This window comes from Acinetobacter sp. 3657 (assembly GCF_031456775.1).
Taxonomy (GTDB): Bacteria; Pseudomonadota; Gammaproteobacteria; order Pseudomonadales; family Moraxellaceae; genus Acinetobacter.
Genome location: NZ_JAVDVH010000003.1, coordinates 1 through 115343, shown reverse-complemented (window position 1 = coordinate 115343; position 115343 = coordinate 1). Strand labels below are relative to the sequence as shown.

The following is a 115343-nucleotide window of genomic DNA, read 5'->3' as shown; positions in this document are numbered from 1 at the left end:
TGGACTGTAGAGCACAGCCCACTGCGGAATGATAAGTGACGAGTGTTGTTACTAGCGATACGTCAAATTCCATTTTACACTTTATCTTTTTGGTCATTTTTGCCAGTTCAATAAGCTTTTTTGCACTGTCTTTGCGGTTATATCCAGCGTAATACTGAATGTCAGTATGGAAATGATGCAGGCAATCAATATGGCTCTTGCAAATATCAACACAGAAAAAAATTATCTAAATCGTCCCAAAGCATTAGGGATTACCGTGCGGCGTTTGCAGTTTAATCCTAAAAAAATTAAGCGACATTATTTTGCAAATTCACCTGTGATGTCGCATCTCTTGACTGCACTTTCCTCAACCTTTCCGATAGGTGAGCAGTTTTTTGTCAACAGTGTACGTAATGTCCGAGACAAAGTAACAGACCCAAAATTACAAGCACAGATTGCTGCGTTTATTGGTCAAGAAGCCATGCACTCCAAAGCCCATAGTGAGTTTAATGACGCATGGCGAAGAGATGACTATAATCTTGATCGTTTTCAAACTTGGATCGCCAAACAGGATGAGTCATTAAGAAAAGCGCATCCAAAACTTCAACTCGCCTTGACTTGTGCATTTGAGCATTTCACTGCAATGTTAGGGGGTTATATTCTCAAGCATCCTGAGCTATTAAGTACCTTGGATGAGGATGCGATGAAGTTGTGGGTTTGGCATGCAATCGAGGAAATCGAGCATCGTTCAGTAGCATTTGATGTTTATGAAGAGGTGTATGGCGACGATCGAATTCGACGTTTGCTAATGCGTAGCGTCACCACAGGTTTTGCGAGTTTGGTTTTTTACGGAACAACACGTTTGATCTGGCAAGATAAGTGGAAAAGTCTGCCTAAAGTCGGTGGAAATTTATTTGGACTATATTTACTGAGCAAAATGCTGGTTCAATTGATTCCTGAATATTTATCGTATTATCAAGCTGATTTTCATCCAGCGAAGCATGACTATACTAAGTTGGTCAATTACTGGAAAGCACGTATGGCAGATGAATATGGCATGATCAGTTTTCAGGAAGAGACTGCTTCGAAAATTTATAGTTAGTGTGTCAATTTTAATTTAACACCGTTCAAAACCCATTGAATCCCCCTTCTATAAGGGTGATTTCTTATCATCATATAGCTAGACATTATTCGCTTTGCACGGCATTACATTTAGACCTTGATGTAATGCCGTTTTTATTGGATCTCTTCCATCATTATTCACATCCTCTTTGTATTTCTATCAGAGGGAGAATGAGGAACGATTGAAGTTCCGCAAGGGAATTGATGAAAGACGTCTATTTAAAGAGAAATAAAACAACGTTAATAAACTTTACACAGCGCACAAAAAATCACACTACAATGAATTATCGCAAAAATATAAAGAAAAACTTGAGGATAAACTTTATGAAAGCTATGAAACAAACCGCTCTCGCAACCGTATTGGCAAGCAGTTTATTGTTTACAGGTTGTGGCTATAACACCTTACAAGTCAAAGATGAAGCCGTGATTGCATCATGGTCAGAAGTGCAAAACCAATACCAACGCCGTGCTGACCTCGTACCGAATTTAGTTAATGTGGTAAAAGGTTACGCTAAACATGAAGAACAAGTTTTAGTTGAAGTGACCCAAGCACGTTCTAATGTTGCGGGTTTAAAAGTAGATAAAGAGGTTTTAGAAGACCCAGTCTTATTTGAAAAATATCAACAAGCACAAAGCCAACTTACCAGTGCATTGTCTCGTTTAATTGCCGTTTCAGAAAACTATCCTGATCTCAAAGCCAATGAAAATTTCCGTGATCTACAAGCACAGCTCGAAGGAACGGAAAACCGCATTGCGGTAGCGCGTAATCGTTATATTACCACTGTTCAAGATTACAATGCCTATGCACGTCAATTCCCGCAAGTGATGACTGCTAAAGTGATCGGCATGAAAACCAAAGAAAACTTTAAGGCGGAGGCATCTGCTGAACAAGCGCCAACAGTTTCTTTTAACTAAATAGGCATTGTCGGGAGTCACTGTATGATGAAAACGTCAAAGCAAGCATGGACGCAGCGAATTTACGCTGTTTTCATCCTTCTTTTTACAACACTTTGTTTTCAACATGCGGTGTGGGCGGAGCAAGCAACAGCAACAGATCAAAGTGATGTGCTGATTGCTGGGAAAATCATCCAAGAACAACAAAAAAATCAATCGGCTGCACCTGCCAACAGCAATAACACGGCTCCAGTTCTGCCCAAGGTTGCCGATGATATGGCAGAGGGGGAGTCTATACGTGGCTTGCCCACTTTAAATCAGCCAGTCATTGATCAAGCCAATATATTGAGTGCTGCTGAAACTCAGCAGTTGAATCAAAAAATTCTTAGTCTCTATCAGCAGGGTAAGGCTCAAATAGGTGTGATTATTGTACCGACCACGGGACAAGAAGCTATTTTTGACTTCGCTTTAAGGACAGGTGAAAAATGGCAATTGGGTTCGGCTAAACGCGATAATGGCTTACTGATTGCAATTGCGGTTAATGATCGTAACATTCAAATTCTGACGGGCTATGGCTTGGAAGGGGTTTTACCTGATGTGGTGTTGAGTCGAATTATTCGCAATCAGATCACGCCTGCATTTAAACAAGGTCAGTATGCACAAGGTATTGCGGCGGGTTTGGATGAGATTACTCGAATCGTCAATTTAGATCCTGAAGTTGCACAACAAGCAGCACAGGAGTTAAAAGAGCGTCATGAGCAAGCATTGCATCAGCAACAAGCCAGAGACAGTAGTCTTTCAATGGCACTCTTTATCTTGATTGCTGGTGTTGTGGGTTCATTTATTGTGGGTAAACGTCTCAGTGCATCTACTGCTGGGGTTGCAGCAGCGGTGGCAGGTTTGGCCAGTGGGGCTGGTGTATTGATGAGCTTGTTGCTGGGTATCGGTGTGTTCTTTTTATTGATTACCTCACTGGCACAATTGATTTTCCAAGCCTTTTTATCAGGCGGTGGACGTGGCGGTGGTGGCGGTTTTGGTGGTGGTGGAGGCTATCGTGGTGGTGGCGGTGGTTTTGGCGGTGGAGGGGCATCAGGCTCATGGTAACGAAGACAGATACAACACAGATTATTACCCAGCCCAAACTGGATGAACGAGTCCAACCGAGCTTGAAACGGTGGTTTAAGCATTTTTTATATATTTCTGCCACGCATCGTTATTTTAGTAAGCAAGATCGTTTAGAGATTGCGCAGACCGTACAGCAAGCTGAGCATGGACACGTTGGTGAGATACAGGTGGTGATCGAGGGGCATATCCCTTGTTCACAAGCTTATCATCAGGATACGCGGTTACGTGCGCAACAGCTCTTTGCTGAGTTGGGCGTATGGGATACAGAGTTGAATAGTGGCGTGTTGCTTTACCTGAATCTATGCGAGCGCAAAGTCGAGATCGTGATTGATCGCGGTTTAAAGAATGCAACAGATGCTGAAACATGGCAGCAGATTTGTCAGCTGATCATCGAAAAACTCAAACAGCAGCATTATCAACAGGGCATTTTGGCTGGTATTCAGGAAATCGGTCAGGTGTTGGCGATGTATTATGATCAGCCAATTTCCGATCAAACCAATGAACTGAGCAATGAGCCGATTATTTTGAATTGATAATGCTTGTATCACTGCAAGCATTTCGCCTTTGGCTGAAAAATTAGACTTTGAGAAATTGAATGTTGGGAGGGATTTGCTCAGATTTGATTGTGTCATTTAATTAAGGGATATATCGCCTAGTGATAAACGGATGTTATTTGGCGATGAGTGGTAAGGTCAGTTACAATTTTTTTTATGTGACCTATTTCGCTCAATTTTAAAACAATTAGAGCATCATCAAAATTGACTTTAAAATTCAAGACGGATAATGAGGGAAAGCTGACATTATTTGTCATTTTTCCTCATAAAATGTCCAAACTGCATCAATTGTGAACAGGTATAATATTGTTTTAAGTCTCTGTTTTTTTAAGTTAAAATTGGCTAAGCTAGGAGCTGGCATGAAACATGCTGAATACAAAGTAGCTGAATAAAGCTTATAAAAAATTTATACATTGGAGAAATGTTATGAACACAATGCAAAAGGGTTTTACCTTAATTGAACTCATGATCGTTGTTGCGATCATCGGTATTTTGGCGGCAATAGCAGTTCCTGCATACCAAGATTATACAGTTCGTTCTCAAATTACGGAAGGTATGAACTTAGCTGGTGGTATCAAATCTAAAGTTAATGATTCTTTTACAGAAACAGGTAACTGGCCAGCAACTTTAGAAGCAACGATGTGTGGTAACCAAACTGGTTGTGATGGTTCGCTTCCTACAGATCATCAAGGTAATTATGTTGCACAAATTGATGTCGCGGCAGGTTCAATTGATGTTACATATGGCAATAAAGCAAACGCAACTGCTTTGGCCACAGGTCAAAATATTTTAAGTATTCGCCCAGCTGTGGATGCTGCGGATAACATTACTTGGGTTTGTGGTTACGCTTCTGTTCCTACGGGTTTAACTGTAACTGGTACTGATATTACAGATATCCAAGCTAAATATTTACCAGCTTCTTGCAAGAACTAATTAATATATTAGAAAAAGACTGGTTCGCCAGTCTTTTTTTTATGTTTAATTAAGAAAGTATAAAATCTAGTAATACAATTTATAAGTAATTTTGCTACAAAGTGGGATAGCTGTGTTATTCAGTTCGATGTAATTCATTATCTATAATTAATGTGTCAAGATTCGATGAATCGGAATATTTGAAATAGAGTATCAATATGTCAAAACGTCTTAAATTTTTTCTAGGTCATTTATCTATTTCACTCATAATTGTTTTATTTGTAGTTTTGCTAGTTTTTATTATTTGGTATCCCTTCCCATTAGCTAAGGCTGTAGGTGTAACTCATATTTTATTAATGTTAATGATGATTGATGTAATTGTTGGTCCAGTTTTGGGTTGGTTGGTTTATAAAGAAGGCAAAAAAACCTTAATAATGGATTTAACAGTGATTATTTTGATCCAATTATCTGCATTGGTCTATGGAATATTTACGATTCAGCAAGGACGCCCTGCATGGATAGTTTTCAATGTCGATCAGTTTGAGGTTGTTCGAAATAATGAAATCTATCATAAAAATATAATGTTAGCTGAAAGTGGATTTCAGAAATCACCTTTGTTAGGACCGAAATTTGTGGCTGTACAATTTTCAGAAGATCCTAAGCAAAAACAGCAAGAAATGTTTGATGAAGTTTTAAATGGAATTTTTCTTTCGCAGCGTCCAGAACGTTATAATGATTTGGTTAAGGTAAAAGTAGATATTCAAAGACGTGCACAAAATCTTAATTTATTAGATCAATATAATGATCAAGGTTCAGTGAAAGAAATATTAAAAAAATATCCTCAGGCAACGTCTTTTATTCCATTAAAAGCCAATGCTGTTGATATGACTGTTCTTATTAATACTGAAAAAGGCGAAGTAATCAAAATTGTAGATTTAAGACCCTGGAAATAAGGTCTGATAAATGACAAAAATTGTTGTTTATGAACAAAATATGAGTTTTTGGGAATTTTAAAATTTTTATGTGTTTGAATTTAAATAATATTTAGTTTTTGGTATGAAAAATGCAGTTTTACGAGAGGGATAGTTTAGGAAACTCTCATGAAGCGACAAAATGGATTTACACTCATTGAGATCAGTGTTGTTGTGGCAATAGTGGGGATTTTAGCTGTGGCAGCTGTGCCAGCTTATCAAGAATATATTGCACGTTCCCAAGTCACCGAAGCATTTAGCATGGCGTCGTTCTATAAATCGGAGATGGCGAATGTTTATGCGGAGCAAGGACGCTGTCCAACATTAAATGATTTTTCTCTTGATAATACGGGAGCCATTAGAACTCGTTATTTGAATGCTGTTGTAATAAGTTCATACACGGGGGCGAATTGTGCTTTTACATTACGATTTACAAATACTGGGATTTCATCATTTCTACAAAATAAGCAAATACAAATTGCAATGACCTCAGGAGCTGGGGGGGTGAAGTGGGAGTGTATCTCTAGTAATATTCCACAAAGGTTTCTACCTAAAGCATGCCAAGGGATTTAACGACTAACAAGCTGTACAGAAAATTTTAGTTAAATATCCACAAGCCGATTCTTTCGTGCCACTTAAAGCCACAGCAGAAGATATGACGGTTTTAATCAATAAAGAAACAGGCGAAGTAGTCAAGATTGTGGATTTGAGACCATGGGAATAAATTGCTGGAAAGGGTGCTCAGTTGAGTCCACTGATCAAACGATGTAGATAGACTTGATCATTCTCCTTGATTAAAAATGTAGTTTTTCCTACCAAATTAAGATCAATAAAAGGGCTTCGTTATATACTACCGCGAAGCCTTATTTTTATTTAACCTTATGCAAGCTCTCTGTTTTCTTCTCGCCAGTGCTCTACTTGGCTTTGCGTGGCTATCGCCATTTCATACATACCCATGGGTGACTTTTTCGAGCGATCTCGCTGGTTTTGCTGCGGGTATTGCGCTCTTCACTTTGGCCTTAAATAAAAATATAAAAGTGCCTAAAGCGCAGTTATGGATGCTGCCTATCGTTGTGATTCCAATATTACAATGGAGTTTCGGCTTAATTGGAGATCTGAGTGTTGCGTTACTGAGTTCATTTTACCTATTTACGTTTTGGTTAATGATTTTGCTCGGTTTTAACCTGTCGCTACAGCAACCAAACCGCCGTGAACAGTTGATGCAAGGGTTTAGTTATCTGGTGCTTGCAACGGCTGTGATCACCAGTTTAATGGCAATCGCACAGTGGTTGAAACTCGAATCCAACTTGAGTGCAGTGATTCAGCTTAAAGGAAACCGCCCATTTGCCAACTTTGGCCAACCAAACAATATGGCGACCTTTCTGATCGTGGGACTGTTTGGGGGGCTTTATCTATATGAAAAACAAAAAGCGGCTTTATGGTTGCTGATCCCATCGAGCCTCTTGATTTTATTTGCGATTAGTTTAAGTCAGTCTAGAACATCGTGGTTGGTACTTATTTTTGTTTTTATTTATTGGATCTATAAACAACATAGAAATAGCCCGCGTCTGAATTTTCCTAAACTGATTTTTTGGTGTGCAACTTTTGTATTGATGTCAGGTTACCTTTTACCACTCTTGACGCAATGGATCGCAGCGGAACAGCTTACCGAAGTGGCCAAGACTGCTTCTATTGTTGATCGGGCGAGCCGAGGACATGAGCGTTTAGGAATGTGGATGCAAATCCTTTATGCGATCGCAGAACAGCCGTGGTGGGGCTATGGATGGAATCAAACCAGTGTGGCAGTGGTGGAGAGTCTTCAGTTCAATACGGTACAGGTTTGGTTTAATAGCTCGCATAATATTTTATTGGACTTACTGGTTTGGAATGGTATTCCACTGGGTCTTTTGATTATTGGCTATATCACCCTGTGGCTATTTTGGTTAAATCAACGCAGTAAAGAGACTGTTTCAATTATTGCGATGTTGATGGTCGTTGCGATTCTGATTCATGCCATGCTTGAGTTTCCGCAGCGTTATGCTTATTTCTTATTGCCATTGGGCTTCTTATTGGGTCTGATTCAGTCGCAAACGCCGAATTTAAAAGGCATCGAAATACATAAAAATATTATCCGTTGTGTTTGGGTGTTGAGTCTTATTGTGCTTCTGATGATTTGGCGCGACTATAAGCTCTATCAAGACAATAGCCGTTTGGTTTTTGCGAAAAAGCCACCAACTGCTCGTGTTCTAGGTAGTTCAGAAATTCTATTATTAACTCAGTTTGAGTGGCGTCTCAATTGGATAGCACTCTCACCGAATACGGGGATGTCTGAGCATGAGTTAATGATGATCGGCAAAATGGTGAAGAATAAAGCAACACCGTTTAATCTGAAAAAATATGCGCAGTTGCTGGCATATAATGGTAGAGAGGCTGAAGCACAGCAATATATTGAGATTTGGAATCGGCTTTATAAAAAGCAACTGACTTTAGAGCAAGTGATCGGTCAGTCCAAAAAGTAACAGCGATAAAAAATCCCTTTCAAATTCTTGAAAGGGATTTTTTTGTTTCTTAAATTTGACTTTGAATATAGTTTTCGATGCCAACTTTTTCGACTAAATCAAGTTGAGTATCGAGCCAGTCTAGATATTCTTCTTCTTTTTCTAAGATTTCTTGGACTAAATCGCGTGTTACATAATCCTGCTCAACCTCAGCAAGCTCAACTGCTTGCTGAATCGTCGCGATATTTTCTTTAACTTTGCGAATATCACAATTCAACACTTCTTCGGTGTGCTGACCGATATACAATTTGCCGAGATGCTGTAAGTTGGGCAAACCTTCTAAAAATAAAACACGTTCAATGATTTTATCAGCATGTTTCATTTGGCGAATAGATTCTTTGTATTCAGCTGATCCGAGCTGCTCGATGCCCCAGTCATTAAACATACGAGAATGTAAAAAATATTGGTTAATTGCAGTTAAATGATGATAAAGCACCTGATTCAGCTGATTGATCACTTCACGATTGCCTTTCATTGCCTTGCTCCATAAAACACCAAGTTGATGCCCTAACAACTAAGGCAATTTATATGATTTTAATCAACAAAGAGGGCTATGGCGAGTAATTTATGGAACGGCAAATGAAAATCACAATCATGAGGAGTTAGGCGCTCAACGAGTGGTGAGCAGTGTAAGGTAATTTACGTCTATTATTTATTTTTATAAAAAAACCGCTTAGATGAAGAGTGGTTAAGGTTCGACAAGAAGCGGTGGAGTCGTAAAGACGAATGGAATTTGTTTTAAGGTCTAAATAAGTCAGGCTGCAACTGAGATGCGTGCAGCGATTTCAGCGAGTTCTTCACTGATAATAGCACGTGCTTCAGGAACACAACGCCCACAGCAAGTTCCTAAGCCAAGTTGTTCGCGGATTTCACGATAGCTCTCTGTACCGTTAGCAACGGCATCTTTGATATCTTGATCGGTGATTCCACGACATAAACAGACATACATGGCAGACTATTCACAAATATAAATGCGATAATTGATATTATTGATAATTGTTATCGTTTGTCAATGAATTTCATTCGAATAGCGGATGGATTCTTATTGGGAATTTGAATAAAAAAACACCACCTTATCGGTGGTGTCTATGTTTTTTATTTATGCTCTTGAAAAATATGAATTAAAAATTATGGAATAATCACAATACCGTCCATTTCTACCAGTGCATCTTTGGGTAGGCTAGCTACACCAAGCGCGGCACGTGCTGGATACGGCTGAGCAAAGTATTCACCCATAATCTGATTGACCAACTGGAAGTGAGACAGGTCGGTGAGGAAAATATTGAGTTTAGCGATGTCCGCTAAGCTACCGCCAGCAGCAGTACATACTGCTTTTAGGTTGTCAAAAACACGGCGAATTTGGGCTTCAATGCCATCCACGAGTTCCATACTATAAGGGTCTAAGCCGATTTGACCTGAAAGATAGAGCGTATTGCCAACTAGAATTGCTTGAGAATATGTTCCGATCGCAGCAGGGGCGTGTTCAGTATGAATAACTTGACGTGACATTAAGCTCTCCTATGTCTTTATTTTCGATCTTAAACAACGCGACTTTAACACAAAAGCTCAGTTGCGAAACGACTGAGTACTGCGGAGTCGTTTTCAGATGATTTTTAAACCACTTTAGCAACTTCGGGTTGGACGATGGGGATATTCAAACGTTCAATGCGCGGGAAATTCAGATGCATACGCAAGTCTCGAATGATTTGCGCAAGTTGTTTACGGTTATTCACTACAATATTGACGTAGGTTTTTTGATCTTGTGAGTGAACCATTTCGACCCCGGTCTTTGCCTTACGACATTGGTAGATCAGATCAGAAATTTGTTCATCGTTCATGGCCATGTGAATACATAAATAAGCACTAAAACGAACATCATCGATTTCTTCTGATTGCCAGTATAAAGGCATGATATTTTCAGGGTGTTGGTTTTGTTCGTGCAGCAAATTACGACAGCGTGAGCGATGCACGATTAAACCGCGACGCGACAAATGTCCTTGGATGGGATCTCCCAATACTGGGTTACAACAATGCGCATATTTTACATCTACGCCTTCAGTACCGAGAATTAAGCGATCTGATGTTTCATGAACATGTGAATATTGATCTTGAGCGAATAGGTGATTTGCCACCAATTGAGGCAGTAGGTCGCCGACAGCGATCTGTTCAAATAAGGTATCTTTACTGCTTAAATGTCGCCACTCTAAAACATTGATCCAATCATTTTGAGAAAGATCGTTGATTGAGCGATGGAATAATTTTAAGGCTCGATTCAGTGCTTGTTGACCGACTAAACGTTGCTCATCAATATCTTGATCTCTGAGCATGTTTTGCAATGCACGACGCGCTTTTTGCGTGTTAATAAAGCTCAGCCAATCTGGATTTGGTGTAGCCAGCACATCGGTAATGATCTCAACCACTTGACCGCTATGTAGTGGGGTGGATAAGGGGCGAATTTCACCATCCACTTTGGCACCCACAGCATGGTTACCTAGAAACAAGCTGGCCGAATAAGCGAAGTCGACTACAGTTGCGCCTTGCGGCAGTTCATGTAACTGTCCATGCGGAGTGTATACCCAGATTTTTTCTTGATGTAAATAATCAAGTAAATCGCTAAATGTGGTTTTGGCACAATCACTGTCGATTAAGGTGTTCAAGTTTTGCATAGAAGCTTGAATCGCTGATCGGCAAGCCTGAGGTGCATTTTCCCCAAGTACCACACCAAAGCGTGCGGCTTTACGCATCAATTCAGTTTGAATCGTGAGCGACAGTGTGGTTTTTTCGCCTTTAAGCTTAATCATGAGCGACTGATTGCCGCCAGGTAAAGGGCGGCGAATATGGTCTCGATATTGTAAAACTTGAAAATTATCTTTCAATGCTGTGACCAGACGGTCGCAATCCGCAATGCTTTGTAAAACGATTTCAAAGGCGTGGCTATGGCTCAGTTCATTTAAATCAATTTCATTTTTTACAAAGTGACGCAGCAATTCGATATTATTATTTTTCTTTTTAATTCGACCTTTTATTTTATGGCTTTCTAATAAATCAGATAATTTTTGTTCCCAAATAGTTTGATATTCACAGCGTTTAGGTTTGGTCTCTAATAGCGCGGTTTGTATGTCATTGAACATGTCGAGATCAAGATTTTGATAACACAGATGTTCCAAGTTATCAGCCATCTCGTTCATACCAACGAGTCGTGCCATCGGCACAAAGATATCAAAAGTTTCTTGTGCAATCCGAGCTCGTTTGTCTGGGCGCAGCGCACCTAGCGTGGTCATATTATGATAGCGATCTGCGAGTTTAATAATAATGACACGAGGATCTTGTAAGGTGGCCTGTAAGATTTTTCGGAAAGATGCGGCTTTGTTATATTCTTTATCACTGGAGTGGCTGAGTTTGGTTACGCCATCGACAAGTTCAGCGACAACCAAGCCAAATTTTTCTCCAATTTCATCTTTGCTAAATTCAGTGTCTTCAATTACATCATGTAAGAGTGCAGCCATAAGCGTATCTGCATCGAGACGCATATGTGCCAAGATACAACTCACCGCAATAGGGTGTAAGACATAGGGTTCGCCACTTTTACGGGTAATACCGCTATGTGCTAAATCGGCAAAATCACAGGCAGCAAGCACACGCAGGACGTCGCTATCTTTGAGATAGGCATCAATAATTACTTTTAACTGTTGCTTGGCTTGGCTGACCTCTTCGCCTGGCATAGAAAAACACCTTTTATAACATGAATTCAATAATGATAACGTCTATGGATATTTGCTTTAGCTTCTAATGAAAAGCATATTGCCAAACTTGTCAATTTGTTCAGAAGAAAAAAACGAAAATTTTTCCAATCAAGGAAATTACTTTTATCAATATAGAACAGGATCTACTGACATTTCAACAAACAAAAAAGCCCAGTGTCTTCACAATGGGCTTCTATGCAAAGTAAATTCGACTTAGAAAGAAAAACCTTCTAAGTTTAATGAATTTGTAGACAATACCATATCAAGATTTGACGTTTGGTAGTCTTGATCGCGTTGTTTCAAAATGTCTTTAGTCACATGACCCATCGCAATTTCGCGTAAAGCAACGACGGTTGGTTTGTCATTATCCCATTCTACAGTGGGTTCCATTCCTTGACGTGCGAGTTGACGTGCACGTTTACTCGCCACCAGTACCAACTCAAAACGGTTATCTACGTGGTCTAAACAATCTTCAACGGTTACACGTGCCATAAGTAGTCTCGTTTGAACAATACATCTGAAATGACTAAATAGTATAAAAGGCTTTTGAGTAAGACTCAAGCTATTCGCGATGGAGCGTAATTAAATTCTCGATCAATTGTTGATGACGATTACTTTGCTGCAATGTTACTAAACGGTTGGCGCTGATAATCGATTCTAGATCGTGCACGGCTTTATTGAAGTCATCATTGATAATAACATAGTCAAAACTAGCAAAATGACGCATATCCTCGACTGCACAACTGAGGCGATGCTCAATCACTTCAACTGAATCTGTGCCGCGGTTAGACAGACGTTGTCTTAAATCATACTGGGTCGGTGGAAGTATAAATATTTGTTTTGATTCTGGAAAAAGTTTACGAACTTGCTCAGCACCTTGCCAGTCAATCTCTAATAATACATCGTGACCTTGTTGTAGTTGTGCTTTGACGGTGGCTTGGGAAGTTCCATAATAATTGCCAAAGACTTCTGCGTATTCAATAAATCCACCCTGTTCAACTTGGGCTAAAAAATCTTCTTTAGTGGTAAAATGATAGTGAACACCATCTAATTCGCCAGGACGTTGGTCGCGAGTCGTGTGCGAGACTGAAACATGAAGGTTGCTGACTCGATCGAGTAGGGCTTTCACTAAAGATGTTTTGCCTGTTCCTGAGGCAGCAGAAACGACAAACAATAGACCCGACATGATACTTTCCTGATATGATAAAATATCTTGGCTATTGTAGTGTAGCGTGCCGCTAAACGAAATAGTTTGGTATAAATATTCGGATGATGAGAGAGGATGTTATGGAAATCGTGTTAGCCAATCCACGGGGTTTTTGTGCTGGTGTTGACCGTGCTATAGCAATCGTCAATCGCGCACTCGAATGTTTTAATCCACCGATTTATGTACGTCACGAAGTGGTACACAATAAATTTGTGGTCGATGATTTGCGTCAGCGTGGTGCTGTATTTGTCGATGAACTGGATCAAGTGCCTGATGATTCGATCGTGATTTTTAGCGCGCATGGTGTTTCTAAGGCCGTACAAATAGAAGCTGAACAGCGTGGCTTAAAAGTATTTGATGCAACTTGCCCATTAGTGACTAAAGTTCATATAGAAGTCACTCGCTATGCACGTGAAGGGATAGAAGCGATCCTGATTGGGCATGAAGGTCATCCAGAAGTTGAAGGTACGATGGGGCAATACGATCTGTCCAAAGGTGGTGCGATCTATTTGGTTGAAGATGAGCAAGATGTTGACGCATTGATGGTGAAACATCCTGAAAAAGTTGCTTTTGTCACGCAAACTACGTTGTCAATCGACGATACCGCAAAGGTGATTGATGCTTTGCGGCTTAAGTTTCCGCAGATTCAAGGACCACGTAAGGATGATATTTGTTATGCCACTCAGAACCGTCAGGATGCGGTGCGGGATTTAGCTGAGCAATGTGATGTAGTCTTAGTGGTTGGCTCTCCGAATTCATCTAATTCAAATCGTTTACGCGAGTTGGCTGAGCGTATGGGGAAATCTGCTTATTTGGTTGATAATGCGGATCAGCTTGAGCAAGCGTGGTTTAAAGCAGACAGCAAAATTGGTGTGACGGCTGGTGCATCAGCGCCTGAAATTTTAATTAAACAAGTGATTCAACGCTTACAAGATTGGGGCGCAACACCACCCAAAGAGTTACAAGGTACAGAAGAAAATATTACCTTTAGTCTGCCAAAAGAGCTGCGCATACAGGTGATACAAGCCTAATTTTATTAGAAAAATGTGAACTAGGAACGGATGGATTACACTCCATCCGTTTTTTTTTGGTTCTTATCTGCTTTGTATTGGTTCTGTAAAAATAAAATTTAATATAGAGCTAATAAATTTAAAAAAAATTGGTACAAAGTAATGGGGAAAGGTCGGGGATTCACCTTAATCGAGTTGATGGTGACGATTGCTATTTTGGCGATTGTCGCGATGATGGCTGTGCCTAGTTTTGGCAATATGGTGGCGAGACAAAAATTAAATGCAGCAACTCGTGAACTCACACTTGCGATTAATCAAGCAAAATCACAAGCAGCTTTGATGAAAACAACGGTAGCCGTATGTCTAAACCGAACCAATACGGATGATGACTTTAATAAACATAAATGTGCGACAGCTCTGATTCCAAACTATGCAGCATTGGATCAACAAGAAGTTCAGAACACACGAGTTATTTCCGTACAGATCGACCCTCAAGTTGCGATTGAATCTACCAGTGCAGAGATGATTTTGTTCAATGATGTCGGAAGTGCAACGACCGCTGAAACATTTAGTTTCTGTAAGTCAGCTCAAAACAGAACAATAGAAGTAACAAGATTAGGCAATGTTCGACAAGTTGCAGGGGCGTGTTAATGAATATTAATAAACATCAACAAGGTGTGGGGCTGGTAGAAGTACTGGTTGCTTTGTTGTTATTAGCAGTTGGGGTTCTAGGCTATACCATTTTGCAACTTCGCGCGGTAGATGCATCTAGTGAGGCATTAGCTCGTTCTCAAGGAATGCTCATTTTACGTGGGTTGGCTGAAAATATGCGTGCAAACCCCGATGCACAAACGAATTATCCTGCGGCTGTGAGAGCTTATACCAATATTACGGCAACACCGACATCACCTAGTACCGCGTGTTTCAATCCCGCCTCTGCCTGTACTCCTACGCAAATGGCAACTTATGACGCTTTTATGGCTGCACGAACAGCATTTGAAATTGGTATGAATATTACGATGGACACTTGTCCAGGCGTGATAGCTGCACCTGTACAACGGCAATGTTTATTTGCTGCATGGGGAGATACAGAGCTTAGCGCAACCAATACAGCTGCGGATGTAAGTGAATGTATGGGAGCAACAGGTGTGTATGTGAATCGCTCAAGTTGCTTAATGATGGAGGTCTATTAATGAAAACTCCACATTATGTTGATTCGAAGCCGATACATCAGCAAGGTTTTACCCTCATTGAATTGATGGTGGCGTTGGCGTTGGGTTTGCTTGTGACTGCCGCTGCTGTGCAGCTTTTTACGGGTGGATTTCTTGCTTCTCGTATGCAAGAAGCAAATGCTGAACTGCAAAATAGTGGTGTCTTTGGTTTAGATTATGTCGCACGTGATATTCGTTTGGCGAATTATATAAATACAGCTTTCCCAGAGTTGAATGACCAGACGCCATGGGGCGGAATTGTATTGACCGCTATAGATGCAACAACCTCTAATGCAAACTTACCTATTCCTGCCACAGCACCTTTTATTTCAAAGGGGCTATTAAGTCACAGTATTGGGACTGGCGATACACTCAGTACCACTTTACATGAATGGCAAGGTTTGTCGAACGTTGATGTCGAAAGTGACCAATTAACCATTCAGTTTGTTGCACCGAATGCGATGGTGAATTGTGAAGGGGAAAATGTACAAGCAGGTGATTACGTCATTCAGCGATATTTTTTAAGACGTGCAAATGCGGCTTTAACGACGGGCACGGATTACGGATTGGCTTGTGATGCAAATAGACCAACGCCAGCAGGCACAGCAGCCGTTGCAAAACCGACATCCATTACAGGGTTCGGTGGGGCTGGTGAGTTAATTATGCCTCGAGTTGATCATTTCGTGGTGCAGGTTGGGACTAAGGACTCAACAGGTAATATGGCGTATTACACAATTAATCAATACCGTACGATGGCCGCTGCTGCTCATGCGGCAGCTATACCCACTGTCCCACCTCGAATTGTTTCAGTCAAATTAGCAGTATTGGTACGTTCAACAGATAACACTCGGAATAACGCAATTGATTTGTCTAGACGAATTGATCTGTTAAACCAAAATGTCGCACTTACTGACACTAATACTCGTTTTGCTCGCCGTGTATATAGCACTGTCGTCACATTTAGAAATGGGTTGGGAGAAAAATAATGGGCTTAAAACAACCCTATCGCCAACAACGTGGTGCAACACTGATCGTTGTCTTAATCATTTTGCTTGTTGTGACGATCATTGGCGTCGTTGCAATACGTGTAGCTATGACCTCACTGAATATTGCAACCAACAGTCAAATAGGACAATTGCTATTACAAACCAGTGATACACCGACTAACTATTTCTTAAATCGAACCAATTATAAGGATATTACCTCGGTTATGAATGTCGTTGGTAAGGTGATCGATGATCAAAAAGATCCTTTGAGTCATGGTCGGGAATATATTTTCTGTTATCGCCCTACTGAAGCTCTACGAGTCGGCAGTATCCTCGATGTAACAGTTTTGGTTCCACCAGCGGCAACTGCTTTGGACAATACCAAGGCAACAGTAGATACGTCTGAAAGTAATCGCAGTGGTTTTTGTAATCTAGAGCAGGACTTTGGCAGTGCGCGTGAGGCAGTCGTGACCCAAGTTGCAGTGAAATATATCAATGCAGCAAATGATGCCACACCTGGGGCAGATTTGGCGCGAAATACAGATTTGAGCAAAGACGCTAAAGTTCAGCAAGGTAAGGTCGATGGACGAGTTCGCATCACCTCAACCGCAATTTTGCCCAATTATTCGAGTACCAATTTAGCGGCAGTACAAGAAGAATGTATTGGTAATGGCAGTGAGGTGGGGTATATCAACGACAATGTCGATGATGGTTTACAAACTAAGCGAACAGTTGCGGATTGTTTGCGTGATTATGGCATTCCCGTAAATACACAAGTTCAAGAGATTGATCTGATGACACGCTACGTCGAAGACGAAGCACCAGAATAAATAAATGGGGAGAATGATGATGAAAACACAAAGAAATAGGTTAGATTTCCAGCATTATGTTCACCGTTTTTCATATGGTGCGTCGTTTGTTTGGGCATTTACAGGGACAATGCTGGTAGCGGCATCAGTTGCACAAGCCAGTGATATGCAGATTTATGCAATGCCGACAGCAGGTAAAAAAACCATTGTCATGATGCTTGATACATCTGGATCTATGGGACCAAATAGTGCGACTGGTTATAGTTTTAGAGATTATGGTATTACCTCAAGCTGTAATCAAACACCTGTTGATGGCAACTCTCGAAGTACTTTTACCAGTAAACAAAACTATTATGTTGATTCTCCAGCACCTTATTCATATAGACGTAACTTTTGTTATTATTCTACTGGTGACTCAACCACAGCAATTCGCAATACAACATCTGGCTGCGAAGCACAAAGAAATAGCAGCAATACAATTACAGGATATCGTTGCTATGATCGTTTAACACGTCTAAAAGATGGTATGTTTGCTTTCTTAAATAGTAATGATCCAAAACTTGATATTGCTCGTGTCGGGTTAGGTAATTATTCAGCAAATGGTGATGGTAATAGTGGGCAAATTCTTGTGCCTGCTAGTGAGTTAGGTGTTGTCGGTTCTGCGCACCGAAATCTTTTAAAACAAGAGATTTCAGGTCTAAGTGCATCAGGTGGGACGCCTACAGCTGCTGCATATGCTGAAGCGGCAGCGTATCTAATGGGAACCACAACTACTAGTCCTGCTGAAATAAAAAAAGATATTTATAAAAAAGTGACTACTTCAGCTACAGATCAAGTATGTTTGAGTTCCCCTTATTTATATAAAAGACCTAACTATAATCGGTGTTATATGAATGCTAGTTATAGTGGTGGGTATATTGCTTCAACGTCCCTAACTACTTTTACTGACACCTATTATCAATGCGTTAGTTGGCGTACAACTAATTTTACTGATGGGGTTCAACATTGCGGTTCTGGGAATACAAGTTACCGTACAAGTACAAGCTCTGCCTATTGGACAAATTTAGGGACAATAGCACCTACAAATTTTAGTGGGGATGGCACAGAAACCATTTCTGGTGTTGTATATTCTTATATGAATGAAATGCAATTGGGTGCCAATTCATATAGTGGATTTAGCAATTCAGTATCAGGTTCTAAAAAAAATGATCTACTTAGTTATGCTTCACCATTACCTGATGTCGCTGATAGAGTCAGTTGTGATGGTCAAGGGGTATATATTCTTTCAGATGGTATTCCAACAGAGAAAGATGACGCAACTCTCAATTCTGTGATGAACGCAAGTTTAAATAGTAACAGTTTTGATTGTTCAGCATCGGGGGCATTAAGTAGTACTCGAGATTGGCATTGTATAAGTAATTATGCCAAAAGATTATTTAATGGCGGTGTGATTCAGAGTATTGTTGATAATGCAACCAATCCAGTAAATGTTCCAATTCAAACGGCTTTCGTAGGATTTGGTGCAGATTTGAATAGTTTAAGTAGTACCGATGCGATAAATGCTTGTAAATTAAGTTCTCGTACTCAAAGTGATCGTAATGGTGATGATGCCTGTTCTCCGAATCAAGGAGCGAATGCAGTGGCATCACCTGGTTATGGGAATGGTGGTTTTTTCCCAACACAAACCGCTGAAGGTGTTACAACTAGTGTAATTGCCTTTCTTGATAATTTGGGTAAAGCGCCGCTTGAACCGTTAACTACAGGTGCGATCTCTGTACCTGCGGATGCATTGAGTCCATCGGGATTACAGCCTTATGGTTATTTACGTGCCTTAGAGCCAAATCCACAAAGTAATAATATGATTTGGGCAGGTAATTTAAAGCGCTATAAGGTGGTCTTGACTGGTGCGAATGCAGGCGCATTTGCAGGTGCAAACGGTACAACACTGGTGTATGACTCAAAAGGTGCATTTAATAAAACCACAACAGACTTATGGAATAGTAGTGCTGTCTATGATGGAAAAAGCTATACAGATGGTGGCATTATTAATTTAGGTGGGGCGCTTTCTCGTGTGCCGATGCCGATTTTAGGTCAAATAGAAAATTTGTCTGTAGAGCCAAAACAGTACGCCTATGCAGCAAGACCAAATGCATTAAGACGCTTATTCACCAACGTAACTGTGAACGGTGGTGCTGATTTAACCAGTAAAGATGATAGCGGTGATTTGTTGAGTATTCCTGTTGGGGATGCGGATGGTGATATTCCAACTACTGGTGTTGCGGCATATGTACTAAAACAGTTTACAGAGCAAAATACGCTTAAAGACTTTCCGATTTTTGTTAAGCAAAAACTCTTAAATTATTTAGGTTTTAGTGTGCCTTTAGATGAGGTCGCCACAGATTTGCCCGCAACATTGACCACACCAAATGCACCCCATTTGGCAATGGGCGGAAGTGTACACTCATTTCCTGTGCAATTGACATATTCGGGAACATTGGATGCCTCAGGTCAACTCACGAGTACTCGTGAACAATCTATCTTATACGGTACGATGGATGGTGGTTTACATCTAGTAGATAGCACGACAGGTGTGGAACAAATGGTGTTTGTTCCATCTGAGTTATTGAGAAGTAACATTGCGTCTAAAGCATTAGTTAAAGGTGCAAGTGATAATAAGGCCCCTGTACACGGTGTAGATGGCGAATGGGTTGCAGATGCATTATACAAATCTCAGAAAGCAACAAATGCGACAGATGTAAGTAAAGTACAAGCACGCCAGATGAATGTGTACGGTGGATTGCGTATGGGCGGAGAGAGTTATTATGGTCTGGATGTTTTAAACCCTAAAAAACCTAAACTGTTATTTAGGGTTGGCAGTGATCAAAGTAATTATAGCCGTATGGGTCAATCATGGTCTAAACCTATCATTGCGAATATTCGTCATAACAATGTGATTAAGCGCGTGATGATCGTGGGTGGTGGTTACGATGCACGTTATGAGAGCCCAACCTTTACTTTGACTGGCAGTGATACTGCTAAAGGTAATGCAGTTTATATCATTGATGCAAAAACAGGTGAGCGCTTATGGTGGGCGAGTAATACTGGGGCAAATACCAATAATATAAATATGAAGCATAGTATTGTGAGTCGTGTCAGTGCGATTGACCGAAACGCGGATGGATTGATTGATCATCTTTATTTTGGGGATTTGGGAGGGCAGGTCTTCCGTGCAGATTTAAATAATGCGGTTGGAACAACAACAGCAAATTTTGGTAAACGTGTCGTACGTTTGGCAAATCTTGCAACCACAGAAAGTGGTACTGCTTTAGATCAAGGAAAAAATCCACGTTTCTATAAGGCCCCAACGGTGACGATTCATGATCAAGGCGCTGAGACTTTTATGTTGATTGGTCTTGCATCTGGTAATCGGAGTACACCATTAGATGTTTATCCATTGCGAGGGCGTGATGGAATGTCCCCAGTGAATGCTTTAAATGATCGCTTAGTCAATAATGTGTATGGTGTTATCGATCGTGATTTTATTAAGTCAGACTTGATTAGTGGCACACCAACATTGGATACAGAGAATAAAAATCTCTCGCATTTGCAAAAAAATCCACAATTGTTGACAGGTAATATTATCGGTGCATTTGTTGGTGCATCGGCTACCAAAGACGGTTGGTATCGTTCGCTGTCTAGTAACAGTAATGGTATCGAAAGAGCGGATAATAGTTTCCGTGTAGCTGGTGGTATGAAAGCATTTGAAGAGCCGATTGCATTAACAGGTAACTTGATTGTCCCTGTTTATGACCCACAAGGTACAGGTATTGCACAACAAGACCCATGTAAACCTCGTGTGATTGGTGAAACAGATAGTCAACGCTTTTGCTTACCTTATGGTGTGTGTCTCAAGACGGATGGTACAGTGAATTCTGCACGAGAAGGTGGTACTGGCTTTCAAACGACAACGGAAGACTGCCCGCCAAATGTCGCTGAGTGTAATAAAAATGTGATCGGCGGGGGAATTGTTGGCTTGACGCCAGTGCCAATTAAAAAACCAACAGCAACAAATCCATGTCCTGATTTCTCTATTGCTGGGAATGAAAAGGGGAATGGAATTTGGAATTGTATTCCGACGATTAATCCAACTCGATGGTATGAAAGATGGAAAAAATAACGCAAGGAAATACAAAAATCTTTCAATCGACGAGAACGCTTCGTCGGTTGAAAGAGGGTTATGCTAAAGGGTTTACTCTAATTGAGTTGATGATCGTTGTTGTTATCGTTGCGATATTTGCTGCAATAGCAATTCCGAGTTATCAGGAATATGTGAGACGAGCTAATGTCGCTATGGCGCAACAAGAAATGCAAAAGATTGCAGAACAATTAGAGCGTCATAAAGCAAAAAACTTTACTTATCGAAGCTTTGACCCGAATTTTATTTATAACGTCGTGGGGCCAATGAACTCAGTGACTTTACCAAGAGGAGCAGCGAGTTCAGCGATTAAATATACAATTACAATCACAGATGCAGAAGCACCAACAAGATTGTTAACGGATACTACCGCTCCCGCGATTAGGGCCCGTAATTGGGTTATGATTGCGAGAACGAACGACGTTAGAAACTATGATTTGTTAATGACCAGTGCTGGAGTACGTTGTAAAAATAAAACAAAATTAAATGTTACAGATGAAGGGTGTGGTACGGAAGCAACAGGAAGGGAGGACTGGTAATCGTGTATAAAAAAGGTTTTACCCTCATTGAGCTTATGATTGTCGTTGCGATTATTGGCGTATTGGCGGCGATCGCTTATCCAGCATATACAGGCTATAAAGTTCGAGTACAGCGTACAGATGCGCAGGCTGAAATGTTGCAAATAGCACGTAATTTGGCAACGTTTAAAATGGCAAATAATAGCTATGCAGGACGAACAGCAACAAATATTTATGGTGCAACGACAATACCTAGAGCACAGCCGCTATATGATATCGTATTGACTGATGTGGATGGCGTGGCTCTTACCGCAGCCTCTGCAAGAGTTAGAACTTGGTTGCTAATTGCAACACCTAAAGCAGGAACATTACAAGCTGGTAATGGTGTAATTTGCTTGAATGATCAAGGACAAAAATATTGGGAAAAAGCGGCAACGGTATGCGCACTATCCGCAACTTCAAATTGGGATGGTCGTTAATTCCATCATAAAGCACCCTATCTTCAAGAAAAGCAAATATCGAAAGGTATTTGCTTTTCTGCTTTTTATAGCGTGAGTTAGGTTGATTTTTTAATGCTGTGATTGTTTTGTGAACTAAAAATAAGCTTAATTCTGTGATTTATTTATCCTTAATTTAATAAAAATTGATTTGTATTTAATAATTTTGCAGTTATCTGACAATATCTACCTTTCATCCATAAAAAATAGATTTCATTACGGTTTGGTAGGAAATTGATAATTAAACATTAGAACATAAATCAAAACTATAAAAATTGTGCATATGGAGGGCGATATGCAACAAGTATGTGATTCCAAGCTTAACGCTTCGCCTCTTACTCGAAGCAGAGCTTCTCGTCTTGCAGCTGGATCGAGCATTGCTCGATGTGAGCTATGTCATTTCGAGCAATGTTCTTCGTCTTGCGCTCAGACAAAGTTATACTTTGTTTATCCTCGCTCAGGATTTACGTTATTTGAATTGATTGTGACAATTACAATTATTGCAATTCTTGCAGTGATGGCTGCACCCTCTTTTGCCAGTATGTATTCACGTCAAAAACTAGAATCTTCAGCACGTGACGTGGCGATGAAAGTATCTGAGGCTAGAGCCCAAGCCGTGATGCTTCGGGAGTCAACTGGTGTTTGTTTAAGCTCGTTATCAGAAGCCAATTGTTCAACAGCACTTTCGATCATGGATACCAATAAAAATAGGATCTTTGTGGCTCATTTAGAAAAAGGAGTCACAGTTGATAGCCGTTCAGAAACTTATCTTAAATTTAGAAACAATGGCAGTGTAGCTGCTGCTACCAATTTTATTTTACTGCGGAATGGCTTTTCTTATTGTATTGCTGTTGGGATAACGGGTGATACCACAATAAAAGAGGGGGCTTGCACATGAATTATAACAAACAAAAAGGTGTGGGTTTAGTTGAGGTTTTAGTTGCGCTATTACTTCTAGCAATCGCTGTACTAGGTTTTGCAGCCCTACAGTTGAAAGCGGTTGATGCCAGTTTGGAGGCGAGTAAGCAAGTGATTGGATTGACGATTGCTCGTGATTTGGCTGAACGTATGAGAGCAAACCCTCAAGCTGTTAGAGATGGAAAATATAATGTTGGTGCGTTAACTATTCCCACAGGAGAAGTTGCAACAACAGCTGGCGATGCTGCAAGTATCGCAGAACAAGATTTAAATAATGCGGCTGTACAAGCGAAGAATAATGGAATGAATCTATCGATTGCAGACTGTCCAACTGGAAATACACGGCAGTGTATTTATGTCGCATGGGAAGAGACTACTCTGTCAGGCAGTCAAGGGGTCGAGTCATGTATTAAAGACGGCGTGTATGTAAAAGGTTCACACTGTTTATTTTTGGAGGCTTATTAAAATGAAAAGAAGCCTCATAAATCAATTCGAGCATAGCTCGCTGCATTACATCGCTAGTCCTCGTACTCGAAGTAAGACTCCTCGTCTTGCGGCATCGGGTTACTTCGAGCATAGCTCTCCGTCTTGCGCTCGGAACCCTCGTACTCAAAGCATACCTTCTCATCTTGCGGCATCGGGTTACTTCGAGCATAGATCTCCGTCTTGCGCTCGGACAAAGTTTCACTTTGTTAATCCTCGCTCAGGATTTACCTTGATCGAACTCATGATTTCACTTGCGTTAGGCCTGATTATTGTTGCCGCCGCAATCCAGCTTTTTATTACAGGGGTAACCAGTTATAAGCTGCAAAAAGCTATGTCACATATTCAGGACAGTGCAAGTTTTGGCTTGAACTTTATTATTGATGATGTTCGTAAAGCTAATTTAAGTTCCCCAATCCCCGCTGTTAACGATCAAATTGCTTATTCTGGAATTATCCTGACATCGAATAATGTAGGGTCAAAAATCAATTTAAACTGTGCAACCTGTTTCTCTGATAATAAGTTAACGAGTTTTGGCAACGCGAATGTAGCAGGGTTAACCAATGACCAACTCGTAATTCGTTATCAGGCACCACAAGGGGGCTTTGATTGTTCTGGAAATACATTAGCAAAAGATACATTTGTGGTGCAAAGGTATTATGTGGGTTCAACTTCAACAGATTTGCGTCAATCGTTGCGCTGTCAGGCGGCCCAATATACACAAGCGCAACTTGATCTCCTCAGTGAAACAGATCCGCCGTTATCATTAGACTGGCAAGATAGTCAGGTTATTTTGCCGAATGTTGATTTTTTTCAGGTTCGTTTAGGATATATCGATGGCGAACTGGATAATGCCGATAGCACACTCGCTTATACAGATATCAAAAACTATATGGCTTTGAGTGCTAAAAATAAAAATATTGATGGTGTAATGCAGCCTGTACGTCCACATGTTCATGCGATTCAGCTTGGTGTATTGGTCCAATCAGCAGACAGCGCCGGTAGTCAAAACATTATTAAAGAAAGAAATAAAGAACCATTTCAGGTGCTCGGTACCAAAGTAACACTCACACCCACATATCAAGATACTCGTTTACGCCAAGTGGTTGATCAAACAGTCTCGCTTAGAAATGCGATGGGTTGGGTGACTGAAGGTTGTGATAGTAGTGCAGCGTCAACATGTACAGGGGGGGCTTGAATATGATTCAGTATGAAAAAGGTTCAACGCTTATCATTGTGTTGATGATCGTATTGATGATTACGATTATAGGAACGCTCGCGATTCGCCAGAGTATTAGCTCATTGAAATTGGTGAGTAATAATCAAATGCAAACCTTGTTATTGCAAAACTCTGATGCTGCTCTGATGGCTTTTCAGGATCCTGCATTTCGACCGCACATTACCGCTACAAATGGAATCGTTGGATTTTTTAGAAATGAAAATCATAGAGAAGCTGAATTGGTGTTTTGTTTTTCAGGGGCTGAGCCATTTCAATTAAGTAATGCAAGTTATCGTCTAAATAGCTCATCTTTCTTGAACATGGCAACGGGTGGCGGAGCATGTAATAAAGATTCAGTATCTGGTGGCCGTTCGGCAGTGGTAACACAGGTTTATATTAAACGAGAAACAGAAGATGTATCAGTACCATTTGCTGACCTTGCTCGTGGGACTGAAAGCTTAGGAGCAAAAACTGAAAACAACATCCGTTTACGTGTCTATGTGGTATCGGTGATGAAAGGGTTGTTGTTCGATCCAAATAAGACGCTCTTTTTGGGGAGTACGGATACTAAACAAGGCTGTTTAACCAAAAGTATAGATAATGACGGTACAAATGAAGTGGCTGACTGCTTAAAGAATAATGAAGAAAGCCTTTTGTATAATATGCAAGTAGCAGAATATCGCTTCTTATCTGACTTTGAACCATCAGGTTCATAAGGGAGAAAGGGTCATGAATAATAATAAAATGAAAAAACTAACAAAACGTGAACGTAAGCAAAAAAATAGAACAAAAGGGTTGTTATTGAGTTGCACGGTATTGTCGAGTTTTTTAGTGCTATCTTCAGTTGCATCTGCAAGCGATATTGAGATTTATCAGCAAAATAATAGTAGTAATACGATTATGTTGATGGTGGATTTATCCCAAAGTATGGGAGCGGATCCAATTGCAGATTTACAGCGTGACTATCCATTGTGTTTAAGTGGCAGTCTACTTGGCAATGTCACTAGTTTATTGGGTAGTATCGCAACGGTTGATCTTAATTTATTAGGCTTGGTGAAATTAGATACTGGTGCGCCAACAGATCCACATTCTTGTTACATCCCCTCTTTGCTGGTAACGCAAATTTTAGAAGGTGTTGATGGTATTACCAATCCTATTTTAGGTGCAGATTTACTCGGCTTGAGAGGGTCTGTGCAGTATATTAAAGACAGTTGTGAGCTGGTTGAGAATCCACCGTTGGCAATTGCAGGTCCAGCTTATCGTTGTTACAACCGTTTGTACCGTGTTAAACAAGCAATCCATGATGTGATTGACGGTAACTCAGGAAAAGGGATTGATGCTTTACCTGATAACGTTTCTGTAGGTCTGTCTGTTTTTCCAGCCATGAATCAATCAGGCACTGGAAAAAATGAGTTGGCAGGTATGATTGCCGTTGAAGCAAAACCACTTGATGCCGCACAACGTGCCAAAATTAAAGCAAAAATAAGTGAAGTGAGCAGTGTCGATCCCGCGGCTAGTATTACCACAAAAGTGAATGAGCTGGTTGGAAAACTCTTGGCGCTTGATCTTGTTGGATTGGTTCTAGGTGCTTTAGGTACGATTCCGACTTTAATTAATGATTTAAAAAACCTAGCTGGCTTAAGTACACCGACAGCCACAGCCTATGCTGAAACAGGTGCTTATTTGCTCAGCAATACCACTAAAGGTACTGGGATTGTTGAAGTTGGTCGTGCCAGAAAAATAGAACTTAATGTACTCGGAATTCCTGTTGGTTATGGAGAGTATCAACGCTGTAATGATTATGATGTAACTGGTAAATGTAATAGTTGGGGAAGTTCGAGTACTAGTCTTCTAGGGATAGGCGAGCCAGATTGGTATAAAAATAAATGTACATCGACAAATAGTACAAATTGTCATGACCTACCAACAACTGGCGCATCTTTGATTGGCTTAGAACTCAATCAATGGAAATCTTTCTATCGTTATAATGGAAATCTTCAATATACATCTGCATATAGCGGTTTCCCTGTATCTGCCGATGCTAGTAAATCTGGTAATCGTTATGTTGGACCGCCAGCAACGAGTGCTGAGTGTAGTGCTAAAGGTTTGTATGTTTTGACAGGCAGTGTCCCAGATTTAAATCCAAATTTACTTGATGGGTTATTAGGAGGGGCAACAAGAGAGCCATTTAACGCCAGCAATAATCCTGTTCGTAAATTAATGAGTCGATCATTAGACCCATCCAGTAATACCGTTTTTAATTGTGGCACTGTTCCAAGTGGCTGGACAAATGGTTCATCATCCGCGACTTGGAACTGTATTGCAAACTATGCAGGCATTCTAAAAGAAGGTACTTATAATAATGGTGTCGGTATAAAAACAGGTGTTGGCGGGATCGGCCGCGACTTTGCCCATATTCCAAATGCCAAAACCTCAGACGAATTAGGGATGATTCAAGCACCGAAAACCGTTTTATCAAGCCTACTACAACCTGTAGCAAATATTGTAAAAGCATTAAATCCCGTTCTATCGTTGCTTGGTTTAGGGGATTTAATTGAAAAGCTTAATAAAATACTCAATAACGTACTGCCTGTACCATTAGATCAAGCTGCTTATAATGCAGATGTTGCAAACTTGGCACGTTGGGGAGTGCATGGCGGCGGCGGTTGGTATCAACTATCTAGTGCTCAAAGTATTGCTGAGGGGATTTTGGATTTTAACCAAAGCCTTGTCGAAATGGAGTCCGATCCAATTGGTTTGCAAACGCTTCCTGCTGATCCGCTTACCCCATATCGTATGAGCAATGATGTCTATAAAAGTATGTTTGAACCGACCGAAAAAGCCAGTTGGTTGGGGAACTTCAAAAAATATTACACCCAAGATGATAATTCTGTTTATAAGCTTAAAGATGCGTGGAGTACAAGTGCACCTAGTTATGATGTAAAAGATTGGAATAAAGGTGGTCTGCTCGCCAAACTTGAGGATTTAAGTACCACTGAAAATACAACTGGACGTACTTTATTGATTAATCGTGATTGTGAAAATGATGGTCAGGGTAATATTCGATTTACAGCTACACGTCAACTTAAAGCCATTGATAATCATTATTTAGACACTTCAAATCAAAGTCGTTGTGTGCTTGAACCAAATAAGCGAGATAATGTGAAGGATGAAGATTATTATCTTATGAGTTTATTGGGTTATAAGTTAGAGAAGGGCGCGACCGCAAATGATCTAACTGAAGCCAATCGTAGTAATTGGCAAGTGGGCATGAATCTACATTCTACGCCAATAAAATTGACCCAAGAAGCGACTTTTGACGCAAATGGTGATGTTGTAGAGGATACTCGAAAAGATTATATGTTGTTTGGTACAACACAAGGTTTACTTCATGTAGTTGATGCTGAAACTGGAAAAGAGCAGTTTGCTTTTGTTCCAAATGAAATGCTTGAAAATAGCCGACAAAGGAATGCCTTCTTAAAAGAAAAAACAGGCTTAAAAGCCAATATGGCATACGGCATAGATGGAGCTTGGACCTTATATAGTGAATATGTCTATGGCATGAAAAAAGCGAGTAACGGGAGCAGTAAAGTTATAGCTACCGTTGGTTCAACAGACTCATCAAATAGTAAAGCACCAAAGGGAAAACAAATTGCTTATGGTGGTTTACGTATGGGTGGACGGAGTTACTATGCACTTGACTTGGTGAGTTTAAATACTCCGAAACTTAAATTTCATATTGATCCTGACCATAAACGCATCATTAATCAAGATACGATTATAGATGACACGAATACACAAACAGCCTTGAGTCAAATGGGGCAAAGCTGGTCAAAACCAACCATTACTCAGGTCGCATGGAAAGGTGAATTGAAACGCGTCATGATCGTCGGTGGTGGTTATGACGCTCGGTATGAAGATCAAAACTATACACACCAAGCAAATGAAAAAGGTGCTGGTATATATATGTTTGATGCTGAAAATGGCGCGCTTTTATGGTGGGCCAGTGCCAATGCTGCCAGTAGTTTAAAGATTGAAGCCATGAAATATAGTGTGGTGAGCCGGATTAATACCGCAGACCGTAATGGCGATGGTTTGACAGATCATCTTTATTTTGGAGATTTGGGTGGACAGGTTTGGCGTATAGATTTTGATTCGAAGTTAGGTGTGGGCAATAACGCTGGATTTGCTCGCCTTATATTTACAAATTCAAAAGAGCGTTTTTATGAAGCGCCTAATTTTAGTGTATATGGTTATGAACAACCCCGTGCAGTGATTAGCATTGCTTCAGGAAACCGTAGCCTTCCATTTAGTGATAAAAGTTCAACCAGTACGATTTATAATCTTTTTGATCGAGAAGTGATTCATCCTAATTTTAAATTTGCAGCCCGAAGTACCACAGCAAAATTTTTATTAAGCGATTTAAAAGAAATGAAAGTCGCTGATTTAAATGGTGCAGCTTTAACGCTAGCTGATCTACAAACTTCAGGTAATAAGCGAGTGCAAAATGGTTGGTATGTATCGGCTGAAACAGTGATTGGCAAGCAACTTGATCAAAATGGTAATGAAAAACCGATAACCAATACCGCGGCGAGTAAGGTGTTGGGTGAAATGGTGGTGATGAATAAAAGCTTATATGCCAGTGTTTATAATCCGAACGGTACAACTGATGGTTGTCGGGTACAAGCACAAGGTATTACTACGGTTCAACGTTACTGTTTACCTTTTGGTATTTGTGAGCAAAACGTTACCGAAATGAGCTTTGGCGCAGGGCGAGGTATTGTTGATGTTATGGCGGGTGTTGGTACTGGACTCGACAAGAAAAATGAGGCGACACGCCAAATTTTAAACCCAAATGCCAAAGATAGCATCGTTGGTGGCAATGCAATGCCAATCAACACCATGCGCCGTCAAATCGTGCCACTCAAATGGTATGAAAGCAATGAATAAACAATCGGCATTTACACTCATTGAACTGATGGTCACTGTCGCTATCATTGCTATTTTGGCAGCGATAGCGATCCCCAGCTATGACATTTATATACGCCGTGCAGATCTATCAACGGCACAACAAGAGATGCATAAAGTCGCAGCTCTATTAGAAAAACATCGGACACGTAACTTTAGTTATGATGGTTTCGTATTGAAAGGAACCTCTACAAATAAAGGACCTTACTTCGATGTTCCGAATGCAACCAATACAACTTTGCTGATTCCATTGGATACGACAACTGGAAAGCAAAAATTTACATTGAATTTGAACCTAAATTCACAGGCTTGGTCACTCAAAGCCGAAAGCCAAAGTCCCCGTAATTATTCCTTATTATTCACCAGTACGGGCATAAAATGTAAAACAAAAACCACGGCCAATATTACCAATCAGAGTTGTGGTACAGAATCAGAAGATTGGTAATGAATTTGGATTTCAATCATTTAAATTCAAAGCTGCGGATAACTTAATATTTGATCTTTCTTTCAGTGTAAATTTAACGTAGAATGTCGCCCTCTATTAAAGGGGTTTGAAATGCTGCCGATGGTCGGCGCAGGGATAATCCGTAAAAACTATAAGGTTGTTCTCATGGTTGTTATTCGTTTAGCGCGCGGTGGTGCAAAAAAACGTCCATTCTATCAAATTATTGTGACTGATAGCCGCAATGCGCGTGATGGTCGTTTCATCGAGCGTATCGGTTTCTTTAACCCAACTGCACAAGGTCAAGCGGAAAAACTTCGTTTAGATGCTGATCGTTTTGCACACTGGGTTGCTCAAGGCGCTCAACCTTCAGAGCGTGTTGCTTCTTTAGCTGCTCAAGCTAAGAAAGCTGTAGCTGCTGCATAATATTTGTATTGTAGTAGGTAACCCATGACACCAATACAGAATGTACCAGAAGATCGTATTCAGATTGGACAGTTACGTTCAGCTTATGGATTGAATGGGTGGCTCTGGGTGTATTCAAATACTGAACCTATGAGCAATATGTTTGACTACCTTCCTTGGTACATTGAGACCAAGGCAGGTTGGCAAACAATCGATGTAAAACGTTGGAAACCACATGGCAAAGGCTTGGTTGTTGCGTTAAAAGGTGTAAATGATCGCACTGGCGCAGAAAACTTAGTTGGTGTTGATATCTGGATTGCCAAATCACAGCTTCCAAAAGCGGATGTGAACGAGTATTACTGGTCTGATCTTAAAGGCTTAACCGTGTTCGGTTTGGATGATGAAGAGCAGGAAGTTAATCTCGGTCAAATCTATGAGCTGTTTGAAACGGGTGCCAATGAAGTCATGGTTGTAAAAGCAACCCTTGACAGCGTTGACTCTGAGGAACGCATGATTCCTTGGCATAAAGATGTGGTACAACGCGTTGATCTTGAAGCTGGTCGTATTTACGTCAATTGGGGCGTAGATTACTAATCCTTTAGAGGATAGTCGCGCAGCAGGATAATAAAGGAGTCTGCGGTGTTTTTTGCAGTCATCACATTATTTCCTGAGATGTTCGAAGCGATTACAGCATACGGGATTAGCGGGCGTGCATCGAAACGTGACATCGTGCAAGTCACTTGCATCAACCCACGAGATTTTGCTGAGGGCAACTACAAACGAGTGGATGAACGTCCATTTGGTGGTGGTCCTGGTATGGTGATGATGGCTGAGCCTTTGGCGAAAGCGATTTGCCATGCCAAACAACTCGCTACGCAAGCAGGCTGTGTTCATGCACCTGTGGTGTATATGTCACCGCAAGGGCAAACCTTAAATGAACAGGCAGTACAACAATTTGTCGACTATGATGGTTTGATTGTATTGTGTGGGCGTTATGAAGGAGTCGATGAACGTTTAATCCAGCATTATGTTGATCAAGAATGGTCAATTGGGGATTACGTTTTATCGGGTGGTGAACTGCCTGCGATGGTATTGCTTGATAGTATCATTCGACGTTTGCCGAATGTTATGTCAGATGACCAGTCGGCAGTACAAGATTCTTTTGTGGATGGTTTATTGGATTGTCCACAATATACCAAGCCTGATCATTTCGAAGGTTTGGATGTTCCAGAGGTTTTAAAATCTGGACATCATGCCAATATCGAGAAATGGCGGTTTTTGCAGCGCTATCAACGGACTTTAGATCGCCGACCAGAGTTGGTGGAAAAAGTCGAGTTGACCAAGCAGCAAAAAAAATGGCTGCAAAGTTTAGATACTTAAAATTATTTAAGTATAAATAGGCTCTTTAAGACAGTCTGTCGTGAAGAGAAAGTTAAACGGGTCGATATGCGCTTTAGCCTCTATCCCCAGCGGTGTAAGAGACCTCTTCTCTCCCGCAATTATGGAGATTCCCACAATGAGTGGTAAACATCCTTTAGTTCAAGTAATTGAAAATGCACAGTTGAAAACTGATATCCCATCTTTTGCTCCAGGCGACACAGTTATTGTTTCGGTAAAAGTAAAAGAGGGTAACCGTGAACGTCTTCAGGCTTATGAAGGTGTTGTGATTGCGAAGAAAAACCGTGGTTTGAACTCAGCTTTCACTGTTCGTAAAATTTCTAGCGGTGTTGGTGTTGAGCGTGTTTTCCAAACTCACTCTCCAGTTGTTGCTAAAATTGAAGTGAAACGTCGTGGTGATGTACGTCGCGCGAAACTTTACTACCTACGCGGATTGACTGGTAAAGCTGCACGTATTCGTGAAAAGTTACCAGCTCGTAAACAAGGTTAATTTTAACGTTGTTTTAAAGCAAAAAAATGCGCCAATAGGCGCATTTTTTTATGCCAATAGGTCTTTATTTGCCTTGACCATGAGTTAAAGGTGCAACTTTTTCTAGATAGTTTTGCTAAAATGCATCTTTGTATTTTGACTCTTATTTATGAAAAAAAGTGCTTATCGTCATCTAAGTGGTGTGTTTTTATTAAATAAGCCTTTAGGAATCAGTTCAAACTCAGCATTGCAAAAAGTACGTCGACTGTTTAATGCTCAGAAAGCAGGGCATACAGGGTCTTTAGATCCTTTGGCGACGGGACTATTACCCATATGCTTGGGCGAAGCAACCAAGTTTTCACATTACTTACTCGATTCAAGCAAACGTTATCAAACTACAGTCAAATTGGGTCAAACGACCACGACAGGTGATGTCGAAGGTGAAATTCTCCAGCAGAGAGAAGTACCACATCTAACCCAAGAAAGTATTGAACAGGTATTGGCGCAATTTCGTGGTGATATTCAGCAAATTCCACCAATGTATTCAGCTTTAAAACGGGATGGGCGTCCGTTGTATGAGTTGGCGCGTCAAGGCATTGAGATTGAAAGAGAAGCACGTCCAGTCACGATTTATGACTTAACTTTGGTGAGCTTTACTGAAGATAGTCTGACTTTAGATGTGACTTGTTCAAAAGGGACTTATATCCGTGTGCTCGGTGAGGATATTGGTGAAGCCTTAGGTTGCGGTGGACATTTGACTCATTTGCATCGTATTCAAACAGGTCATTTTGAGATAAATCCAGACTACACCATTGAGTATTTGGAAAGCTTATCGCTAGAACAACGAGATGCTTTATTACTTCCCGTCTATGCACCTATTGCGCATTTTCCTAGAGTTCAGTTGCCAGAAGGACGTGAAAAGTATTTTGGCAACGGTCAGGAAAGTAATATTGAGCATGAGGCTGTTGCAGAAGTATTGGTGTTCGATGGTGAACGTTGTTTAGGTTTGGCTGAAATCACCGATAAGAAACGTCTAGTGCCAAAACGCCTCTTGAATTTGTAGAGTAATCATCGATGGAATGGGAACTGATACTGAGTCTCGTGTTCTTTGCGTTTTGTGCAGGAACAATTGATGCGGCTGTTGGCGGTGGGGGATTGATCCAAATTCCTGCCTTGATGGGGGCATTACCTCAGACAGCCCCAGCCACCATTTTCGGAACCAATAAATTGGCCTCGATTTGTGGTACAGCTTCAGCAGCCTTTTCATTTGTACGACGAGTTAAATTGAAGTGGCCGTTGTTGGTGGTTATTGCGATCTTTGCCTTTGTGAGCTCTTTTGCTGGCGCTGCATGTGTCTCGATGATTCCAACTCATATATTAAGACCTTTCGTCTTGGTCATGCTGATCGTGATTGCGATTTATACTTTAATGAAAAAGCAGTTTGGCCAAGTCCATGTGGATCAACGCATCACACCAAAGTTACTGATTTTTGCTGCAATCGGTAGTCTTGCGATAGGTTTTTATGATGGAATTTTTGGTCCAGGAACGGGTAGTTTCTTTATTTTCTTCTTTATCCGTTTTTTACAGGTCGATTTTTTACATGCTTCAGCCCTGTCTAAAATCGGAAATTTTATGACCAATTTGGCAGCTTTGAGCTTTTTTATTCCGACCGGGCATGTGCTATTTGGTCTAGGTTTGATGATGGCTGTGGCAAATATTGCGGGTTCATTATTGGGCGTTCGTTTGGCTTTAAAATATGGCAGTGGATTTATCCGGATTCTCTTTCTGATTTTGGTGAGTATCTTAATTTGTCGCTTGGGCTATCAGATTTTGGTTGCAGCTTGAATCTAAACATTAAATTTTCACGACAAAAACATACTTAAATAGCACTGTATAAAAAAACAACACTTTCTATTATGAAAGATCAGCCAAGCACAACAACATGATAATGGATTTAAATCCTATGTTGATGATGTCAGCCAATCCTAGAGGTGATCGATGAATATATTTGAAGCACTCCGAGAAAGTCATGAGCAACAACGTAGTCTAGCTCAGAAACTCATTGCGACCAGTGGTATGAGCGATGAACGAAAACAATTATTTAAATTATTGAAAAATGAATTATATGCTCATTCGGTTGCCGAGGATCGCTATTTATATATTCCACTAATGTTTGATGATGTGGGTTTAGGTATTACCCGCCATGCTTTGGCGGAGCATCATGAAATGGATGAGTTGATCGAGAAACTAGAAGTAACAGATATGAGTAATCCGAGCTGGTTGGCAACTGCTAAACAGCTCAGTGAGACAGTTCATCATCACTTAAAAGAAGAAGAACATACGTTTTTTCAACAGGCTGGGAAAATCCTCTCTGATCGCGAGAAAGAAAGCCTCGCTCAGAAATATTTAAAGGAATATGGTAAATATAAGGTCTCTGAAACTTAATATTCAGTGTTCCTTCACCATGTCACGGAACTTGTTTTTCCCCGCGTAAAGTTACACCGATGGATGCCGCCATAATACAAGCAAGTGCAACCCATTGAATCAAGCTGATTTGCTCATGCAGGATGACTAGGCCTGCCAAAGCAGCTAATGCGGGTGCTAGACTGGTGAGCGTGCCATAGCTGAGTTTACTTAAGCGTTTGAGGGCCATTAAGTCGAGTGCATAAGGTATAGCTGTCGCTAGCACTGCAATGACTAAGGCTTTACCCCAGTATTGGGTGTCAAGTAAGACTGGGGCATTATTCCATAAACCAAAAGGCAATAGGATCAATGCCGATAAACCAATCGCAATGGTGAGCGCATGCATGCCGATATTTTGTTGTGCAACACGATGTCCATAATAAATATAAAAGGCCCAGAAAAACCCAGCACCGAGAGCACAAGCTGCCCCAATATAAGAAAAATTGTCTTGGTTGGCATCGTGCCATGGGACCATCAGTGCAATCCCTAATATTGCAAAAATCACCCAAATATAATCACTACGCTGTTTGATTGAGAGTAAGGCCAAACTCAAAGGTCCAATGAACTCCAAACCCACGGCAATCCCTTGGGGCAGTTTGCCTAAAGAGGTATAAAACAAGATATTCATACAGCCCAGAGAAGCACTATAAAGCAATAGATCTCGCCATTTGAGTTGTTTGAGTTTGGATATAACCGTCCATGAACGGAACATGATTGCCACGATAATAGTCGCAAAGCAAAGCCTTAAAATCGTCACTGTCAGTGGGTCGAGTGTGGTGATCAGTTGCTTGGCAAATGAGGCACTAATTTGATAGGCAACCATGGATAAAACCATGTATAGCACTGCAACCAATTGAAGATTTTTCATGGCAGATCTACAAAATAAGTTTAAGAAAACCTAAACAACAGGCATGATGATCATACGCTCGGACAGGTACATTTTTATTGCAAAGCGGCATTTTATTTAACCTCTTTTTGTTGACGAGAGCGTTGCATGGTAAAGGTGCAACCGATTGAGGCGATGATGATCGTGGCAAGAGCGAGCCATTGATTCCACAATAGTTTTTCACCGAGAAATACAAATCCAGAAAGCGCGGCAACAGCAGGTTCTAAGCTCATTAATGTGCCAAAACTCAAAGGTGTCAGATTACGCAAAGCGATCATTTCCAATGAGAATGGCAAGGCACTGGCGAGAATAGCAAGCCCAATAAAATAATATAAATTGGGGAGTTCGAACACACGATCCATCGCTCCAGAAAAAGCAGCAAATGGCAGTAAACAGAGCATACCAATACTCATGCCTAAACAAACCGTATGGTTGCCAGAAATGCCTGAGGGCTTCTGTCCTGCAATAATATACATGGCCCAACACGCACCTGCACTGACAGCAAAAAATACCCCCACCAAATCGAGACTTTGTTGGGCTTGTTGCATTGGGAACAATAACGCTAAGCCCAAAATCGCACAACCGACCCAGATAAAGTCATATTTTTGGCGAGCGTAGTAGAGCGCGACACTTAAAGGTCCAATAAACTCAAACGCAACGGCAAGACCCAGAGGTAAACGTTCAAGCGATAAATAGAACAACCCATTCATACCTGCCAACGCAACACCATAACTCAGGATGGCTTTCCAGCGAACTGTACGAAAATCAATGGTCCAGATTTTAAAAATCACAGCCAAAATGAGTGCACCAAAACACAAGCGCATCGCAGAGACCGTTAATACTGGAAAACTCTGAAATAACATTTTGGCTAAAGAACCACTGCCTTGGACACAGATCATCGCAAGCATCAATAGTGCTATGGCAGACAGCGGTGACTTTAGAATTGAGTTGGACATTTAATCAGCAATTGAGTTAGTGTAACTTTCACATAATAATTGAATTCTAACCAAAGATCTGGGTTGAGACGAGCAGAATTTTAGTTTATTACGGGCTGGGGTCTTATACGCTCGTGGCTCTTGAATTAACTTTAATATTCTTTTAAATATTATTTATTTGTGCATTTGGTTGATTGGCGCGAAATGCAGTTCCTTTTTGAGATTGGTTGCTCAGTAAATGCTGGAAAGTGTAAGTCATATAATTTTTTCTTAGCGTGCAATGGTCTGCTAATCGTGTGAATAGTCGCTTGAAAGCATGCAGTTCGTCTGATTCACACACCAAATTTACGATTTGTCTGCTATAAAATTTTGGGGCAATCAAGACCCCGTACATCTTAATTAAAACGCTAAAAATGATAATGCTTTAAATGAAATAATAATGATGGAGACAATTAAATGTTAAAACTAAAACGAGCTTTTGCCATTGGTATAATGACATTCGTTCCTTTTGCAGCTTACGCTACGCCTTCCTTCAAAGCCCCTTTCGCCTGTGGACAAACGTGGAGTTATAGCACCTACTCAGGTCATAATTATAATGCCTTGGACTGGGTACGATGGGATAATGGAGCAACTTCAGGTGCCGCCGTATTGGCTTCAGCAGGTGGAACAGTATCGGTAAGTTCTATTGGCTGGAATGGTGGTGCTGGCAATATGGTGGTGGTCAATCATGGCAACGGTTGGTCTACCCACTATTTTCATTTGAATAGCATTAATGTCAATGTCGGTGCTTCAATTGGTCAGGGTCATCAAATTGGTACGGTAGGAAGTACAGGGCAAAGTACGGGTGCGCATTTACACTTTGAACAGCGTCTGAATAATTCAGCGCAAAGCATTGTCATCAATGGCAAGTCACTGGCACCTTATCCATACAGTTACGGTCAAAGAGTCTTGACCAGTGATAATGGATGTAGTGGTACAACACCGCCGCCTCCACCAACTGGAAATAAATACTGGGTGGATACATGGGGCGATGCCAATGGTCGCTCTAGTCCGGGCGGTACGGTTACGGGCACTTTATACAAGGGCACACATTATACCTACTGTAAGGTTTGGGGACCAAAAATCCAAAACGCGACTGGAACACAATGGAATCATTGGTGGTTAAAAACCGATTTAGATGTAGGTCCAGCCAATCAGTGGGTTTCAGCTTTCATGCTGTCACGTTGGGGTAATGATGAAGCTAAAGATAATAATGGTACTGTGATTCCAAACTGTCCTTAATATTTAAGCGATCTAATGACAATATGCTGTTCAATGGAACAGCATATCTAAAAAATAAAAAAACTGATCAATAAATCTCTTTCATGAATATTGAGTCTTTTATATTTTTCTCATCGGGAGAAATACAAAGGCTTTATGGAAGCAGTCCAATAATAAGGATAATAAACGATGTTTGAAATACAAATCCCGCCATTAATGACCAGCTTTATTCTAAAAAATAGATATAAAACCATCGCCTGTGCAGTGCTTGCAATGGTTTCAACGCATTCTTTTTCTGCTGATCCATTACCGAATCGTCCTGCTTTTAAACTTCCTTTTCCTTGCGGTGCGCAAATCGAATTAAAAACCTATCAAGGGCATAATCCTGATGATAAAAAAATTGATATGTATCGTATGGGCATGTTTACAGGCAGTCCAATTACTGCATCGGCAGATGGTTTGGTCCATCAGACGTTCTATCCCGGTGGGATCGAAATTCGACATGGCAATGGTTGGTTTAGCACCTATATGCATATGAGTAGCCATGTGCCTGTTGGTACAACGGTTAAACAAGGTGATGTGGTGGGCTATATGGGAGATGTCGGATCACCCGGTATTCCTCATTTACATTATGAACAGTTATATGCACCGGGTCTGAATGATGCAGGCAATCAGCATATTGTGAACCCGATACTCCAAGGTGAATGGTTATATATGGTACCAAACTCACCTTTAGTCAGAACCAGTGCAAACTGTACGAATACAACACCGCCACCTCCACCGACTGGAAATAAATATTGGGTAGATACGTGGGGCGATGCCAATGGTCGTTCTAGCCCCGGAGGTACGGTTACTGGAACGCTGTATAAAGGCACGAGTTACGTTTACTGTAAGGTGTGGGGACCAAAAGTTCAGAATGCGACAGGCGCACAATGGAATCATTGGTGGTTAAAAACAGACTTAGATGTAGGCCCAACCAATCAATGGGTGTCTGCGTTTATGCTGTCACGTTGGGGCAATGATCAAGCCAAAGATAATAATGGCGTGGTTATTCCAAACTGTGCTTAAGGTTGAGTATCAACAGCTATTAATGCGCAGCAAAAAAAATCACAGCCAAAGCTGTGATTTTTTTAAGTCAGCGTGTTTTAGAACAATACGCGAACGCGAATCGTACCTTCAACATGGCTTAAGGTATCAAGTGCTTCTTGAGAAGCAGATGCATCGACATCCATAACGAGGTAGCCGATATCACCTTTGGTCATTAAAGACTGACCCGAAATGTTGATGCCTTGTTCTGCAAATAAGGTGTTGATCTTAGATAACACACCCGGAACGTTTTTATGGATGTGAAGCAAACGATGCTGACCATCAGAAAGTGGCAATGCGATTTCTGGGAAGTTCACCGCAGAAAGTGTCATACCTTTATCTGAATAAGAAACGAATTTTTCAGCAACTTCTAAGCCAATGTTCGCTTGCGCTTCCATGGTAGAACCACCCACGTGTGGTGTTAAAATAACGTTGTCTAAACCACGAAGCGGTGAAATAAATTCTTCACCATTGGCCTTTGGCTCTTTCGGGAAGACGTCAACCGCGGCACCAGCAATGTGACCCGATTTAATCGCATCGGCTAAGTCTTCGATAATCACACATGTTCCACGTGCAGCATTAATGAAGATTGAACCTTGTTTCATTTTCGCAAATTGTTCTTTCTTGAAGAAATTACGCGTTGATGGAACATCTGGAACGTGTAAAGAAACCACATCAGCAGTCGCTAACAACTCATCCATAGAACCCACTTGACGTGCATTACCTAGAGGTAATTTAGTCACAGCATCAAAGTAGATCACTTTCATACCCAAGCTTTCAGCTAAAACAGAAAGTTGTGAACCGATTGAACCGTAACCGACGATACCTAAAGTCTTGCCACGTGTTTCAAAAGAACCAACTGCTGCTTTGTTCCAGCCGCCTGCATGGGTATCTTTTGATTTTTCAGGAACGCGACGAAGTAATAAAATTGCTTCTGCTAGAACCAATTCAGCCACTGAACGAGTATTTGAATACGGTGCGTTGAAAACAGGGATACCACGAGACATCGCTGCTTTTAAATCGACTTGGTTGGTACCGATACAGAAACAACCTACCGCAATCAATTTATTCGCTGCTTCAAAGATCTCTTCAGTCAATTGAGTGCGCGAACGAATACCAATAAAGTGAGCATCTTTGACTGCTTCTTTTAAAGCATCGCCTTCAAGTGCAGTTTTGTGGTAATCGATATTGGTATAACCCGCAGCGTTTAAAGTATCGATGGCATTTTGATGAACGCCCTCTAACAATAGAAAACGGATTTTATCTTTAGGGAGTGATAGATGTTGGCTCATAACGGCTCTACGCTATATCAGGTCGAATTTAAATCGCCGTATCATACCATGTTTGATCAAAATGAGGGCGATTTCATTGCAAATTCCAGCGTGGAAATACTGATCATTTTCCATGGAAATGTTGATTGATTTTCAGGATTGACCGTGTCTTATGACAGTATCTTGATGCAATGCTTTATCCAATGCTCGCTTCTATGTAAAATGTAGTTATCTGATGGTCAAACCTAGAAATCAAATGGTTTGAGCTGTTCTGTAAAGTTTCTATATTTTGGATACCTTCAATGATCAACGCTTCAAGAGATTGAAAGATCATTACTTGTTATTCAAAAGTCCTATATTTACTTCTTGCTAGGCCTGTAAACGATGAATGCTTCAGTCGCTTTAACACCTGAGTTATTGACCCAATTAACGGCAATTGTGGGTGAAAACCGTATTAAAACCGATGCGGATAGTTTGGAAAATTGGGGACGAGATCATACTAAACATTTTGATCCGAACCCTTCAGTCATCGTTTTTCCTTCAAGCACGGAACAGGTTCAAGCCATCGTTAAACTTGCTAATCAGTTTAATGTTGCGATTACGCCGTCAGGTGGGCGTACTGGGCTTTCAGCAGGTGCAGTGGCAGCCAACGGTGAGATCGTGATTAGCTTTGACAAGATGAACCAAATCTTGGAGTTCTTCCCAGCCGATCGTATGGTACGTGTTCAAGCTGGTGTGGTCACTGAACAGTTGCAGAACTATGCCGAACAACAAGGAATGTATTATCCAGTTGATTTTGCCTCAACAGGCTCAAGCCAAATCGGCGGCAATATCGGAACCAATGCAGGTGGCATTAAAGTTATCAAATACGGTATGACCCGAAACTGGGTGCTTGGTCTGACTGTGGTGACAGGTAAGGGCGATATTCTTCGTATCAATAAAGGCATGATTAAAAATGCCACGGGTTACGCCTTGCAGCATTTATTCATCGGAGGTGAGGGGACGCTTGGTTTAGTCACTGAAGCTGAGATTAAGTTGGAACGTCAACCACAAAACCTGCAAGTGATGGTGTTGGGTACACCTGACTTTGAAGCGGTGATGCCTGTATTGCATGCTTTCCAAAAAGAAATTGACTTAACCGCGTTTGAGTTCTTTGGTGAAGTCGCAATGCAAAAAGTTTTGGATCGCGGTCATGTACAGCGTCCATTTGAAACGCAATGCCCGTTCTATGTATTACTCGAATTTGAAGCGCCGTATGAGCCAATCATGGATAAAGCCATGCAGATTTTTGAGCATTGTATGGAACAGGGTTGGGTCATTGATGGTGTGATGAGCCAAAGTCTAGATCAAGCGCAAAGCTTATGGCGTTTGCGTGAAGATATTTCAGAGTCAATCGCGCCGTTTATTCCTTATAAAAATGATATTTCAGTACTAATTACCCATGTACCTGCATTTATCAAAGAAATTGATGCAATTGTTGCAGACAATTATCCAGACTTTGAAATCTGTTGGTTTGGTCATATTGGTGACGGTAACTTGCACTTAAATATTTTAAAACCTGAGAACCTCACCAAAGATGAGTTTTTTGCTAAGTGTCAGGTGGTGAATAAATACGTGTTTGAGACTGTGAAAAAATATGATGGTTCGATTTCTGCCGAGCATGGTGTGGGCATGACCAAGAAGCCATATTTGGAGTATTCTCGTTCGCCTGAAGAAATTGAATATATGAAAGCATTGAAATTGGCATTTGATCCGAATGGGATTATGAACCCTGGGAAATTGTTTGATCTTTAATGCTTGATTAAATAAAAGAATTTCTGTTAAAAGCGTATCGAGAGATGCGCTTTTTTATTGTTAAATAAAATCATAGGTAATCTATATTTAAAAAAAATCTACATAGTCTCGCTGATAGCTAGTGAGTTCTGAGGAATATTGGTATTGATGTTTTCTACTTTTGAAGGATCAAAAGTAGGCAAAAATCCTTTGTAGAACTGACAGTACATCCTTGTACAGCAGTTCTACATGGCGGCATCCATGCCGCCCATGCGATAGTAAATTTGGATTTATTTCTCATACGCCTTCCAACCCGTCAAAATATGATAAATTAGTGGCAAAAGACATACCGAGAAGAAGCCACAAATCGCAACCACCCACACAGGTAAATCACGTGGATTGCCTAAAAAGAAATAAGCAAAAACCGAATAAGACAACATCGCAAACATTGCCATAGTACCTAATGGAATCGTAACTCTAAAAATAAGCAGATTGGCAAACTTGCGATATGGCGCCATATCCCGATTCAAACCATACGCAATAATCATGACCAAGATATAGCCCATAACAAACAGCATAAATAGGGTTGCGGCAAATAGGAGTCCCGTTCGCCAACTCTTTTCTTGTACGGTTTGATCCCCAGCTCCATAAACAACTGTAATATGATCTCCCACCACAGGAGTATCCCCAGAACGAACTGAATTATCTAAGGTTAAAATTCTGTTTTGATCATCTTTGAATTGGACCTGAGCAGTGTGCATTAAGGTTTGGGTTTTATATTTACGTCCATTGGAATCAGTACGTTCAGTATCGACCCATTCAGAGGTATAACTCACTACCGTTGCATCATAGCTTGGTTTGGTCGCTAAACCATAGACGGCTTGTGAAACCCAATAGGTAAAGGGGAAGAATAAAGAACTAATGCTAAAAACAACCACGAATAAATAACTAAATTCAAGCTTGCTGCTTTCACGATTATTGGCTAAACGCTTGAGCCAAAATTTTGTCAGAACAAAAGACCAAACACTCAAGATCGCAACGACTACTAAGAAAACCTGTCCAGCATAAGTCAGTTGCATGAATGATCCTATTTGTTATATTGAATAGACATTGATTTTATCAAATGGTTATCTTTTTAAAATCAAATGAACTAGAACAGTAAAAAATATTATTGTCTCTCTCAAGTCTTAATTTTTAAATCATGAAGTAATATAAATGAACATCCATCACGAAATCGAAAAACTGTTTCAACAACGCCAAGATATCCCATTATTTTATATTGAAAGTGGTAGCCGTTTATGGGGGATGGCTAGCCCTGACAGTGACTATGATGTGCGTGGTTTTCATTTACCGAGTAAAGAACAGTATTTTGACTATAAAAAGTACCGTGATCTAATTGAGATCATGGATGGGGATTTTGATTTCGTTTCTTATGATTTAGACAAAATGTTTGGGCTATTGGCTAAAAGTAACCCCACGGTTTTGGAGTGGGTGCGAGCACATATTGTTTATTTTAATGCCTTTCCAGAATGGCAAACCTTTCGAGATGGATTGCTTGAGCGAATCGACTATAGCGCGTTGTATCACCACTATTTGTCACTCGCCAAAGGTGGGATGAAAGTGATGCAAACCGCAGATAACTTTACTTATAAAAAAGTATTTTATTCGATTCGTGGTTTGATGTCGGCTGAGTTGGCAACCCAAGAAGTGATGCCCGAATTATTGATCACTGATTTATTTGCACAAGTTGATTCAAATGATCCATTGCGTCACTGGGCGGAAGATTATTTAGAAATTAAAAAGCAGCAGAAAGAAAAAGCCCAACTTCCTGAAGTGGAACAAGCAGCGATTCTTAATTTACTGGAAACTAAGATTGAGCAATTAGCTGCTAAAGAAATGCAAAAAGCTGATCGTCGAGAGGGCTTAGAGCGTTATTTAACGGAATATAGTCGCCATTTGAAGCAGCATTATTATAAGTAAAATCATTTGCTTATATTTTGCTTTATCTTGGCGGAGTCGTATTGTGTTCTCATTCATATTTAAGATTAGCCTTCGGCTGGAGTTACTTTGGTTTTGCCCAAAGTAACCAAAGGCATTGTCATCTGCAAAACCTGTTCACTTCTTGCATTAATTAAAATTTATCGCAGAAACAGCATCTTCTTGAAATCACGCAGGTTGCAGATGACATTACCGAGTATCATATATTTTATGAGGATTTGATAAATAACCAATCTTTGTTCTAAATCCCACTTTCCAAAATACGCACTTTTACATCAGCTACATGATCTTTGGTCGCCTCAAAATGCTTCAGCATATGTGCCGTTTGCATATGCGCTTCAAGATGAGCTGTGCTTTCCCATTGCTCCAACATCACAATGCTATTTTCATCCTGTGTCTGCATTTCAATTGCAGGTAAATGATCAATCAATGGCGTATAACCATGACAACCATCTTCTGCCAGTACAGTTGGAATGATTTTTTGGAAAGCATCTAACACTGCTTGGCGATGTTCAGTACCTTGATGAGTACGGATTTCAGCGATAATAGTAAGCATATTATTTCCGTCTTAGTTAGCAGTTGCAAAAAGCTGATCTAAATGAACTTTGTACGCTTCTATATAGTTTGGAACATTCGGCATTTTGATCACATCATTCACGATAAAAGTTTGCAGCGACTGCATACCTAAGAATTGATTGGCTTTGTGAAAAGGTAGATAAACTCCATCAACCCCAACGCCGTGAAAGAATTGATCAGGATCAGTAAATGCTTCCATCGGTGCATTCCATGTGAGCGATAACATGTACTTTTTACCTTGAATCAAACCACCTGAACCATATTTTTTAAATGCGTCTGAACGACTACGCCCATCGCTGGCATAAAGTACGCCGTGACCAATCGTGAAAATATCATCCATATATTTTTTCATCGTCCACGGTGCACCCATCCACCAGCCCGGCATTTGATAGATCACCACATCTGCCCATAAGTATTTTTCAATTTCGGCTTGGATGTTATAGTCACTGTCAGTACGAGTGACTTGTACACGATGACCTAAGTTTTTTAAATGCCCTTCAGAAAAGTCAGTTAAGGTGTCATTCAACTCACCATTGGAATGGGCGAATTGCTTGGCACCATTAATAATTAAAATATTGCTCATTGAATAACTCAAAAATAGATTGCTAAAACTTGACGGCATTTTAGGAAATCTATTCATGAGTAAAAATGTGTAAATCAGCAAAAGACTCTTGATCAAAAATCAATAATTAACTGCCTTGTTTTCTCAGCCTATATGCTTTACGGATCACCCAAATAGCAATAATGACAAGAAAGAACGCCCAGAACTGAATCAGCCATAAAATGGTTTCTTTAAAATAAGATAAACCTACTTTAAATGCCTCTCCAATCCGTGTTAATAACGGCTCACTGTCCATAGTAGCGATTCGATGAATATTTAAGTCATGGCTTTTACGAACTTTGGGTTGTTGGAAAAATTCCAAACGAATAGTGCTATAAGCCAAACGATCTTTCACTTCCAAATCAGTGAGTTGTTGTAGTTGATTATTTACCGTATTTGATGCGCTATTACTCTGATTTGCGGTATTCAGCTTTTCTTCTAATAGCTTTAATTCATAACGTTTTGCTTCATAGGACTGCGTATTAAAGTTCAACATCAAAGGTAAAAGTTTATTTAAAAAAGTAGTCACTTGATCATTTGGGATACGGACCGTGAGTTGTACGAATGGTATTATTTTCTCATAAATATCAATGGTTCCATCAATGCGATCACGTTGAGAGCGATCACTCACTTGATAGTCAATTTGCTTGTTTTCGATATAGCCGTTGTATTGCAACAGCTGTTGTTCGAGAGCTGAAGTCGTTTGTAATACATCTTTGACTTCAAATTGCAATTGAGCGCTTTTAACCAACTGGCGATTTTGTTCTAGCGCACTTTGTTGCGTGCCGACCAATTGTTCAGGATTTTTGACAGTATTTTCCTGAACAATATCACTATTTGAAGCTGTTCTTTCTGCGGCAATAGAGGGATCACTTGCCATGCCTTCTTCTTTTTTTGAACAGCCGACAATAGCGGTACTTAATATTAAAACAATCGTTAATTTTTTTGCTAAATCTGACATGAGTTTATGCTCAATCTGTGGTGATGTTTGTGTTATAAAATTTGTGTTTTTAGTTACTTATGATGATATGCAAATGATTGATAAATACAACAAATCTCACATAAGTCACTTACATTTTATTGCTTTGAAATTCAATTTTGCATAGTAGCATAGATGCATGTGGTAAATAGGAAAGGTACAAAATGCATAAAATTGGGATGGTTTTAGGATGCAGTCTATTTCTAACGGCATGCAATCCGCCAATCGCACAATCTCAACAACAAGCTGCAGTACAGAAAAGTACAGCGATACATGCCGTGTTATTGGATCAACCGAATCTATTCCATGAAGAAACCAATTTAAAGATCGATCAACAATTTAATAGCGCAGAAAATCCAAGTGAGGCAGAAATTACGGTTGAACAAACTCAACTTGATGATTCGGTGATTGCTGTTCGAACCGCATATCAATTAAAACGCGATCAAGCAGTTTGGAAAGTTGTGAATAAGAAACAAAGTTATCAATGCGCTAGAGGGGAGAACACTGCGACATTCCAGTTTGATTTATGTCCATAACATTTAAAATTGAATGAAAGATCAGCAAAGCTGTGGATAACTTGATTGTTATTCACATATTAAAACAATTGCTCAAATTGCGGTCATTTTTAAAAAGTGCTAAAGTTGCGTCTGGCAATTTTGCCAAAAGGTAAAACGTTTACCAAGCTCACGTAAATAGATTGTTTTTCTTATATATACACCTAGTGAATACGGTGTTTTCACATTTATTACATGCGCTCTCACAGCATGAAAATCAAAATTTAATTTAAATCTAAACCATAAAATCGTGTGGTGATGATCCTATTTTCTTTGTATGGAAATGGGACGCACCCGAATTGGTTGTTTTTGTGAATAGAACATGATGACGAATAATCAAAATATGACGTTAAACCGTATAACGCTCATGTTTCCTTTAGCTTTAGTGCTATTTGAGTTTGCGGTTTATATTGGTAATGACTTGATACAGCCTGCAATGCTGTCGATTACCCAAGAATTTGGTGTCAGTGCGACGTGGGCACCTTCGTCGATGTCATTCTATTTGTTGGGTGGTGCCAGTGTCGCTTGGCTGCTTGGACCACTTTCAGATCGACTTGGGCGTAAAACAGTATTATTGGCAGGCGTGGCATTCTTTACAGTCTGCTGTTTGTTGATTTTATTGACGCATAATATTGAACAATTCTTGGCATTGCGTTTCTTGCAAGGTATTGGCTTAACTGTTATTTCAGCGGTTGGTTATGCTGCAATCCAAGAAACATTTGAAGAGCGAGATGCCATTAAAGTCATGGCACTGATGGCAAATATTTCATTATTGGCACCTTTACTTGGTCCTGTACTCGGTGCATTTCTCATTGAACATATTTCTTGGCATTGGGGCTTTGTCGCCATTGCCGCGGTTTCATTCTTGAGTTGGTTTGGTCTAAAGAAATTTATGCCAACGCAACAACAAAGCAGAGTGAAACAGCCTTTTAGCTATATGTTTGATGACTTTAAAAAGGTGTTTACCAATCGTCATTTCTTGGGTTTAAGCCTTGCTTTACCACTGGTGGCGATGCCGTTAATGCTATGGATTGCCTTGTCACCGATCATTTTGGTGGATGAGTTGAAACTGAGCAGCATGCAATATGGTTTGGCACAGTTCCCGATATTCTTTGGTTTGATTGCCGGCAATATTGTCTTGATCAAAGTCATGGATCGTTTTGCATTAGGTAAAACCATTTTGGTGGGTTTACCCATCATGTTATTCGGGACGTTGTTCTTATTGCTTGGTGTGATTTGGCCGATCTATCTCGTGCCATGCTTACTGATTGGTATGACCTTGATTAGTTTTGGTGAAGGGATTAGCTTCTCAGTGATGTATCGTTTTGCTTTGATGTCTTCAGAAGTATCGAAAGGTACGGTTGCAGCCGCTGTGTCGATGATCATGATGATGAGTTTCTTTGTCATCATTGAATTGGTACGAGTACTTTATACACATTTCCACATTTGGGCTTTTGCACTCGCGAGTGTGGCTTTGATTGCTTTATGGTTTGCTCAACCGCGTGCTGCGCTGAAACAGGTAATGCAAACACGTCAGCAACAAGGGATAAATTAGAACGGATGCAGTGTCCGTTGATTACTGAATTTCGAGTTCTAGAAGTTTGTTTTTCAACATCACCAGTTCAGTGAGGGTCTCGAGTAATAGACTCATTTGCTTTAACAGTAATTGGTTTTGCTCTGAGACCTGACCTTGTGAATTTAAGTGCTGAATTTTGATTAATATGTCTTCAATCTGTTGATTTGGAATCGGCTGTTGTTGGATCAAGCTGTGTTTGATTAATTCGGCACTTTGATCTAACAGCGCCAAAATATGTTGATCTTGAATTTGAATACGTTGATGGCCTAGAGCAGACACGTAGCTCAACTGACTATGGCTATAGACCAAGTAGCGAAATGCATAATGGATCAGTTCTTGATTGGGCTGTGGTTCGGTACTGAGACTCGAAATCATATTTGATAGCTCGATCTGGGCATTATGTGCCGCACGACGTGCTTTACGATATTCAAGGTCGTTGGAACGCCCTTGATGATATTGCTGGATGACCGCATCCAAATAATTCATGGTGGCTTGGCTACTTTTGCGTATATTTTCAGGGATATTACGAAAGTTCCAATCGGGCCAAATAAAGTTCACTGCTAACCATGCGATTGCACAACCGATGAGCGTATCGACAATCCTTGGTAAAACAATACTAAAACCCGCGCCCTTTAGATTAAAAATCAATAAAACCATCAGTGTTGCCATCACCGTGGCAAGCGCGTATTTCTTTTGGCGTAAATAGAAGAAATACACACCGCTAATCACGGTAATGACCAGTTGTCCTTCTATACTGGGTACAAAATAAAGCACGGGTATGCCAAGCAGCACACCTAATAACGTGCCGATGGTTCTGAGTTTCAGGCGGCTTTTGGTTGCAAAATAGGTGATCTGACAAACAAACAAGCTGGTCAGTAAAATCCAATAACCATTTTTTGCAAACGGCAACAAAGAAATTGCATAACCCACGGCAAAGACGATTGCTAAACGAACCGCATGACGAAATAAGGCAGACTGTGGACTGAGATGTTGCTTAATTTTTAAGAAGAAATCCTGAAAACCCTGAATATCTTCATCAAGCAAGTTCAAGTGTGCCTGTTGTTGCTGTGGGGAGAGTGTTTCGATTTTTTGCTTGAATTGCAGTTGAGCGAATTGCTCATGGATACTTTTTAAATTATTGAGAATGAGTTCTAAATTTTTAACCTCAAGATTATGAGGATGCTGAACGATCCAATCTTTCATGGATGCTTCAAGATTTTCCAGTGCTGCATCTGCCCGTTGACTGTTTTGATAGGGTGTTTTATGCAGCAGTGACTGACTGAGCTTCTGACAGGCAGTGGCCTGTAGAAACATATTTTTTTGGATACGAAAAATTAAGTCACTGCGGCTAAAGTTCTGATGAATTTTTTCATAATGCAAATAATTAGAGGTCACTTGTTCATGGATATCTTGGGCAAAATAATACAAATTTAACCAATAGATACTGGTGTTATTGATACGGGAAGACTTGAGTCGAGAAAGTAAGGAGTGCTTGGCTTGATTGAGACTATTCACCACCTGAGCATTTTTTTGTGAGAGTTCAAACAACAGTGCTTCAACATTATCTACATTGTCTGGATCAAACAGTTTGGCTTTGATTTGTAAGAGTTCTCCTATTTCTTTAAAAATAGTCGAAATTTTTTCTTGTAGTGGCAGTGTGGGGCGAATGATAAAAAATAGGATTGAGGTGAAACCGTACCACAGTGCACCACAGACAAAGTAACTGGGTTGCTGGTACCAATGCGGATAATCACCCAATCCAAACATGGTGTAAATAGAAAGTAAAATCGTACCAAATGAAATCGTGGCATAGCGTTGACCTAAAGCACCCATCAGCACAAAAGCAGCACTGGATAGACTCAAATAAACGATGAACCAGAATTTATAAGGCGCGAGAAAGGCTAAGATTGTACTGACCGTAAAGAACAGTACACAGACATAAAATAAGTTTCGAAGTCGGATGCTTAAGCGGTCATCAAAATCAGTCAGGGCTGCTGCAATTGCACCCAGTGTGACTGGCACAATAAATTGACTCAGACCAAGTCCATGCAATAGCAGGGTTGTACCGATTAAAACAATAAAAATTTGTAGGCAATACAGCAGAATTGAATTCGATCTAAAACGATTGAAGAGCAGATAAAGACTGTTCATGATTATTTTTCTTCAATGGGTCTGGGTTTTATCATACAAACAAATTTTCCTTATAAAAGTATTGTTTGATCAATGAGGCATATCATTTTTTTGCATCAAGATTGAGTTGATTTTTCAAGTAAAAAGAATAAGCAAAATCCGTGCACAGTTATTGTTTTAAAGATTCGTAATGGAAAAATAAATGAATTTTCAAGCAAACTGTGGATATCTTTTAAGATACCCACAGTCTTTTAACTATTTCGTATCAGGTGGTGCTTCAAGTACTGCAACTGACTCTTCCACATTTTCATGTAGCCATTCACGCCAAATCGCCAGTAACACGGCCAAAATCACAGGACCGATAAACAAACCGACTAAGCCAAAGCTGGCGACACCGCCGAGGACACCAAACATAATCAAGATGAATGGAATCTGAGTTGCACCTGAGATCACCAGTGGTCGGATCACATTGTCTGCACTACTGACGATCAGTACGCCCCAGACGATGACCCCAATTGCTTCGACTGTCTGACCTTGAGAAAATAACCATAGTCCGACACCTAAATATGAAATAGGCGTACCAAATGGAATCAGGGCTAAAAAGAAGGTCACAATCGTCAGTAACATTGGATTTGGTACACCTGCGACGAAGTAACTTAAACCGGCCAAAAGTGCTTGTGCAACTGCAGTTAAACCGACGCCGTACACAACAGCACGCGTTGTTTCTGAGATGGTTTGTAGATAATGGTGGACACGCGGCCCGATTACCATTTCTAAAGCACGACTGACTTGTGCCAATATGGTTTGTCCATCACGATAGAAAAAGAACAGGGTCATCAGAGCAAACGTCAGTTTGATCAAATTACGGCTAATTTCACTCAGGACAAAACGACCATAGCTCAAATGGCTTTGAATCCATTCCGCGATATTTTTTGCGATGCTATTCGGATCGCTGCTTAATTCATTCAGTGTGTGGCTAATATCTCCGCCAATAATCGGCAGGTTCTTAATAAAATCAGGGATCTGAACATGCCCTGAAAAGAGTTGTTTTTGTAAATTAAAATATAAATTACGACCTTCAAGTTGCAACATAAAGATCGCGAAAATAAATGGAACCCCAATCACCAAAATGACCAAACTGATCATAATCGTGGCATTTAGGGTGGGGCGATGCTCGCCAAAAAATCGACGTTGTACCCATAGATAAACAGGCCAAGTCATATAGGCAATAATCGCAGCCCAAAGGACAGGAACAATAAAGTATTTGAGGATATTAAATCCCAAAAACATTAAGACAAAGAACAGTCCAAACAGCAAAACGCGTTGTAATACGGGAGCGTATTGTTGCACCATAGTTTTCTCTAGTGCTGGAAATTGAATAGATCCATATTAACTGAAAAACCAGTTTAGGGATATTTTCCTGCTGATCTTTTAAGATTTAATATCAAAAGATTACGTTTCTTTGCAAAGCTTAGAACCACTCACTGGGATCATCGACCAACTGGTTTAAAACAGGCTGCCATTGGTTTTGAATCAGCACAAAATTCTTCTGTGGCTTATCAAAAATACTTAGGCCTTGCATCGCCAACGTACCATATGCACTACGTTCAGAAATCCAAGCGACAGGAGGGTGCTCGATTTTGGTAAAGAAATTCTGGATATCTTTGGAGCTGGCACTGTTTGCTTTGACGCGGTTGGCGATCAATAGGATTTGTACTTTTCCTTTACGGATCCGTTTGATCTCTTGCAAGTGTTTGAGAAAACGACGGGTACTATCAATATCAAAGAATGACGGTTGTATTGGCGTCACAATCGCATGTGCTTCGCTGACCAACTGTTCAGCATGTTCACCCGAAAGTGCCCCAGGCGCATCAATGATCAAATAATCAAGATTCTTAGGCGCGTCGCCAATTGATTTCTCATGTCGCCAATCAAGACTTTGGATTTCTGTCACTGTTTCAGGACGTTGTTTTAACCATTGTAATGAAGATTTTTGGTTGTCCGCATCTGCTAAAGCAACCTTATACCCTTTTTGTGATAATGCCGTGGCAAGGGTGATCGCAGTCATGGTTTTACCACAACCACCTTTTTGATTTGCGATTAATATTGTCTTCATGAACTCTTTTTTAACAGGTCTCTTATATTCAATCATACCTTAGCATCTTTTTGATAAGAGTGCGTGACACATGACAAAAGTTTAATGTTGCAGTTAAATAGCACGGCGATAGATAAGGAACATTTTTATGTCAATTTGGCTTGCAATGCTGATTGGTGGATGTATTGGGGTGGTGCTGACGACGCTTATTTTGTCTCATAGTCGTAATGGGCGTATTCAAGCCGAGTATGAGCAATACATTGCTGAACTCGAATTGGAACATAAGCAAGCATTATTAGATGCGCAGAAGCGTAGTGTAAATACCAGTCGTGCGGTGTTGAAAGGCAAAATGGCAGAGCAGTTTGCACCGATTTTGCCTGAGTTTCGGTATTTACCCAGTGATGCTAAGTTTTTAGGAGATCCAGTCGATTATGTGGTGTTTGATGGTTATACCGATTTTCGAGATGGTGATGGTGAAGCCGAAGATATTGAAGTGATCTTACTCGATATCAAAAGCGGTGGTGCGCGTCTGAGTAAAGGACAGCAGGCGATTGCGCAAGCAATCAGTGAGGGACGGGTCAGGTTCGAAACTGTACGAATTGATTTTGCCGAATAGTCATGGTTTCTAATGGCACAAAAAGATGACCAAAGTGAAGCTGATTGTTACTAAAAAAAGCAACTTCATTCATGGTCTAAGCATACTATGAAAGGAATGATGTTCTAAGATTTTAGTCATTTTTGAGGATGATCGAGCCATGAACAAACGTCTTTGGATCAGTTTATGCATGGTTGCTGCAATGGGGCAAACACATGCATCAACCAATCAGGCAGAATATAATATTGCCAATGGTTTATCGCCTGTTGTGAAATATCAGTCCATTTCGGTATTAAAACCATTTGATGGGAATTTTCGTATATTGGGTTCAAAAGTTTATCACGATGATGAACAAGCGAAGTTTTCTCCCATCGATTATGCGGTCAGTTTAGACTTGTTTGCTGATCCTGAGATTGCACGTACCATTTCGGTGCGCCAGTATGATCGCTACTTAAACTGGAACATGAAAAAATTACCTGTACCACCTGATCAAGCATTAAAAATGGTGTCAAATATGCACATCATTCCTGCCAATCCTGAAATCGCAAAGCAAATTAAGCAGGTCAAGCGTGGCGATTTGGTCAATTTAAAGGGTGAGTTGGTTGAGGTGCGTGATAAAGATCTGGTCTGGACATCCTCTTTGACACCCGGTGGTGTAGGCGATGGCGCTTGCGAATTATTTCGCGTGAGTTCGATTGAATGGGTCGAAAGACAGAAGATTTAAAATACCAGTTTGATAAAAAAAGCCCGCTCTTTTATAAAAAAGAATGGGCTTTTTATTATGAAAATATTGAGAAAGCTTCATATAATTTTGAAATTTTCTATCAATTAGCTTTCGGCCGTTTGTGAACTTTTCCAATGATGCAATTGGCTTTGCGCATGTAGATAGCCATTTAATTGCTCGACCTGATCGGTCGAATTTTGAGATGGATTAGAATAACGACTTTGTTCTAAAACCTTGGCTTGATTGTCCCAATAATCATAAAGTAAACCCTGAATATAGCGACCTTGTTCAGTTTTGAGTTCCAAGTCTTTCAACATGTTGAGTGCAGAACGTACATTGTCTTTTTGGCGCTGCTGTTCAAACTCTGCTGTTAAAGTGCCATCTTGTTTCATTTTCGCCAATTCAATTTCCATACTATCGGTCATCTCGGTAAAGCGTTGCTCATATTCATCCAAGATCGCAATATCATGTGCATCATCAGCCGTGGTTGGAAACTGTTTAATTGGCATTGGATTGAGTTGACCAATTGCATCATTGACTGAATTGGTTTGAGCTTCATTTTGCGTTGTAGGCTCTTGGTCTTTATTACATGCACTGAGCAGCAAGGCTGAGCCCAATACGCAGCTCATAGCAAGTGTTGTTTTAAATATAGCTTTCATAAATAAACTCATTAATTCGATATTTTTTGAAAATGATAAGCATAAGTGACATAAGGGAAATCTATCTGATCTTGCGCAGTTAATCCCGTAAAATCAAATACAATTTGTTCGAACTTGGTTTTGAGTTGTTGTTGATCGCTTGGTGCTAGGGCTGCGATAAAGCTGGTAGAGAGCAGACGCTTACTCACCACTTGTTCGACTGTACCGCGATGCATCAATTGAAATGTTTGTACATCGATGGGTTTAAACAAATTCTGACCGTCAAAAACCTGCTTCCATTTCCCGCTGTGATAACGTGGGCTATCTCCTTCAAATGGTGCAATTTCATCAGCTAACGCTTTCACCCAATTGACCTCAATGTTTCGCTGATTCCAAATCAAGCCGACATGCCCAGATGCGGTTAATACGCGATGCATTTCAGTTAGACTCTCAATATTTGAGAACCAATGAAAAGACTGCGCGCAAACAATCGCATCAATTGACTGATCGCTTAGAGGAAGATGATCACTCGAGGATTGAATACATTCAATGTTAGGATAGCTGTGTTGGAGTTGTTGCAACATTTCTAAGATAGGCTCAACCGCGATCACTTTTGCCTGTGTCTGAATCAAGTAAGGTAAGAATTTGCCAGTCCCAGAGCCGAGGTCAACAACAGTTGAATTTTCATCTATTTGGAGCCGATCTTGCAGCCAAATGACTGTTTCTTGTGGGTAACTGGGTCGAACTTGTTGGTACAGTTTAGCCCCCAAACTAAAGCCTTTTTGTGCGGTAGGATGTAAGGATTGTGTCATTTTTTGCGCTTTTTAATCTGACTGATCTCTATAAAATAAGATACTCCGCAATTAAGGATTGGCAAAGCCATCATTTGATGACTTGTTGATTCACACCTAGGAATATTTTTCAGTGTGAGCATGGATAAACAAATAATATTTGAAGATGATCATATTCGCGTTATTTTTTTAAAAGGTTCAAGTGACACGTTAGTGGTTTCGTTTGGCGATTTGATTAGTCGCGCTAAAGGCATGTCCATTAATGCTGAAAAATCATTAATAAAATATCAATACAACGTCATCGGCATTATGCCGAAGCAGAAGACATGGTTTCCTAAAAGCAGCATGCTTGCCATGCAGCAACAGATTCAATCGATCTTGCTGCAATTTAAACAGATTGTGGGCTATGGTGGCTCGATGGGCGGTTATGCTGCGATTAAATATTCAAATTTATTGAATATGCAAAAAATCGTGGCTTTTGTTCCGCAATATTCCATCGATCCTGACATGGTGCAAGACCGTCGTTATGCTGAGTTTTTTGATGCATCAATTCATCAAGATATGCAGATTCAATCGGATGAAGTCGATCCTGTACGTGAATACATTATTGTCTATGATCCTTATTATGCTGAAGATAAAGAGCATTTTTTAAAGATCCAGCCGTTGTTGCCAAAGATGCATGTGATTCATTTACCTTTTACAGGGCATGAGGCACTCTCTGTGTTGGCCAGTTCAGAACTTTTAAATGATTTCGTTGTAAAGCCATTTGATATCACCTATTTCTATCGACGTGTTCGAGAAGTCAAAAAGCAAAGTAAATTTTATTATCGCCATGTGTTGGATGCTTTATTGCACCGACATCATCGTGCTTTATTAAAAATATTGGAAAATAATGACTTGCAATTGGATGAGCGTTATTTTGATGCAACCATGAAGCAAAAACTGGTGCAGCAATTATTTAAGCTTAAACAAGGAACTGAACAGAACCTACATAAGTTGGGCGCGATTCCGCATTTTGTGCAACACGCTGAAGCTTTGAGTCCGAATGTCAGAACGGCTCAGCAGCAGTTTGTGGTTTTCAATTTAGTGAGCTTGAAACTCGAAAGTTATGCGGCAGATATTATTGCTGCAAATCATCAGTATCTTTTGCCATTAAAGGTTCAGCCTAATGCTTTGGTCGAACTTGATTTGAATAATGATCGCTACTTACTCACCATGAATGATCGTGGTATTCATAAATTGATTCCATTAGGCGAAGCATTGCCTTTAGATCAGTCTCCATTGATTTTTAAGCAGTATGCTGATTTTTGTAGTGTGAGCTATAAGCAACTGACTTTATGCTGTGATGCTGAAGGTTTAAGTCATTTTATTGAAAATAATGCAGATGAGCAGACCAAGCTACAATTCTGTTGAGTTAAAAGATTTGCCTAATAAAAAAGCCTTTTGAACGTTCAAAAGGCTTTTTTGTGGTGAATATGTCGAGCTTAGTTTGCGCCGACTTTTGCGTTGCTGTTTACATTGGCATTTACACCTAATACTTTCACACCAACATTTGCACCAGCTTGCGCTTGTTTTTTATCTGCATTTAAGCCTGTTTGAGCTTGAACAGATGAATTTCCAACATGAACGCCTGCTTGGGTATTCAGACCTACTGATTTTGGTTCAGCTTTACGTTCCTGATAACGTTTTTTTGCTTCTGCACGTTTTTCAGCCGCTAAGTTCTTGCCATCAACGGCTTTATCTACCGTATAGTCTTTTGAAGTTTTAACAGCTGTGCTCGTGCTATGTACCACTTGTGCGGTTTTATCTGCTGCAAATGTTTTACCATCAACGGCTTTATCTACTGCATAGTCTTTAGAATTCTTAATCGCTGTGCCTGTGCTATGGACAACATTTGAGCCGACATTCGCAGCCGTACCAACGGTTTTTTGAGTGGCATTTACACCTGTATTCACAGCGGTATGACCAACATGATGTGCTGCTTGACCAACACCTTGTGCGGTATTTTTAACTGCACCAGTAACGCCCTTAATTAAGCCGTTTGACTGAACAGAAACTTGGGCTGAGCCACTTGCATTTGCGCCGACGTTTTGAGCAAAGACAGATGCAGAAGCAAGAATACTTGTTGTCACGATAGCAGTTTTGATCATTTTTTTCATATTGCGGTTCCTTAAGTGATGTGCCATATCAGGGCACTTCATAAACGCAATTGCATCATAGCGAGCAAAAAGGAGAAAGCTATGGATTTCAGCAAAACTTTACAAGTAGATTACAGCTTAAACACACTATAGAGATAAATTGTGGAGAGAGATTAGGAAACTAAATATGTGAAAAATATAATTTTAATTATAAGTAAAAACAAGTTAATTGACGATTAAATAGATAAAAATAAAACCAAATACGCTTCTTTAAGGAAATTAAAGAATGAATGGGGGAGCCAAATATCAAGTTCAAATCATCGAAATTAAAAGTGGCATTTTTATTGCTTGGTCTAAAAGTGTGGAAAAATTATTATGGTTTTTCATTAAATTCAATTGTCTTTATAGAAAACCATACATCTCTCAAATGATTCTACGTCGAGGTAAAAAGCTGTCTAAAAGTTGAGCGCAATAACGAATTTTTATGTACAATTTTGAATGTTGGAAAAACATTAAAATTAACGTGAATATTAAATTTAATAAAACTTATCTTTTAGATGATTCAAACAAAACCTTGCGATAAACAGTAAAAAAATTGGAGCATATGAATGAAAAAGATCGCGGCATTTTTACTTTTATTGATTGGAGTGGGCGCGATCGTGCTCTATTTCCAGCCATCCGATCCCTTAACGTCTTCCCAAGATCAGTATATCCATCAGATGAAAGATGAATATCTTGAAGCTATTCCAACAACATTAAACAAAGAGGAGAACAGCACCACTGAAATAACAACAACTTTATTGAATCAATCGGAACAGTCGAATGAAGAGGCGCAATTTTATAACACCAAAAGTGATCCTGCGATTCAACCGATAGATCCAGAAAAAGATCCTGCAAATGAAATTAAAACGCTTTAATCGTTTAGTGGACTTTACCCAAGACCACTAGAGATTCAAATGTTCTTTATCCGAGAACAATGGAGATATAAATTGAAAAATAAAACGTTATTATTACTAAGTTTATGTGCTTTATACAGCACAAGTTCTTCTGCTGCAGCTTTAAATGCAACTCAATTAAAGCAGCAGTTGAGTTCAAGCGCAGTAGCCAAAGTTGCCCAAGGAAAAATTGATCTAAATGCCTTGGTGAGCAATGAATCTAATGATTTACTGATTGAATATGAGACGAACTTTTCTCATATATCGCCAAGCCTTGAAAAGCGGAGTTATATTGCTGAAGGCAAAACACAGTTTAAAAATAAGTTTGCCAAAGCATCAGGCTTTCAAACTTTACGTGAGTTTAATGGACTGCCTTTAGGTTTATATCGCATCCAAGATCGTGAAACATTAGCAAAGGTTTTAAATGATCCGTCAGTGAAGGGTGTTTACCCGAACCGAAAAAATTCACCGACCACGATGCAAAGTCTCCCTTTAATTAACCAACCACAAGCTGAAACGAATGGCTTTACAGGCGATGGATCTAGTGTGGTGGTGATTGATACAGGTGTAAATTATAAACATGCTGACTTTGGCTGTACCGCAGTCAATACCCCTGCATCGACTTGTCGAGTGGTACATTCCTTTGACAGTGCGCCTGATGACGGCAGCTTAGATGATGATGGACATGGCAGTAATGTTTCAGCGATTGTCGCCAAAGTTGCGACTAAAACCAAAATCATTGGCATCGATGCATTTAGAAAGGTCAGATATCAAGGACAATGGGTGAGCACTGCCTATGATAGCGATATCCTCGCAGGCATTAATTGGGCGGTGAATAATGCTCAAGCTTATAACATTAAAGCGATTAACATGAGTTTAGGTGTATCTGGGGTGAAATATACGTCTGAATGTCAAAACAGTAGTTATGCCACTGCTTTCGCCAATGCACGAGCAGCAGGTGTTGCGCCTGTAGTTGCTTCGGGTAACGATGGATTTGCAGATGGGATATCTTCACCTGCTTGTGTTGCGGGTGCGGTGCGTGTAGGGGCAGTGTACGATAGTAATCTGGGGAATATGGCATGGAGTAATTGTACAGATCGGACCACGACTGCGGACAAAGTGACTTGCTTTAGTAATGGTGGTTCATTGGTCACTTTACTTGCACCAGGTGCATTGATTACTGCTGGCGGTGAAACTCAGGGCGGGACATCACAAGCTGCACCACATGTTGCAGGGGCGATTGCATTATTGCGTGCCAATAGTGTCAGTCCGACTGAAAGCATTGATCAAACCATCAATCGTTTGAAAGTAACCGGTAAACCAGTTACTGATACGCGAACTGGCTTGGTATTTCCACGTATTGATGTGTTGGCTGCGGGCAGTGGCTTATCATCAAATTGAGTTGATTTTTTATAGTTTAAATTGACCCAAAGCGTGTTTAAAAGTGCCATAACTCGTTGCAGATAGAGATATCTACAACGAGTTTTTTAATTGCTGAGGAACGATTAGTGACATTGATCTAAATTAGTTTGGCTAAAATGGCTTTTTAACTTGTTAAAGTTGTTTTTTACGTCAGTGTTTTGAATATCAAATATAGTGACAGTACGAGTATTTGGATCTAACTCAGGTTTTTGAGTTGTGCTATTTAGCGGGCTTTTAAGCGCGTAGTGTGAGGTTTCCGAAAGTGCGCGATTGAGTTTGTTTTTTCTAAACGTCCATGTTTCGGTACTTTCACCACTTTCTAAGTAGCCTGTAAATTTGATCACGCAACGGTCTTTATATTTGCTGAGCGTTGCAATATTTGTTTTTGTATCAGGTAGCGCATCAATATTCTCAACTTGCTCCAACTGGGTGATGGGAAATACGGTTTGAGTTGGTGTAAGCGAACATGCAGTGAACCCAATACTGCTTGCTATGGTCAATAGGGTTATTTTGAATGGCTTGTTAATCATTATTTGATGCATTCCTATAAGTTCTATTTAATCGTATTAATTGGATGATGGCGAGCTTAGATCGCCGCGCTCAATTGGTACATTTCCATCATTTGTACCCACTACAGCATCTTTGGTGTCTTGCCATTTCTTTGCAGTATACGTTTTTGCTTTCTCAGTTTGTTCTTGAACAATGACGGACTGTTCAGCACTATATTCTTTGGTACTTTTCCATTTTTCACCGATTTTTTGTGATGTGTTTTCAGATGCACCTTGAATCGAATCACCTAGGTTCTGCATGCCTTTGCCTGCTTTATAGAGCAAAACACGCGCTAAGTTTGGATTGTCTCCATAGGGTTTAGCATTGGATTGGGTTTCACTCGATGTATTTGTTGGTGTCGTGGTTGTATCCGTTGCCCAGAGTGAAGATGATGCAATCAGTGTAGTGGCAAAACATAAAACTTTTACTTTGTTCATCATCTTTTCTTTCCTTTGAGCGATATTATTGCAATAGAGTTTTATATCTTATCGCTCGGTAGAAGAAAAGAGTGGGGATGATACAAAAAAAGAAAAAGAAATTAGAGCTGAAACAACTTCCATACAAAAGCTGCTACAAGACTTGAAATAACTCCATAAAATAATAAACTTATACTATAAAAATTCCAATTATTAACTTTATCAAATTTATTTTGGAATTGAGTCTCTAAATAATTTGTGAGAATAATGAAAGATGGAGTTTGTAATCTTGATAAAGCATATTTAATGTATCGAGATGTGATAAGTGGAAAAAGAAAAATTAAAAAACCTAAGCCAATAGAGGAAATGAAAATAAATCTTGCTGACTTTTGAGGTGTTTCATGAATTGCTTTTTCAATATTTAGTTCTGACTCTTTTTCTAAGATACCATTCTCATATATTATTTTAGAAAGCTGATCGCTTTTAAAATTGTTACCCAAAGCTAAAGATATAATTAATTCATCTTTGTTTGAGTTTCTTTTAAAGTTTTCTAAAATTGCATTTGATAAGGCAATATCTTGAGCTCTAGGATTGTTTGTATCTATTTGACTAGTAAAAAAAATCATCAAAGTTAAAAACATAAGTGAAATTATTAGTATAAAGTTCTTCTCATAACTATTGAACTTTTTATAGGTTTTGATTAGTAAACTATCTTCTTTACATATTTCGTTTATTTTGGTTAGAAATAGATTTTGAATTTCAATGGCCCAAGCTTGATTTGTGTGAGTGATATTAAGAATTGCTTCATCATTTTTTGTTAAAAAACTTAGCTCAATATTTTGTGTTTCTATAGATTTATTTTTAGTGAACTTATTTATAACTTTCCATGTTAAAGTAATTGTCTCTATTTCTAAATTAGAAATATCATTGAATTTTAATAAAGACTCAATACCATTAATTGTTCTATGGATATCATTTTGAAAGCCTATATCAATAGATAAGTGGATAGCAAAAATATCTTTTTGATGTTCTAGTTTCTGTTCAAGTAATCTATGGAATTGTTCTAAATCATTTAAACGAATGGTAAATGTTTTTCCAAGGCTTGTATATTTTAAACTTTCTTTGTTACCTAAAAACTCTAAAATGATTTTGGAAACAGTTTCAGTATCAAATGTAACTAAGGTTGACACTTCATTATTTTGTGTTTGAATATTCATATTTTATGTGAGTTAAAGAAAACCGTTAATTTATAACGGTTTTCTTGCTAAATCAATATATTAAATACTTAACCCTGCAATACACTCACATCTGCAATCGCTGTGAATAAATCACGCAACTGAGCCAATAAACGTAAACGGTTAGCTTTTAGTTCAGCATCATCTGCCATCACCATCACGCCTTCAAAGAAAGCATCAATAGGCGCACGAAGGGCAGCAAGCTTAGACAACGCTTCAGTATAGTTACGTGCATCAAGCAAAGGCTGAACCACTGGTGTTAAAGCAGATAATTCCGCATAAAGTGCTTTTTCAGCCGCTTCAACGAGATTGGCTTCAACCACAGCACCTTCTGGCGTCGCTTCTTTGGCAAGAATATTGGCAACACGTTTGTTTGCAGCAGCTAAAGCAGCCGCTTCAGGTAAAGTACGGAAGTGATTGACGGCATTCACACGCTTATCAAAATCAAGTGGCGATTTTGGTGCAAGTGCTTGAACTGATTGCAGTACATCAACCGCAACGCCTTGATCTTCATACTTGGCACGATAACGACCTTCAAGGAAAGCAACGGCATCAGCACGCGTCTTATCATGATCTTTAACAATGTCGCCATAACCTTGCAGTGCAAAATTAACCAACTCTTCGATCGTTACATCAAGTTCATTTTCAATCACTAAACGCAAGATACCAATCGCAGAACGACGCAATGCAAACGGGTCTTTAGAACCTGTAGGCGCTTGCCCAATCCCAAAAATACCAACAAGCGTATCTAAACGATCAGCAAGGGCAATGGTTGTACCAGTTTTGGTTTGCGGTAATACATCACCTGCAAACTTAGGTAAATATTGTTCACCTAGCGCTTCTGAAACTTCGGTGTTTTCACCTTCAAGACGGGCATAGTAAGTCCCTGCAATACCTTGAAGTTCAGGGAATTCACCAACAAGCTCAGAGGTTAAGTCGCATTTCGCAAGTAAAGCGGCTTTCTCAGCATCAATAACATTCGCACCTGTGATTGATGATAACGCTACAGCCAATTTTGCAATACGTTCTGATTTATTCCAAAGCGTACCCAATTGAGCTTGGAAAACCATATTGGCTAATTTTTCTTTACGACTTGCAAGCGGTTGCTTTTGGTCTTGTAAGAAGAAGAATTCAGCATCAGACAAACGCGGGCGTACAACTTTCTCATTGCCTTCAATAATTTGAATCGGATCTTTCGACTCAATATTTGAAATAGTGATGAAGTAAGGCTGTAATTTACCTTCAGCATTGATCAAACAGAAATACTTTTGGTTGTCCTGCATGGTGGTAATCAAAGCTTCTTGAGGAACGGCTAAATAGCGTTCTTCAAAAGTCGCACGTAATGCGACTGGCCATTCAACCAAACTTGTCACTTCATCAAGCAAGTTTGCAGGAACAATTGCAGTCGAGTTGACATCATCCGCCAATTTTTTCACTTGTTCTTGAATGGTCGCTTGACGCTTTTCAAAGTCTGCTACTACATAAGCTTTTTCTAAAGTCGCTAAGTAATCGTTGGCATGCGCCAAAGTCACCGCTTCAGGAGCATGGAAACGATGACCATAAGTCACGTTACCCGCTTTATGATCTTGAATGGTTGCTTCAACCACTTGATCATCTTTCAGCAACACGACCCATTTCACTGGACGTACAAATTCAGTACGGCTTGCCGCTGAACGCATACGTTTTGCGATTGGCAAGTTATCCAGTGCAGTCTGTAAAATCTGTGGCAGTAAAGCATCAAGGCTTTGACCTTTTACATCTTTTAAGAAGCAAACTTTTTCAACTTTACCTGCTTGGAAAGTAGAAAGCTGATCAACTGTAATGCCTTGACCACGCATAAAGCCTTCGAGTGCTTTGGTTGGTTTGCCTTCAGCATCATAAGCAGCTTGTACGGCAGGACCGTCAAAACGTTTTTGTGTGTCTGCTTGAGCAGCATCGATATCAACAATTTTTAATGCCAAACGACGAGGTGCAGCATAAGCTTCGATTGATGCAAAGTTTAAGCCCGCATCCTTTAAACCTTTTTCCGTTTCAGCTTTTAAAGCATCACGTAGAGTTTTTAAGCTTTTTGGTGGAAGTTCTTCACAGCCAAGTTCGAATAAAACAGTATGCTTTGTCATTATTTATTCTCCTTCGCTTTTTCAGCTTGGGCTGCTTCTGATTCAACTTGTGCTTTTAACTGAGCTAATACTTCATCACGTAAATGTGGTTCTGCCATAGGGAAACCGAGTTTCGCACGAGCAGCCACATAACTTTGTGCAATAGAACGCGCCAAAGTACGCACACGTAAGATATAACGCTGACGTTCAGTCACAGAAATCGCACCACGTGCGTCGAGTAAGTTAAAGCTGTGTGATGCTTTAATCACTTGTTCATAGGCAGGTAATGGTAGCTCAGCTTCCATTAAGCGAGTTGCTTCGGCTTCATAGAAATCGAATAATTCAAACATTTTTTCAACGTTGGCATATTCAAAGTTATAGGTTGATTGCTCAACTTCGTTTTGATGGAATACATCGCCGTATGTCACTGTACCGAATTGACCTTTGGTCCAAACAAGATCATAAACTGAGTCTACACCCTGTAGGTACATCGCTAGACGTTCTAAACCGTAAGTGATTTCACCAGTCACAGGGTAGCATTCAACGCCACCAACTTGTTGGAAGTAAGTGAACTGAGTCACTTCCATACCATTCAACCAAACCTCCCAACCTAAGCCCCAAGCACCAAGAGTCGGAGATTCCCAGTTGTCTTCCACGAAACGAATATCGTGCGTCAGGGTATCGATGCCGATCGCTTTTAAAGAGTCGAGATAAAGCTGTTGGATGTTATCTGGGTTTGGCTTTAATACCACTTGGAACTGATAGTAGTGTTGTAAACGGTTAGGGTTTTCACCATAACGACCGTCTTTCGGACGACGTGATGGTTGGACATAAGCCGCGTTCCAAGTTTCTGGCCCTAATGCACGTAAGAAGGTTGCAGTGTGGAATGTCCCTGCACCCATTTCCATATCATATGGTTGTAATATGACGCAGCCTTGCTCCGCCCAATAGTTTTGTAGGGCAAGAATTAAGCCCTGAAATGTATCAATATGCGATATAGCACGACTCATGGTGCATCCACTGGAATCAAACAAAAATTGTGGTTAAGTATAAGGATTTTGCGGAGTAGTGGCAAAGGTTATAGCTCAAGTTATAATGTTTTTCATCTAGACCAAAATTAAAGCAAATCATGTATCTGACAGATTATGAAAGTAAGTTCCAACGTTGGGAAAACTATGCTGAATTGCCATCTGGTTTATTTTTCCTCATCGATGAATCGGCGTTAGAGACATACTTATCCAAACGGACATGTTTCCTAAAAGGGTTTGAAGCGACTGAATTTATTCGCCTTATATCTAAAGAGATTCCTAAGTCATTCGTATATGAAGTTGCGTTAGATATTTCTGAAAGTTGGAATTCTGATATTGAAATTGCCAAAGTTCGAGAATGGTTGTTTCAATGCAAGATTCCTTTTGATCAAAATATTTATATGCTTTATGACGAGCATGTCATCAAAACCAAATGGAAGGTTTTTGTAAGGCATTGGGATATTTTTAGTTGGTCTGTAGGAGTGAACTTAGACGTTATTGATCATACTCGTAGTTGGCGCTTAGAAGTCCATCATGAGAATGTACTCACTTTTTATTCGATGAAATAAAGAAGTAAGCATGAACTTAACTTTGCAACCAGCTTTGAGGTGCTAATCAGGGAATTTCAGCTTTGAAGAAGCTTTTGCTTTATTTACAGTTCTGAGTAATAAAATCCAGTTGGTCAGTGCAAATGTGAGGGAGAATAAACAGAAAATAAGAAAAAAACCGAATGGGATAATATTAATCTGAGCAGTATTTAAAATCATAATCAGGCTAGGGACAATCGCGGTAAATAAGACTGCATACGCAATAATCGAAAAGAAATTGAGGACTTTATATTTTTTCAATAAAACTTGAACTAAATAGGTTGGAAGGAAAACCAAGATGAAGTAGATCAATGCAATACAGAGTGTGGCAAGAAACATTTCATAGAATACTGTAAATATTTCTATAGAGAAGTAATCATTAGGTGCGAAAAAAGCGGACAATATAAAAAATATTGGAATACCAGCATAGAGAGGGGTTTGAATCAAACAGCGCCAAATTTGATCTTTACTGACATCAAGCCGTTGGGTAAGTAATTTATAAAAATTTAGGATCATTGTTTTATCTAAATGAAAGGATTGGGAAATTTGGTTATCGCTAATATTTAAGTAATCAACTATACGTCACCTCATGACGCATTGCATCTCCCATGCTCTTAATTTCACAACTTGGAAGTGCTAATTTTTAAACGATATTCTCTGTTCTCATCAGGTCGTTTGATATGTCTGATCGCATTCGTGAAAAATTGCAAATTCTTGCGGACGCAGCCAAATATGATGTGTCCTGTTCATCCAGTGGTAGTGACCGTAAAAATAAAGATAAGGGGCTAGGTGATGCCAGTCGCTCAGGGATTTGTCATAGCTATACCGAAGATGGTCGTTGTGTTTCGCTGCTGAAAATCTTGTTTAGTAATGTCTGTATTTTTGATTGTGCCTATTGCGTGTCACGCCGTTCCAATGATGTCAAACGCGCTGCCTTTACCGTACAGGAAGTGGTTGACCTGACCATTAATTTCTATCGTCGGAATTATATTGAAGGGCTTTTTCTGAGTTCAGGCATTTTCAAATCCGCAGATCACACCATGGAACGAATGCTTCAAGTGGTCAAAAAACTGCGTCTCGAAGAAAACTTTAATGGCTATATTCATCTTAAAACTATTCCAGGAGCATCACCTGAGCTGATTCATGAAGCAGGGCTTTATGCAGATCGGATGAGCATTAATTTGGAAATGCCAACTGAGGTCGGATTAAAAACTTTTGCCCCTGAAAAATCACATCAAGAAGTACAAAAAGACTTAGGCTTAGTGCGAGATCGACTGATTCAACTCAAAGATGAACGTCAAATCATTAAGCATGTGCCAAAATATGTTCCCGCAGGGCAGACCACACAAATGGTGGTTGGCGCACATCAAGAAACCGATCAAGATGTACTGGTGATGGCAGATCGACACTACAAGGAATTTAAACTCAAACGAGTCTATTTCTCAGGCTATATCCCAATTAATACTGAAAATAATTACTTGCCTGCGGTAGGTTCTGCACCGCCATTGTTACGTGAAAATCGACTCTATCAGAGTGATTGGCTGATGCGTTTTTACGGTTTTGAAGTCGATGAAATCGTCAATGAAAAACACCCTCATCTTGATCTAGATGTTGACCCAAAACTAAGTTGGGCACTACGACATCCTGAGCAGTTTCCTGTCGATCTAAATCGTGCAGATTACCGTATGATTTTACGTGTACCGGGCATCGGGGTGAAGTCAGCCAAGAAAATCGTGCAAGCCCGTCGATTTGGTAGGGTGCATAGCGATCTGCTAAAACAGCTTGGTGTGGCATATTCAAGAGCTAAGTTTTTTATTCGTTGTGAAGATAGTCCACGCTTCCAAAAAGAACTTTCTTCTCATTACATCCGTCAACAAATTCTGACTCAAGGCTCATCTAAGTATGTCAAACAACTTTCACCTCAACTGAGTTTAGGTTTCTAATGATGTTAAGTGATGGTATTGCTTATTATTACTTTGATGGTTCAATGGTGGGCTTACTCAATTGCATCTTTCGTGCTTTTCAATTTAAAGAATTCCAAGTTCAACTCTGTTTAAATGAAGGCGCGCAGCATGGATTATTTGCCACTGTGGTTGAGATTCCAAATGATGAACAGCATGCGCAACGTGTTTGGTCTGCATTACAACAACGCCTGTCAAAGTCATCGTTAAGACAGTTCTATTTTGCATATTTATCCGAATCGTTAGATGCCTTTCAGCATTTATTTAATTACTGTGTCTATGTTTTTCGACATCAACATTCAGTCGAGAAAAATTATTCACATCCCAGCGTTTTAGCGATTTCACAATGGGCGAAAAAGGTGGGGCGCGAAAAACATCGGATGGAGGCATTCATTCGCTTTAAAAAAACCACAGATGAATTGTTTATCAGTTTAATTCGTCCTGATTTTAATGTGTTGCCACTGATTCAGCCGCATTTTAAGCGTCGTTATCAAGACCAGCGCTGGCTGATTTATGATGAGCAACGTAAGTATGGTCTTTATTATGATTTACGCGAGATCCATGAAGTCTCTTTAGAAGCCCATCAGATTGACCGTAATATCGAAAATGGGGCGAGTCAGAACTTCCAATTAGAATTAGATCAACAAGAAGAATTATATGATCAGCTTTGGAAAGATTATTTTAATAGTATCAATATCAAGGAGCGTCAAAACATTAAACTTCATGTTCAATACTTGCCAAAACGCTATTGGCGCTACTTAAATGAAAAAATCATCTAAAAATAATTTCTCCAAATAATACATATTCTTAAGTGAAAATTGTTTCTCTATACGATTTTTACTGTTGGAAAAATGCAGGAAATGATTAATTTTGTATTGATGTTATGTTATAACGTTTCAAAATTAGTATAAATCAGTCCAACAGGGGAAATGAGTGTGAATAAGTTAAAACAAGCTTATCTGCTGAGTGCGTTATTCAGTAGTGTGTTGTTATCCGCATGTGGGGGCAGTGGTGATTCATCGAGTTCATCATCAAACACTCCAAAACCAGAACAACCGACGACGCAAACATATGAAGGTCGTTTGGCGATTGCTAATGCCGATGCAGATCGTCCAATGCTCTCAGTTTATGATCTAAAAGATCAGAAATTAATTGATAGTAAAGCGTTAAACTATACGCCTTCAGCGATGTACAGCAGCCCGCAATCACGTTATGCGGTCATGGTTAGTCGTAATGATGGTGTGGTTCAATTTGCTGATGGCGGTGTCTTTAGTCAAAGCAATCAACTTAAGGTTAATGCTCCAAATATCTTAACGTTCCAATTGAATGGTGCAACGCCTGCTCATTATCGTAGTTTCAATGGTACGGCGGCATTGTTCTATGATGGCAGTGATACGGAAGTGTCTAAGTTTGATGTGTTTAATGATGCAATGATTGCTCAGCAAAGTATTGCGACGCAAAAGCTACCGAAAAAACATCATGGCGTGGCTGAGCCACGCGGTGAATATGTTCTCAGTACTTATTTACCGACTGATGCAACAGCACTCAGTATTATAAAAAGCTATCATATTCATGGCGATCATTTCCATGAAGAACAAACCTTAGCAAATCCATGCAACCGTCTACATGGGGCAGCATCGATAGCGAACTACGCTGCTTTTGGTTGTGAAGATGGGGTGTTGGTGGTTGAACAGAAGAAAGACACATTTGTCGATAAAAAAGTCCTGATTGATCAACGTATTTCGACTTTGGCTGGGCATGAAAAAATTAATCAATTTGCCGCTTTTGCATCAGGTACAAATGATTTGTTTATTGTAGATCCACAACAGTTGAATGCCATCAGTTTAGACTGGTCTTTCGGTGCGAAAGAGCTTGATGGTTCAACTGCAGTTAAACGCTTACAACAAGCATTTGATGCGACAGGACGCTATTTGGCTATTTTGGATAGTATGGGGGCGGTGCATGTGATTGATACGCAAACTTGGCAACGATTAGGTCAACTTCAGGCGATTAACAATGTTATTGGTACTGAACTTGCTAAAAGTCGTTTAGTGGTCAATGCTGCTTCAGACACGATTTTTATCAACGATACTCAAGCCAAAACGATTGTTGAACTTGATTTGAAGAACTTAAAAATCAAACAAAGCATTCAGTTAAATGATGTACCGAATACCTTTACGTGGTTAGGTGTCGCTAAAGCATCTTAATGTTTAGATTAAAAAAATAGCCCAGTAAATGGGCTATTTTTTTGCGGATAAGTTTGAAAATCAATGCAATAACTTAGGACTTATTTAAAGAAAGAATAAGTAAAAGAAGATTGAAATCACGGCAATACATAATACATTCAGAATGAAACCAACTTTCATCATTTCACGTTGTTGAATATGCCCAGTACCAAATACAATTGCATTTGGTGGTGTTGCCACAGGGAGCATAAAGGCACACGATGCTCCGAGACCAATCACTAGTACAAGGATTTCTTTTGGAAGCCCCATTTGCGCGGCAATTGCAGCAAAGACTGGAACCAGAAGCGCGGCAGAAGCGGTATTGCTGGTGAGCTCTGTTAAGAAAATAATAAACGCAGCTACAACAACAATGACCAAGAATGGCGATGCACCACCAAAGGCGTTGGCAAGGGTTTGTCCAAGGACTAACGAGGAGCCTGAGTCATTTAAAACGGCGCTTAATGATAGACCACCACCGAATAGCATGAGTACACCCCAATCGGTGTTATCCGAGATATCTTTCCATGTCGCGATGCCTAAGATTACCACCATACATGCAGCGGCAATGGCTACCCACGTATCTGGTTGGCTAATTCCAAATTGTTCACTTATATTTTTACTGAAAATCCAACCTAAGGCAGTCACGACAAACAGTGACATGGTCAGCATCCGATCTCGATTCCAAGGAATCATTTCAGCTTTGAATTCAACACGATGGTTTAATTTAGGACGTAAAACCAGATATAAGCTGACCAACATTGCAGGGAAAAGAAGCAACATCATCGGTAAGCCGATTTTCATCCAGTCAGCGAAGTCATAGCCTAGCGCTTTGGCTGCAATGGCATTCGGTGGTGAGCCGACCAGCGTGCCTAAACCACCAATATTGGCTGAATAGGCAATACCAAGCAAAATGAAGACAAAGGTTTTGCGTTCTTTGGCCGCATCAAAGTGAGAAAGTAATCCCAATGCAAGTGGCAGCATCATCGCCGCCGTTGCGGTATTGGAGATCCACATCGATAAAAATGCAGTGACGATACAGATTGCTAGTACCGCTAGCCCCAAATGTCCTCGAGACAAGGCAATCACCCACATGGCGATCTTTCGATCCAGCTTTTGCACATGTAATGCCGCAGCTAGAGCAAAACCACCAAAGAATAGGAAAATAATGGGGTCAGCGAAAGTACTAAGAGCTTTGATGGTCGTAAGCGGACTGACTTCATCATTGGTATCAATCATTGGCATACCGATCAATACAGCGAGAACTGGAACCAAGAGTGCGGTAATGGTGATGTGGATCGCTTCAGTCAGCCATAAAGTGCCAATAAAGAATAATAAACTTAGGCCTTTGTTGGCATTTTGATCATAGGGGAGAATTTCATATAGACCGAATGACAGCAAGGCTGCAATTGCAATGATAATCCAACCGCGCAATACGCCTTTCGGCATCGCATTGGTTGGTGTTTCTAGGTGAGGAACATTCATACAATATCCTTATTTGTGCTGTTATCTATCACTCAATTTCACGTGACAGAGTAACCATATTTTTAGCGAATCAATAGTAAATGCTAACTTCTATCATCCATGTAAATTTTTTTTAAATCCGTGTACTCATTGCCCATGTATACATCCAAGTAAGGCTGAAAGTAGGTAGACAAAGTCTGGAGTGCATTCCTGCCCAGTTTTTGAACGTTTGAATTTTATGGTATTTGAGCTGTAAGTGGTATTTAGTTTTTTGATAAAAATCTATGTGATATTTATTTTTATTATAAATAGGAATTTTTCTCAACTTTACATAATAAGTTTTTGGGTCTAAGTACATTAGGCTTTGGTCTAATTCGAAGAGATTTATTTTTAGGAGGACGCTGTCGATTTTAGAGAAGTACACTGTCTGATGTTTTAACATGTAACCAAAATGTATCTTATAAAAGCTTAAGTGTATACTGCCGCAACCCATCAAACTCGACATGATTCCAGCAAGGTGCATTGTGAGCTTTACTCAATCTGATTGGCTAAATTTTCTTAAACCTAATTATAAAATCCTTCCGCTGAAAGAGCGTTTGCTTTCAGGCTTTGGCGCATTATGTGGTTTGGCCGTGTCGTCATTACTGAGTTGGTATGTACTGGGTGGGATGAATGCATGGTATATCGCACCGATGGGTGCATCCTCGGTACTACTTTTTGCTCTACCAAACAGTCCTTTGGCGCAACCTTGGAATGTAATTATCGGCAATACGTTGTCTGGGGTGATCGGCGTTGTTTGTGTGCAATGGTTGCCAGATTTAACCACGGCATTTAGCGTGGCAGTGGGTCTGGCGATTTTTGTGATGATGACGACAGATTCTTTGCATCCGCCAAGTGGGGCGGTGGCGATCACGGCTGTTTTGGGAGGCGATGCGATTCATCGTCTTGGCTTCTACTTTGTGCTTTATCCTGTCTTATTAAATTCAATTTTACTGTTGTTGTTTGCAGTGTTTTTTAATCGTTTAATTGGGCGACATTATCCAATAACAGCACATGTCAATGCACGCAGCAAAGACCCCACACCGACGCAGAAAGTGTCAATTCAGCCCAAAGATATTGAATATGCTTTAGAGCACCACACCGAATTACTCGATATTAGTCAATACGACTTAGAAAAAATCATTTTAGATGCGCAACAACGAGCACATGGGCGTTTGCAAAATAGCTTCGTTTGCCAAGATATTATGAGTCGGGATGTGATCACGCTGCATGAGGATGATGATATTCATCAGGCATTAGATAAGTTCAAAGCGGTCAATATAATGAGCTTGCCTGTGGTTAATCATGAGGAAAGACTTGTCGGAACACTGGCTTTATATGAAGTGGTTGAGTGGTTTAAAAGTGCGACTGATCCAAGGAATTCTTGGCAGCACTATGTTCGGCAAATTATGAGTCGTAGAGTAGTGACCGTTGAACCACTACAACCGATTCAAGACCTCATACCTTATTTTGTGGAGAAGTCTTTTAATTATATCCCAGTGGTTGAGAATCAACGTTTGATCGGAATGATCAGTCGTGCTGATATGATTGCTGCTTTGCAACAACAGTTAGGTCGACCATTACCTTAATTTCAATAAAAAAAAGCTACGGTTGTATTTGGGGTGTATCCAACCGTAGCGACCAAAAGTGGCAAAGTGAATTAACGTTTCATACTCTGATCATCATAAATTGTTTTTACAGGCTGCTGATAATGTTGTACATGCTCTATAGATGCTGTTTGTCTCTTGGGAATGACCAACCATAAAATCAAATACACTAAAATACCGGGAAAAGCGGCACTGAGGATTGAGATCACAACAAAGATCAAGCGTAATAAATTTGCGTTCCAACCAAAACGTTCAGCAATACCGCCCATTACACCTGCGATCATGCTTTTTTGGTTTGAGCGATATAAACCAGTATTGGTCATCGAATTCTTCTCCTTAACGTAATGAAATGACAGCATAAAAGAGATATTCAATCTGTTGATTGCTGTTTATTAAGAAATAGGGGCGGTATACATTTTTTAAAGTTTAAATAGATAAGAGATTAGTTACGTTGTGTAAAATCCTGCTGGAAAAACCAACAGTATCGCCTAAAATGCACCGACTTAAAGCAGACTGCTTTGTCACCGTATGATTCAGTTTTATTGTCGTTCTTTCAGTCGGTAAGCGTCCCTGATCTGAGCATAGAGAATGAATATATTCTATGTTCTTTAGATCTATTGAGCGCAGTCCTGTTGGATTCGTCGATAATGATGTTGATGTTAGAGATTTGTGGATATGCAGTTCAGGTGGTTGTTACTACAGTATGTGAGTGTTGGATGTGTATTGAGTTTCGGTCTGACTGCGTGTGATCGTGATTATTCAGAATCCGCTAAACAAATTCAGATGCAATCAAGTGATGAGGTAAGAGTTGTACCAGATGAGCCGTCTTCATTTACCGATGATGGTGTGCCATTAACTAAAGTTGCTGGACAAGCAACTTTACCGTACTCAGGTATGGGGAAGCGTAACTTAACAGAGCCTTCTGAAACCAGTCTGACCTATGTGGGGCGTTATCATGCTCGTATTCCATGTACCGATGCTTTTGCGGGTTGCGTGAATCAAGAGAAAGAAGCGGAATATATTCTGAATCTATTGGAAGACGGTTCGGTTTATTGGATCAATACCAGTTTTGGTCGCTTAGGTGCAGATTCTTCTCAGAACGTTGCCAAGATCGAGCAAACCTGTAAACATGTACAATGGTATGCGCATGAAGAACTGAGTGAAATTATGGTTCGTTGTGATGCTGCCAACATTAGCTTGTATTATGAAATTAACCAAAATCAAGATTTGGTATTAAATTTAGATAAACTTTGGAATGGGAATAATGGCGAAAATCGGAAGTTCTTTAAAGAATATCCATTCCCTCAAAAAGCCTATGTCTTTAAAAAAATAGATTAAAGTGGATAAAAAAGAGCGCAAATTGCGCTCTTTTTTACAGATCCGATTAGTAATCGAAGCTGAAGTGTTCTGGTGCAAGTGAAGTCAAGGTGCGTGAAGTCGATACCATTGATTCTGCATGACCTTGAGCACGTGGCAACAAGCGGTCAAAATAGAAATCAGCAACTTTGATTTTTGCTTTATAGAATTCAGGTGTTTCGATACCGTTACCTGCTTCTAATTTCTCAGAAGCAACCACAGCCTGTTGCGCCCAGAAGTAAGCCATCATCACGTAACCAGAGAACATCAAGAAGTCAGCAGAAGCTGAAGAAACGATGTCACGGTCCTTACGTGCAGCAAGCATGATACGAACAGTCAATGTATTCCACTGTGCGCAAAGCTTAGTCAAATCCCAAGCAAAACGACGTAAGTACTTGTTACGTGCATGTGTTGCGCAGAACTTTAAGATTTCAGCAGTATAGTCACGAACAACTTTACCTTTCGAGCTTAAAAGTACTTTACGACCAAGTAAATCAAGTGCTTGAATACCTGTTGTACCTTCGTACAAGGTTGAGATACGTGCATCACGTGCGATCTGCTCCATACCCCATTCACGGATATAGCCATGACCACCAAACACTTGCATACCATTATTTGCGGATTCTAAACCGAGCTCAGTCAAGAAGCCTTTTAGAATCGGAGTATAGAAACCAAGTTTGTCATCATGTGCTTCATAAGCCGCTTGATCGCCATTTGCGATAGCATCTGTCATTTTGTCAGCAAGTTTAGCTGCGTGGTAGATCATTGAACGACCACCTTCCGCAATTGCTTTTTGCGTTAATAGCAAGCGACGTACATCAGCATGGTGAATAATCGCATCAGCTACACGGTCAGGTTCTTTTTTACCTGAAAGCGCGCGCATTGACATACGATCTTTTGCATAAGGTAAAGCACCTTGGAAAGACAGTTCAGCGTGAGCAACACCTTGAACCGCAGTACCAATACGTGCAGTGTTCATGAAGGTAAACATTGCATGTAAACCTTTATTCACTTCACCGATCAAGTAACCTGTTGCATTATCAAAGTTCAATACTGCTGTCGCAGAGGCTTTAATCCCCATTTTGTGTTCGATTGAACCACAAGAAACAGTATTGCGTTCACCTACGCCACCATCCGCAGTTGGGATGAATTTAGGTACGATGAATAATGAAATACCACGTGTACCTGCAGGTGCATCTGGAAGACGTGCAAGGACGATGTGGATAATGTTTTCTGTTAAATCGTGCTCACCTGCAGAGATGAAGATCTTCGTACCAGAAAGCTGGTAAGTACCATCTGCTTGAGGTTCTGCTTTGGTTTTCACCTGACCCAAGTCGGTACCACATTGAGGTTCAGTCAAGCACATCGTACCAGACCAAGTCCCTTCAACCAGTTTAGGCATGTAGGTGTTTTTTTGCTCATCTGTACCAAATTGCATGATGGTGTTCATACAACCAGTACTCAAACCTGGGTACATGGTGAATGACCAGTTTGCCGTTCCCATCATTTCAGATTTGATTAGATTCAAAGACATTGGTAAGCCTTGACCACCAAACTCTTCAGGATACGAAAGACCTTGCCAACCACCCATGACGAATTGGTCATATGCTTCTTTGAAGCCTTTAGGGGTTGTGACTTCACCATTGTTGAACGTACAGCCTTCTTCATCGCCTGATTGATTGAGTGGAGAAAGTACGTTTTCGCAATAATCTGCCGCACCTTCAAGAATCATATCAACAGTTTCAGCATCAGCATTTTGACCACTTGCTAAAGTTTGGTAATGTGCTGGATAATCTAACATTTCGTTCATTAAGAAACGAACATCACGGAGTGGGGCTTTATAAGCTGGCATAATCTTAATCCTGTATTTGAATCATTTTGGATTATCTGTTTCGATACTCTAGATTATTCACAATAGTGACACAAATACATTGATAAGCCCACTAGAAAAAAATGTCAGAAAAGCGAATTTTGAACAACAGTGATTAAGGTGGAAGTCCCTTTTTTATTTGAGTTTTAGACGTATGTTTATGATGAAAATGGGTCAATTTTTAGTTGAAAGTATAATGATATAAAGGTGGTTGGTAAAACTATGCGTTTAAAATATTTAACTTTATGTTTGTTGGGGCTGAGTCTTTCAGCATGTTCACAACATGTCATTAAAACCAATACTGGTACGGCTGGTTTAGAGCAAAAGGCCATCAATAGTATTAATGCGATGTATGAATACCCAAGTTATGATTATCGCGGAAAAATTAATGTTCATGTTGAGTTAGATCAAAATAAGGCTGCTACTCGTCCACAAGCGCCATTAGATGCAGCATTAAAACAAAAAGTTGAGCAATATTTAAGAGATCAAAAAGTCAATTTAAATAGCAAGCAGAAACAAGCCTTGTATGATGCACTGGCACAAGACAAGAGTTCATATGGTCAAACCAAAGTGGATAAAGTCATTCAGTCCATGGCAATGATTTTGAATGATATGCAATTTGAATATGATGGTTCAGTGCATTATCGTCAAAAAATGGGTTCATTTAATCTAACCGCGCGTTATGAAAAACCTACTTTGTTGGTGCAGGCGAAAGTACCGATGGTACTCGATCTTAACGACCATAAGTTTTACGTCAATTATTTTGGATTTATGCCGTATTTGGTCAATAAAGAAAATCAGAGTAATTTGGCATATTTCGATTTCTCGAAGTATCAAGGTTTGATCAAGCAAGTCGATTACAAGAAGTTTGTGGAATACCTCAAAGCATCAAGTGGCGTGTTTTATCGTTTGGCGGATCAGCAAAATATACAGGCTTTGCCAGTGTCATCAGCAGAACGTGCGGCAGGTGTCGTTGAGAAAATTCGCTTAAAAACAACGATTGAAGAAGCATTCTTGCAATCGAGTTTATATAGCAAAGTGAATGAAAAATATTTAATGCAAAGCATTTTAAATATGAATGAACAGAGCTTAGAAAAACTGATCGCAGATGAAGTCGATGCTCAAAGTAAGTCTAAAAAAGCATCTTCAACAAAAAATACTAAAACTGCATCTGATGATGCGAGTGTGGTGAGTCAGCAGCTTTATCAATTGGTGAATCAACATTTTGGTGTTGAGGATGAAGCTGATGCCTATGACTCTGCTTCTGAGGATGCATCTGCTGCCGCTTTGGAAGCAATGGCAGCGGCGGAAGCAACACAAGCCGCTGCATGGGAAAATAAATATGACACCAGTGATGCGACTGCTGAAGAAAATCTCGAAGCCGTAATGGCGGCAGCGGAAAGCGGCTATGGTTCTGAGTCTGATGTAAAAGCTGCTTATGAAAGTGGTTTAAGTCGTGAGCAGTGTGATTCTTTATCATCAAATCCAAAAATCACCTATGGCGATGCACAATATTGCCAAAGTATGCATGGTGTTGATGTATTCAATCCAACGCAATCAAATGCGTCAGGTCTAATTTCTTATATTGCGAAATTAAGCGCTTTGGAAGAGTTATTCTCTGTTTATAACCAAGCTCAGTTTATTGATGATCATGCCTTCAAAGCACTCTGGATCAAGCATCAGACTGAGATTAATCAAGCATTGCCTGTAGATAAACGTAATCCATTCCTTATTGATATTAGTTTAGATGAAAAAGGGCGTGCGATTAACTATGACTATGATCTAAATTATACTTCTCCAGAATTGCGATCTCGTGTGAACCTTAAAGCGGATATGCAAGTTTTGAATTATGGAAAAGCAACACCGATTGATCGAGCGCAATTAAAACGTGCCAAAACATGGTCGGAAGTGAGTAAGGGATCGATGTTTGAGCAATCAATTGACCGATTCACTGAAAAAATGGGTCAGGCAGGGATTGTAGAGCGCGCTGCACAGCCATATACATTGTCATTGGATGATCAGCTTAAAGTGATTGCTGCACAACGTTATGATGCAACCCGATCATATGAACAAACCTACAAAGCTGTATTTATAGCCAAATTAACGGAAAGCACACCACAGGTTGTACAGCGTTATTCAACCAAAGAGTTGCAAGAAATAGCCAGTGTGTATGCCTATTGGTATTCAAGTGAAGAGGTATACAACCCTCAAGGTGCGGCACTTACAACGATAGAAGCGTTACAAAAGAAACATCATCTAGAAGACGATGAGCAGTTCAATTATCCGTTGGGCGAATCGGTAGATCGTATTGTCAGTGATGCGATGCGTGGAGATAAAGATCGCCAAGCATGGAAGAAACTACAAGCACAATATAAGCAGCCACAACAGCTATTTTCTAAACAATATCAAATTCAATTTGAACGTGAGAATGGTGCTTCAAGTGAGGAAAAAATCTTACTTGAGCAGACTGCAAATATTTTAGGGCAAGTGTATGTGGCAGCACGCCAAAACAAGTTGACCTTGAATACGATTCAAAACTTAAAGGTTGATCATGATGAGTTTATTGATTATGAAATCTTTAAAGATGTTTATCAAAAGATGTTAACGGTTAAATAATTCAAAGCACAAAAAAGAACCTGCATGATGCAGGTTCTTTTTTGGAGATGGATTTATAAGAAATCTTTTAGTTCAGGTTTAACTGCGTTCCAAATATAAAAGGCTTCGATTGCTTGTCCAACTAGCATACCAAACCCATCAGTGGATGGAACTTGACGTGCTTGGGCTTGATCGAGAAAGCTAGAGGGCTTGCCATAGGCCATTTCATAAGCATGATGGAACACAAGGCTTTCAGGTAGTTGTAAGGTCTCACCTGTTAAACTTGCCGAAGTTGCATTAATCACAAAATCAAACTCACCAGCGAGTTGTTCTAGGCTAATTGCTGTAAGTTCAGCTTGTGGTACTGCATCTTTTAAATCATTGACCAGTTGTTCAGCACGGGCTAGGGTACGATTCGCAATAACAATTTTTTTTGCGCCTGCCTGTACCAATGGGTAGGTCACGCCGCGCGTTGCACCACCAGCACCCAAGATTAAGATACGGCTATTTTTAAGATTCCAACCAAGTGCTTGGATCGCAGCAACGAGCCCTTGACCATCGGTATTGTCGCCGTAGAGTTTGCCATCCTGCATCCATATTGTATTTACTGCTTTTGCAATCTTGGCACGTTCTGTGAGTTGGTCACACAATGCAAATGCCTGTTCTTTAAAAGGAACGGTGACATTCATGCCGATGCCACCTTGAGTAAAGAATGTCTTAGTCGTCGTTTCAAAACCATCTAAAGGCGCAAGAATTTTTTTATAGTTTAAATCAACGCCAGTTTTTGCTGCAAAAGCATGATGTAGTTCAGGTGAGCGAGATTGTTCAATTGGATTTCCAATTACAGCAAATTGTTTGGTCATGAGTGATTCGCCAATATCAAAAGGATGATCTAAAGGGTTAAGGGGTTTCTGCAAACCAGTTGATGAGCCTTAAGCCATCTATGGCTTGAAAATCCTTCGTATTTCGGCTGACTAAAATCAAGCCTTGGGCCATTGCAATAGCAGCAATTTGTCCATTGACAAAGGGGATATTTGCACCCACTTTTTGGGTTTGAATTCTAATCTCAGCATGGATTTTTGCTGCTTGTGCATCGTAATCCAAAATTGGAATTAAACTCACGACATCATGTAAGAAGGCAGCAATCAGTTGCTTACGTTGCCCATCTGCCATTTTTAACCAACCAAAACGTAATTCATGCCAAACAATGCTTGGAATCGCAATTTCATGCTGAGAAGCATAAAACTGTCGTAAAACCTCTGAATTGGGTTGTGGTTTTGCTAGCTCAGAGATCGTATTGGTGTCCAGTAAATAACTGATTTGATTTACCATGAAAATTCACGCCCAAAACTATTTTCACGTTCGGGTTGAAACTCTGTTATTTCATTATTTAATCCTTGACGATACTGTTGATGCCAAGCTTCCCAAGCCTGCATCAAGTCTTGAGGTGTACCATGTAATTTTTGATAATCCGAATAAGATAAGAGGACAGCAGAAGTATGACCATGTTGGGCAATAAACGCTTTTTCGCCTTGTTGGCTTTGTTGAATTAACTTGGCAAGGTTAGCCCGGGCTTGAGTAAACGAGATATGTGACATTTTATTACCCTTTTTTTATTGTACATTATTATTGTACATTTTTATGTGTGAGCATGTCTACATCATAAGATGAAAATCCCTAGCTCAACAAGCTAGGGATAAATGAACTTTATTACTTTTGCAATCCCAACCAATCTCTCGGTTTTAAATAATAATCAGTGAGGCGTTTTTCGATCGAATCTGCATCCCACTCAGGGCGATAAGACCAACCTGCAAGATTCGGTAAACTGACTAAGATGGATTCAATCCGTCCACCTGTTTGTAGGCCGAATAAAGTGCCACGGTCATAAACTAAATTATATTCAACATAACGACCACGGCGATACAGTTGGAATTCACGTTGCGCTTCGGTATATGGTTGTTCACGATGCTTTTCAAAAATCGGTAGGATCGCTTCTAAATAACCATTACCTACGGCTTGCATATATTTAAAACAAGTTTCGAAATCCCATTGGTTGAGATCATCAAAGAACAGACCACCTACACCACGCTGTTCATCACGATGTTTTAAGTAGAAATAATCATCACACCATTGCTTGTGTTCGGCATAAACCTCATCCCCAAATGGCTGACATAGCTCATACGCCGTTTGATGCCAGTTTTGAATGTCTTGATCATCTGGATAGAACGGCGTGAGGTCAAAGCCACCACCAAACCACCAAACAGGATCTTGCCCTTCAGGCTCAGCCACAAATAAGCGTACGTTGGCGTGTGAGGTTGGGATATTTGGATTTTTCGGGTGAATGACCAGTGACACACCTAAAGCCTGAGCCTTTGCACCTGCGATTTGTGGATGGCGTTCAGTTGCTGAGGCGGGGAGTTTACTGATATTGATGTGGGAGAACATCACACCACCTTTTTCAATCACTTCACCATTTTGCAAAACCCGTGAGCGACCACCGCCACCTTCGGTTCGTTGCCAATCATCAATGATAAACTCAGCGGTTCCGCCGCCTGCACGTTCCTGTTGCTCTAGTCCTGCACAAATTCGTGCTTGTAGATCGAGTAAAAACTCGCGTACACGTTGAATATCAGCTGAAGTTGGATGCTGCATGATGATCCTCTTGAGGTGATCTAGGAATTAGTAACATCAAAACATAAATCCATAATAAAAGTAAGGGATTTTTATTTTTTATAATAAGATGATTTAAAAATCATCCTTTTGATAAAGATGATCCATACGTTCACGTTTGGTTTTTAAATATTGTTCGTTGAATGGATTGTGTCCAACCGTCAGCGGAACACGCTCAATCACTTTAACACCAAGATCAGTCAATGCTTTTAATTTTAAAGGATTATTGGTGATCAATTTCACTTCTTTGACTTGAAGATGATCCAGCATGATGCTGCACATATCATAACGGCGTGCATCGGCAGGCAGGTTTAATAATAAATTTGCATCAACGGTATCGTGACCTTGATCTTGTAAGGCATAGGCACGGATTTTATTGGTTAAACCAATCCCGCGACCTTCTTGGCGTAGATATAAAATCACGCCTTGTCCTGTCTCATTAATCAACTGTTGTGTGGCTTGTAATTGTGGGCCACAATCACATTTGAGCGACGCGAAAGCATCACCTGTTAAGCATTCTGAATGGATACGGACTAGCACTGGTTGTGTTGGAGTCGTATCTAAACCTTTCGAAAGCGCCACATGTTCTTCGCCCGTTTCAGGGTCTTGAAACACAGAAATATTGAAGTCACCAAAAGCAGTTGGTAGCTTTGATGTTGCAATAAATTCAATTGGCACAGAGAGCTCACTCGTATCATAAAAACAATCAAAGTATAGCTTAATGTGTGAAGATTGCGTGAATCGGAATTTCTGATTTTTCACATAAGTTTTTCTTTTTCATAGAAAGCACACAATAATGGTTGATAAACAGTGACATAATTCAGGATAATCTGCGAGTCAGTCTTTTAGATTGGCATAAGAGTGTTCAGCACTGCATCATTCGCACACGTGGCTGATTGAAGGTAGATCCTATTTAATTGTATGATTGCCCCCATTTAACCCAGCTTCGGATTTGCCAGGCTTAAAAAGGCTTTGCCACATTATGTTGTATACCGAAATTCCAACTCAACGTCCTGTGACGGTACTGTTAGATGAAATTGATCATCCACAACAGTTACGACAGCTCGCGCAAAGCCAACTCGCACAAGTGGCGGATGAGTTACGTCAATATATTTTGTATGCAGCAGGACAGAGTGGTGGTCACTTCGGCGCAAATCTAGGCGTCATTGAACTTACTGTTGCCTTACATTATTGCTTTAATACACCAAGAGACCGTTTGGTTTGGGATGTGGGGCATCAAGCTTATCCGCATAAAGTTTTAACTGGTCGCCGTGTGCAAATCACAACAATTCGCAGTAAAAATGGCTTAGCTGCTTTTCCAGCGCGAGAAGAGTCTGAATTTGATACCTTTGGCGTAGGACATTCATCGACGGCAATTTCTGCTGGCTTGGGAATGGCACTCGCTCGTCGATACCAAAAAGATCCATGTGATGTGGTGGCGATTGTGGGTGATGGCGCCATGACAGCGGGTATGGCATTTGAAGCCATGAACGATGCAGTTGCTCATGATGCAGATTTGATTGTGGTCCTCAATGACAATGATATGTCGATTTCATGCAGCACAGGTGGTTTTGCCAAACACCTAGCCGCGATTTGGGAGTCAGGTCAGTTCGTCAATGTGAATGAGTTGGGTGAAGCCTATATTCAGCCACATCCGAAATGGACCTATAACTCACGCTTACATCAATCCGCAACTGATGCAGCAGATAATTTATTTAAAGCGATTGGTTTTGACTATTTTGGCCCATTTGATGGTCATGATGTCGAGCAACTCGCGCAAGTGTTCCATGCATTAAAAAAACGAAAAGGTCCGCGTTTAGTTCACGTTTATACTAAAAAAGGCAAAGGTTTTGCACCTGCAGAAGCCGATCCAATTACCTATCACGCGATTACTAAAATTGCACCAGCAGCATCTGCACCAATAAAAAAATCACCTCCTAAATATTCAGATGTATTTGGGCAGTGGTTGTGCGATGAAGCAGCGCAAGATGAGCGTTTATTGGCGATTACTCCAGCAATGTGTGAAGGATCGGGCATGGTGAAGTTTGCCCAGCAATATCCTGAACGTTTTTTTGATGTTGCAATTGCAGAACAACATGCAGTGACATTAGCAGCAGGTATGGCGTGTGAAGGTTTAAAACCAGTCGTTGCAATTTATTCAACCTTTTTGCAACGTGGTTATGATCAATTGATCCATGATGTTGCTTTACAAAATTTAGATGTGACTTTTGGTATTGATCGTGCAGGTTTAGTCGGTGAAGATGGTCCAACGCATGCTGGCGCATACGATTATGCCTTTATGCGCACTGTCCCAAATATGGTAATCATGGCACCAAAAGATGAAAATGAATGTCGACAAATGCTACATACCGCCTACCTGTACAATGGACCGACTGCGGTTCGTTATCCACGTGGTGCAGGTGTGGGTGTCGATATTCAAGAGAAAATGACTGCTTTAGAGATTGGTAAAGCCGAGATCGTAGCTGAATTTAATGTAGATGCAGCACAACAGATCAGTATTTTGGCTTTTGGTAGTCGAGTAACAGCATCAGTCCAAGCCGCAGAGTTATTTGCAAATAAACATCCAATCGGTATCCGTGTCATCAATATGCGTTTTGTTAAACCGCTTGATGAACAAATCATTCGTGATTTAGCTGATAACACACAGCTTTTTGTCACGGTTGAGGAGCATGCTGTGATGGCAGGTGCGGGTAGTGCAGTAAATGAATTTTTGGCACAGGCTAAAATTGTTAAACCAATTTTGAATTTGGGTCTGCCAGATACATTCTTACTTCAAGCATCACATCAACAAATGTTGCAAGACTGTGGCTTAGATAGTCAAGGTATTTTGACTTCAATTGAAAAAGCTTGGTTTTAATCAATAAAACCAAGTAAATGCAAGTGCATTTGATAATGGCAATTGCCCACTAAATTTTTAGCAACATTTTTTCCCTAAAAGTGCTCAGATTTGATAGAATGCGGGCGCTTTTATGCATTATTCTTTGTCAAAATCTTCGAAATTTGTAGTGGGTGTTCAATGGAACCTATGGTGGTTATGGCTGCGCGTGCGGCTCAAACAGTTGGTCAAGAGCTTTTAAAGGCACATCAAAATCGTCATAAACTCGATTTACAAGTTGAAGATAAAGGCATTGATGGTCCAGTGACGCGTGTTGACCGTTACTTGGAACAACTTACTATCGATACTCTCCGTAAAAGTTATAAAAACCATAGTTTTCATGGTGAAGAGTTTGGATTTCAAGAAGGTAAAGGGCACGACGCTGATTGGTGTTGGGTTATTGATCCTTTAGATGGCACACAAAACTTCATTAATGGTTTCCCGCATTTCTGTATTTCTATCGCTGTACAACACAAAGGTGTAACGCAACACGGTGTGATCTACGATCCAGTACGTGATGAATTGTTCTCTGCAAGTCGCGGTCGCGGCGCGGTCATGAATCAACGTCGTATCCGTGTGAATACAAGTGAAACTTTAGAAAATACCTCGCTTGCTGTTGGTCATCCATTCCGTGCACAACGTGATGGAGAAATCATTTCGTATGCCGAACAGCATTTTGCTTCATTATTGGCTGTGACTAAAGCGGGTGCACAAATTCGTCGTGCAGGTTCTGCTGCTTTAGATTTAGCTTATGTTGCAGCGGGTCGTTTTGATGGTTTCTTTGAGCTAGGCTTGAAACCGTGGGATATTGCTGCGGGTGAGTTGATTGTGAAAGAAGCGGGCGGTGCGATGGTTGATGCTCGTGGTGGTAATGACTCATTTGAAAATGGCCAAGTGATTGCTTGTTCATTGAAAATGTTAAAACCATTGATGCAAGCAGTTGTTCCTGCTTGGGGTGTTGCTGCAAAATAATTCGAATTTCTGGAAAGCCCTCAAACTTTGAGGGCTTTTTTATGCGAGATTGGAAAATAAGGTTAAATAAATTGCTGATCTATTTTATTGGTCCCGGTGGAGTTGGCAAGACGACAACAGCAAAATTACTCGCATTTCAGTCGGGATTTGATTGTTATGATTTAGATGAGTATTTTATGAAAATTGAAGGGGACATTGCTAAATTCATTGTGGAACATGGTTATAAGAAATATGCGGTGCGTAATTTTCAATTATTTTTAGCGCTCCGAGCAAAATATCATGTGAATAGAATAACGATCATTGTGTGCTCATCGGGGTTTATGGCTTATCCAAGCGATATTGATCGAAACTATATAAAAGTAAAAGATGAAATAGAAAACCATATTTTTACTTTTCTATTGTTGCCTTCATTGGATTTGGAGACGTGTGTGAAAGAGGTTTTAACTAGGCAGATGAACCGAACATATTTAAATCCTGTTATTGAAAAAGAAGAACTAAAAATTAGAGCGCGCTTTGAGCTATATTCTAAGCTGGGTTGTCGAATTGTTTTGACAGACGAGAAGCCTGAACGGGTCGCTCAAAAAGTTAAAGTGGTGTTGGAAACACGATGCTAAGTATTTATTGATAAATAAAGTATATAAGGTATATTAATTAAATAACTGATAAATGGCTTATTTTTATTGAAAAATAGCTTGTTAGGCGATAAATAAAGACAACTTAATAGGGAAAACAATTAAAAAGCGTGACATTCTTAAACTTTCTGCTATACTCCGCCCACGCACTGAAATTCCAGTTCATTACCTGAACATTCTGTTCTATTCATATTTTGCGCTCGCTGTCCATAGAGAGGACCACATCTTGCGCCCAAATCGCTTAGCGATTCTTCAGGTTGAAGCAGTAATCAAGCGTGCGTTTAGTCCACATCGTCGTTATTCGGATCGCCGCTGAATCTCATTTATTTTCAGCTTGAGTCGCTTTGCCGCCTGTTGCCGATGTCTATTTTTTGTATTTATTAAAATGGAGCACCCACAAGGGTGAAACTCTCTATGAGCAAAACTTTTGCCGAATTTTCATTACATGAAACCTTACAACAAGCGCTTGAAGGTTTAGGTTTTACTACCCCAACTCCTGTACAAGAACAAGCAATTCCTGCTGCATTAGAAGGAAAAGACTTATTGGTTTCTAGCCAGACAGGTTCTGGTAAAACTGCAGCATTTTTATTGCCTACACTTAACTCTTTAGCGGGCGAAGAAGCATTTGCTTCTTTTAAAGACCGTATGAAAGCAGTGACTCAACCTACGATTTTAGTTATTTCTCCTACTCGTGAGTTGGCACAACAAGTAAGTCAAGATGCGATTGCATTGGTACGTCACATGAAAGGTGTTCGTATTGCTGCGATTATGGGCGGTATGCCTTTTGGTAAACAAATTCAACAGCTTAAAGGTGCGCAAGTTGTCGTTGCAACGCCTGGTCGTTTGCTTGATCTTGTTAACCGTCGTCAAATTAAATTAGATAAAGTTGAATCATTAATCGTTGATGAAGCAGACCGTATGCTTGATCTAGGTTTCTCTGAAGATCTAGAAGCAATTGGTGAATTAGCTGCAAATCGTAAACAAACATTAATGTTCTCTGCGACATTTGCAGATCGTATTATTCGTCTTGCTGAACGTATGATGAATAACCCTGTACGTATCGCAATCGAAACTGGTCACAGTACCAATACTGATGTTACTCAAACATTGCATTGGACTGATGGTTTCGAGCACAAGAAAAAATTACTTACGCATTGGTTGTCTGATGAATCAGTAGATCAAGCAGTTGTATTTGCAAGCACGCAAGAAGATACCGATATGCTTGCTGAAGAGTTAGCTGAAGCGGGTCATTCTGTAGTTGCGTTGCACGGTGCAATGCCACAAACAGTTCGTAACCGTCGTTTACGTAGTATCCGTGAAGGTCGTGCAAAAATCTTAGTTGCAACTGATGTTGCAGCGCGTGGTTTAGACGTACCAACCATTTCTCACGTGATTAACTTCGGTTTACCAATGAAAAATGAAGACTATGTGCACCGTATCGGTCGTACAGGTCGTGCAGGTCGTTCAGGTCAAGCAATTACTTTAGCGACTTACCGTGAGCGCGGTAAAATCCGTGCTTTAGAAGATTATTTAGATGCACGTTTAAGTGTTTCTGAAATCGAAGGTTTAGAGCCATCTCCACCTCCTGCTCGTTCAGGTCGTGATGGTGGTGGTCGCGGTCGCAGTGGTAATGGCGGTGGCGGTGCTGGTCGTGGTCGTAGCGGCAATGGTGGCGGCGGTCGTCGTTTTGAAGGCGAAAGCAACTTCAAACGTCGTGAAGGTGGTGATGACCGTCCACGTCGTAGCTTTGATGATAAACCACGTGGTGATCGTCCATCTTATGGTGATGATCGTCCTAAGCGTGATTTTGGTGATCGTCCACCACGCCGTGAAGGTGGGTTTGGTGATCGTCCACAACGTAGCTTCGGTGGCGAAGATCGTCCACGCCGCGACTTTAATTCAGATCGTCCACGCCGTGAAGGTGCTGTAGATGATCGTCCTAAGCGTGATTTTGGTGATCGTCCACCACGCCGTGAAGGTGGTTTCAATGATAAACCGCGTTTTGACTCAAATGATGATAACCGTGGTAACCGTGTAGACTATAAACCACGTCGTGAGGGTGGTTTTGGTGACCGTCCTAAGCGTGATTTTGGTGATCGCCCAGCAGCTCCACGTGAGGGTGGTTTTGGTGACCGTCCTAAGCGTGATTTTGGTGATCGTCCAGCAGCTCCACGTGAAGGTGGTTTTGGTGACCGTCCTAAACGTAGCTTTGGTGGTGATGATCGTCCAAAACGTACTTTTGGTGGTGATGATCGTCCAAAACGTACTTTCGGTGGTGAAGACCGTCCTAAGCGTACTTTCGGTGGCGAAGATCGTCCAAAACGTACTTTCGGTGGTGAAGATCGTCCGAAACGTGATTTTGGTGATCGCCCAGCAGCACCGCGTGAAGGTGGCTTCGGTGGTGACCGTCGTCGGAAAAACGATTATTAATTGATAAAAAAGAAGCCAGTTGAAAAACTGGCTTTTTTATTTATGCATAGTCATGTAAAATAATAAAAATGTGCACTAGTTCAAACTTTGAATAAGAAATGAATAGGATGAAACAAAACAACAGCTTTTTAAATCAAATATGGGCTTTTACCTGTAATGAAGGACTGCCGTGTCTTTTTGTCATTATGATGCTGTGTAATGGTTTATTTTTTGCCTATGCAGTTTTTGATCAAAGTAATCCTGATCGTTTAAATGCAAATTTTCACCAAACGACCAGCGAAGTTGATTCAAAGAATAACTACATAAACTAAATAATCTTGATACATCCCTTATCAAAATAAAAACAACGATTTAATCTTTCGGTGTATAGTATGCGTGCATAAAAAGTGCAGGAATGAATGCCATTATGAATAACAAATCTCCTCTCGATGCTGAAGCCTTAATTGAAGTTACAAACTTGAGCTTTAATCGAGGAGACCGCGTCATTTATGACGATATCAGCCTAAAAATTCGACGTGGTCAAATCACAGCAATTATGGGTCCATCTGGTACAGGTAAAACCACTTTATTACGTTTGATTGGAGGACAGCTTAGTCCTGATCAAGGTAAGGTTTTACTTGATGGTAAAAATATTGCATCAATGTCACGTCTTGAGTTGTTCGCTGCACGTGCACGTATGGGAATGTTATTTCAAAGTGGCGCATTATTTACAGATATGTCTGTGTATGAAAATGTTGCATTTCCGATTCGAGCACACACCAAGTTGCCTGAGCACCTGATTGCAGAGTTGGTGGCATTAAAGCTAGAGTCTGTAGGGTTACGCGGTGCTGAACAACTCATGCCTACAGAACTATCAGGCGGGATGAATCGCCGTGTTGCTTTAGCGCGTGCCATTGCACTTGATCCTGAATTGATTATGTATGATGAGCCCTTTGCTGGCCAAGATCCGATCGTGAAAGGGATTTTGACGCGTTTGATTCGTTCATTACGAGAAGCATTAGATTTAACCACGATTATCGTCTCTCATGATGTGGCAGAGACTTTGTCGATTGCAGATTACATTTATGTGGTTGCAGAAGGCAAAATTCAGGGTGAAGGTACACCTGAACAATTAAAAACACATGCTTCACCATTTGTACGTCAGTTTTTAACAGGTTCGGTTGAGGGGCCTGTCGAATATCAATTTACTCACCAAGCATATTTAGATAACGAGGTTCGTCCATGAATACGATTGCCTGGTTAGGTAGACTCGTTATTGAGCGAATAAAGGGGATTGGTGCTGCGTCACTGATGCTCCTGCAAATTTTATTTTCGATGCCATCAAAAGGTGGTTTTCAACGTTTTATTTATCAGATGCATCGTGTCGGGGTGATGTCTTTATTGATCATTGCTGTTTCTGGTTTATTTATCGGTTTGGTCTTGGGTTTGCAAGGTTACTCGATTCTGGTCAATGTCGGTAGTGAGTCCATGTTAGGCACGATGGTGTCTTTAACTTTGCTGCGTGAACTTGCACCCGTGGTTGCTGCGTTATTATTTGCAGGACGCGCAGGCTCGGCTTTGACGGCTGAAATTGGCTCGATGAAACAGAGTGAGCAACTCGCCAGCATGGAAATGATTGGTGTTGATCCACTGCGTCAGATTGTATCTCCACGCTTATGGGCGGGGATTGTGAGTTTGCCGATGTTAACTGTGATTTTTGCTGCGATTGGTATTATCGGTGGCAAAATGGTCGGCGTCGATTTCCTCGGTGTGGATGAAGGTTCATTCTGGGGTGGTATGCAAAGTAGTGTGCAGTTTGGGCACGATGTTGTAAATGGCATTATTAAAAGTATTGTTTTCGCTCTAATTTGTACATGGGTAGCGGTGTATCAAGGTTATGCCTGTGATCCAACGCCCGAAGGTATTGCGACGTCTATGACCAGAACAGTCGTATATTCTTCGCTTTGTGTATTAGGTTTTGATTTCGTGTTGACTGCGGTCATGTTCGGAGGGATTTAATGAAATCACGTATTAGTGAGCTGGCCGTTGGTGTTTTTGTCATTATCTTCGGTATTGCCTTATTTTTTCTTGCGATGAAAGTCAGCGGCTTGGTAGGTACCAACCTACGTGACAGTTATAGTATGACGGCTCAGTTTGACAACGTAAATGGTTTGAAGACGCGTGCAAAAGTCACCATGAGTGGTGTGACGATTGGTCGTGTTGAATCCATTACGCTTGATCCAGTCTCGCGCCTTGCAACGGTCAAATTTGTTTTGGATGGTAAGCTCACCAGTTTTAATACAGAACAATTAAAAGTCGTACAGCAAAATGCGCTTGAAGAATTGCACTACAGTTCTGATTATCAACAAGCAGATGAGACGAAACAAAAAGCAATGGAACAGCAACTGATCAGTAACATGACCTCCATTACTAGTCTCGATGAAGATGCTTATATAATGGTAGCAACCAATGGCTTATTGGGTGAGAAATATTTGAAAGTCATTCCAGGTGGTGGCGTGGACTACTTAAAACGTGGTGATGTGGTTTCAAATACCCAAGGTACAATGGATCTAGAAGATTTAATCAGTAAGTTTATTACGGGTGGCGGTGCGAGCAAAGTTGCATCGGGCACTGAAACTTCAGCAACACCGTCAGATGCCGAACCATCTTTTGCTGAATAATCGTATTTAGGAGTTTTAAAGTGAACACATTATTGAAACAAACTCTAACGGCAAGCGTATTGTCAGCCATGCTTGCAACTACAGCATTTGCAGCGCCGACAGAGACGCCACCTGATTTTGTTAAACGTGTAGCAGATGGTTTGGTCACTCGATTAAAAGCAGATCACGCAAAGTTGCAAAATAATCCTCAATTAGTTAATACGATTATTCGTCAAAACCTTGATCCGTTTGTTGATTCACAAGCTTTTACACGTATCGTGCTAGGAACTTATGCCAATAATCAGCATACCAATGCAGCGCAACGTGCTCAGTTTGAGAAAAACTTCCGTGAAGTGATTATTGAAAACTACGGTAGTGCCTTTGCTAAATACACAAATCAAAGCTATACCATGCGTCCTTATAAAGCCAGCAACAGCAAAAATCCAGTTGTGACTTTGGACTTTTTAAACAATGGTGAAAAGATTCCAGTATCGTTCCAATTGATTGATAAAGGCGATCAATGGAAAATCCGTAATGTGAATGTGGCGGGGATCGACTTAGGTTTGCAATTCCGTAATCAGTTTGCTGCTACGGTTCAGCGTAATGGTGGTGACATCAATAAAGCGATTGCAACTTTTAAACCTGATGCAGATGCAGCAGTCACTAAAAAATAAGTAGGTGAAGGGTGATTCAGTATATTGATCAGCAACTTATCGTTCCTAAGACGATTGATTTTGAAAATGCAGAGCAGGTTTACCAATCGGGCTTAGTGCATATTCAACAACATCAGCATTTTCCTTTGATTGTTGATCTTGCTCAGCTTGAACAGGGCAGCACCTTGTCTCTCGCTGTATTGGTGCAATGGTTGCGTCAAACCCCTGAAAGTAAAGGGCTGCATTTTAAAAATGTTCCTGAGAAAATGCTGAAAATCATCCAAGCTTGTCATTTAGAAGATGACCTTATTTTGATTTGATATTGTATGAATCGAAAAAGAGCTTTTTAATAAAGCTCTTTTTTTATATTTATGATTTTGGAAAGGCTGAAAAAAGAGCCTGACAAGTTGGGTATTTTGTGTGTAATTTTTTGAGATAATAAGATTGATCGTATGCTAAAAAACCATCTAGTAATTTGATGGATGTGGGGTGGTCATCATGACAATTATTATTTTTTCGGTTCCACGCTAGGAACGGTACAATTGGCTGGCCTATAGACAGAATATCATTTTGACAATGTAATCGTGCTAAAGAAGCCACAGTATAGTTGTGTGGTTTAGCTTGATCAGGGGCGTAGGCTAAGCCAATGATTAAATCATTCTTTTTTATATTTTTAAGTGGGAACTGACTCTGCCATTGTTTCGGCTTTGAATGCATTATCCATGTTCTAAAGCCTTGGAAGATAAAACGGGAATTACTTATTGTTAAGTGGTAATAATCTGTAGATGCTATCTTCTGAACAGCTTGAAGACGTGCAATAAACACGTCATCTGGTGAATGCGGTGCACAGGCAAAAGCTGTTGGGAGGAATAGAATCGATCCTAGTATAGGCATACTCAAAAAAAGAGAGTTGCCTTTCATGCTAAATCCATTTCTTCCAGCGGAAATAAAGTGTTGGTCCAGTTAAAAATGTTAAAACCAATGTAATCACAATCCAAAAGCTGGTATCTCCTTGCGCAAAAGGCAAAACATCAGTGTTCATGCCATAAATACTGGCAATTAACATCGGTGGCGCAAGCATACTTGGTAAAATTGAGAAACGTTTAAAGGTCTCGTTCATTTCAGTATTTGCAAAACCTGTAGTGATATCCAGTAAGAATTTAAGCTTTTGGAACAGAAATGCATTATGTTCTAGTAAAGAACGAACATCCTCACTCATTTCTCGAATATCTGCATCATATATATGGCTACCCAAGGCGCGTGGACGTGACAGAAAAGACAACACACGACGTAAGTCTGTAAGACAGAGTTGTGCTTTTCCCAACATATCTTCTTGATGCGCGAGGTTTGTGATCATGTCGTCAAGATCAAGAATTTGTTCACGGTGATGATCATTCAGGACTTCTGCGGAGTACTCTTCAAGATAACGGTGGGTGTCTTCTAAGATATCTGAAAGTTCATCTAGTTTAGCTTCCAATAAGCCTAATAAAATCCAAACTGGATCTTTATAGTCCATCTCATAATCATTACGTCTCGCTCTTGCTCGAAATGCTCGAAATGCGACTAATTTCTCACCACGGAGTGTGATGAGTCGGTTTTTCTCAAGTAAGAAAGCAACTGTATGTACGGTGGCTGCAAGGGTATTTTCAAGATCTTCTTGTTCTCGATCTGACTGGAAATTTTTGTTCTTGGTGAGAAAGTAAGTACTGATATGTAAAATACCTTCATCATCACGATAAAAACGTGCTGATGAGGAAATGTCTTCAAGTGATTTTAGGGTGGGTAGATTGCGATCGTAGGCCTCGAGAACCCATTGTTGTTCTTCTTGGGAGGGCGCAATTAGGTCAATCCAAACCAACTCTGGGTGTAGATCAAATCCACCATTGATTGTTGCATCTTCTAGACTACCGCGCTCTGTGGCATAAAAGGCTTCAAGCATGTCTTTTTTCCTCGCGCAGTCAATATAAGGCCTTCTGCATTTTACAGAAAGTCAGCGTGTATTTTAGACAAGGATGAAACGAAAAACACTTGCCTAAACGTTATTTTCTCAAAAAACATGTTTTGTAGCTTACTTTAGCAGCATGACAATTGGATAAAACAATTTTATTACTGAGAGTTTCATCTATTCTTTTGCTCATTCTACACGTAGTCATGATTTGGTTTATTCTTAAATAGTTTTAGTGCTGGGATAAGGGGGAGAAAGTCACTTAATAAGGGAAAAGATAGCGTTGCGGAACATGCATGTTTATTGGGTTGTTTTCTGCATTTTCGAGATCTAGAATAGCAGCCTGCTATTGAAACTCATGTTCGAGGAAGTCTCATTGAAAACAATTACTGTTGCTGCCGCGATTATCTTGAACGATCAGAATCAATTATTATTGGTTCGTAAACAGAATACACAGGCATTTATGCAAGTCGGCGGTAAATTAGAAGAAAATGAAGCCCCCGAGCTTGCGATTCAACGTGAGATTTTAGAAGAAATTGGTTGTGAATGTGAGATTAAACAATTTGTTGGGCAGTTTGAAACAGCGGCTGCCAATGAGCCAGATCATATTTTGGTGAGTTATGTTTATTCGGTTCAATTAAAACAAAAGCCACAGATTGCAGCCGAAATTGCTGAGATGAAATGGATCGATTTGACTGACCAAGCAACGTTGTTAGCACCGTTGACTAGCGAAGTGGTGATTCCATGGTGTCAGCAAAATCGAATGAGCTAGGATGGTCTTTTACTTGTCCCGCTGCGAGACATACGGCATAAATCTTCTGACAGCCAAGTTGTTCTAGAGCCTGAGAAAGTGCGGTGATAGAGCTGCCTGTGGTCATCACATCATCTAAGATCAGCACTGTTCTATAGCAAATTGTATTGGATGATTTGGCAACAAACTGCTGTTCAATATCCTCCAGTCTTTCTAAGCGTGATAATCCTTTTTGCGAATGTTGTGCCAAGCGCTGTATCGGTTGCCAAACAGGAACGTCTAGTGTTTTACCGAGCGCTTTGGCTAACAGTAGGGTTTGATTGAAACCTCGTTCCACTAAGCGATCGGTTGAAATGGGCATCGGAACGATGGCGTGGACTTTTGGCAGTTTGAGCTGTAGCAACACACCATTTAATAATCTTTGATGCTGTAATTTTTGTTCATATTTGAATTGTTGAATAATCCGATTGATCGGGTAGTCATAATGACAAGCGACATACACTTGTTGGTGATTGCGTTGGATTTGTTGTTTTAACCACGGCAATTGTTGCCAACAGCTTTGACAAACACCGAAATGTTGTTTGATGCCGACCTCACATAGACTACATGGCGTCACATAATCAAAAAGTCGTTGGGCGTGTGTACTGAGGGATTTAAACATAGGCATAACGCGGTGCTTTAGGTAACCAGCGTTTGAGTAAGCCTGCTGCGTGTTGTGGGTAATCTTTTAAAATCTGTTCCGCAACGTAGTGTGCTTGAGTTAGTAGGTGGTCATCACGTTCTAATCGTGCAACACGAAAGCCCATATCACCAGTTTGTTTGGTACCTAATAGCTCGCCAGGACCCCGTATTTCTAAGTCTTTTTCAGCAATCACGAAACCATCGTTACTTTCACGCAAAATAGAAAGCCGTTCCTGACCATTTTGTGACAAGGGTACTTTGTATAATAATGCGCAAAAACTCGCAGTAGCACCACGTCCAACTCGTCCACGGAGTTGATGTAACTGAGAAAGTCCTAAACGTTCTGCATTTTCAATCACCATAATCGATGCATTGGGAACGTCCACACCGACCTCGATGACGGTAGTGGCAATCAGCAGTTGTAGTTGGTTGTCTTTAAAGGCCTGCATGACCGATTGCTTCTCATCAGCTTTCATTTTGCCATGTACTAGACCAATGTTGATATCTGGAAAACGTTCTCTGATTTCCTGATAGGTGGCTTCTGCGGCTTGAGCATCTAAGGTCTCAGATTGCTCAACTAAGGTACAGACCCAATAGGCTTGTTTACCTTCGCGGCAGTTGGTTGCGATTCGTTGTAGGACTTGTTCACGACGATCTAATGGAATCGTCACGGTTTGAATCGGTGTACGTCCTGGTGGCAGTTCATCAATAACCGATGTATCTAAATCACCATAAGCACTCATGGCGAGGGTACGGGGAATAGGGGTTGCCGTCATGACCAACTGATGTGGCGTAAATTGATCTACGCCTTTATTTCTAAGTGCAAGGCGCTGATCCACGCCGAAGCGATGTTGTTCATCAATGATCACTAAGCCAAGTTTGGAAAATTCAACATTGTCTTGGAATAGCGCATGTGTGCCGACGATGAGCTGCGAATGTCCTTCTTTAATCTGTTGTTCGGCGTGCGTACGTGCTTTACCTTTCTGTTTGCCCGATAGCCATGCAACTTGAATCCCCAATGGCTCGAACCAGCGTTTAAAGTTCAAATAATGCTGTTCAGCTAAGATTTCAGTGGGTGCCATCAATGCCACTTGCCAATCTGCTTCTAGCGCGTGACAGGCCGCCACTGCAGCGACCAAGGTTTTACCTGCACCGACATCGCCTTGAACTAAGCGCAACATTGGTTGATCTTGTTTTAGATCTTGTAAAATTTCTTTGGAAACGCGTTTTTGTGCATTGGTCATTTGAAAGGGCAGTGCTTCTAAGAGTTTTTTCGCCAGAACTTTACTGCTGCTAAAACGTGGTGCGGCGATTTGTCGAATAAAAGCACGACGAGTAAGTAAACTAATCTGGTGAGCCACTAATTCTTCAAAGATTAAGCGTTGCTGTGCGGGATGTGAGCCTTGATTGAGTTGCAGCATATTGGCATCAATCGGCGGTTCATGAATGTAATGTAGCGCTTGTTTGAGTTCATAGCCATTGCTGTATTGACTTGGTAGCAGTTCAGGCAGATCATCACTATGATGTTTCAAAGCCTGACGGACATATTCACGTAACTTTGGTTGTGTCAGACCTTCAGTACTTGGGTAGATCGCGGTGAGCTGAGTTTGCGGCAATGCAGTATGCTGGTGGATGACTTGGATTTCGGGATGATACAGTTCTAAACCACGGGCACCAACGCGTACTTCACCGAAGATGCGTAATCGAGCACCCATTTGGATACGATCAGTTAAGCCTTTATAGATATGATAAAAACGCAAAGTAACTTTGCCGAAATCATCTTGCAATAAAGCGGCAAGGGATTTTTTCTTTCCCGGTGGGAAATCGACGGATCTGACCTCACCTTCAAGCAAATAGCTGCGTCCAACAACCAACTGATTCATCGGAATAATCGTGCTACGATCTTCATAGTCACGGGGAAGATGAAACAATAAATCATCCGTGCTAAAAATATGAAGCTTTTCTAATAGGGTCGCTGCGCTAGCGCCAACGCCTTGTAACTGCTGGACTGAACTCATATTTGATCAAGGACATGTATGCATATTTTATTTATTGGTTATGGTAAAACATCTCAGCGTGTGGCTAAACACTTATTTGAGTGTGGTCACCACATTAGCACAATTAGCCGTAGTGAAAAAACAGATTGTTATGCGACTCATTATATTCAAGACGTGCAGCGACTTGATTTAACCGCATTTCGTCCAATTGATGTGGTTTATGTGATTCTCGCACCATCACAAAGTGGCATAGAGGCCTATCAACAAACCTATGTGGAGAGTGTTGAGCCGATTGTTCGGGCTCTAAAATCGCATCCCGTGCAACGCATCATTATTGTGTCTTCAACTCGGGTCTATGGTGAAAGTGCTGGTGAGCGAATTGATGACGAATCATTGATACAACCTGCCGATGAACAAGGACATTTACTTCGTAAAATGGAGCTTTTATGGCAAGCGCATTATCCAGAGCGTAGTATCATCGTTCGACCTGCGGGAATTTACGGAACATCGATTGTTCGATTAAAAAGACTGGCACAACAAGCGCTTACTTATCCTACAGTTCATTATAGTAATCGGATTCATATCGATGACTTAGCCAAATTTTTGGCCATGATAGCTGATCTTCCAGAAGTAGAATCCAGTTATATTGTCAGCAACAATACGCCTTTACCGATGCATGAAATTCTACTTTGGTTTCAGCAACAACTTAATTTACCTCCTTTACAGCTTGTATCTAAACAACATACGGGCAAGCGAATTTATGCGACGAGACTGGCGAGAACAGCTTTTAAATTTGACCATTTGATTTGCTTTAATGACTATGCTGAGGCGCTATTGGCACATAGTAATAAATGAAATTTTGATTAAAATGTGACGTAGTTGTTCTTTTTGGGTGGGATTCTTGATTTTTACTCTCTGTGAGTACAGGGCTGATTGAAGCCGATATGTGTACATGGATTGCGCTAAGACATTAAGGGGTATATATGAAAAAAATAATTTGCTCGATGTTACTTGGCTTAATGACGACAATGAGTTGGGCGAGTGAAAAGGTATGGTGTGTGTTTGATCCTTTGAGTACACAGGGGGATATTAGTCGCCGTTTACATGATATTCGATTACATGCGCAAAATAGCCAAGTCCAATTGAAATTTAAAACTTTCAAAAATGAAAACGAGGCGATCCATGCATTTGATCAAAAAGAATGTTCGGGTTTGGTCGCGTCCAATTTTAATACCTATCGTTATAATCCATTTATGGGCAGTACCAGTGGCATTGGTCTGATTCCGAATAACCGTACGGCACGGGTGTTTTTACAGCTGCTTACCAATCCGAATGTCGAAAAACGTATGATTGGTTCTGAGTATGAAGTGGTTGGCATGATTCCGGTTGGTACGGTCTATATGATCATGAATACCGAAAAGATCCAGAAAGTCTCGCAACTTAAAAATAAGAGTATTGGGATTTTGGTGGATAATCCACCGCAACTGGCATTGGCGCAAAGTGTCGGCGCAAAACCTGTTTATGTGGATTTTGCAAATGCCATAGATTTATTCAAACAGAAAAAAATTGATATCTTGGCTGCACCCGCTTATGGCGTGTTGCCATATAACCTAAAGACCGAGTTTGGTGAGAAGACTCAAGTGGTCAATTTTCCTGTGGCTTATTTTGCTGTCAATATCGTGATCCGCCCTCAAGTATACCCAGCGGGTTTTGGTCAGAATATTCGAAGTTGGTTTGTTAAAAATAGCCATGTTTTGTCTGCTCAAGCAATTCAATGGGAAAACCAATTGCCTGCATATTATTGGGCGGACATTTCAGCTCATGAAAAACAAGGTTATGACGCTTTGGTGATGCGAATTCGTAATCGCTATGTGGCATCTGGTTACTATGATGCTTATTTTGTTGAACTAATCAAACGTTTAAGGTGTTTGGATGAACCCAAATACATCGAATGTCGAAGATAGATAAACAATAACGGCAACCGAAGTTGCCGTTATTGTTTTTGCTTTTAAGCTTTTTTACGTTTGAGGCGACGTTTGGCTTGTTGTGATGCCATTGCCTCTAAAGCAGTTGCAAGTTCTTCATCACTGAATGTGGTGATGTGTTGCAGCATTTGTAAGGTGGTTTCATCTAACACAAGTCGTGCACCTGCCGCCATCTCACTGAAGTTATCATCATATTCAATGAAACCTTGTTCATTATTGCGAATATAGTTTTGTTGAGTGAGAACTTTGATAAAACTTTGGAACAATGATTTATCAAAGAATTCTGGTGAGTTGAACTCATAAAGCACAGATAAACGCTGACCTAACAAATGACTTAACTCTTCAACTTGCTTGGTCGAAATATTGCCAGAACCGCGTTGCGTAATCAGCGCAAGCGTCATGTAGTAGCGTTCTAAACTTTGTTTCACTGGCATTGCTAAAGTTAAAAGCTTTTGATGCTCTTCGCTATTTGGTGTTGGGCTAAACAAGTTGTCATCATGATCTTGGAAAATCAAACCCAGCTGAACCAGCGCATCGATATAGCTATCAATGTGTTGTTGTAGTTCAGAAGGCTGCCATTTCATAAACAGTTCGGCTTTTAAGAACGGATACAAGGTACGAATCACATTACTTAGATCTGCTTTATTAATTTTACCGTTGTGCTCAACCAGTGAGGCAACCAAAGATGGCAATACAAAGGCATGCAAAATATTATTACGGAAATAGGTGAGTAAAACTGCTTGATTATCTTCAATTGCAATAATATCGCCCAAGACATGCTGAACACGTTTGATCAGTTTAAGTTTTAAACCATAAGCAATGATTTCTTTACCTGATAATGATGTTACTTGGGTACGTTCATCATACGGTTGTTGAGTGACGAGGTCTCGGTAGATATCGAGCTGTTTTATACAGATTTCCTCGTCCAGCGTATGTTTTGGTGTCGCCAATAACACCAAAGAAAGCAATGAAACAGGGTTAACAACCACAGCACGGTTAATGTTTTCTAAAATCAGATTGGCAGAGCTTGCAACCACATTGGAGATTTCGGCTGAAATAGGCGCATCATTTTTTTCGACGTGAACATTGTCTGCTTGATGCTGTTTTAAAATATCATCCAAGAAAACAGGTTCACCAAAGTTGACATGAACTTTACCGAAGATTCTTTCAATTTTACGTAAGGTTTTTAAGATGCCAAAAATAGATTCAGCTTCTTTCGGCTTACCTTGCATTTCACCAACGTAGGTCGCACCTTCCATCAAGCGCTCATAGCCAATATAAGTAGGTAAAAATACGATCGGTTTGGCAGGTCCACGAAGGTGACCTTGAATGGTCATTGCCAACATGCCTGTTTTAGGTGGAAGTAAACGTCCTGTACGTGAACGTCCGCCTTCGATAAAGTATTCGATCGGTGTGTTACGAGATAAAATGCTATATAAATATTCTTTAAATACAGATGTGTAAAGTGCATTGCCACGGAAAGAGCGGCGAATAAAGAACGCACCACCACCACGCAATAATTGCCCCACAAACGGCATATTTAAATTATCACCCGCAGCGATATATGGAATCATCAAGCCGCGTTTATAAATCACATAGGACAATAATAAATAGTCGATATGGCTACGATGACATGGGGTATAGATAATTTCATAATCTTTTGCCAGCTCACGCACGGTGCTAAAGTTGTGTACCTCAACGCCGTCATAGAGTTGCGTCCATAAACGTGTCAGTGCCATATCGGCAAAACGCACCGCTGATGCAGAATAGTCCGAAACGATTTCATTGACATAACCAATGGCGCGACGTTCAGCTTCTAGCATACTGATTTTATGATGGATACTTTCACGGCGAATCGCATCTTGCACATCTGGTGCTTTGACCACGGACTGCATGACATTGCGGCGATCGGATAAATCAGGACCGAGTACCACTTCACGCTGTTGATCTAGATAAGTATCGAGCGAGCTTGCAATATACGTTGCAGGAGAAATATTTGGATGCTGTGTTTTGGCATAGTCGACCAATTCACGTAAACATTGTGGTTCATGGAACTCTAAGTAGGATTGGCGGCCATGTAAGCCGATATTGACCAATTGCTTGACTGTGCTCGGTGTTGCCCAAGTATCTGAAAATAATAATTTGAACCAAGAATCTTCTTTATCTGGTGATCGTCCCCAAAGTACGGTCACAGGAATCAATTGAACTTCAATGTCAGGATTTTGTTCAAGGGCTTCGATCAGTTGTAATAAGCGCGGAGGATAAGTTTGGGTATTGAAGAAAATATTATCGTTCTGATGTAAAAAAAGGACTGAATTTTTTTCTTGATAGTTGCCAAAACTTAATGGATCTAGTGCAGGTTTCAGCTTAAGGCGACGCGTCTCACCATCGACCACCAGCGCATTACTATGCGAATAGTTTTGTAATACATAGCATACGACTTTATTTGGATCGGCTGGGCTTTGTTCTGTTGAGGTGGATTCTACAGGAACTTCACCAAGAACGTGCGGGGTTACCACAAGGTCAAGTAACTTACTCGAAAGTTGACGATACATTTGACCAAATCCTGTCTTGGACATTACGAACTCCTAAATATAACCCTAACATCAAGTCATGATGAACACGACATTCTGCTGTATTCTGACATAAAACGGTATGCTATTTTCTGACAAAATATAGCGTATTTGGTAGATTTTATCGTTAAAAATCGTATTTTTAGCAGGTATAAATAGAATAATGCGATGGGTAAATCATTTTATCTTGGCTACAATCTATATTAATCGACTCATCTCGATTAAGATGATTATTCTTGCTCCGCCTTAGGTTTCAAGCAAAATACTGCTTTGCTATGACCCTCGTTATTTCTCCCTCATTGTTGTAAAAAGGTGATTACATGAATGCTTTAACGCAAGAACTCGTTGAGCTTTTGACGCTAGAAAGACTGGAAGCCAATATCTTTCGAGGCAATAGCCGCAACTTGGTTGGCAAACGTGTATTTGGTGGGCAAGTGCTTGGGCAAGCATTAAGAGCAGCGTCATATACCACAGATCGTCCTGCGCATTCGTTACATGCATATTTCCTTTATGGTGGGGATGTTGATGCTCCGATTATTTATGAAGTAGATTCGCTTCGAGATGGGAAAAGCTTTGCCAGTCGTCAAGTGCGGGCGATTCAACATGGGCGTACTATTTTTTCGGCAATGGTTTCTTTTGCCAATCCTGAGGAAGGCTTAAATTATCAACATAAAGAACCCGAATATCCTGCACCTGAAAGCTTGAAGTCGGAAAATGAACTGAAAGAAGCGATGATTAATTTTGTCCCTGAAAATGTTCGTGCCAGTTTTATGCGTGAACGTCATGTGGAAATTCGCCCAGTTCAGCCAGTCAACCCTTTTCAGCCGCAACCTGAAGCACCGTTTTATGCACATTACATTCGAACCCATGGTGATATTGCTAAAAATTTGGATGAAATCTCATTGCATCAAGCGATCGTGGCATTTTATTCAGATTTCACTTTGATGACCACAGCATTGCGTCCACACGGTTTGTCGTGGATTTCTCCAAATCTACAGTGTGCCAGTATTGATCATACGATTTATTTCCATCGCCCATTGCGTGCAGATGAATGGATGCTCTATGAAATGGAAGCGACCATTAGCGCAAGCTCTCGTGGGCTTAATTTTGGTCGGATGTGGCAAGATGGTCAGTTGGTCTGTAGTACGGTTCAAGAAGGTTTGATTCGGCTCAGAGAAATCGAAACCCAATAACAAATAAATTTATACTAAGGCCATCATTCTGATGGCTTTTTTATGATATAGATGTGACAAAAAATTGCTCGATTCTTCAACATGAGCATGCCATAGTAGCAATAAGTTAAAAAACTTTATCAAGCATAATGAATTTAAATACACAGATTTTACTGGCCGCTGTGCTCGGTGTGGCATTTGGTTTTTTGTTAAATGCTTACCCACAAACGATATTTGTTGACTATAGTTTATATGGGCTCGGTATTTTAAGTAACATTTTCATTGGTTTGTTGAAAATGCTATTGATTCCATTGATCTTTAGTTCAATTGTGGTCGGTGTTTCAAACTTACAAGCAGGTGGACAATTTGGACGCGTCTGGAAAATCACAGCGCTGAGTTCGATCACCACCACCACCTTGGCACTGATTCTCGGCATCAGCTGTGCACATCTTTTTGACGTGGGCAAGGGGATTGATATTCAAATTTTCCAAGCCGATATGCAAAGTCATCAGACCCCTGACACGCTTACACCCTCTAGTTTTTTGACTAATTTTGTACAAAACACCCTGATCAACCCATTTAAAGCCTTCAGTGAAGGCAATGTTTTGGCGGTGGTCGTGTTTGCATTATTTTTGGGTGTTGCGTTGGTTAAAGGTGGAGAACGTTTTGCGCTGGTACGGAATAGCTTTCAACAATTCTTTGAAATGATGATGATGCTGGTGGGTTGGGTGATGAAACTTGCACCGATTGGCATTTTCGCATTACTCGCCAAACTGATCGCCAGTGAAGATCTTTCCGTATTGAGTCGTTTAGTTGAATTCGCGGCTGTGGTCACAGGAACCACGATATTTCATGGTCTGGTTGTACTCCCTTTATTGTTATGGATATTCGGTCGAATGGATCCGATTACCTTTTTTAAGGGGGCTAGAGCAGCCTTGGTGACCGCTTTTGCAACCAGTTCCAGTTCTGCGACCATGCCGCTTAGTTTGAAATGCGCACAAGAAAATCTCGGTGTTAGACCGCAAACCGCAGGTTTTGTTATACCTCTCGGTACGCAGCTTAATATGGATGGTACGGCGCTGTATGAAGCAGCGGCAGCATTGTTTATTGCCAATCTGATGGGTTTAGATTTATCCATCACCCAACAGATTATTGTCTGTTTGGTGGCGATTGTTGCTTCTTTAGGTGCGCCTGGGATTCCAAGTGCTGGCATGGTCACCATGATTATGGTGTTGCAATCTGTGGGTTTACCTGCAGAGGCGATTGCAATTTTACTGCCTATTGATCGTTTATTGGATACAGTACGTACCGTGGTAAATGTACAAGGCGATATGATGATTAGTGTAGTGGTTGATCGGCATACACCTGAGTAAAAAAGCATAAATGACAGCAGTTGAGCGATAGATCGTATATCGTATATCGCTCAAACAGAGAGATTTATGTCAGTCTGATTGGAATAATGTTGCTGAGTTCAGCCATTTTTCAAAAAAATGGATAAAATTCCGGTCATTTAAATTGTTGAAAAGTACATTAAAAAAAATGATTTTAATTGAATATTTTGCTGAAATATAAAAGAAAAAAAGATGATATATATTCTAATAAATTAATATTGTTAAAAATATATATATGAAATTAAAGCTATTTTGTGACAAATGTCTTAAGAAAATATAGATAATCATTCTTGTTTGCACTATCATTTGTTTGCTTTTTGTCTGAGATCGTTTCTGATTGCTAAAGAAAAATAGCGATGGAAAGGATATTCCGTTCTTTACCGCTTCGGGGGAAGCTATGAAAAACCGTTTTTTTCTAAAAAATCCAATCGTAATGAGTGGTTTGTTATTCGGTAGTTTTGCGCCTATGTTGCATGCTGAGACAGCACAAGAGAGCAAAACCATGGTTCTGCCTACCATTCAGGTGATCGGTTCACAGGATGGCGCTGTTTCTAAGATACCGGGTGCGGCTGTGATTGTAGATCAGGAGCAAATCCAAAAATTTGTCCCGACCTCGACCGAAGATATTTTAAAGCGTGTTTCAGGCGTTTATGTCAAACCTGAAGAAGAGTCTGCTGTTGTTGCCAATATCGGTATGCGCGGTATTAGCTCGGCTGATTATAAAACCTTAATTTTAGAAGATGGTGTACCTGTTGCACCGGGTCTATTTGTGGGGAATGGCCGTTATTACAATCCGCGTGTACAACGCATGGATAGTATTGAAGTTCTGAAAGGTTCTTCGGCATTGCGTTATGGTCCATCAAATATTGGTGGCGTCATTAACTATCGTACTAAGCAACCTAAAGATGGTGCATTGGTCGATCTGTCGATTGGCTCTTGGGATACCTATAAAACCACAGTTGAATTGGGTGGCAGCTCTCCAAATAAAGACAGTAACTTTGGTGCAATTTTAAGTTGGGCTAAAAGTGACGGTTTCATGGACAAGAGCTATGAAATGAAAGATGCAGTCATCAAAGCGGGTACCGCGATTGGTGATAACCAATGGTTAGGTGTTAAATTTACCCATTATGAAAATGATGCCAACATTTCATATCGTGGGCAGTTCTTGGGTGAATATCATGCCAAGAAAAAGAACAATCCTGCACCAGATGATTGGTTCTTGACTGAACGTAACTCATTCGATATTAACCATCGTTGGAATATCAATGCGGATACAGAACTTCAGACCTTGGTGTATTGGAGTGAAATGAACCGTGATTACTGGCGTTATGAGGTCGATCAAGATAACCCAATTACTGTGGATGGACGATGGAATTATCGTAATGGCCCAGGAACACGTGGAAATGGAAAAGGCGGTCAAGATAATTGGGATTTGCGCGGCAATAACCGTGCTTTTGAGCGTATTGGTGCTGAAACCCGTTTAGTGGCAAAACATGATTTATTCAATATGCCAAGCGAGGCTGAAGTTGGTCTACGCTTGATGAATGAAAAGATGGATGATATTACTATCGATGCAACACGTACAACACCACGTACAGGTAACGTTAGTAAGAATACAAAAGATACTGCCAAAAGTGTCGCGTTATATGCGCAAAACCGTTTAGATATTACCGATCAATTATCATTGACACCGGGTCTTCGTATCGAACGCTATGAGCAACAACGGGAAGATAAACGAAAGAATGAAACGGTTAAGACCTCTAATACAGAAGTGATGCCTGGTCTAGGTGTGACCTTCCAATTGATTCCAGCTGTACAGCTTTATGGTAGTGTTTATAAAGCCTTTTCTCCAGCGTTGAATGGTGATTCTCTCAGTGGTATGAAGGATCAAAAATTGGATGCAGAAACTGCGGTCAGTTGGGAGTTGGGTTTAAGAGGTCAGCAGGATATCTTTAAATATGAGTTGACTGCCTTCCGAATGGACTTTGATAACCAAATTATTCCAGCAAACAGTAACTCTGACTTTCAAAGCACCAATGGTGGAAAGACCTATAATCAAGGTCTTGAAAGTGCGATCAGTGTAGAATTGGAAAATGGCTTTGATGTATTTGCCAATGTCACTTGGGTGGCAGATGCACAGTTCAAAGGTGATCGATACAATAAAAATGGTACGCTTAAATCAAGAAATGGCGATCGTGTGCCATATACGCCAGAATGGGTTGCAAATTTAGGTTTCAGTTATAGCTATGCGGGTTTACGTACACAGCTTAGCGCGAACTATATGGGTTCGCAGTTTACTGATGAGCTCAATACCAAACCAATTGTAGAAAATACATCAGGTTTCTTTACTGGGAAACTTAACGCTTATACAACCGTTGATTTAACCTCTCGCTATACACTCAATGATCAAATTGAGTTCTATGGTGCAGTGAAAAACTTGGAAGACAAGCGTTATATGGCAAGTTTACGTAATGGAATCTACGTGGGTCCTGAGCGTTCATTTGAAGCAGGCGTTCGCTATCGCTTCTAATTACATTTGTTCATAAATAAAAGCCCCCATTCTAAGATGGGGGCTTTTTGTATTGATTTAGCATAATTCCGTTTAAGCAGCTGGTTGTAAAGCACGTTTCGCAGCAGGAGAGTTGTTTAAATAGTTGACCGCATCTTGGGTATTTCCTTCTTTGACAGGATCATACCACGGCATGAGGTAATCAATTTGTTGTGAAATTAACCAAATTGGGTTTGGTAATATTTGATCATCTTTGCGTCCCTGTTTATACCATTCTAACCAAATCCAAGGTTTGAACGGACTCGGTTTCTTATCGGCAAAACGAGGGTCTTGCCCCATGATGTGTGCTGCGCCATCCACCCATAAGCCAAGTACGCCTATAATCACCGCAACGCTGAGATAGTAACGAGCGATATAACCACCACCGAGATGACGATAAAGATCAAAGGCAACGGTACGGTGTTCGATTTCTTCTGAACCATGCCATTTGATTAAATCAATCATTTCTGGGTCAGCACCAAGCTCTTCCCAGCGTTTGTTATACAACGCATATTTACCAAGCACGCAAGTCATATGCTCAACAGTAGCGATAACACCTAAACGGAACAGATCCCATTGATGATCAAGTATTTTTGGGACTTGTTTGCCAAAAGGTTTATCCGCTAAAGCTTTGCCAAATACAAAGTCCATAATGTCGAGGTTGCGTTGAATATCAATATTGCGTTGGCTTAGATATTCTTTGTTTGCCGAGGTATGTGCAACTGCATGCATGGCTTCTTGGCGAATAAATGCTTGTACATCTTCTTTCAGTTTTGGATCGGTAATTTCAGGCAAAACTTTATTATATAAACGACAGAACCAAAACTCACCTGCGGGTAAGATATTGTTAATTTCATTAATAAAATAGCTAGCGAAAGGTTGATTTGGAATCCAATCTACAGGCGTTTTTTCCCAATCAAACTTTACTTTGCGAGGGAGAATTTTATAGTCAATCGAAGAACCAAGAACTTTGTTCTTCACAAATGATAGTAATTTCATCGTTTAGTCCTAATCGATAGTGCAATGAACCAATAGTATGGAGTATATGAAAATACGCCACCTATTGTGTTTAGCAATTCAGGACAATTAAAATTTATTTTATGCATCAAGTTGCATGAAATGCAATATGAGGGGTTTTTGAGACTTTATTCTCGTCGTATGTTTTACGAAACCTTGTTTCTCATCACGCAGTTTCGCAAAATATATCATGCATGGTCTAAAAAATTGCGCCGTATACGGCACATGCTGCAAACATCTATGTAAGATTTACAGATACTATTCTTCAAGATCAGCATCTGTAGCTTCTGGAATTTGATCGAGGTCAAATTCAGTCGGTTGGTCGAGTGTATAATTCAAACGGCCACCCATCACACTTGCCAATTCTTCTAAGCCAATTTTATTGAGTGATGAAAACAATTGAATCGAAAAGTCTAGCTTCATCTTCTTCAATTGTTGTTTCACATCTAATAAGGTTTTATTGGCAGGTCCACGATTGAGTTTGTCTGCCTTGGTTAAAAGGATGTGCACAAATAAATGACGTGAATGCGCCCATTCCAACATCATTAAGTCAAAATGCTGCAATGGGTGACGAATATCCATCAATAACACTAAGCCTTGTAAGCTTTGGCGATGGATTAGATAGTTTTCTAATTCTTTTTGCCAAACCAGTTTCATCGCTTCAGGTACGGCTGCATAACCGTAACCCGGTAAATCGACTAAACGTTGGTCAGGATTACCTAAGCTAAAAAAGTTGATCATTTGGGTACGGCCCGGTCTTTTCGATGCACGAGCCAATTGTTTTTGATTGGTCAGCGCATTGATTGCACTGGATTTACCTGCATTTGATCGACCAGCGAAAGCAATTTCATAGCCTGTATCTTCTACGCATAAAGCAAGCTTTGGCGCACTCATTAAAAACTCAGCTTGGCGTAACCAATTTAAAGACTGGTTTGCATAAAGTGTTAATGCAGGATCAGTCTGTTTCTCATAACTGATTTTTTCTTTTGGGGCGAGTTTAGCTTTGGTATCTTTCGATTGTTGACGCTGACGCATAGAAGCTTACTTTAAAATTTGAAATAGCGAGATCCATTATAAAGGATGTCGGAGATTCGTGCGAATCCTCATGACGAGGCTTTTGGAATGAGTTGTAAAAAATCAATATTTGAATGCTGAGACGAGGGGAGAATACTGTGTTGCAATACTTCTCCCACGGTATATTGATCAAGACTTTGATAAAAGCTCTCCAATGCTTGATCTAAAATTCCTTTAAGTCCGCAGTGCGCACGCAAAACACAAGGTGGGGTATTGCATTCTACAATTTGCTGATGACCTTGTAAGATGCGAACGATCTCACCGAGTTTTAGATTTTTAGCTTCTGGATTGAGACGAATACCGCCGCCTTTACCACGTGTGGTAATGATCCAGTGTTGCTTCCCCATAAAGTGAACAATTTTAACCAGATGGTTTTGCGAAACATGTAAATCTTGAGCAATATCTGCAATCGTATACGGTACATCACTAGGGCGAGCGACATACATCAAAATTCTAAGTGCATAATCTGTAAACTTATTGAGTTGCATGCTATTTCACTCAATCTAATGCTTTAAATACAAAGGGCTAGTCTATCATAGACTAGCCCCACGCAAAATGCAGTGCGATTAGTTGAGTTTGACACCGCCTGTGCCAAAGGCTTCGCTATGGATATTTTCTGCTGCAATGCCACGAGCGATCAGCGCTTTATGTTGTTCTGCCATAAATGGCATTGGACCACATAGGTAATAATCTGCACTTGTCGGTAATAATGCGGCATCCATCGAACTTAAATCTAAGCGCCCAGTAATGTCGTAATCTTCCCCGAGTACGTCATCCTCATGTGGAAATTCATAAGCCGTAAAGGTGCTGAGACGTGGATACTTGGCTTTAAGTTCATGAATATGTTTTTTCATCGCATGAACTTGGCTGCTACGACATGCATGAATAAAACTGACAGGCTGGGGCATATCTAGCGTAACCAATTGATTGAGCATGGCAATCATTGGAGTTAAGCCCACACCACCACTAATGAAGACGTTGTGCTTATTACTATTCATTAAGTAGAAATTCCCTGTTGGTGCAGATACTTCAATTTCTGAGCCTTCAGCTAAACCATGTAATGTACTTGAAACCCAGCCACTTGCTAACTCACCTTTTTCATCTTCGCGCTTCACAGATATACGTAAATAATCCGATTGTGGACTAGTAGATAAAGTATATTGACGTGGCTGTCTGAGATTCAGCTCAGGCACAAAGACACGAACAGAGATGTATTGACCTGCTTCATATTGTGGTAAATCACCGCCATCAACTGGTGCAAGGTAGAAGGAGGTGATTTCATCACTTTCAACCACTTTCTTGGCGATTTTAAAATTGCGCCAGCCTAACCAACTGCCTTTATTTTGCTGATGTTGCTCATATATGGCTTTTTCAGTGCTGATGAATAGATCCGCCAATTGACCATAAGCTGCCGCCCAAGCATCAATGAGTGGATCTTGCATTGAAATATTCAGAACTTCACTGATGGAGTGGAGGAGGTTCTCTCCCACAATGCTGTAATCTGGTGATTGAATGTTCAAGCTGACATGTTTATGTGCAATCAGTTCAACGACAGGTAAAAGCACGGAAGGATCTTCAATATTTTCAGCATAAGCGAGGACTGCGCCAGCAAGTGCCTGTGCTTGTGCACCACTACGTTGATGCCCCATATTAAAGGTTTCTTTTAATTCAGGATTATTTCCTAACATGCGGTTATAAAAATAGCCCGTTAACGCGACACCATTTTCACGCAGTACAGGAACAGTGGCTTTTACAAGGTCAATTTGCTGCGGAGTCATTTTAGATCTCTCTTGGCTATCATTTATAAGATGTATTTAAAATATACCTTTAATTTTGCATTTGCAATACGTATTTAAAGAAAGCCATAAAAAAAATAAGGGATAATAAATTATCCCTTGATTGATAAATGAATAAAGCTTTATTTTCCAAATAATGAACCTAATAGCCCACGGACAATTTTTTGCCCAGAACTCCCACCTAAACTACGCGCGGCACTCTTGGCAAAAGTCCCGACAATGTCTTGGGTCATTTTGGCGCGTTGTTGGGCTGCTTTTTCCTCAGCACGTTGTTGCTCACGGGCTAAACGTTCTTGCTCTTTGAGTTGTTGCTTTTCGGCAGCTTCTTGTTCTTTGGTTTGTTGCTTTTCGAGTTCAGCTTGCTGTTTTTGTTGCTCACGTTCAGCGACTTTGTTTTGCAGCATTTCATAAGCACTATCTCGATCAACTGCCTGATCGTAAATACCTGCAACGATACTCTGCGCAATAATCACTTGGCGTTCTTCGGCGGTGATGGGGTTAAATGATGAGTAAGGTGGCATCACCCAGCCACGTTCTACAATCTGCGGCGTACCTTGTTCATCTAGACAACTAATCAATGCTTCGCCCACTGCAAGTTCAGTAATGGCTTGATCCACTTTAAAGTCTGGATTGGCACGGAAGGTATCAGCCGCAGTTTTGACTGCTTTTTGATCCTTCGGTGTAAATGCACGTAATGCATGTTGTACTCGATTTCCCAATTGACCTAATACGCTTTCAGGTAGATCTAGTGGGTTTTGGGTGATGAAGTAGATCCCAACGCCTTTGGAGCGAATTAAGCGAACCACTTGCTCGATTTTTTGTTGTAAGGCTGGGCTGGCATTATCAAATAATAAATGTGCCTCATCGAAGAAGAAGACTAATTTAGGTTTATCCATATCGCCGACTTCAGGCAGTTGTTCAAAGAGTTCTGACAACATCCAAAGTAAGAAGGTGGCATATAGTTTTGGGGTATTCATGAGTTTATCGGCAGCTAAGATATTGATATAGCCATGACCGTTACTATCTGTTTGGATGAAATCCAGAATATTTAGACTGGGTTCGCCAAAAAACTGCTCGCCACCCTGATCACCCAATGCCAATAGATTGCGCTGAATCGCACCGATACTTGCAGGAGATAGATTGCCGTATTCTGCTTTCAATTCGGAAGTATGTGCGCTGACATAACTCAGCATCGATTTAAGATCTTTAAAGTCGATGAGTAATAAGCCTTGATCATCAGCAATACGGAACACGGCGGATAGTACACCTTCTTGGGTGTCATTCAGATTGAGCATGCGTGCTAACAGCAATGGGCCAATTTCTGAGATAGTGGTGCGAATCGGATGTCCTTGTTGCCCAAATAAATCCCAAAAGATCACAGGAGATGCTGCAAATGCGACGCTGTCTACTTTGAGTAGGTTGAGGCGTTCTTCAAATTTGGGACTACTGCTGCCTGCTTTGGCGAGACTCGAAACATCACCTTTGGCATCGGCCAAGAATACAGGGATGCCAAGCCGAGAGAAGCTTTCTGCAAGAACTTTGAGCGTAACAGTTTTACCTGTACCCGTTGCACCTGCGATCAAACCATGTCGGTTGGCAAATTTAGAATGTAGAACAATATCTTGTGTTGTATCTGTGGTTTTTTTCGCAATAATGATGGGTGTGCTCATTCTTCACCTATTCTTCGTGTTATTCCAGTTGTTTTAGTGCATTTTGAATATCTTGGATCAAATCTTCGGGATGTTCTAGTCCTATACAGAAGCGAACCAATAAACCTTGTTGTAAATGTGTATTTTCAAGTGTGCGCATTTGTTTTAAGTCGTACAGCATCACTAAGCTAATAGGCCCACCCCAACTAAAACCTAGTTTGAAAAGGTCTAAGCTATCGCAAAACTTTCGAACGGCTGCAAGGTCATATTCAGGTTTAAAGATCACGCTGACTAAACCAGCGCTTTTGCCTGTGTTACACACCTCCTTCCAGAAGCAGTGACCCGCCGAATCGGGGTTGCTTGGATGCAGCACTTGGCTGAATTGAGGTTGTTGTTTTAACCAGTCGAGTAGCTTATTTGCATTTTGTGCTTGTTGTTCATAACGTAAAGACATGTGTGCCAAGCTGCGTTGGATTTGTGCGGTATCATCACCAGAAACAGAGATGCCTTGTATTGCGTGCATGCGGAACAGTTTGTGGTGTAACACTTGATCACGTGTTACGACCGAGCCCATGAGTATGTCACCGCCGCCGCTTGGATATTTAGTCAATGCATGAACGGTGATATCCACTGAAAGATGTTCATCTGAAAAATCAAAGGCATTAAAGGCAAGTCCAGCACCCCATGTATTATCTAGCACTGTTAGCACATTCGCTTGTTGAGCCTTTTTGACTAAGTGCTTTAAGTCTGGAAACTCAAGAGTGATCGAGCCAGCAGCTTCTAACCAAATCAGTTTGGCTTTATTTGTAGGTTGAAAGCTGTCTGCATCAATTGGATTGTAAATCTTAACGGTGATGCCATAACGATCTTGTAGGTTGTTTAAATGTTCTAAATTAGGGCCATAAATATTATCGGCGACCCAGACTTCATCACCTGCGCTTAATACTGCACTATTCACTAAATTAATCGCAGATAAACCACTTGGTGCAAGTAGGCAATAACTGCCGCCTTCGATTTGAGCGATATTGTCTGCCAGAGTGAATGTGGTTGGAGTGCCATGGGTGCCGTAACTATAGTCATAAGCATCGGTCCAGTGGCGATCAAAAAGGTGCGCTGTGGATTGAAAAATAATGGTGGATGCACGAAATAGGGGAGGTTGAACCGTCTCAATGTATTGAGGGGCTTGGCGTGGTGCATGAACGAGGTCAGTTTGTCTATTTTTATGTGTAGTCATGGGGCAAAATCAAAGCGATATAATGAATTAGGTTAAGAGAAAATAAGCAAAGCTGCTAGTGATTTGCATGTTTTGTACAGAATCGGTACAGATAGAACACTCTGACTTAGAACTGGCTTTATTTTTGCTAAGAATTATTATCATTCTAACTAAAATAGGTTTTAGCGCATGAAGTCGCATTTAAGAGTGCATTATTTTCAGCACATCGCAGGTGAAGGTTTTGGAAGTTGCTACGATTACTTAAAGGCAAATCAAGCAAAAATTACCGCAACTGAATTTTTCGCTTTACCCGTTGATTTACCACTCGAATTGGAAGCATTGCCAAGGGTGGATGAGGTCGATCTACTCATCATTATGGGTGGAACGATGAGCGTCAATGATGAGGTGAATTATCCTTGGTTGAAGCTAGAAAAAAGATGGTTGCGTCGTTATCTGGCAGCAGGTAAGCCAGCGATTGGTTTGTGTTTGGGTGGTCAGTTGATCGCAAATGCGTTGGGTGCGGCAGTAAGTCGAAATCCACATCAGGAATTGGGCTGGATGGATGTCGGCAGAGCGACGCATATCCCTGAAAATTGTTTTCAAATTCCTGAGAAAATTAACATTATGCAATGGCATAGTGAGACTTTTGAAATACCACGCGGTGGTGTGCATTTGGCTGAAAATAGCGTGTGTCGCAATCAGATGTACCAAATTGGGCGCAATGTACTTGGTTTTCAATTTCATCCTGAAATTACGCCGCATGCCTTGCATCTTCTGATCGAGAATGAGGAAGATGCGGCTGTATTTAATGGTGAGTACGTACAACCGATATCTGAGCTAAAAAGAACTCTGAAAAGCAAATTTGAGCAAGGAAATCGTTTGCTTAATCAAGCAATAGACTACGTAGTGAGCGCATAAGACAGGTTAAAATCTAAAAATAAAAAAGAAGAATTGCATAAGACTTAAACAATCGCTATAATGAGCGTCCCTCAATAGGAGGGCGTTTACTGCGAGTAAAGTAGTAAATGCATGACAGTCGTGGCATCGATCACGACCATAGTGATTTTCACTGCCCTTGACACTTACCTAAAAGGTGAGGTGCGTCATGGGTGATTCTTTATATATTTGGCTTGGAGTTTACTGGTATGTCTAACCAGAGAATTCGTATCCGTTTGAAGTCTTTTGATCATCGTTTGATTGATCAATCTGCTCAAGAGATCGTAGAAACCGCTAAGCGTACTGGCGCACAAGTGTGTGGTCCAATTCCGATGCCTACTCGCATCGAACGCTTCAACGTTCTTACTTCACCACACGTCAACAAAGACGCACGTGATCAGTATGAAATCCGCACATACAAACGTTTGATCGATATCGTTCAACCAACAGATAAAACTGTTGATGCATTGATGAAGTTAGATCTTGCTGCTGGTGTAGATGTTCAGATCGCTTTGGGTTAAGGCTTTCGGTTGATTAACGTTAAGTTAATTAGGCCGCTTTTTTAGAGGTTTATGCACATGGCTATTGGTTTAGTCGGTCGCAAATGTGGTATGACTCGCATCTTAACAGATGCTGGTGTATATGTACCTGATACAGTTATCGAAGTCGAACCAAA

The 115343-nt window shown here is 40.5% G+C and carries 109 protein-coding genes and 1 pseudogene; 66 read left to right on the top strand and 44 right to left on the bottom strand.

What is annotated here, in order from left to right; translation table 11 throughout:
- Positions 1–190 precede the first annotated feature (190 nt).
- The 8 genes from J2Y37_RS05105 (at position 191) to J2Y37_RS05070 (ending at position 8076) form a co-directional block, all read left to right on the top strand.
- Positions 191–1081, top strand: a complete 891-nt coding sequence (locus J2Y37_RS05105; RefSeq protein ID WP_349032094.1) for a metal-dependent hydrolase — start codon at positions 191–193, stop codon at positions 1079–1081.
- 344 nt (positions 1082–1425) lie between these two features.
- Entirely contained in the window at positions 1426–2016 is a 591-nt protein-coding gene (locus J2Y37_RS05100; protein WP_349032093.1) for a LemA family protein, read from the top strand.
- Positions 2017–2040: 24 nt separating this feature from the next.
- Positions 2041–3099: a TPM domain-containing protein gene (locus J2Y37_RS05095; RefSeq protein ID WP_349032092.1), complete on the top strand. Its 1059-nt coding sequence runs from the start codon at positions 2041–2043 to the stop codon at positions 3097–3099.
- Entirely contained in the window at positions 3093–3653 is a 561-nt protein-coding gene (locus J2Y37_RS05090; protein ID WP_349032091.1) for a TPM domain-containing protein, read from the top strand. The genes J2Y37_RS05095 and J2Y37_RS05090 overlap by 7 nt, the downstream gene beginning before the upstream one ends.
- Positions 3654–4100: 447 nt before the next feature.
- Complete coding sequence (locus J2Y37_RS05085; RefSeq protein WP_349032090.1) at positions 4101–4607, top strand: pilin; 507 nt, start codon at positions 4101–4103, stop codon at positions 4605–4607.
- Positions 4608–4804: 197 nt separating this feature from the next.
- Positions 4805–5539: a TfpX/TfpZ family type IV pilin accessory protein gene (tfpZ, locus tag J2Y37_RS05080; protein WP_349032089.1), complete on the top strand. Its 735-nt coding sequence runs from the start codon at positions 4805–4807 to the stop codon at positions 5537–5539.
- A gap of 147 nt (positions 5540–5686) precedes the next feature.
- A complete protein-coding gene (locus J2Y37_RS05075) occupies positions 5687–6130 on the top strand; it encodes a pilin (protein ID WP_349032088.1) in 444 nt (147 codons plus the stop codon).
- A 308-nt stretch (positions 6131–6438) separates the two neighbouring features.
- A complete protein-coding gene (locus J2Y37_RS05070) occupies positions 6439–8076 on the top strand; it encodes a Wzy polymerase domain-containing protein (RefSeq protein WP_349032087.1) in 1638 nt (545 codons plus the stop codon).
- Positions 8077–8125: 49 nt separating this feature from the next.
- Here J2Y37_RS05070 and bfr read toward each other — a convergent pair whose 3' ends face one another.
- The 6 genes from bfr to gmk form a co-directional block, all read right to left on the bottom strand.
- Positions 8126–8590, bottom strand: coding sequence for a bacterioferritin (bfr, locus tag J2Y37_RS05065; protein ID WP_004673178.1), 465 nt, complete (start codon positions 8588–8590; stop codon positions 8126–8128).
- A 279-nt stretch (positions 8591–8869) separates the two neighbouring features.
- Positions 8870–9064, bottom strand: coding sequence for a bacterioferritin-associated ferredoxin (locus J2Y37_RS05060; protein ID WP_004673176.1), 195 nt, complete (start codon positions 9062–9064; stop codon positions 8870–8872).
- Between the two features lie 179 nt (positions 9065–9243).
- A complete protein-coding gene (locus J2Y37_RS05055) occupies positions 9244–9624 on the bottom strand; it encodes a RidA family protein (protein WP_349032086.1) in 381 nt (126 codons plus the stop codon).
- A 104-nt stretch (positions 9625–9728) separates the two neighbouring features.
- Entirely contained in the window at positions 9729–11837 is a 2109-nt protein-coding gene (locus J2Y37_RS05050) for an HD domain-containing protein (protein WP_005193844.1), read from the bottom strand.
- A gap of 234 nt (positions 11838–12071) precedes the next feature.
- A complete protein-coding gene (gene rpoZ, locus J2Y37_RS05045; RefSeq protein WP_004673169.1) occupies positions 12072–12350 on the bottom strand; it encodes a DNA-directed RNA polymerase subunit omega in 279 nt (92 codons plus the stop codon).
- 70 nt (positions 12351–12420) lie between these two features.
- The gene (gene gmk, locus J2Y37_RS05040; RefSeq protein ID WP_004673167.1) at positions 12421–13044 is read right to left on the bottom strand and encodes a guanylate kinase; all 624 of its coding nucleotides are present in this window, start codon (positions 13042–13044) and stop codon (positions 12421–12423) included.
- A 101-nt stretch (positions 13045–13145) separates the two neighbouring features.
- Here gmk and ispH point away from each other — a divergent pair, with 101 nt between their 5' ends.
- The 22 genes from ispH (at position 13146) to J2Y37_RS04930 (ending at position 35038) form a co-directional block, all read left to right on the top strand.
- Positions 13146–14096, top strand: coding sequence for a 4-hydroxy-3-methylbut-2-enyl diphosphate reductase (gene ispH, locus J2Y37_RS05035; protein ID WP_005193841.1), 951 nt, complete (start codon positions 13146–13148; stop codon positions 14094–14096).
- A gap of 141 nt (positions 14097–14237) precedes the next feature.
- Positions 14238–14726, top strand: coding sequence for a GspH/FimT family pseudopilin (locus J2Y37_RS05030; RefSeq protein ID WP_349032085.1), 489 nt, complete (start codon positions 14238–14240; stop codon positions 14724–14726).
- A complete protein-coding gene (pilV, locus tag J2Y37_RS05025; RefSeq protein ID WP_349032084.1) occupies positions 14726–15268 on the top strand; it encodes a type IV pilus modification protein PilV in 543 nt (180 codons plus the stop codon). The genes J2Y37_RS05030 and pilV (J2Y37_RS05025) overlap by 1 nt, the downstream gene beginning before the upstream one ends.
- Positions 15268–16272, top strand: a complete 1005-nt coding sequence (locus J2Y37_RS05020) for a PilW family protein (protein WP_004673159.1) — start codon at positions 15268–15270, stop codon at positions 16270–16272. The genes pilV (J2Y37_RS05025) and J2Y37_RS05020 overlap by 1 nt, the downstream gene beginning before the upstream one ends.
- Positions 16272–17102 carry a PilX N-terminal domain-containing pilus assembly protein gene (locus J2Y37_RS05015; RefSeq protein ID WP_349032083.1) on the top strand — a complete coding sequence of 277 codons (831 nt, stop codon included), beginning with the start codon at positions 16272–16274 and terminating at the stop codon, positions 17100–17102. Before J2Y37_RS05020 ends, J2Y37_RS05015 begins: the two co-directional genes overlap by 1 nt.
- 16 nt (positions 17103–17118) lie before the next feature.
- Complete coding sequence (locus tag J2Y37_RS05010; protein ID WP_349032082.1) at positions 17119–21258, top strand: PilC/PilY family type IV pilus protein; 4140 nt, start codon at positions 17119–17121, stop codon at positions 21256–21258.
- The gene (locus tag J2Y37_RS05005) at positions 21246–21815 is read left to right on the top strand and encodes a type IV pilin protein (RefSeq protein WP_349032081.1); all 570 of its coding nucleotides are present in this window, start codon (positions 21246–21248) and stop codon (positions 21813–21815) included. Before J2Y37_RS05010 ends, J2Y37_RS05005 begins: the two co-directional genes overlap by 13 nt.
- Before the next feature lie 2 nt (positions 21816–21817).
- Positions 21818–22273, top strand: coding sequence for a prepilin-type N-terminal cleavage/methylation domain-containing protein (locus J2Y37_RS05000; protein ID WP_004673148.1), 456 nt, complete (start codon positions 21818–21820; stop codon positions 22271–22273).
- A gap of 326 nt (positions 22274–22599) precedes the next feature.
- Positions 22600–22773 (top strand): hypothetical protein, encoded by a 174-nt coding sequence (locus J2Y37_RS04995; protein WP_349032080.1) that lies wholly within the window; start codon positions 22600–22602, stop codon positions 22771–22773.
- Positions 22774–22775: 2 nt separating this feature from the next.
- Entirely contained in the window at positions 22776–23189 is a 414-nt protein-coding gene (locus J2Y37_RS04990; RefSeq protein WP_349032079.1) for a GspH/FimT family pseudopilin, read from the top strand.
- Positions 23186–23674 (top strand): type IV pilus modification protein PilV, encoded by a 489-nt coding sequence (gene pilV, locus J2Y37_RS04985; protein ID WP_349032078.1) that lies wholly within the window; start codon positions 23186–23188, stop codon positions 23672–23674. The genes J2Y37_RS04990 and pilV (J2Y37_RS04985) overlap by 4 nt, the downstream gene beginning before the upstream one ends.
- A gap of 1 nt (position 23675) precedes the next feature.
- A complete protein-coding gene (locus J2Y37_RS04980) occupies positions 23676–24890 on the top strand; it encodes a PilW family protein (RefSeq protein WP_349032077.1) in 1215 nt (404 codons plus the stop codon).
- A 2-nt stretch (positions 24891–24892) separates the two neighbouring features.
- Positions 24893–25627, top strand: a complete 735-nt coding sequence (locus J2Y37_RS04975; RefSeq protein WP_004673140.1) for a pilus assembly PilX N-terminal domain-containing protein — start codon at positions 24893–24895, stop codon at positions 25625–25627.
- A 13-nt stretch (positions 25628–25640) separates the two neighbouring features.
- Positions 25641–29861: a PilC/PilY family type IV pilus protein gene (locus J2Y37_RS04970; RefSeq protein WP_349032076.1), complete on the top strand. Its 4221-nt coding sequence runs from the start codon at positions 25641–25643 to the stop codon at positions 29859–29861.
- Positions 29854–30324, top strand: coding sequence for a prepilin-type N-terminal cleavage/methylation domain-containing protein (locus J2Y37_RS04965; RefSeq protein ID WP_349032075.1), 471 nt, complete (start codon positions 29854–29856; stop codon positions 30322–30324). Before J2Y37_RS04970 ends, J2Y37_RS04965 begins: the two co-directional genes overlap by 8 nt.
- Positions 30325–30489: 165 nt before the next feature.
- Positions 30490–30747, top strand: a complete 258-nt coding sequence (gene rpsP, locus J2Y37_RS04960) for a 30S ribosomal protein S16 (RefSeq protein ID WP_165382351.1) — start codon at positions 30490–30492, stop codon at positions 30745–30747.
- A 24-nt stretch (positions 30748–30771) separates the two neighbouring features.
- Positions 30772–31320 carry a ribosome maturation factor RimM gene (rimM, locus tag J2Y37_RS04955; RefSeq protein WP_004673135.1) on the top strand — a complete coding sequence of 183 codons (549 nt, stop codon included), beginning with the start codon at positions 30772–30774 and terminating at the stop codon, positions 31318–31320.
- Between the two features lie 45 nt (positions 31321–31365).
- Entirely contained in the window at positions 31366–32106 is a 741-nt protein-coding gene (gene trmD / locus J2Y37_RS04950) for a tRNA (guanosine(37)-N1)-methyltransferase TrmD (RefSeq protein ID WP_004673133.1), read from the top strand.
- A 136-nt stretch (positions 32107–32242) separates the two neighbouring features.
- Complete coding sequence (gene rplS / locus J2Y37_RS04945; RefSeq protein WP_004673132.1) at positions 32243–32614, top strand: 50S ribosomal protein L19; 372 nt, start codon at positions 32243–32245, stop codon at positions 32612–32614.
- A gap of 148 nt (positions 32615–32762) precedes the next feature.
- Positions 32763–33656, top strand: coding sequence for a tRNA pseudouridine(55) synthase TruB (gene truB / locus J2Y37_RS04940; RefSeq protein ID WP_349032074.1), 894 nt, complete (start codon positions 32763–32765; stop codon positions 33654–33656).
- An 11-nt stretch (positions 33657–33667) separates the two neighbouring features.
- Positions 33668–34438, top strand: a complete 771-nt coding sequence (locus J2Y37_RS04935; protein ID WP_349032073.1) for a TSUP family transporter — start codon at positions 33668–33670, stop codon at positions 34436–34438.
- Positions 34439–34591: 153 nt separating this feature from the next.
- On the top strand, positions 34592–35038 hold the full coding sequence (locus J2Y37_RS04930; RefSeq protein WP_349032072.1) for a hemerythrin domain-containing protein: 447 nt from the start codon (positions 34592–34594) through the stop codon (positions 35036–35038).
- Positions 35039–35060: 22 nt separating this feature from the next.
- Here J2Y37_RS04930 and J2Y37_RS04925 read toward each other — a convergent pair whose 3' ends face one another.
- Together J2Y37_RS04925 and J2Y37_RS04920 are read right to left on the bottom strand one after the other, a co-directional pair.
- Positions 35061–35924: an EamA family transporter gene (locus J2Y37_RS04925; protein WP_349032071.1), complete on the bottom strand. Its 864-nt coding sequence runs from the start codon at positions 35922–35924 to the stop codon at positions 35061–35063.
- A gap of 92 nt (positions 35925–36016) precedes the next feature.
- A complete protein-coding gene (locus J2Y37_RS04920; RefSeq protein ID WP_349032070.1) occupies positions 36017–36898 on the bottom strand; it encodes an EamA family transporter in 882 nt (293 codons plus the stop codon).
- Between the two features lie 435 nt (positions 36899–37333).
- Between J2Y37_RS04920 and J2Y37_RS04915 the strand changes: the two genes are divergently transcribed.
- Together J2Y37_RS04915 and J2Y37_RS04910 are read left to right on the top strand one after the other, a co-directional pair.
- Positions 37334–38158: a M23 family metallopeptidase gene (locus tag J2Y37_RS04915; RefSeq protein ID WP_349032069.1), complete on the top strand. Its 825-nt coding sequence runs from the start codon at positions 37334–37336 to the stop codon at positions 38156–38158.
- Between the two features lie 168 nt (positions 38159–38326).
- Positions 38327–39205 carry a M23 family metallopeptidase gene (locus J2Y37_RS04910; protein WP_349032068.1) on the top strand — a complete coding sequence of 293 codons (879 nt, stop codon included), beginning with the start codon at positions 38327–38329 and terminating at the stop codon, positions 39203–39205.
- A 77-nt stretch (positions 39206–39282) separates the two neighbouring features.
- Here the strand turns inward: J2Y37_RS04910 and serA are convergent, their stop codons facing one another.
- On the bottom strand, positions 39283–40515 hold the full coding sequence (gene serA / locus J2Y37_RS04905; protein WP_005193800.1) for a phosphoglycerate dehydrogenase: 1233 nt from the start codon (positions 40513–40515) through the stop codon (positions 39283–39285).
- 363 nt (positions 40516–40878) lie between these two features.
- On the opposite strand from serA, the gene J2Y37_RS04900 reads away from it, so the two are divergent.
- Positions 40879–42288, top strand: coding sequence for an FAD-binding oxidoreductase (locus J2Y37_RS04900; RefSeq protein ID WP_349032067.1), 1410 nt, complete (start codon positions 40879–40881; stop codon positions 42286–42288).
- 269 nt (positions 42289–42557) lie between these two features.
- On the opposite strand, the gene J2Y37_RS04895 is transcribed toward J2Y37_RS04900, so the two are convergent.
- Positions 42558–43346, bottom strand: a complete 789-nt coding sequence (locus J2Y37_RS04895; protein WP_349032066.1) for a hypothetical protein — start codon at positions 43344–43346, stop codon at positions 42558–42560.
- A gap of 136 nt (positions 43347–43482) precedes the next feature.
- Between J2Y37_RS04895 and J2Y37_RS04890 the strand changes: the two genes are divergently transcribed.
- Complete coding sequence (locus J2Y37_RS04890) at positions 43483–44247, top strand: nucleotidyltransferase domain-containing protein (protein WP_349032065.1); 765 nt, start codon at positions 43483–43485, stop codon at positions 44245–44247.
- Positions 44248–44506: 259 nt separating this feature from the next.
- On the opposite strand, the gene J2Y37_RS04885 is transcribed toward J2Y37_RS04890, so the two are convergent.
- The 3 genes from J2Y37_RS04885 to J2Y37_RS04875 all read right to left on the bottom strand — a co-directional run bounded on the left by J2Y37_RS04885 (position 44507) and on the right by J2Y37_RS04875 (position 46403).
- Positions 44507–44821: a putative quinol monooxygenase gene (locus tag J2Y37_RS04885; protein ID WP_349032064.1), complete on the bottom strand. Its 315-nt coding sequence runs from the start codon at positions 44819–44821 to the stop codon at positions 44507–44509.
- Positions 44822–44833: 12 nt separating this feature from the next.
- Positions 44834–45424 carry an NAD(P)H-dependent oxidoreductase gene (locus J2Y37_RS04880; protein WP_349032063.1) on the bottom strand — a complete coding sequence of 197 codons (591 nt, stop codon included), beginning with the start codon at positions 45422–45424 and terminating at the stop codon, positions 44834–44836.
- A 106-nt stretch (positions 45425–45530) separates the two neighbouring features.
- On the bottom strand, positions 45531–46403 hold the full coding sequence (locus J2Y37_RS04875) for a hypothetical protein (RefSeq protein WP_349032062.1): 873 nt from the start codon (positions 46401–46403) through the stop codon (positions 45531–45533).
- A 182-nt stretch (positions 46404–46585) separates the two neighbouring features.
- Between J2Y37_RS04875 and J2Y37_RS04870 the strand changes: the two genes are divergently transcribed.
- Both J2Y37_RS04870 and J2Y37_RS04865 read left to right on the top strand, forming a co-directional pair.
- Positions 46586–46957 (top strand): hypothetical protein, encoded by a 372-nt coding sequence (locus J2Y37_RS04870; protein ID WP_349032061.1) that lies wholly within the window; start codon positions 46586–46588, stop codon positions 46955–46957.
- Positions 46958–47297: 340 nt separating this feature from the next.
- Positions 47298–48530: an MFS transporter gene (locus J2Y37_RS04865; RefSeq protein ID WP_349032060.1), complete on the top strand. Its 1233-nt coding sequence runs from the start codon at positions 47298–47300 to the stop codon at positions 48528–48530.
- A 21-nt stretch (positions 48531–48551) separates the two neighbouring features.
- Here the strand turns inward: J2Y37_RS04865 and yccS are convergent, their stop codons facing one another.
- From yccS to J2Y37_RS04850, 3 genes are all read right to left on the bottom strand, one after another.
- Positions 48552–50702, bottom strand: coding sequence for a YccS family putative transporter (gene yccS, locus J2Y37_RS04860; RefSeq protein ID WP_349032059.1), 2151 nt, complete (start codon positions 50700–50702; stop codon positions 48552–48554).
- 234 nt (positions 50703–50936) lie between these two features.
- Positions 50937–52034 carry an AI-2E family transporter gene (locus J2Y37_RS04855; RefSeq protein WP_349032058.1) on the bottom strand — a complete coding sequence of 366 codons (1098 nt, stop codon included), beginning with the start codon at positions 52032–52034 and terminating at the stop codon, positions 50937–50939.
- A gap of 118 nt (positions 52035–52152) precedes the next feature.
- Positions 52153–52797, bottom strand: a complete 645-nt coding sequence (locus J2Y37_RS04850; protein WP_034594731.1) for a ParA family protein — start codon at positions 52795–52797, stop codon at positions 52153–52155.
- A 127-nt stretch (positions 52798–52924) separates the two neighbouring features.
- Here J2Y37_RS04850 and J2Y37_RS04845 point away from each other — a divergent pair, with 127 nt between their 5' ends.
- Together J2Y37_RS04845 and J2Y37_RS04840 are read left to right on the top strand one after the other, a co-directional pair.
- Positions 52925–53392, top strand: a complete 468-nt coding sequence (locus J2Y37_RS04845) for a Holliday junction resolvase-like protein (protein WP_005193778.1) — start codon at positions 52925–52927, stop codon at positions 53390–53392.
- 139 nt (positions 53393–53531) lie between these two features.
- Complete coding sequence (locus tag J2Y37_RS04840; RefSeq protein WP_004673105.1) at positions 53532–54095, top strand: hypothetical protein; 564 nt, start codon at positions 53532–53534, stop codon at positions 54093–54095.
- 104 nt (positions 54096–54199) lie between these two features.
- Here the strand turns inward: J2Y37_RS04840 and J2Y37_RS04835 are convergent, their stop codons facing one another.
- Together J2Y37_RS04835 and J2Y37_RS04830 are read right to left on the bottom strand one after the other, a co-directional pair.
- A complete protein-coding gene (locus J2Y37_RS04835; RefSeq protein WP_004673104.1) occupies positions 54200–54754 on the bottom strand; it encodes a hypothetical protein in 555 nt (184 codons plus the stop codon).
- A gap of 11 nt (positions 54755–54765) precedes the next feature.
- Positions 54766–55545 carry a class I SAM-dependent methyltransferase gene (locus J2Y37_RS04830; RefSeq protein ID WP_349032057.1) on the bottom strand — a complete coding sequence of 260 codons (780 nt, stop codon included), beginning with the start codon at positions 55543–55545 and terminating at the stop codon, positions 54766–54768.
- A 120-nt stretch (positions 55546–55665) separates the two neighbouring features.
- Here J2Y37_RS04830 and J2Y37_RS04825 point away from each other — a divergent pair, with 120 nt between their 5' ends.
- Entirely contained in the window at positions 55666–56937 is a 1272-nt protein-coding gene (locus J2Y37_RS04825) for a hypothetical protein (RefSeq protein ID WP_349032056.1), read from the top strand.
- Positions 56938–57008: 71 nt separating this feature from the next.
- Here J2Y37_RS04825 and J2Y37_RS04820 read toward each other — a convergent pair whose 3' ends face one another.
- Positions 57009–57683, bottom strand: a complete 675-nt coding sequence (locus tag J2Y37_RS04820; protein ID WP_349032055.1) for a hypothetical protein — start codon at positions 57681–57683, stop codon at positions 57009–57011.
- Between the two features lie 587 nt (positions 57684–58270).
- Between J2Y37_RS04820 and J2Y37_RS04815 the strand changes: the two genes are divergently transcribed.
- Positions 58271–58579, top strand: a complete 309-nt coding sequence (locus J2Y37_RS04815; RefSeq protein ID WP_004673097.1) for a hypothetical protein — start codon at positions 58271–58273, stop codon at positions 58577–58579.
- Between the two features lie 72 nt (positions 58580–58651).
- Positions 58652–59998, top strand: coding sequence for a S8 family serine peptidase (locus tag J2Y37_RS04810; protein WP_349032054.1), 1347 nt, complete (start codon positions 58652–58654; stop codon positions 59996–59998).
- A gap of 104 nt (positions 59999–60102) precedes the next feature.
- Here the strand turns inward: J2Y37_RS04810 and J2Y37_RS04805 are convergent, their stop codons facing one another.
- The 5 genes from J2Y37_RS04805 to glyQ all read right to left on the bottom strand — a co-directional run bounded on the left by J2Y37_RS04805 (position 60103) and on the right by glyQ (position 65328).
- Positions 60103–60549 (bottom strand): hypothetical protein, encoded by a 447-nt coding sequence (locus J2Y37_RS04805; RefSeq protein WP_349032053.1) that lies wholly within the window; start codon positions 60547–60549, stop codon positions 60103–60105.
- Between the two features lie 36 nt (positions 60550–60585).
- Complete coding sequence (locus J2Y37_RS04800) at positions 60586–61008, bottom strand: hypothetical protein (protein ID WP_349032052.1); 423 nt, start codon at positions 61006–61008, stop codon at positions 60586–60588.
- Positions 61009–61106: 98 nt separating this feature from the next.
- On the bottom strand, positions 61107–62201 hold the full coding sequence (locus J2Y37_RS04795; RefSeq protein WP_349032051.1) for a hypothetical protein: 1095 nt from the start codon (positions 62199–62201) through the stop codon (positions 61107–61109).
- A 68-nt stretch (positions 62202–62269) separates the two neighbouring features.
- A complete protein-coding gene (glyS, locus tag J2Y37_RS04790; RefSeq protein WP_349032050.1) occupies positions 62270–64339 on the bottom strand; it encodes a glycine--tRNA ligase subunit beta in 2070 nt (689 codons plus the stop codon).
- Positions 64339–65328, bottom strand: a complete 990-nt coding sequence (glyQ, locus tag J2Y37_RS04785) for a glycine--tRNA ligase subunit alpha (RefSeq protein ID WP_349032049.1) — start codon at positions 65326–65328, stop codon at positions 64339–64341. The genes glyS and glyQ overlap by 1 nt, the downstream gene beginning before the upstream one ends.
- A 119-nt stretch (positions 65329–65447) precedes the next feature.
- Here glyQ and J2Y37_RS04780 point away from each other — a divergent pair, with 119 nt between their 5' ends.
- Positions 65448–65915 (top strand): hypothetical protein, encoded by a 468-nt coding sequence (locus J2Y37_RS04780; protein ID WP_349032048.1) that lies wholly within the window; start codon positions 65448–65450, stop codon positions 65913–65915.
- Between the two features lie 42 nt (positions 65916–65957).
- Here the strand turns inward: J2Y37_RS04780 and J2Y37_RS04775 are convergent, their stop codons facing one another.
- Positions 65958–66449 carry a hypothetical protein gene (locus tag J2Y37_RS04775; RefSeq protein ID WP_349032047.1) on the bottom strand — a complete coding sequence of 164 codons (492 nt, stop codon included), beginning with the start codon at positions 66447–66449 and terminating at the stop codon, positions 65958–65960.
- A gap of 164 nt (positions 66450–66613) precedes the next feature.
- Between J2Y37_RS04775 and J2Y37_RS04770 the strand changes: the two genes are divergently transcribed.
- The 3 genes from J2Y37_RS04770 to J2Y37_RS04760 all read left to right on the top strand — a co-directional run bounded on the left by J2Y37_RS04770 (position 66614) and on the right by J2Y37_RS04760 (position 70101).
- A complete protein-coding gene (locus J2Y37_RS04770) occupies positions 66614–67876 on the top strand; it encodes a putative DNA modification/repair radical SAM protein (RefSeq protein WP_349032046.1) in 1263 nt (420 codons plus the stop codon).
- Complete coding sequence (locus J2Y37_RS04765; protein WP_349032045.1) at positions 67876–68673, top strand: TIGR03915 family putative DNA repair protein; 798 nt, start codon at positions 67876–67878, stop codon at positions 68671–68673. Before J2Y37_RS04770 ends, J2Y37_RS04765 begins: the two co-directional genes overlap by 1 nt.
- Before the next feature lie 156 nt (positions 68674–68829).
- Positions 68830–70101: a hypothetical protein gene (locus J2Y37_RS04760; protein WP_349032044.1), complete on the top strand. Its 1272-nt coding sequence runs from the start codon at positions 68830–68832 to the stop codon at positions 70099–70101.
- Between the two features lie 84 nt (positions 70102–70185).
- Here the strand turns inward: J2Y37_RS04760 and J2Y37_RS04755 are convergent, their stop codons facing one another.
- Positions 70186–71565 carry a DASS family sodium-coupled anion symporter gene (locus J2Y37_RS04755; RefSeq protein WP_349032191.1) on the bottom strand — a complete coding sequence of 460 codons (1380 nt, stop codon included), beginning with the start codon at positions 71563–71565 and terminating at the stop codon, positions 70186–70188.
- Positions 71566–72104: 539 nt separating this feature from the next.
- Between J2Y37_RS04755 and J2Y37_RS04750 the strand changes: the two genes are divergently transcribed.
- Complete coding sequence (locus tag J2Y37_RS04750; RefSeq protein ID WP_349032043.1) at positions 72105–73208, top strand: HPP family protein; 1104 nt, start codon at positions 72105–72107, stop codon at positions 73206–73208.
- Positions 73209–73279: 71 nt separating this feature from the next.
- Here J2Y37_RS04750 and J2Y37_RS04745 read toward each other — a convergent pair whose 3' ends face one another.
- Positions 73280–73549, bottom strand: a complete 270-nt coding sequence (locus J2Y37_RS04745) for a PspC domain-containing protein (protein ID WP_004673066.1) — start codon at positions 73547–73549, stop codon at positions 73280–73282.
- Between the two features lie 352 nt (positions 73550–73901).
- Here J2Y37_RS04745 and J2Y37_RS04740 point away from each other — a divergent pair, with 352 nt between their 5' ends.
- A complete protein-coding gene (locus J2Y37_RS04740; RefSeq protein ID WP_349032042.1) occupies positions 73902–74564 on the top strand; it encodes a hypothetical protein in 663 nt (220 codons plus the stop codon).
- Between the two features lie 46 nt (positions 74565–74610).
- Here the strand turns inward: J2Y37_RS04740 and J2Y37_RS04735 are convergent, their stop codons facing one another.
- A complete protein-coding gene (locus J2Y37_RS04735; RefSeq protein WP_349032041.1) occupies positions 74611–76434 on the bottom strand; it encodes an acyl-CoA dehydrogenase C-terminal domain-containing protein in 1824 nt (607 codons plus the stop codon).
- Between the two features lie 240 nt (positions 76435–76674).
- On the opposite strand from J2Y37_RS04735, the gene J2Y37_RS04730 reads away from it, so the two are divergent.
- The gene (locus tag J2Y37_RS04730; protein WP_349032040.1) at positions 76675–79068 is read left to right on the top strand and encodes a hypothetical protein; all 2394 of its coding nucleotides are present in this window, start codon (positions 76675–76677) and stop codon (positions 79066–79068) included.
- A 53-nt stretch (positions 79069–79121) separates the two neighbouring features.
- On the opposite strand, the gene aroE is transcribed toward J2Y37_RS04730, so the two are convergent.
- The 5 genes from aroE to ribA form a co-directional block, all read right to left on the bottom strand.
- Positions 79122–79910 (bottom strand): shikimate dehydrogenase, encoded by a 789-nt coding sequence (gene aroE, locus J2Y37_RS04725; protein ID WP_349032039.1) that lies wholly within the window; start codon positions 79908–79910, stop codon positions 79122–79124.
- A 37-nt stretch (positions 79911–79947) separates the two neighbouring features.
- Positions 79948–80379: a type II toxin-antitoxin system VapC family toxin gene (locus J2Y37_RS04720; RefSeq protein ID WP_349032038.1), complete on the bottom strand. Its 432-nt coding sequence runs from the start codon at positions 80377–80379 to the stop codon at positions 79948–79950.
- The gene (locus J2Y37_RS04715; protein ID WP_349032037.1) at positions 80373–80645 is read right to left on the bottom strand and encodes a type II toxin-antitoxin system Phd/YefM family antitoxin; all 273 of its coding nucleotides are present in this window, start codon (positions 80643–80645) and stop codon (positions 80373–80375) included. The genes J2Y37_RS04720 and J2Y37_RS04715 overlap by 7 nt, the downstream gene beginning before the upstream one ends.
- A 112-nt stretch (positions 80646–80757) precedes the next feature.
- The gene (gene hemF / locus J2Y37_RS04710) at positions 80758–81699 is read right to left on the bottom strand and encodes an oxygen-dependent coproporphyrinogen oxidase (RefSeq protein ID WP_349032036.1); all 942 of its coding nucleotides are present in this window, start codon (positions 81697–81699) and stop codon (positions 80758–80760) included.
- Between the two features lie 93 nt (positions 81700–81792).
- Positions 81793–82395: a GTP cyclohydrolase II gene (ribA, locus tag J2Y37_RS04705; protein ID WP_004673058.1), complete on the bottom strand. Its 603-nt coding sequence runs from the start codon at positions 82393–82395 to the stop codon at positions 81793–81795.
- 304 nt (positions 82396–82699) lie between these two features.
- Between ribA and dxs the strand changes: the two genes are divergently transcribed.
- The 9 genes from dxs (at position 82700) to J2Y37_RS04660 (ending at position 92259) form a co-directional block, all read left to right on the top strand.
- The gene (gene dxs, locus J2Y37_RS04700) at positions 82700–84595 is read left to right on the top strand and encodes a 1-deoxy-D-xylulose-5-phosphate synthase (protein WP_349032035.1); all 1896 of its coding nucleotides are present in this window, start codon (positions 82700–82702) and stop codon (positions 84593–84595) included.
- Positions 84596–84754: 159 nt separating this feature from the next.
- Entirely contained in the window at positions 84755–85585 is an 831-nt protein-coding gene (locus J2Y37_RS04695) for an inositol monophosphatase family protein (protein WP_349032034.1), read from the top strand.
- A gap of 41 nt (positions 85586–85626) precedes the next feature.
- On the top strand, positions 85627–86199 hold the full coding sequence (locus J2Y37_RS04690) for a shikimate kinase (protein WP_349032033.1): 573 nt from the start codon (positions 85627–85629) through the stop codon (positions 86197–86199).
- 432 nt (positions 86200–86631) lie between these two features.
- Positions 86632–88647: a DEAD/DEAH box helicase gene (locus J2Y37_RS04685; protein ID WP_241323614.1), complete on the top strand. Its 2016-nt coding sequence runs from the start codon at positions 86632–86634 to the stop codon at positions 88645–88647.
- A 406-nt stretch (positions 88648–89053) separates the two neighbouring features.
- Positions 89054–89872 carry an ABC transporter ATP-binding protein gene (locus tag J2Y37_RS04680; protein WP_005193731.1) on the top strand — a complete coding sequence of 273 codons (819 nt, stop codon included), beginning with the start codon at positions 89054–89056 and terminating at the stop codon, positions 89870–89872.
- On the top strand, positions 89869–90645 hold the full coding sequence (gene mlaE / locus J2Y37_RS04675) for a lipid asymmetry maintenance ABC transporter permease subunit MlaE (protein ID WP_005193730.1): 777 nt from the start codon (positions 89869–89871) through the stop codon (positions 90643–90645). Before J2Y37_RS04680 ends, mlaE begins: the two co-directional genes overlap by 4 nt.
- Positions 90645–91307 carry an outer membrane lipid asymmetry maintenance protein MlaD gene (locus J2Y37_RS04670; protein WP_349032032.1) on the top strand — a complete coding sequence of 221 codons (663 nt, stop codon included), beginning with the start codon at positions 90645–90647 and terminating at the stop codon, positions 91305–91307. The genes mlaE and J2Y37_RS04670 overlap by 1 nt, the downstream gene beginning before the upstream one ends.
- Before the next feature lie 20 nt (positions 91308–91327).
- Complete coding sequence (locus J2Y37_RS04665; protein ID WP_004673042.1) at positions 91328–91960, top strand: ABC transporter substrate-binding protein; 633 nt, start codon at positions 91328–91330, stop codon at positions 91958–91960.
- Between the two features lie 11 nt (positions 91961–91971).
- Entirely contained in the window at positions 91972–92259 is a 288-nt protein-coding gene (locus J2Y37_RS04660) for an STAS domain-containing protein (RefSeq protein WP_349032031.1), read from the top strand.
- Between the two features lie 49 nt (positions 92260–92308).
- On the opposite strand, the gene J2Y37_RS04655 is transcribed toward J2Y37_RS04660, so the two are convergent.
- A complete protein-coding gene (locus J2Y37_RS04655; protein WP_349032030.1) occupies positions 92309–92860 on the bottom strand; it encodes a hypothetical protein in 552 nt (183 codons plus the stop codon).
- A 1-nt stretch (position 92861) separates the two neighbouring features.
- Positions 92862–93878: a CorA family divalent cation transporter gene (locus J2Y37_RS04650; protein ID WP_004673037.1), complete on the bottom strand. Its 1017-nt coding sequence runs from the start codon at positions 93876–93878 to the stop codon at positions 92862–92864.
- A gap of 382 nt (positions 93879–94260) precedes the next feature.
- Here J2Y37_RS04650 and J2Y37_RS04645 point away from each other — a divergent pair, with 382 nt between their 5' ends.
- On the top strand, positions 94261–94656 hold the full coding sequence (locus J2Y37_RS04645) for an NUDIX domain-containing protein (RefSeq protein WP_349032029.1): 396 nt from the start codon (positions 94261–94263) through the stop codon (positions 94654–94656).
- Here the strand turns inward: J2Y37_RS04645 and J2Y37_RS04640 are convergent.
- Complete coding sequence (locus J2Y37_RS04640; protein ID WP_349032028.1) at positions 94610–95302, bottom strand: phosphoribosyltransferase family protein; 693 nt, start codon at positions 95300–95302, stop codon at positions 94610–94612. The two genes, J2Y37_RS04645 and J2Y37_RS04640, sit on opposite strands and share 47 nt — an antisense overlap.
- Positions 95289–97334: an ATP-dependent DNA helicase RecG gene (gene recG / locus J2Y37_RS04635; protein WP_349032027.1), complete on the bottom strand. Its 2046-nt coding sequence runs from the start codon at positions 97332–97334 to the stop codon at positions 95289–95291. The genes J2Y37_RS04640 and recG overlap by 14 nt, the downstream gene beginning before the upstream one ends.
- An 18-nt stretch (positions 97335–97352) precedes the next feature.
- Here recG and J2Y37_RS04630 point away from each other — a divergent pair, with 18 nt between their 5' ends.
- Complete coding sequence (locus J2Y37_RS04630) at positions 97353–98168, top strand: NAD-dependent epimerase/dehydratase family protein (protein WP_349032026.1); 816 nt, start codon at positions 97353–97355, stop codon at positions 98166–98168.
- Between the two features lie 128 nt (positions 98169–98296).
- Complete coding sequence (locus J2Y37_RS04625; protein ID WP_349032025.1) at positions 98297–99277, top strand: putative solute-binding protein; 981 nt, start codon at positions 98297–98299, stop codon at positions 99275–99277.
- 44 nt (positions 99278–99321) lie between these two features.
- On the opposite strand, the gene plsB is transcribed toward J2Y37_RS04625, so the two are convergent.
- Positions 99322–101877 carry a glycerol-3-phosphate 1-O-acyltransferase PlsB gene (gene plsB, locus J2Y37_RS04620; protein WP_349032024.1) on the bottom strand — a complete coding sequence of 852 codons (2556 nt, stop codon included), beginning with the start codon at positions 101875–101877 and terminating at the stop codon, positions 99322–99324.
- 314 nt (positions 101878–102191) lie between these two features.
- Here plsB and J2Y37_RS04615 point away from each other — a divergent pair, with 314 nt between their 5' ends.
- From J2Y37_RS04615 to J2Y37_RS04605, 3 genes are all read left to right on the top strand, one after another.
- Positions 102192–103064 (top strand): acyl-CoA thioesterase II, encoded by an 873-nt coding sequence (locus J2Y37_RS04615; RefSeq protein WP_004673026.1) that lies wholly within the window; start codon positions 102192–102194, stop codon positions 103062–103064.
- 128 nt (positions 103065–103192) lie between these two features.
- Positions 103193–104416, top strand: coding sequence for a dicarboxylate/amino acid:cation symporter (locus tag J2Y37_RS04610; RefSeq protein WP_241323624.1), 1224 nt, complete (start codon positions 103193–103195; stop codon positions 104414–104416).
- A 415-nt stretch (positions 104417–104831) separates the two neighbouring features.
- Positions 104832–106964 carry a TonB-dependent siderophore receptor gene (locus J2Y37_RS04605; RefSeq protein WP_349032023.1) on the top strand — a complete coding sequence of 711 codons (2133 nt, stop codon included), beginning with the start codon at positions 104832–104834 and terminating at the stop codon, positions 106962–106964.
- Between the two features lie 72 nt (positions 106965–107036).
- Here J2Y37_RS04605 and J2Y37_RS04600 read toward each other — a convergent pair whose 3' ends face one another.
- From J2Y37_RS04600 to J2Y37_RS04575, 6 genes are all read right to left on the bottom strand, one after another.
- Entirely contained in the window at positions 107037–107981 is a 945-nt protein-coding gene (locus tag J2Y37_RS04600; protein ID WP_349032022.1) for a metal-dependent hydrolase, read from the bottom strand.
- Between the two features lie 276 nt (positions 107982–108257).
- Positions 108258–109034, bottom strand: a complete 777-nt coding sequence (yihA, locus tag J2Y37_RS04595; protein WP_004673017.1) for a ribosome biogenesis GTP-binding protein YihA/YsxC — start codon at positions 109032–109034, stop codon at positions 108258–108260.
- Positions 109035–109102: 68 nt separating this feature from the next.
- Positions 109103–109561, bottom strand: a complete 459-nt coding sequence (locus J2Y37_RS04590) for an Rrf2 family transcriptional regulator (RefSeq protein WP_241323628.1) — start codon at positions 109559–109561, stop codon at positions 109103–109105.
- 78 nt (positions 109562–109639) lie between these two features.
- Positions 109640–110851 (bottom strand): NO-inducible flavohemoprotein, encoded by a 1212-nt coding sequence (hmpA, locus tag J2Y37_RS04585; protein WP_349032021.1) that lies wholly within the window; start codon positions 110849–110851, stop codon positions 109640–109642.
- Positions 110852–110991: 140 nt separating this feature from the next.
- Entirely contained in the window at positions 110992–112539 is a 1548-nt protein-coding gene (locus tag J2Y37_RS04580) for a helicase HerA-like domain-containing protein (RefSeq protein WP_349032020.1), read from the bottom strand.
- Positions 112540–112558: 19 nt separating this feature from the next.
- Positions 112559–113752: a PLP-dependent transferase gene (locus J2Y37_RS04575; protein WP_349032019.1), complete on the bottom strand. Its 1194-nt coding sequence runs from the start codon at positions 113750–113752 to the stop codon at positions 112559–112561.
- Between the two features lie 168 nt (positions 113753–113920).
- Here J2Y37_RS04575 and J2Y37_RS04570 point away from each other — a divergent pair, with 168 nt between their 5' ends.
- The 3 genes and pseudogenes from J2Y37_RS04570 to rplC all read left to right on the top strand — a co-directional run.
- A complete protein-coding gene (locus J2Y37_RS04570; RefSeq protein ID WP_004673010.1) occupies positions 113921–114649 on the top strand; it encodes a type 1 glutamine amidotransferase in 729 nt (242 codons plus the stop codon).
- Positions 114650–114876: 227 nt separating this feature from the next.
- A complete protein-coding gene (gene rpsJ, locus J2Y37_RS04565) occupies positions 114877–115188 on the top strand; it encodes a 30S ribosomal protein S10 (RefSeq protein ID WP_000070912.1) in 312 nt (103 codons plus the stop codon).
- 57 nt (positions 115189–115245) lie between these two features.
- A pseudogene (rplC, locus tag J2Y37_RS04560) lies at positions 115246–115343 on the top strand (50S ribosomal protein L3); the annotation flags it as partial.

Excerpts from the sequence above, each read along its gene's own strand:
- J2Y37_RS05105 (WP_349032094.1), top strand. The coding sequence starts at position 191 with ATGGCTCTTGCAAATATCAACACAGAAAAAAATTATCTAAATCGTCCC.
- J2Y37_RS05100 (WP_349032093.1), top strand. The coding sequence starts at position 1,426 with ATGAAAGCTATGAAACAAACCGCTCTCGCAACCGTATTGGCAAGCAGT.
- J2Y37_RS05095 (WP_349032092.1), top strand. The coding sequence starts at position 2,041 with ATGATGAAAACGTCAAAGCAAGCATGGACGCAGCGAATTTACGCTGTT.
- J2Y37_RS05090 (WP_349032091.1), top strand. The coding sequence starts at position 3,093 with ATGGTAACGAAGACAGATACAACACAGATTATTACCCAGCCCAAACTG.
- J2Y37_RS05085 (WP_349032090.1), top strand. The coding sequence starts at position 4,101 with ATGAACACAATGCAAAAGGGTTTTACCTTAATTGAACTCATGATCGTT.
- tfpZ (WP_349032089.1), top strand. The coding sequence starts at position 4,805 with ATGTCAAAACGTCTTAAATTTTTTCTAGGTCATTTATCTATTTCACTC.
- J2Y37_RS05075 (WP_349032088.1), top strand. The coding sequence starts at position 5,687 with ATGAAGCGACAAAATGGATTTACACTCATTGAGATCAGTGTTGTTGTG.
- J2Y37_RS05070 (WP_349032087.1), top strand. The coding sequence starts at position 6,439 with ATGCAAGCTCTCTGTTTTCTTCTCGCCAGTGCTCTACTTGGCTTTGCG.
- bfr (WP_004673178.1), bottom strand. The coding sequence starts at position 8,590 with ATGAAAGGCAATCGTGAAGTGATCAATCAGCTGAATCAGGTGCTTTAT.
- J2Y37_RS05060 (WP_004673176.1), bottom strand. The coding sequence starts at position 9,064 with ATGTATGTCTGTTTATGTCGTGGAATCACCGATCAAGATATCAAAGAT.
- J2Y37_RS05055 (WP_349032086.1), bottom strand. The coding sequence starts at position 9,624 with ATGTCACGTCAAGTTATTCATACTGAACACGCCCCTGCTGCGATCGGA.
- J2Y37_RS05050 (WP_005193844.1), bottom strand. The coding sequence starts at position 11,837 with ATGCCAGGCGAAGAGGTCAGCCAAGCCAAGCAACAGTTAAAAGTAATT.
- rpoZ (WP_004673169.1), bottom strand. The coding sequence starts at position 12,350 with ATGGCACGTGTAACCGTTGAAGATTGTTTAGACCACGTAGATAACCGT.
- gmk (WP_004673167.1), bottom strand. The coding sequence starts at position 13,044 with ATGTCGGGTCTATTGTTTGTCGTTTCTGCTGCCTCAGGAACAGGCAAA.
- ispH (WP_005193841.1), top strand. The coding sequence starts at position 13,146 with ATGGAAATCGTGTTAGCCAATCCACGGGGTTTTTGTGCTGGTGTTGAC.
- J2Y37_RS05030 (WP_349032085.1), top strand. The coding sequence starts at position 14,238 with ATGGGGAAAGGTCGGGGATTCACCTTAATCGAGTTGATGGTGACGATT.
- pilV (WP_349032084.1), top strand. The coding sequence starts at position 14,726 with ATGAATATTAATAAACATCAACAAGGTGTGGGGCTGGTAGAAGTACTG.
- J2Y37_RS05020 (WP_004673159.1), top strand. The coding sequence starts at position 15,268 with ATGAAAACTCCACATTATGTTGATTCGAAGCCGATACATCAGCAAGGT.
- J2Y37_RS05015 (WP_349032083.1), top strand. The coding sequence starts at position 16,272 with ATGGGCTTAAAACAACCCTATCGCCAACAACGTGGTGCAACACTGATC.
- J2Y37_RS05010 (WP_349032082.1), top strand. The coding sequence starts at position 17,119 with ATGATGAAAACACAAAGAAATAGGTTAGATTTCCAGCATTATGTTCAC.
- J2Y37_RS05005 (WP_349032081.1), top strand. The coding sequence starts at position 21,246 with ATGGAAAAAATAACGCAAGGAAATACAAAAATCTTTCAATCGACGAGA.
- pilV (WP_349032078.1), top strand. The coding sequence starts at position 23,186 with ATGAATTATAACAAACAAAAAGGTGTGGGTTTAGTTGAGGTTTTAGTT.
- J2Y37_RS04980 (WP_349032077.1), top strand. The coding sequence starts at position 23,676 with ATGAAAAGAAGCCTCATAAATCAATTCGAGCATAGCTCGCTGCATTAC.
- J2Y37_RS04975 (WP_004673140.1), top strand. The coding sequence starts at position 24,893 with ATGATTCAGTATGAAAAAGGTTCAACGCTTATCATTGTGTTGATGATC.
- J2Y37_RS04970 (WP_349032076.1), top strand. The coding sequence starts at position 25,641 with ATGAATAATAATAAAATGAAAAAACTAACAAAACGTGAACGTAAGCAA.
- J2Y37_RS04965 (WP_349032075.1), top strand. The coding sequence starts at position 29,854 with ATGAATAAACAATCGGCATTTACACTCATTGAACTGATGGTCACTGTC.
- rpsP (WP_165382351.1), top strand. The coding sequence starts at position 30,490 with ATGGTTGTTATTCGTTTAGCGCGCGGTGGTGCAAAAAAACGTCCATTC.
- rimM (WP_004673135.1), top strand. The coding sequence starts at position 30,772 with ATGACACCAATACAGAATGTACCAGAAGATCGTATTCAGATTGGACAG.
- rplS (WP_004673132.1), top strand. The coding sequence starts at position 32,243 with ATGAGTGGTAAACATCCTTTAGTTCAAGTAATTGAAAATGCACAGTTG.
- truB (WP_349032074.1), top strand. The coding sequence starts at position 32,763 with ATGAAAAAAAGTGCTTATCGTCATCTAAGTGGTGTGTTTTTATTAAAT.
- J2Y37_RS04935 (WP_349032073.1), top strand. The coding sequence starts at position 33,668 with ATGGAATGGGAACTGATACTGAGTCTCGTGTTCTTTGCGTTTTGTGCA.
- J2Y37_RS04930 (WP_349032072.1), top strand. The coding sequence starts at position 34,592 with ATGAATATATTTGAAGCACTCCGAGAAAGTCATGAGCAACAACGTAGT.
- J2Y37_RS04925 (WP_349032071.1), bottom strand. The coding sequence starts at position 35,924 with ATGAAAAATCTTCAATTGGTTGCAGTGCTATACATGGTTTTATCCATG.
- J2Y37_RS04920 (WP_349032070.1), bottom strand. The coding sequence starts at position 36,898 with ATGTCCAACTCAATTCTAAAGTCACCGCTGTCTGCCATAGCACTATTG.
- J2Y37_RS04915 (WP_349032069.1), top strand. The coding sequence starts at position 37,334 with ATGTTAAAACTAAAACGAGCTTTTGCCATTGGTATAATGACATTCGTT.
- J2Y37_RS04910 (WP_349032068.1), top strand. The coding sequence starts at position 38,327 with ATGTTTGAAATACAAATCCCGCCATTAATGACCAGCTTTATTCTAAAA.
- serA (WP_005193800.1), bottom strand. The coding sequence starts at position 40,515 with ATGAGCCAACATCTATCACTCCCTAAAGATAAAATCCGTTTTCTATTG.
- J2Y37_RS04900 (WP_349032067.1), top strand. The coding sequence starts at position 40,879 with ATGAATGCTTCAGTCGCTTTAACACCTGAGTTATTGACCCAATTAACG.
- J2Y37_RS04895 (WP_349032066.1), bottom strand. The coding sequence starts at position 43,346 with ATGCAACTGACTTATGCTGGACAGGTTTTCTTAGTAGTCGTTGCGATC.
- J2Y37_RS04890 (WP_349032065.1), top strand. The coding sequence starts at position 43,483 with ATGAACATCCATCACGAAATCGAAAAACTGTTTCAACAACGCCAAGAT.
- J2Y37_RS04885 (WP_349032064.1), bottom strand. The coding sequence starts at position 44,821 with ATGCTTACTATTATCGCTGAAATCCGTACTCATCAAGGTACTGAACAT.
- J2Y37_RS04880 (WP_349032063.1), bottom strand. The coding sequence starts at position 45,424 with ATGAGCAATATTTTAATTATTAATGGTGCCAAGCAATTCGCCCATTCC.
- J2Y37_RS04875 (WP_349032062.1), bottom strand. The coding sequence starts at position 46,403 with ATGTCAGATTTAGCAAAAAAATTAACGATTGTTTTAATATTAAGTACC.
- J2Y37_RS04870 (WP_349032061.1), top strand. The coding sequence starts at position 46,586 with ATGCATAAAATTGGGATGGTTTTAGGATGCAGTCTATTTCTAACGGCA.
- J2Y37_RS04865 (WP_349032060.1), top strand. The coding sequence starts at position 47,298 with ATGATGACGAATAATCAAAATATGACGTTAAACCGTATAACGCTCATG.
- yccS (WP_349032059.1), bottom strand. The coding sequence starts at position 50,702 with ATGAACAGTCTTTATCTGCTCTTCAATCGTTTTAGATCGAATTCAATT.
- J2Y37_RS04855 (WP_349032058.1), bottom strand. The coding sequence starts at position 52,034 with ATGGTGCAACAATACGCTCCCGTATTACAACGCGTTTTGCTGTTTGGA.
- J2Y37_RS04850 (WP_034594731.1), bottom strand. The coding sequence starts at position 52,797 with ATGAAGACAATATTAATCGCAAATCAAAAAGGTGGTTGTGGTAAAACC.
- J2Y37_RS04845 (WP_005193778.1), top strand. The coding sequence starts at position 52,925 with ATGTCAATTTGGCTTGCAATGCTGATTGGTGGATGTATTGGGGTGGTG.
- J2Y37_RS04840 (WP_004673105.1), top strand. The coding sequence starts at position 53,532 with ATGAACAAACGTCTTTGGATCAGTTTATGCATGGTTGCTGCAATGGGG.
- J2Y37_RS04835 (WP_004673104.1), bottom strand. The coding sequence starts at position 54,754 with ATGAAAGCTATATTTAAAACAACACTTGCTATGAGCTGCGTATTGGGC.
- J2Y37_RS04830 (WP_349032057.1), bottom strand. The coding sequence starts at position 55,545 with ATGACACAATCCTTACATCCTACCGCACAAAAAGGCTTTAGTTTGGGG.
- J2Y37_RS04825 (WP_349032056.1), top strand. The coding sequence starts at position 55,666 with ATGGATAAACAAATAATATTTGAAGATGATCATATTCGCGTTATTTTT.
- J2Y37_RS04820 (WP_349032055.1), bottom strand. The coding sequence starts at position 57,683 with ATGAAAAAAATGATCAAAACTGCTATCGTGACAACAAGTATTCTTGCT.
- J2Y37_RS04815 (WP_004673097.1), top strand. The coding sequence starts at position 58,271 with ATGAAAAAGATCGCGGCATTTTTACTTTTATTGATTGGAGTGGGCGCG.
- J2Y37_RS04805 (WP_349032053.1), bottom strand. The coding sequence starts at position 60,549 with ATGATTAACAAGCCATTCAAAATAACCCTATTGACCATAGCAAGCAGT.
- J2Y37_RS04800 (WP_349032052.1), bottom strand. The coding sequence starts at position 61,008 with ATGATGAACAAAGTAAAAGTTTTATGTTTTGCCACTACACTGATTGCA.
- J2Y37_RS04795 (WP_349032051.1), bottom strand. The coding sequence starts at position 62,201 with ATGAATATTCAAACACAAAATAATGAAGTGTCAACCTTAGTTACATTT.
- glyS (WP_349032050.1), bottom strand. The coding sequence starts at position 64,339 with ATGACAAAGCATACTGTTTTATTCGAACTTGGCTGTGAAGAACTTCCA.
- glyQ (WP_349032049.1), bottom strand. The coding sequence starts at position 65,328 with ATGAGTCGTGCTATATCGCATATTGATACATTTCAGGGCTTAATTCTT.
- J2Y37_RS04780 (WP_349032048.1), top strand. The coding sequence starts at position 65,448 with ATGTATCTGACAGATTATGAAAGTAAGTTCCAACGTTGGGAAAACTAT.
- J2Y37_RS04775 (WP_349032047.1), bottom strand. The coding sequence starts at position 66,449 with ATGATCCTAAATTTTTATAAATTACTTACCCAACGGCTTGATGTCAGT.
- J2Y37_RS04770 (WP_349032046.1), top strand. The coding sequence starts at position 66,614 with ATGTCTGATCGCATTCGTGAAAAATTGCAAATTCTTGCGGACGCAGCC.
- J2Y37_RS04765 (WP_349032045.1), top strand. The coding sequence starts at position 67,876 with ATGATGTTAAGTGATGGTATTGCTTATTATTACTTTGATGGTTCAATG.
- J2Y37_RS04755 (WP_349032191.1), bottom strand. The coding sequence starts at position 71,565 with ATGCCGAAAGGCGTATTGCGCGGTTGGATTATCATTGCAATTGCAGCC.
- J2Y37_RS04745 (WP_004673066.1), bottom strand. The coding sequence starts at position 73,549 with ATGACCAATACTGGTTTATATCGCTCAAACCAAAAAAGCATGATCGCA.
- J2Y37_RS04740 (WP_349032042.1), top strand. The coding sequence starts at position 73,902 with ATGCAGTTCAGGTGGTTGTTACTACAGTATGTGAGTGTTGGATGTGTA.
- J2Y37_RS04735 (WP_349032041.1), bottom strand. The coding sequence starts at position 76,434 with ATGCCAGCTTATAAAGCCCCACTCCGTGATGTTCGTTTCTTAATGAAC.
- J2Y37_RS04730 (WP_349032040.1), top strand. The coding sequence starts at position 76,675 with ATGCGTTTAAAATATTTAACTTTATGTTTGTTGGGGCTGAGTCTTTCA.
- aroE (WP_349032039.1), bottom strand. The coding sequence starts at position 79,910 with ATGACCAAACAATTTGCTGTAATTGGAAATCCAATTGAACAATCTCGC.
- J2Y37_RS04720 (WP_349032038.1), bottom strand. The coding sequence starts at position 80,379 with ATGGTAAATCAAATCAGTTATTTACTGGACACCAATACGATCTCTGAG.
- J2Y37_RS04715 (WP_349032037.1), bottom strand. The coding sequence starts at position 80,645 with ATGTCACATATCTCGTTTACTCAAGCCCGGGCTAACCTTGCCAAGTTA.
- hemF (WP_349032036.1), bottom strand. The coding sequence starts at position 81,699 with ATGCAGCATCCAACTTCAGCTGATATTCAACGTGTACGCGAGTTTTTA.
- dxs (WP_349032035.1), top strand. The coding sequence starts at position 82,700 with ATGTTGTATACCGAAATTCCAACTCAACGTCCTGTGACGGTACTGTTA.
- J2Y37_RS04695 (WP_349032034.1), top strand. The coding sequence starts at position 84,755 with ATGGAACCTATGGTGGTTATGGCTGCGCGTGCGGCTCAAACAGTTGGT.
- J2Y37_RS04690 (WP_349032033.1), top strand. The coding sequence starts at position 85,627 with ATGCGAGATTGGAAAATAAGGTTAAATAAATTGCTGATCTATTTTATT.
- J2Y37_RS04685 (WP_241323614.1), top strand. The coding sequence starts at position 86,632 with ATGAGCAAAACTTTTGCCGAATTTTCATTACATGAAACCTTACAACAA.
- J2Y37_RS04680 (WP_005193731.1), top strand. The coding sequence starts at position 89,054 with ATGAATAACAAATCTCCTCTCGATGCTGAAGCCTTAATTGAAGTTACA.
- mlaE (WP_005193730.1), top strand. The coding sequence starts at position 89,869 with ATGAATACGATTGCCTGGTTAGGTAGACTCGTTATTGAGCGAATAAAG.
- J2Y37_RS04670 (WP_349032032.1), top strand. The coding sequence starts at position 90,645 with ATGAAATCACGTATTAGTGAGCTGGCCGTTGGTGTTTTTGTCATTATC.
- J2Y37_RS04655 (WP_349032030.1), bottom strand. The coding sequence starts at position 92,860 with ATGAAAGGCAACTCTCTTTTTTTGAGTATGCCTATACTAGGATCGATT.
- J2Y37_RS04650 (WP_004673037.1), bottom strand. The coding sequence starts at position 93,878 with ATGCTTGAAGCCTTTTATGCCACAGAGCGCGGTAGTCTAGAAGATGCA.
- J2Y37_RS04640 (WP_349032028.1), bottom strand. The coding sequence starts at position 95,302 with ATGCCTATGTTTAAATCCCTCAGTACACACGCCCAACGACTTTTTGAT.
- recG (WP_349032027.1), bottom strand. The coding sequence starts at position 97,334 with ATGAGTTCAGTCCAGCAGTTACAAGGCGTTGGCGCTAGCGCAGCGACC.
- J2Y37_RS04630 (WP_349032026.1), top strand. The coding sequence starts at position 97,353 with ATGCATATTTTATTTATTGGTTATGGTAAAACATCTCAGCGTGTGGCT.
- J2Y37_RS04625 (WP_349032025.1), top strand. The coding sequence starts at position 98,297 with ATGAAAAAAATAATTTGCTCGATGTTACTTGGCTTAATGACGACAATG.
- plsB (WP_349032024.1), bottom strand. The coding sequence starts at position 101,877 with ATGTCCAAGACAGGATTTGGTCAAATGTATCGTCAACTTTCGAGTAAG.
- J2Y37_RS04615 (WP_004673026.1), top strand. The coding sequence starts at position 102,192 with ATGAATGCTTTAACGCAAGAACTCGTTGAGCTTTTGACGCTAGAAAGA.
- J2Y37_RS04610 (WP_241323624.1), top strand. The coding sequence starts at position 103,193 with ATGAATTTAAATACACAGATTTTACTGGCCGCTGTGCTCGGTGTGGCA.
- J2Y37_RS04605 (WP_349032023.1), top strand. The coding sequence starts at position 104,832 with ATGAAAAACCGTTTTTTTCTAAAAAATCCAATCGTAATGAGTGGTTTG.
- J2Y37_RS04600 (WP_349032022.1), bottom strand. The coding sequence starts at position 107,981 with ATGAAATTACTATCATTTGTGAAGAACAAAGTTCTTGGTTCTTCGATT.
- yihA (WP_004673017.1), bottom strand. The coding sequence starts at position 109,034 with ATGCGTCAGCGTCAACAATCGAAAGATACCAAAGCTAAACTCGCCCCA.
- J2Y37_RS04590 (WP_241323628.1), bottom strand. The coding sequence starts at position 109,561 with ATGCAACTCAATAAGTTTACAGATTATGCACTTAGAATTTTGATGTAT.
- hmpA (WP_349032021.1), bottom strand. The coding sequence starts at position 110,851 with ATGACTCCGCAGCAAATTGACCTTGTAAAAGCCACTGTTCCTGTACTG.
- J2Y37_RS04580 (WP_349032020.1), bottom strand. The coding sequence starts at position 112,539 with ATGAGCACACCCATCATTATTGCGAAAAAAACCACAGATACAACACAA.
- J2Y37_RS04575 (WP_349032019.1), bottom strand. The coding sequence starts at position 113,752 with ATGACTACACATAAAAATAGACAAACTGACCTCGTTCATGCACCACGC.
- J2Y37_RS04570 (WP_004673010.1), top strand. The coding sequence starts at position 113,921 with ATGAAGTCGCATTTAAGAGTGCATTATTTTCAGCACATCGCAGGTGAA.
- rpsJ (WP_000070912.1), top strand. The coding sequence starts at position 114,877 with ATGTCTAACCAGAGAATTCGTATCCGTTTGAAGTCTTTTGATCATCGT.